Source organism: Enterobacter sp. PL1 (genome assembly GCF_945957325.1).
Lineage (GTDB): Bacteria > Pseudomonadota > Gammaproteobacteria > Enterobacterales > Enterobacteriaceae > Enterobacter > Enterobacter roggenkampii.
Genome location: NZ_CAMFKT010000006.1, coordinates 113540 through 194580, shown reverse-complemented (window position 1 = coordinate 194580; position 81041 = coordinate 113540). Strand labels below are relative to the sequence as shown.

The following is an 81041-nucleotide window of genomic DNA, read 5'->3' as shown; positions in this document are numbered from 1 at the left end:
TTCAACGTGGGAAGTGTTGATGGTGATACCACGAGCTTTTTCTTCTGGTGCGTTATCGATCTGGTCGAATGCACGAGCAGAACCACCGTAGGTTTTAGCCAGAACGGTAGTGATTGCAGCAGTCAGGGTAGTTTTACCATGGTCAACGTGGCCGATAGTACCAACGTTGACGTGCGGTTTTGTACGTTCAAATTTTTCTTTAGACACGGCTATATTCCTTACTATAGTGCTCTCCCCTTTGGAGAGAGCACGGGACTTAGGTTTTAATCCTGTGGATTACTTACCACGGGCTTCAATAACGGCCTGAGCAACGTTGTTAGGCGCATCATCATACTTCAGGAATTCCATGGTGTATGATGCACGACCTTTGGTCAGAGAACGCAGCTGAGTTGCATATCCGAACATTTCAGACAGCGGAACTTCAGCGTGGATCTTAACGCCAGTTACTTCGGATTCCTGACCACGCAGCATACCGCGACGACGGCTCAAGTCACCGATAACGTCACCGGTGTTCTCTTCAGGAGTTTCTACTTCAACCTTCATGATTGGCTCAAGCAGAACTGGTTTTGCTTTCTTAAAGCCTTCTTTAAAGGCAATAGACGCAGCCAGTTTAAACGCCAGTTCAGAGGAGTCAACGTCGTGGTAAGAACCGAAGTGCAGACGAACACCCATGTCAACAACCGGATAGCCAGCCAGAGGGCCCGCTTTCAGCTGTTCCTGGATGCCTTTATCAACGGCTGGGATGTATTCGCCAGGAATTACACCACCTTTGATGTCGTTGATGAACTCGTAACCTTTCGGGTTAGAGCCCGGCTCCAGTGGGTACATGTCGATCACAACGTGACCGTACTGACCGCGACCACCAGACTGCTTAGCGTGTTTACCTTCAATGTCGGTAACTTTCGCGCGAATCGCTTCGCGGTAAGCAACCTGAGGTTTACCCACGTTCGCTTCAACGTTGAATTCACGCTTCATACGGTCAACGATGATGTCCAGGTGCAGTTCACCCATACCAGCGATGATGGTCTGGTTAGATTCTTCATCAGTCCATACGCGGAATGATGGGTCTTCTTTCGCCAGACGGCCCAGAGCCAGACCCATTTTTTCCTGGTCAGCTTTGGTTTTTGGTTCAACTGCGATGGAGATTACCGGCTCTGGGAATTCCATACGCTCCAGAATGATCGGGTGATCCGGGTCACACAGGGTGTCACCAGTGGTCACGTCTTTCAGACCGATAGCTGCAGCGATGTCGCCCGCACGAACTTCTTTGATCTCTTCACGTTTGTTAGCGTGCATCTGTACGATACGGCCAAAACGCTCACGCGCCGCTTTCACGGAGTTCAGGATGGTGTCACCGGAGTTAACCACACCAGAGTAAACGCGGAAGAAGGTCAGGTTACCCACGAATGGGTCGGTAGCAATTTTGAACGCCAGTGCAGAGAATGGCTCTTCGTCGCTTGCGTGACGCTCAGCCGGGGTATCTTTACCGTCGTCCAGGATGCCGTTGATCGCAGGAACGTCAACCGGGGATGGCAGGTAGTCAACTACCGCATCCAGCATCGCCTGAACACCTTTGTTCTTGAACGCAGAACCACAGGTTACCAGGATGATTTCGTTGTTCAGAACGCGCTGACGCAGAGCTTTTTTGATCTCTTCTTCAGTCAGTTCTTCACCACCCAGGTATTTCTCCATCAGCTCTTCAGAAGCTTCAGCAGCGGATTCGATCAGGTTCTGGTGCCATTCGTCAGCCAGGTCCTGCATTGCAGCTGGGATATCTTCGTATTCGAAGGTAACGCCCTGGTCTGCATCGTTCCAGTTGATGGCTTTCATTTTCACCAGGTCGATAACGCCGGTGAAGCCTTCTTCAGCACCAATTGCCAGCTGCAGCGGAACAGGGTTCGCGCCCAGACGGGTTTTGATCTGACCAACAACTTTCAGGAAGTTAGCACCCATACGGTCCATTTTGTTAACGAACGCGATGCGTGGAACTTTATATTTGTTCGCCTGACGCCATACGGTTTCAGACTGTGGCTGAACACCACCAACTGCGCAATAAACCATTACCGCGCCGTCAAGAACACGCATGGAACGTTCTACTTCGATGGTGAAGTCAACGTGCCCTGGGGTGTCGATGATGTTTACGCGATGCGGTTCGTACTGCTTAGCCATACCTGACCAGAATGCAGTAGTCGCTGCGGAGGTGATAGTGATACCACGCTCCTGCTCCTGTTCCATCCAGTCCATGGTGGCTGCGCCGTCATGAACTTCACCGATTTTGTGGTTTACACCGGTGTAGAACAGAATACGTTCGGTAGTAGTGGTTTTACCGGCGTCGATGTGCGCACTGATACCGATGTTACGGTAGCGTGCGATGGGTGTTGTACGAGCCATTTGATTCCTCGTTTATATCTTTAGGCGTTCAGTTAAGTTACCCAGAGCGGGCGGCTTCTCTGAAGCGCCCGCCTGGTGACTAAGACTCCGAAGGGATTACCAACGGTAGTGTGCGAACGCCTTGTTGGCTTCTGCCATACGGTGAACGTCTTCACGTTTCTTAACTGCAGTACCTTTGTTGTCTGCAGCATCAGAAAGTTCGTTCGCCAGACGCAGAGCCATGGATTTATCACCGCGTTTACGAGCAGCTTCAACGATCCAACGCATTGCCAGGGCATTACGACGAACCGGACGAACTTCAACTGGAACCTGATAAGTAGAACCACCAACGCGGCGGGACTTAACTTCTACAGTTGGGCGAACGTTGTCGAGAGCGACTTCGAAAGCTTCCAGTTCATTTTTACCAGAACGCTGAGCCAGGGTCTCCAGCGCGCTGTATACGATTGCTTCTGCAGTAGATTTTTTACCATCTACCATCAGGATATTTACAAATTTTGCCAGCAGTTCTGATCCGAATTTCGGATCTGGAAGAATTTTACGCTGACCAATGACGCGACGACGTGGCATGGGAATACTCCGTTGTTAATTCAGGATTGTCCAAAACTCAAAGAGTTTAGTATGACATTAAGATAAATCAGTTTGGCCTTACTTAACGGAGAACCATTAAGCCTTAGGACGCTTCACGCCGTACTTGGAGCGAGCCTGCTTACGGTCTTTAACACCTGAGCAGTCCAGCGCACCACGAACGGTGTGGTAACGAACACCCGGAAGGTCTTTAACACGACCGCCACGGATCAGGATCACGGAGTGCTCCTGCAGGTTGTGACCTTCACCACCGATGTAGGAAGTCACTTCGAAACCGTTAGTCAAACGCACACGGCATACTTTACGCAGTGCGGAGTTTGGTTTTTTAGGAGTGGTGGTATATACACGAGTACATACACCACGTTTCTGCGGGCAGGCTTCCAGCGCAGGCACGTTGCTTTTCGCAACTTTGCGTGCACGTGGTTTGCGTACCAGCTGGTTAACTGTTGCCATTAAATAGCTCCTGGTTTTAGCTTTTGCTTCGTAAACACGTAATAAAACGACCTCATACAATATGAGGACGCGAAATTTTAGGGCTACGTCGAAAAGGTGTCAAGAAATATACAGCGATCTCAAATCACCAGTTCATTTGACTGGCGTGCGTCACAGTAAGATTGACGAAATCAGTATAGCCAACCACGTCAATTTTGGCTGAAATTTGACCAGAAAGACCCCGCGCATCCAGATCGTCTTTCAGCGCAGAAACTGTTATGGGGGCATTCGTGAGCATTTCAACGAAACGGCTGCCTTCAAGTGCGGCAAGCACGCCGTCCTGAATCAGCAGCAGGTCATCACCGTCGCGCAGCATACTCAGTAACGCGTCGATATCACATTGCCATGGTGAATGGCTCAGAGTATGGAGCATGGCAGCCTCAGAAGGTCAGAACGGTGTCGTAGTGGGAAAGGTGTTCGCGCAATGCCGCAGAAGAGACGACGGTCACATCCAGCACGAAAGGCGTCTTCTCATCCAAACCGCGAGCGGCCAGCGAGTCGGCGCAGACATACAGGGTTTCAATGTCATACAGCGGCAGCACTTTAAACGTAGCGATGTAATCTCGCGCCAGAATGGCCTGTGGCTGCTGACCCGCCAGAAGCTGGAACACACCGTCCCCTAAAAAGAAGACGCCGATATCTTCGGTCAGCGCGGACGTCGCAAGTAACGCATCCAGCCCTTCGCGGCCAGAAGCGCTCCCGTGCGGCGCAGACGCAAAAACAAATGCCACGCGCTTCATCAGAATTGCACCACTCTGTCGCAGGTGAGCGCCGCCTGTGCCAGCGCGCCCAAACCGCTTAACGAAAAACCGGGCTGCAGGTTAGAACCCGACAAACCAAGACGGGCGGCTTCGGTTGCATCGGTCACGCCGCGGCGCAGTGCCGCCGCCACGCAGATGTGCAGTTCTACGCCCTGCTTTTCGTTTAATGCCTGCCAGCCGCGCACCACATCAAACTCATCGCTCGCCGGCGACGTAAACTGGTTCGCGTTATACACCCCTTCCCGATAGAAGAAGACGCTCGCCAGCTCATGTCCGGCTGCCAGCAGCGCATGCGCAAACTGCAGCGCGCTGCTTGCCTGCTGAGTCCCGTACGCCGGGCCTGTCACCATTAACGCAAAACGCATTACTTGTCTTGTCCCAGGAAATCACCGCTTTTGAACTGGCGAATATAGAGATAGACCGTGTGCTTGGAGATGTTGAGACGATCGGCCACCTGGTTGATGGCGTCTTTAATATCAAAAATCCCTTTTTCATAGAGATTGAGCACGATCTGGCGATTCTTGGCGTTGTTCGAGACGTTGCGGTCGGCATTCACCTCTTCAATGGTGAACTCAAGCGTCTGCGTGACGAGATCTTCGACGGAAGAGGCAAAGTTAACAGAAGAGCCAACATCCGGCGTCTCTGGTGGAATAAAGGTGCTCATGATCTGCGAGAAAGGCACATCAAGGTTCATGTTGATGCACAGCAGCCCAATTACACGATGCTCGCGGTTTCGAATCGCGATGGTTTCTGATTTCATCAGCACGCCGCTTTTGGCGCGGGTGAAATAGCATTTGGAGACGCTGCTGTCCGCGCCGGTCATGTCATGCAACATACGCAATGCAAGGTCGGTAATTGGCGAGCCAATTTTACGGCCAGTATGCTCACCATTCGCAATGCGGATGGCGGAACACTTCAGATCTTGCAGGGAGTGCAATACGATTTCGCAGTGGGAGCCAATGAGCATCGCTAACCCGTCCACTACCGCTTCATAGGATTTCAGAATATCGAAGTCGGTCTGATCGAAAGGACGTTGATCCAGCAAATCAAGTTCACTGGTTTCGTTGGTTAAAAGCGACCTGGACATGAAAAAAACACTCCTTTTCAGGAGCCTGTCGTTAGGTTTTCAGGGCAGGCTCATTATCTACACGGACAACTAAATTAATACAGCGTGCCTAACGCTTTCCAGTGTTAATTATATCTGCCCCACAATAAAAAACCGCCGCCTTAAAGGCGGCGGTTTTTTTTCAGCATTACTTCTTAGCGGCAGCGGCTTTATCGTCAGCCGGTGCGTCTGCCTTGGCATCCGCTTTCGGTGCCGGTTTGATGTCCAGCAGCTCTACGTCAAAGACCAGCGTAGAGTTGGCAGGGATCCCCGGAACGCCGGTTTTGCCATAGGCCAGATCCGGTGGGATGACCATCTTGATCTTGCCGCCTTTCTTGATGTTTTTCAGGCCTTCAGTCCAGCCAGGGATCACACCATCCAGACGGAAGGAGAGCGGCTCACCACGGGTGTAAGAGTTATCGAACTCTTTACCGTCGATCAGCGTACCTTTGTAGTTCACGACAACCGTGTCGCTGTCTTTAGGCGCATCGCCGGTGCCTTCTTTCTCAACTTTGTACACCAGGCCAGTCGAAGAGGTTTTCACACCCTTCTCTTTAGCGAAGGCATCGCGGTAGGCTTTGCCTTTCGCTTCGTTGTCTTTAGCGTCCGCGTCCATCTTAGTCTGCGCGGCGCCCTTCACACGCGCTTCGAACGCCTGCAGAGTCTGTTCAATTTCCTGGTCAGACAGCTTGCTCTTATCGGCAAATGCGTCCTGAACGCCTGCGATCAGCTGAGCTTTATCCAGTTTGATGCCCAGTTTCTCTTGTTCTTTCAGAGAGTTTTCCATGTAACGACCCAGAGATGCGCCCAGTGCGTAGGCGGATTTCTGGTCGTCATTTTTGAACGCTGCTTTGCTGTCTGCAGTGGCAGCAGGCTTCGCAGCAGTATCAGCAGCGAATGACAGCGGCGCGTTCAGCGCAACAGCCATCGTCGTCGCCAGCAGCGTTACTTTAAACAGTGATTTCATCCATATCTCCAGGGCCTGGGGACTCTCACCCCAGCGTTAAACGTAAATGAGTGACGTACTATAAAACGTTGCAGAAGAAATCTACAGACAGACACGTCCAATTCTCGCCACTTTTCAGACTATTTTTGTTTAAATAAGTTTCTTGCCAGAGGGATGCGAACTGTACTTAAGGATAAACTCAGTTAAACTGCGCCGCCGCTGGGCCATTATGGCGAATCTGAAATAAACGAGGTGAATGATGAAGGATACAACGATAGAAGCGAGAATGGCTGAGCTGGAAAGCCGCCTGGCTTTTCAGGACATCACCATCGAAGAGCTAAACCAGACCGTGACCGCACATGAGCTCGAAATGGCGAAACTGCGGGATCATATGCGCCTGCTGACGGAAAAGCTGAAGGCTACGCAGCCGTCGAACATCGCCTCTCAGTCAGAAGAGACGCCACCGCCTCATTATTGAGGCGTAAAAAAAGCGGGATAATCCCGCTTTTTTATTTTCCGCATAACGGTATTAGTGGCAGCCGCAGCCGCCGTTACCGCAACCACCTTTACCGTGGCCGTGGTCATGACCATGGTCGTGGCCGTGACCACCGCAGCAGCCGTCGTGGCCGTGATCGTGATCATGGTCGTGACCGTGCGCACCGTGAACGTGGCCATGAGCCAGCTCTTCTTCGGTCGCTTCGCGGATCGCAACAACTTCTACGTTGAACTTCAGGTTCTGGCCAGCCAGCATGTGGTTGCCGTCAACCACGACGTGGTCATCTTCCACTTCGGTGATTTCAACTGGAACCGGGCCCTGGTCGGTTTCCGCCAGGAAGCGCATGCCAACCTGCAGTTCGTCAACACCCATGAACACGTCTTTAGGAACGCGCTGAACCAGGTTATCGTCATACTGACCGTAAGCGTCGTTCGCGCCTACAGCAACGTCAAATTTGTCGCCAACTTCATGACCTTCCAGCGCGTTTTCCAGGCCGGAAATCAGGGAACCGTGACCATGCAGGTAGTCAAGCGGCGCACTCACCGGAGACTCATCAACCAACACACCGTCTTCTGTACGTACCTGATAGGCCAGGCTGACCACCAGGTCTTTTGCTACTTTCATGATATCTCCTGAGCGTGGGAAAATTGCTGGCGCAGATTGTAGCGGAAATCTGCACCTGTGTACCCTTTAGCTTAAAAAAACTCAGGGCATATCGCTAGTCCGGATGAAAAATCCCGATAACTTGCTCTTCTTTGCGAACGTGCTCGCGCGCCTCTTTGTCGGCCTCACGCATCTGGTGACCGCACTTAACACACTCAACAACATCAATATTATTTTCCCGCCACATCGCCAGGGTATCTTGCGCCTGGCAGGTCGGGCATTTTGCACCCGCGATAAAGCGTTTACGTACAGCCATCTTTCGTTACCCTTTATTCAAATTCATCCCAGCCATCGAGCTGGCGTCGTTCCTGCTGCATCTCGCGCTGGAAGATCTCCTCCAGCTCGCGACGCGCTTCCCGCACGCGGGAGATCTGCGCCGTATCGGTATGGACCGGCATCAGCTCGCGCAGCATCCGCATATCCAGCCGGCGGAAATGCATCTGGGCGCGCTGCGCCTGATGCGGATGCATGCCAAGCGAGATCAGCGCCTTGCGCCCCAGCTCCAGCGCACTGGAGAACGTCTCACGGGAGAAGTGTTTCACACCCGCCTGCAATAATTCGTGAGCTTCAACACGTCCCCGCGCACGCGCCAGAATATGCAGATGCGGGAAATGCTGCTGGCAGAGATCCACCAGCTTCATCGTATCTTCCGGGTCGTTACAGGTAATGACGATGGACTCTGCCGCCTCTGCCCCCGCCGAGCGCAGTAGCTCGAGCTGGGTCGCGTCGCCGTAGTAAACCTTGTAGCCATATTTGCGCATCAGGTTGACCGCGCTGATATCCCGCTCCAGCACCGTAATGCGCATTTTGTTCGCCATCAGCAAACGGCCGATTACCTGTCCAAAACGGCCAAAGCCCACCACGATCACCTGGGGCTTATCGTCTTCCACCCACGGCGCTTCGTCTTCATCGTCTGTCGGGTTCAGGCGGCGCGACAGCAGTTTATCCACCATCTTCATCAGCAGCGGCGTGGTCATCATGGACAGCGTGACCGTTACCAGCAAAAGCGCCATCTGATCGTCTTTAAACAGCTTCTGGGAGGAGGCGGTAGAGAACAGCACAAACGCGAACTCGCCTCCCTGGCTCAACACGCTCGCAAACTGCATGCGCTCCGAACTGCGCAGGCCGTATATGCGCGCCATGACGTACAGCACCAGCGTTTTCACAGCCACCAAGATGGCCACGCTCACCACAACCCACAGCAGATGGGTATAGAGCACGCCAAGGTTGAGCGCCATCCCCACCGAAATAAAGAACAACCCCAACAGCAACCCTTTGAAGGGATCGATGGCAATTTCCAGCTCGTGGCGGTATTCACTTTCCGCCAGCAGCACCCCGGCGATAAAGGTCCCGAGCGCCATCGACAGCCCCAGCGCATCCATAAACAATGCCGACCCCAGCACCAGCAGCAGCGTCGCGGCGGTAAACACCTCGCGCACGCCGGACGCGGCAATAAAGCGGAATACGGGACGTAACAGGAAACGTCCGCCAATCAGCATCCCCGCGAAGGCCAGCACCTTCATCGCGATTTTCGCCCAGTCAAAGTGGTCGTCGCCAGAGCCCGCCAGCAGCGGCACCAGCGCCAGCGCCGGGATGACCGCCAAATCCTGGAACAGCAGCACCGAAAAACCCAGCTGACCGGCTTCGTTACGGTTCATCCCCTTGTCGCGCATCATCTGCAGGGCCATCGCCGTCGACGACATCGCAAGGCCTATCCCGCCGATCACCGCCGCCTGCCAGGAGAAATTCGTCAGCATTAACAGGCCACCCAGAATCGCGGCGCTGAGCAACACCTGAGCGGCACCTACGCCAAAGATGGAGCGTCGGAGCTGCCACAATTTTGAAGGATTCAGCTCCAGGCCGATGATGAACATCAGGAACACCACGCCCAGCTCGGAGAAATGGAGGATCTCATCTACATCGCTGATGAATCCCAGTCCCCAGGGGCCAATCGCGATCCCCGCCAGCAGATACCCCAGCACCGCACCGATACCAATACGTGCAGCAAGCGGCACCGCGACGACGGCCGCAAATAAAAACAGCACCCCGGCGAGGAGCAAATTCGATCCTTCCATTAACGCCCTCCTGCCGGAATCGGTGACGCCAGCCATTCACCGTAGGCTCTGGCGTGGCTGGCCAGCTCTTTCGGATCCTGACGACGGGCCCAGTAGACAATAATCGGGCTCATCCAGTGCATACGGCACATGGCCGCCGTCAGCTCAAAAGGCCGCAGAATGTCGCTCATCGGATAGCGGTTCAGCCCGTCGTGGCGGTAGGCGCTTTCGGGTTCACCGGTCGTAATCACACTACGCCAGTACTTTCCCGCCAGCTGGTTGCCCCCCACCCCGCTGGAGAAGCCCCGACTCAGCACGCGGTCCAGCCACTCTTTGAGCAGCGCCGGACAGCTGTAGGTATAAAGCGGATGCTGGAACACAATCACGTCATGCTGACGCAGCAGTTCCTGCTCGTAAGGAATATCAATAAAGAAATCAGGATAGTGCGCGTAGAGATCGTGCACCGTCACGTTGCTGAGCTGAGTAGCCGGCTTAAGCAGCACCCGGTTTGCCACCGAGTCCTGAGATTCCGGATGGGCATACAGCAGCAGCACTTTTGCTGTCTGAGACATCATTCCCCTCCCGGTCTTGTTTCTGTTTTTGTGTATCGTCGCTGTTTTGGGCTACCATGGCGGCCCGGTGCGGAAAATGGCCCACACCTTACATTATCATAATGACAAATTAACATAGTCGGAACATACGGCGCTTCTATGATTGTTTTCTCCTCGTTACAAATTCGTCGCGGCGTGCGCGTCCTGCTGGATAACGCCACTGCTACCATCAACCCGGGCCAGAAAGTGGGCCTGGTCGGCAAAAACGGCTGTGGTAAATCCACGCTGCTGGCGCTGCTGAAAAACGAGATTAGCGCGGATGGCGGTAACTTCACCTTCCCGGGGAACTGGCAGCTCGCCTGGGTAAACCAGGAGACGCCCGCGCTGAGCGAACCGGCACTCGACTATGTTATCGACGGCGACCGGGAATACCGCAAGCTCGAGGCGGAACTTAACGCCGCTAACGAGCGCAACGACGGCCACGCCATCGCCACCGTTCACGGCAAGCTGGACGCCATTGACGCGTGGACCATTCGCTCCCGCGCCTCCAGCCTGCTGCATGGCCTGGGCTTCAGCAATGAGCAGCTGGAACGCCCGGTCAGCGACTTCTCCGGCGGCTGGCGTATGCGCCTCAACCTGGCGCAGGCGCTGATCTGCCGCTCTGACCTGCTGCTGCTCGATGAACCGACTAACCACCTCGATCTCGATGCGGTTATTTGGCTGGAGAAGTGGCTCAAGAGCTATCAGGGCACTCTGATTCTGATCTCCCACGACCGCGACTTCCTCGACCCGGTGGTGGATAAAATCATTCATATCGAACAGCAAACGATGTTCGAGTACACCGGCAACTACAGCTCCTTCGAGCGCCAGCGCGCGACGCGCCTTGCCCAGCAGCAGTCCATGTACGAAAGCCAGCAGCAGCGCGTGGCGCACCTGCAAAGCTTTGTGGATCGCTTCAAGGCCAAGGCGTCAAAGGCGAAGCAGGCCCAGAGCCGCATCAAGATGCTGGAGCGCATGGAGATGATCGCCCCGGCGCACGTCGACAACCCGTTCCACTTCAGCTTCCGGGCCCCGGAAAGCCTGCCAAATCCCCTGCTGAAAATGGAAAAGGTCAGCGCGGGTTATGCCGACCGCATTATTCTCGACTCCATCAAGCTCAACCTGGTGCCGGGTTCACGTATTGGTCTGCTCGGGCGCAACGGTGCCGGTAAATCCACGCTGATCAAACTGCTGGCGGGCGAGCTTAATCCGGTCAAGGGTGAAATCGGCCTGGCGAAGGGCATCAAGCTGGGTTACTTCGCCCAGCATCAGCTGGAATTTTTACGCGCGGATGAATCCCCGATTCAGCACCTCGCGCGTCTGGCGCCGCAGGAGATGGAGCAGAAGCTGCGCGACTACCTCGGCGGCTTCGGCTTCCAGGGCGATAAGGTCACCGAAAACACCGAGCGCTTCTCCGGCGGCGAAAAGGCCCGTCTGGTGCTGGCGCTGATCGTCTGGCAGCGCCCGAACCTGCTGCTGCTCGATGAACCGACCAACCACCTGGATCTCGACATGCGTCAGGCGCTGACCGAAGCGCTGATTGAATTCGAAGGGGCGCTGGTGGTGGTTTCGCACGACCGTCACCTGATCCGCTCCACCACGGACGATCTCTACTTAGTGCACGACGGCAAAGTTGAACCGTTCGACGGCGATCTGGAAGACTACCAGCAGTGGCTGACGGACGTGCAGAAGCAGGAGAACCAGCCGGAGGAGTCGGCGAAAGACAACGCCAACAGCGCGCAGGCACGTAAAGACCAGAAGCGCCGTGAAGCGGAGCTGCGCACCCAGACTCAGCCGCTGCGTAAAGAGATTGCCCGTCTCGAAAAAGAGATGGAAAAGCTCAACGCCACGCTTGCTACCGTTGAAGAGAAGCTCGGCGACAGCGGTCTGTATGACCAGAGCCGTAAAGCCGAACTGACGGACTGCCTGCAAACCCAGGCGAAGACCAAATCCAGCCTTGAAGAGTGTGAGATGGCGTGGCTGGACGCGCAGGAACAGCTGGAAGCGATGCTGCAGGCTGACTGATACCGGGAGGGCTATGAGTTTCGATAACACGAGCGAGATTACATTCCGCAAGCTCAGCATCTTCATGACGTTTATGGAGAAGGGGAATATCGCGCGTACCGCCGAAACTCTGGGCCTGAGCGGCGTCAGCGTTCACCGTGCGCTGCACACGCTGGAAGAGAACGTGCGCTGTCCGCTCTTTACCCATAAGGGGCGCAACCTGATTGCTCTCCCTTCCGCCTGGACCTTACTGGAATATTGTCAGGAAGTGATGCAGGTGATGGAGCGCGGGCTGGAAGCGTCGCGCAAAATTGCCGGGATCGGCCAGGGGCGGCTGCGAGTCGGAACGCTCTACTCGCTCACCCTGGAAACCGTGCCGCGTCTGATCATGGGCATGAAGCTACGTCGTCCGGATCTGGAAATGGATCTGACGATGGGCTCCAACGAAACCCTGCTGCACATGCTGGATGAAGGCTCTCTGGACGCCATTCTTATCTCCATTTCCGAGAGCGATATCGACCGTAACAGCCTGGAAGTGCTCCCGCTGTTCCATGACGACATCTTCCTTGCCGCACCGGCCTCCGCGACGCTCAATACCCGCGGCCCGGCCGATCTGCGCGACTATAAAGATCGGAAATTTGTCTCTCTTGCGGAAGGGTTCGCCACCTATGCAGGCTTCCAGGAGGCGTTTCATATCGCCGGGTTCGAGCCGGAGATTGTTACCCGGGTGAATGACATTTTCTCCATGCTCAGTCTGGTGCAGGCGGGAGTGGGCTTTACGCTGATGCCGGGCAGGATGAAAAAGGTCTATGAGAATTCCGTGCAGCTCCTGAAGCTTGCCGAGCCGTACCAGATGCAACAGCTGATCGCCATCGTCTTTGCCCGCAACCGCGAGCAGGATCCAAGCCTGCGGGCGCTGGCCGCCGAAGGGCGGATGTATGCCCGCAGTTTGCAGGATAGTGCCTGATGTTATTGCCCGGTGGCGCTACGCTTACCGGGCCTAGAGTCCGTAGTAGGCCCGGTAAGGCGCAGCCGCCACCGTGCTAAACCATCACGCACGGAGTCGCTTCGCCAGATGTACCGCCACGTCCACCCCGCTGCGCTCCAGTGAAATCGTCTCTCCTTCCCACGGCGCCTGACGCGTCAGGCAGGTCAGTACGCCGCCGGGGGGCATCTCGATCGCCAGCCGGGCTTCGCGTTCATTCGCTGAAATCATCGCCTCCTGCCAGCGCACCGTACGCGCCATGTTCATCGCCAGATCGTCGGCGATCTTTTCCGGCTGCCACAACACGCGCCCGGTGCTGCCGCTCAGGTAGGCGCAGCGTGGGCGTGAAAGCGTGACCGATTCAAACGCCGTTGCCAGCTTTTGCGCGGGTGCTGTCAGCAGTTCGCAGTGCGACGGCACGCTGACCGCCAGCCGTTTGGCCTTGCTCGCCCCTTTCGCCAGCGCGCGCGACGCCGCCTCCGCCATCCCTTCATCGGTTCCGGCAATCACGATCTGCGTTTCGGCATTCAGGTTGGCAATGTAGGTCCCGGTGCCCTGGATAAGGTCTTCCACCTGCGGCAGAGTGAGCCCCATAATTGCCGTCAGGCCGTAGCCGTGCGGATACGCCTGCTCCATCAGATCGCCACGCAGCGCCACCAGCTTCAGCGCATCCGTGAAGTCCAGCGCGCCTGCAATGACCGCCGCCGGATAAGCGCCGATGGACAGCCCGCTGACGATATCCGGCGCCACGCCGCGCCGTTCCAGCTCGCGCGCCCAGGCCACGCCTGCAATTAGCAGGCAAAGCTGAACCGCGCGGGTATGGCTTAACGCGTCTGCGCTATCCAGCGTATCCACTTCGGTGCCAAGCACCTCACGCGCCTGAGCCAGTTCCGTTCCCGGCAGGTTTTGCAGCATGCCTTCGTGCTGCGTGCCCTGCCCCGGAAAGGTAAACACTATTTTCATCACTCCTCCCTGCGCCACGGATCCGCCACCAGGCGCGGTCCACGGCGGGTTTTCAGCAGCGTTTTGCCGTCGCGCAGCCACTCCGCCAGCGCGAAACCGCCCTCGGGCGTATCCACCTGCGTATCGGCACGACACAGCGCACGGCTTAGCCGGGACTGCCACGTCGTCAGGGCGTCCGGTGAGATCGGCAGCGGAGCGCGGATAAGCAGATCGAGATCGCTGTCGGCATGGATCACCGGGATACCGGTCGCCAGCGCGTAGCCGGTACTGCCGGTAATGCCCCACGTCCACGGCCACGCCTGCTGAGAAAGCTGAAGCGCCACCTGAACGGGTGGCTGAGTCACAAAGGGCGAGCGCAGCAGTTCGGCCGCAACGCTCAGATCTTCTGGTGAAACCACGCGTAACACGTTTTCGGGCTTCCCCCATCCGGCCGCCCGCTGATCGCGACGTAAACCGCGCACGCCAACGGGGATCCGGCCTTCGCTATCCACATCACGCCGCACCACCACCGGCAGGCCGGTATGCCAGGCGGCCTCCACCCAGGATTCAGTGATGCCTTCCAGCGCATCGCGGGAAGTAAGCCAGATAAGGTCGTGCGGGCGTAATGTTGTGGTCATGGTTACATTCCTGAAGTCAGCGAGATAAACAGCGGCAGCGACAGGATACACAGTACGGAGCTTAACAGCAGCACGGCTTCAGCATCCGGCGATTGCACGCCAAAGCGGTTACCGAACACCACGCCGAAGAAGCCCGCGGAGAGCGCAATCATGAGGATCGCGGTGATCGCCACGGAGCCATGCAGACCAAAGATCAAGACGATACCCCAGGCGATGGCAGGCTGAATCAGCAGCTTGGCGATGGTGGAGGTGATCACCATGGTGTTGATCTGCAGCTTACGGGCAGAGAGGATCACCCCGGTCAGGAACAGCGCCGCAGCGGTCGCGGACAGTCCCAGCGGTTTAATCGCCGCCAGCACCAGCTCCGGCATTTTGATGCCGATGGCGGACAAAATCACACCCAGCAGCGGGCCCATCACGATCGGCTTTTTAATGGAGCGCCACATCAGCACCGGCAGCATGGAAAGCGTTGAACCGGAGTTATTGCCCTCGGCGCGCGCTTTTTCACGCTCCAGAATGAGCAGGCAGAACGGGGTCATCAGCACCGAACCGCAGGCGATGGAGACCGCGACGGAGAGCGACGTAGAGGAACCTTCGCCCAGCACGCTGCCCAGAATCGGCAGACCCAGCGCTGCATAGTTGGGCAGCGCGACGGTGAGCGTCAGCACGGCCGCATCCTGTGGCGATTTCTTAAAGACGCCGGTGGCGAGGAAATAGATGACCGCATAGGTGATCCACATCGCCAGCGTCAGCACCAGGATCAGCGGCGACTGGGCAACGATGCCGGTCCACGGGGTTTGCACGGTGGCACTGAACAGCGCGGCAGGGAGTGCAAAATCCATTACGAAGATATTAAGCAGGGAAACATTTTTGTTATCGACCATCTTTGCCTTGCCGGCCCAGAATCCCAGCAGCATGATGACGAAAATCGGTGCAAGAGCATGAACAATTACGTAAGTCATAAATCACCTGTAGTAAAAAAGTTTTAGCACTGGCGCGATGATTATTATTTTCAGGATGCAGGTTCCCGCGTGGGCGCTGTCACGCGCCCACGGGTTGATGCATCTGGCAGGTCTCTTTTTACTTACCAGCTGGCTCGCATACGTTCGCGTACGAGCGCCGAGCTGCGGCGATTGTCAGCACCCAGACGGTTTTTCAACGTGGTGTCCTGACGAGCGTCACTGATGGCCTGTTGCAGGGTGGATTTCACCAGCGTCAGATCGTTATCGGAGGGGGCATCCGGGTTGCTGATATCCAGCAGGTTAGAGAGCAGCCCCAGCGTGGCGTAGTTGCTGATGTCGTAGGCCATTGGCGGAATGGTCGCCGCCAGTTTTTCCAGCGCCTCGACGGTACGCAGCGTGATGCGCGCCGCAGACTCTTTGCCCATCGCGTGGATCAGCACGCCTTTGTCGTTAAAGGCGATCAGACGGTTAGCCTGGTAGCCGTGCGCCAGGAACGCGCCGGACATCGCCTTGCCGACGATAAGCCCAATCACCGGGTGACCGGCCAGGCGGGCATTCGCATAGGCTGCTGCCGCACCGGCCAGCGCCTGATGAATCCCAAACGCCTCTTCGCGTCGGCCATAGGCCTGGCTTGGGACGTCGATCACCGCCACAATCGGGCGCTTCACGGGTTTGTCAGCATCCGCCGCGACGGTTTCACTGACCACTTTCGCCAGGGTCCAGCCTTCCAGCAGCCCCACTTCCCCTTTCGCCGCACGCGGGAAGTGGTTGTTGGCATCCGGCACCACGGCAACAAAGCGCACCGCCTCGCCGTTCAGCTCGCCGTCTGCCGCCTGGACGGACGGGCATAGCCCCTCGATACGTTTGGCGTTCGGGGCGAGGATGTCCAGCCAGCGTTCGCCACGGCTTATTGCGTTACTCATCATTTCACCTCCCGGGCAAAAAGCGCGTTAATCTGTTCGGCATCAGCCTGTTTGCGGGTGTCGAAATTCGTCAGACGGTTCAGGTAATCGTCGTAGTTATCGGTGCGATGTTTCGCGGGAACGCCTTTAGCAATCGCGTCGTTCATCGCCTGTTTCACCGCGTTGATACCGTCGCCGACGAGCGCATCCACCAGCCCGCTTTGATAGCGCACTTCACCGCCGGTCATGCTCCAGATAAACGGACGATCGCGGGAGTCGTACTCCTCAATGCCCGCCTCCTGTTCGATAACCTGCGGGCCGTTGAGGCCAAGACGCGCTTCGCGGGTCACGATCAGGTAGCTGCAGAGCGCCGCCGCGATGGACATCCCACCGAAGCAGCCCACGGTTCCGGCCACAATGCCAATAACCGGCGTGTAGCGACGCAGGTCCACAATCGCCGCGTGAATATCGGCAATCGCCGCCAGGCCGAGGTTCGCCTCCTGCAGACGCACGCCGCCGGTTTCGAGGCACAGTACCGCCTGAGTCGGAATGCCGTTGCGGTTATCCTCCGCCGCCAGCTCCAGCGCCGCCGCCATTTTGGCGCCGGACACTTCGCCCATGCTGCCGCCCTGGAACGCGCCTTCAATCGCCACGACGACGGCAGGCTTGCCGTTGATGGTGCCCTTCGCCACCACCATGCCGTCGTCCGCCTGCGGCACAATGCCCTGTGGCCCAAGCCACGGAGAAATAATGCCTTCAAACGGATCCAGCAGTTCGCGGTAGCTGCCCTCGTCGAGCAGGGCCTGCGCGCGCTGGCGCGCTTTCAGTTCGATAAAGCTGCTGTCATCACGCATGGCTCACCCCCTCAAAAACCTGTTCGATGCGAATGCGCGCCACGCCCGGCGTCGCGCCGAAGTCGTGGATGGTCAGCTTCCCTGCGGGCAGGCTGCTGACGGTTTGCAGACGGTTGAACAGCGCCTCCCAGCGCCCCCGGCTGTTGTCCACGGAGGTGGTGATATCAATGGTTAACGTCTGGCCCGGTTCGGCGGTGAAGAGCACCTCCATATCCCCGGAACCGACTACCCCTGCCAGCGCCCTGCCGCTTAACGTGCGGCTGGCTGGCACGGTCAATGTGATTTTTTCCATAACATCCTCTTAATGCTTTGAATTTGGCGTTTCGATGCGGTCGAGAAACAGCGTGGCGGCAAGCAGGTCGGCAGCGCCGCCCGGTGAGGCGTTGAGCGCCAGCATCTGACGGTCTAACCTCGCCAGCGCCTGCTGGCCCGCAGGCGTTGCGCTGCCGCCGGCATTCAGCACCGCACGGGCGCCGTCCTGCATAGCATCAAGCCCTTCCATTCCGGCACGTGACAGCACGCAGGTGTCGGTGAGTGAGGTCATGATGGCCATCAGCGCGTCGAGCCTGGCGTGCGTTTCGCTGCTGCCGTTGAGGCGGCTCAGACGAAGCTGCGGCAGCGCGCGCTGCATAACGTGCGGGAACGCCTGCTGCGCCTCTTCACGCGCGCCCGGCACGCGGTAACGGTGCGTGGCGCGCAGGCCTTTACTGAACACCTTCGGCGCCGCGTCGTCCGGCAGTCTCGCCAGCTGTGCGGCGGTGCGGGCGACGTCTTGCGCCCTGGCATCACCGCCGAGCATCGCCACCGCGCTGACCAGCAGCCCCAGCGCCCAAATCGCGCCGCGATGGGTGTTTACGCCACCGGTTGCGGCCATCATCTGCTGCTCGCCTTCGCGACCGAGTCGCCCGACGGTTTGCCGAAGTGCGATATCTGCCGGGCGCTGCCAGCTTTGCAGCGCCAGTGCCTGAAACGTGGAGGTCAGGCTGTGCGCGGAGCACTCCATCAGCGCAAGGGATAAATCGTGGTGCGCGCCGTTCCCCCGACTGTCCACCAGACCGGGTTTCGGGCTTAAACGTGCTTCGTCAATCAGACACTGCGTGGCGGTTCGCGCCAACCATTCGGCACCGCCTTCAACCTGAATCTGGGGGAGAAGTTTCATTACCAGCTCCGGAATTTCGCAGGTGGGTTATAGAGACCGCCGGACCATTCCACGAGATCAGACACGCTGCCTGCCGCCAGCAGAGAGCGGGTGGCATCAGTGCGGCGAATCCCCATATCTTCCGGATAGAGCACCTTGCCGCTCTGACGCAGTTCCGCCACGCGTTTGGCATCCACGCCCAGACCGATGTCGGTGATCCCCGCGACGGCGGCGACCATGGCGCGACGCTCTTCCAGATCTTTCGCCCGATAGAGGTAGGCAATCCCCTCTTCCGTCAGCACGTGGGTGACGTCATCGCCGTAGATCATCACCGGCGCCAGCGGCATACCGGAGGCTTTCGCCACGTCAACGGCATCGAGTTTTTCCACGAAGGTCGGCTTCACGCCCGCCTGGAAGGTTTCCACCATCTGCACGACGAGTTTTTTGCCGCGCTGCATTGGGTCAGGTTCGGTGATCATGTTCAGCCAGGCTGGCGTGGCGTGGCGACGACCGTGCGGGTCGTGACCCATATTTGGCGCACCGCCGAAGCCGGACAGACGACCACGGGTCACGGTTGAGGAGTTGGCGTAGCCGTCCACCTGCAGCGTAGAGCCGATGAACATATCCACCGCGTACTGACCTGCCAGCTGGCAGAACGCGCGGTTGGAGCGCATGGAGCCGTCGGCACCGGTAAAGAAGACGTCCGGACGCGCGCGGATGTACTCTTCCATCCCCAGCTCGCCGCCGAAGCAGTGCACGCTCTCGACCCAGCCGCTTTCAATAGCCGGGATCAGCGTCGGATGCGGGTTCAGCGTCCAGTGTTTACAGATTTTGCCTTTAAGGCCGAGCTGTTCACCGTAGGTAGGCAGCAGCAGCTCAATCGCCGCAGTGTTAAAGCCGATCCCGTGGTTCAGGGACTGCACCTGGTGTTCCGCATAAATACCCTTGATGGCCATCATCGCCATCAGGATGTGTTCCTGTTTAATCAGGCGCGGGTCGCGGGTAAACAGCGGTTCGATAAAGAACGGCTTATCGGCCACCACCACAAAGTCAATCCACGAACCCGGAATGTCCACGCGCGGCAGGTCACACTCGTCATCCACCAGCTCGTTCACCTGCGCGATGACGATGCCGTCATGGAACGCGGCGGCTTCCACCAGCGCCGGGGTATCTTCGGTGCTCGCCCCGGTGTAGAGGTTGCCTTTGCGGTCAGCTTTAAAGCCGGCGATCAGCGCCACGTTTGGCGAGAGGTCGACGTAGAGGCGTGAATAGAGTTCGATGTAGGTATGAATCGCGCCGATTTCGAGCTGACCATCCTCCAGCAGTTGGGAGATTCGCAGGCTCTGCGTCCCGGAGAAGGAGAAATCCAGCTTGCGGGCGATGCCTTTCTCAAAGATATCCAGATGCTCGCTGCGGCCGACGCTCGGCATGATCATATGCAGGTCGTGGACAATTTGCGGGTTCACTTCGGCAAGCGAGCGGGAAAGGAAATCCGCCTGCTTCTGGTTGTTACCTTCCAGAACGACCTTGTCGCCAGGCGCGATCAGTTTTTCCAGCATGGCGACAAGATCGCCGGTTGGCAGTACCTTGCCCTGCACCGGTACGGAGGCCAGACGACGCGCTTTTTCGCTGCGTCGCGTGTTCCATTGCCGGGTGGGTGTTTGCCCAGATAACATTATTAACCTCCTGATTCAGCTAATCATTTTGATTTGCTTAACGTTGAATAAAGTGTGCGCTCTGGTGAGAAAGGCATCAATTAAGCGTAGAGCTGAATCATTAGCCTGAGAGTAATAATCAAGGTAAATATTTGTGATCGGGATCAGTTCATGTTTCGGAAAACCAGGCTAAACGGGGTACAATTCGGAAAGTATCGTTAATTTCTGACAAGAAACAGCATCGCGCTTATGACCCAAATCATTCCATCAGGCTTCGAGATTGCAGCCGAAGACAGCACTGAGTTCGTGCCTATGCGCGGCGTCGCCAATCGCCATTTGCAGACCATGCTGCCGCGACTGATCCGCCGCAAGGTACAGTTCACCCCTCACTGGCAGCGGCTAGATCTGCCAGACGGTGACTTTCTGGATCTCGCCTGGAGCGAAGCGCCGGATCAGGCTCGACATAAGCCGCGGCTGGTGGTTTTTCACGGTCTGGAAGGCAGCCTGCACAGCCCGTATGCACACGGGCTCATTGAGGCAGCCAAAGCGCGCGGCTGGCTCGGCGTGGTGATGCATTTTCGCGGCTGCAGCGGCGAGCCGAACCGGCAGAAGCGTATCTATCACTCGGGTGAAACCGAAGACGGCACGTGGTTTTTACACTGGCTGCGGGACAACTTTGGCACCGTGCCCACCGCGGCCGTAGGCTACTCGTTGGGCGGAAATATGCTGGCCTGCCTGTTAGCTAAAGAAGGGGAAAGCGTCCCGCTGGATGCCGCCGTCATCGTCTCCGCCCCGTTCATGCTGGAGCAGTGCAGCTACCACATGGATAAAGGCTTTTCCCGCGTCTATCAGCGCTACCTGCTCAACCTGCTGAAGGCCAACGCGGCGCGTAAGCTGAAGGCCTACCCGGACACCCTCCCGGTCAGCCTGCGCCAGCTGAAAAAAGTGCGCCGCATACGCGAATTCGACGATCTGATCACCGCGAAAATTCACGGTTTCGCCGATGCGATTGACTATTATCGTCAGTGCAGCGCCATGCCGCTGCTCAGCAAGATCACGCAGCCGACGCTGATCATTCATGCCAAAGATGACCCTTTTATGGATCATCACTCGATTCCCGCTCAGGAATTCCTGCCCGACAACGTTCACTATCAGTTGACCGAGCACGGCGGCCACGTCGGGTTTATCGGCGGCACGCTGCGTCGCCCGAAAATGTGGCTTGAGGCGCGTATTCCTGACTGGCTAACCCCTTATCTGGACGGTGCAACATGATTATTCCCTGGCAGGATCTGGCTCCCGAAACGCTCGATAATCTGATTGAAAGCTTTGTATTACGCGAAGGCACCGATTATGGTGAACAGGAACGCTCGCTTGAGCAAAAGGTCAACGATGTAAAGCGCCAGCTGAAAAGCGGCGACGTGGTGCTGGTGTGGTCAGAACTGCATGAGACGGTGAATATCATGCCCCGCAACGCGTTTCACGGCTGATCTTCCACCCTTTTCAGTCAGGGAGTTGCTATGTCTGCCAGACATCCGGTTATTGCCGTTACGGGGTCGAGTGGTGCGGGAACCACCACCACCAGCCTCGCATTTCGCAAGATTTTCGCCCAGCTGAATCTCCGTGCGGCGGAGGTCGAAGGCGACAGCTTTCACCGCTACACGCGCCCGGAGATGGACATGGCCATCCGTAAGGCGCGCGATCTGGGTAAACACATCAGCTACTTCGGTCCGGAAGCCAATGACTTCGGCCTGCTGGAACAAACCTTTATTGAGTACGGCCAGAGCGGTAAAGGGCAGTCCCGCAAGTATCTGCATACCTATGATGAAGCCGTTCCCTGGAATCAGGTGCCTGGCACCTTTACCCCCTGGCAGCCCCTGCCGGAACCTACCGACGTGCTGTTCTACGAAGGATTACACGGCGGCGTGGTCACGCCGCAGCACGATGTGGCGCGCCACGTGGATCTGCTGGTTGGCGTGGTGCCTATCGTTAACCTGGAGTGGATCCAGAAGCTGACGCGTGACATGAGCGAGCGCGGCCACTCGCGCGAAGCAGTGATGGATTCGGTGGTGCGCTCCATGGAAGACTACATCAACTTCCTGACGCCGCAGTTTTCCCGCACCCATATCAACTTCCAGCGCGTGCCGACGGTGGACACCTCCAACCCGTTCGCGGCCAAAAGTATCCCATCCCTGGATGAGAGCTTTGTGGTGATCCATTTCCGCAATCTCGAAGGCATTGACTACCCCTGGCTGCTGGCGATGCTGCAGGGCTCGTTTATTTCTCACATGAATACATTAGTCGTACCGGGCGGAAAAATGGGGCTGGCGATGGAGCTCATCATGACGCCGCTGGTGGAGCGATTGATGGAAGGGAAACAGATCGCGTGAGTTTTTTGCCCGGTGGCGCTGCGCTTACCGGGCCTACGGTCGTGCTTTTGTAGGGCGGGTCAGCGAAGCGCCACCCGCCAAAACATTAAGCCTCGATCACTTCATACGAATGGGTGATTTTTACCGCTTTCTCCAGCATTAACGCGACAGAGCAGTACTTCTCCGCAGACAGGTCCACCGCACGTGAAACCGCCGCGTCTTTCAGTTCTTTACCGGTGACCACAAAGTGCAGATTGATGTGGGTGAACAGGCGTGGCGCCTCTTCGCGGCGTTCTGACGTGAGTTTGACCTCACAATCCGTCACGTCATGACGGCCTTTTTGCAGAATCGACACCACGTCAATGGCGCTGCATCCCCCTGCCGCCATCAGCACCATTTCCATTGGGCTGGGCGCTTTATCGCCGGAGTTACCATCCATCAAAATCTGATGCCCTGACGCGGACTCGCCCAGGAACGTTAAACCTTCAACCCACTTCACGCGCGCTTGCATATTCTTAAACTCCAACGTTGCATTTTTGGTGACAGATTACGCGTGCGTTACATTTCTCGCAATGGAAGGCGACCTGCATCATGCTGAAGCGAGACACCAGGAGACACGCGGCGAAAGCTATGCTAAAACACTCAGGATGCTACAGTAATACATTGACGTTACACATGTATGCAGAGGACATCAAACTTTACTGGCTGCGAAACGTTACGGTAGCCGACTTCCCAGGGTATGGGTAAGAATTCGATTGCAACCCCAGAGTCCGGATGCATCTGATGACTCTGGTGACAGCTTATAACAGAGGATAACAGCGCATGGTGCTTGGCAAACCGCAAACAGACCCGACTCTCGAATGGTTCTTGTCTCATTGCCACATTCATAAGTACCCATCAAAGAGCACGCTGATTCACCAGGGTGAAAAAGCGGAAACGTTGTATTACATCGTTAAAGGCTCGGTGGCAGTGCTGATCAAAGATGAAGAAGGGAAAGAGATGATCCTTTCTTATCTGAACCAGGGCGATTTCATCGGTGAACTGGGCCTGTTTGAAGAGGGCCAGGAACGTAGCGCCTGGGTTCGTGCAAAGACAGCATGTGAAGTGGCTGAAATTTCTTACAAGAAGTTCCGTCAGCTGATTCAGGTTAACCCTGACATTCTGATGCGTCTCTCTTCCCAGATGGCGCGCCGTCTGCAGGTCACCTCAGAGAAAGTGGGCAACCTCGCCTTCCTGGACGTGACGGGCCGCATCGCACAAACTCTGCTGAACCTGGCGAAACAGCCAGACGCCATGACCCACCCGGACGGCATGCAAATTAAAATTACCCGTCAGGAAATTGGTCAGATCGTCGGTTGCTCCCGTGAAACAGTGGGCCGTATCCTGAAAATGCTGGAAGATCAAAACCTGATCTCCGCCCACGGTAAAACCATCGTGGTTTACGGAACGCGTTAATTCCGCTTAAACGGCGTGCCATCGCAAGGTGTCACGCCGTTTTTGTCTCTACTCCTCATGTGGCGCAGGCTGATCTATCACCCGGAAGTTAACTACGCACTGCGACAAACGCTGGTGTTGTGTCTACCCGTGGCCATCGGCCTGATCCTCGGACACCTTCAGCAAGGCCTGCTCTTTTCCCTCGTGCCCGCCTGCTGCAACATTGCTGGCCTGGACACACCGCATAAGCGCTTTTTCAAACGACTGATCGTGGGCGGCTGCCTGTTTGCTGGCTGTAGCCTTGCCGTACAGCTTTTACTGGCCCGGGATATCCCGCTGCCGCTGATCCTGACGGTGCTGGCGATGACGGTCGGCGTCACGGCGGAAATCAGCTCGCTGCACGCCCGCCTGCTTCCCGCCTCGCTGATTGCGGCCATCTTCACGCTGAGCCTCGCCGGGAATATGCCGGTGTGGGAGCCGCTACTGATCTACGCGCTGGGAACACTGTGGTACGGGCTGTTTAACTGGTTCTGGTTCTGGCTGTGGCGGGAACAGCCGCTGCGCGAATCCCTGAGCCTGCTCTATGTGCAGTTGGCGGAATACTGTGAAGCCAAATACACCCTGCTCACCCAGCATACCGATCCGGAAAAAGCCTTACCGCCGCTGCTGACGCGCCAGCAGAAGGTGGTGGATCTGATAAGCCAGTGCTATCAGCAGCTGCATATGCTCGCCGCCAACAAGAACCACGAATACAAACGGCTGCTGCGCACCTTCCAGGTAGGCCTGGATCTGCAGGAGCATATCTCCGTTAGCCTGCACCACCCGCAGGAGGTGCAAAAGCTGGTTGAGCGCAGCCACGCCGAAGCGGTGATCCGCTGGAACGCGCAGACCGTCTCGGCACGCCTGCGCGTGCTGGCTGACGATATTCTCTACCACCGCTATCCCACGCGCTTTAACATGGAAAAACAGCTCGGTGCGCTGGAGAAAATCGCCCGTCAGCATCCGGATAACCCGGTCGGCCAGTTTGCCGCCTGGCACTTCAGCCGCATCGCCCGCGTGCTGCGCACCCAGCGCCCGCTTTATTCCCGCGACCTGATGGCGGATAAACAAAAACGGCTTCCCCTGTTGCCCGCGCTCAAAAGCTATCTGTCTCTCAAATCGTCCGCCCTGCGCAATGCCGCACGAATTAGCGTGATGCTCAGTATCGCCAGCCTGATGGGCATGGCGCTGCATCTGCCGAAGCCCTACTGGATCTTAATGACCGTGCTGTTCGTCACCCAGAACGGCTACGGCGCCACGCGGGTGCGTATTCTGCACCGGGCGGGCGGCACCATGGCCGGGCTGATCATTGCAGGCGTAACGCTGCACTTCCACGTGCCGGAAGGCTATACCCTGGCAGGCATGCTGGCGATCACGCTGGTGAGCTACCTGATTATCCGCAAAAATTACGGCTGGGCGATGGTGGGCTTTACGGTGACGGCGGTATACACCCTGCAGCTGCTTACGCTGAACGGCGAACAGTTTATTATCGCCAGGCTGATTGATACCCTGATCGGCTGCCTGATTGCCTTCGGCGGCATGGTCTGGCTGTGGCCGCAGTGGCAGAGCGGGCTGCTCAGGCAGAACGCCCACGACGCGCTGGAGGCCGACCAGCAGGCCATTCGCCTCATCCTGAGCGACGACCCGCAGCCCTCCCCGCTGGCGTATCAGCGCATGAAGGTCAACCAGGCGCACAACGCCCTGTTCAACTCGCTCAACCAGGCGATGCAGGAGCCGGGCTTTAATTCGCACTATCTGGCGGACATGAAGCTGTGGGTGACGCACAGCCAGTTTATCGTCGAGCACATTAACGCCATGACGACGCTGGCGCGCGAGCATACGATGCTGACGCCGGATCTGGCGCAGCGCTACCTGCAGTCGTGTGAAATTGCGTTGCAGCGCTGCCAGCAGCGTCTGGAGTATGACTCACCGGGCGAGTCGGGGGATTTAAATATTCTGGAAGCGCCGGAGACGTTAACCCACGGGCCAATGAGCACCCTTGAGCAACACTTGCAGCGCGTGCTGGGGCATCTGAACACCATGCACACCATTTCGTCGGTGGCATGGCGTCAGCGTCCGCATCATGGGGTTTGGTTAACGCGCCGGTTGAAACGAACCGAATATTAGCCTTTAACGATCTTTGCAACCGCCGCGGCAAAGCGGGTTAAGCCGTCTTCGATGTCTTTGTCTTCCACCACCAGCGACGGCGCAAAGCGCATCACGTCCGGCCCGGCGTTGAGCACCATCACCCCTTCGCGAGCGGCGGCGTGCAGGAAGTCGCGCGCGCGGCCCTTGTACTGCGGCTTCAGCTCGGCGCCAATCAGCAGCCCCATCCCGCGGATCTCGCTGAACACGTCGTACTGCTCGTCAATCTGCTTCAGGTGCTTCACAAACAGCTCGCGCTTCGCGCTAACGCCGTTTAGCACCTCTGGCGTGTTGATGATGTCGAACGCGGCCCCCGCTACGGCGCTCGCCAGCGGGTTACCGCCGTAGGTAGAGCCATGAGAACCGACGTGGAACGCGGAGGCGATCTCCTGCGTCGTCAGGACCGCACTCACCGGGAAACCGCCGCCGAGCGCTTTCGCGCTGGTCAAAATATCCGGCGTCACGCCGTAGTGCATATAGGCAAACAGGTCCCCGGTACGCCCCATCCCGCACTGCACTTCATCAAACACCAGCAGCGCCTGATGTTCGTCGCACAGCGCGCGCAGCCCTTTCAGGAATTCCGGGGTTGCCGCGGTCACGCCGCCTTCCCCCTGAATAGGCTCGACCACCACCGCGCAGGTGTGGTCGTCCATCACCGCTTTCACCGCGTGCAGATCGTTAAACGGCACGTGGACGATGTCGGCCGGTTTCGGGCCAAACCCGTCGGAATACTTTGGCTGACCGCCAACGGAGACGGTAAAGAAGGAGCGTCCGTGGAAGGCATTGTGGAAGGCGATGATTTTGGTTTTGTACGGGCTGTGGCGCGTGGTCGCGTAGTAGCGCGCCAGCTTAAAGGCGGTTTCGTTGGCTTCGGTGCCGGAGTTCATAAACAGCACGCGCTCGGCAAACGTGGCATCAATGATCTTACGGCCCAGGCGCAGCGCCGGTTCGTTGGTGAAGACGTTGCTGGTGTGCCACAGGGTTTCGCCCTGGGTTTTCAGCGCCTCCACCAGCGCGGGATGGCAATGACCCAGCGCCGTGACCGCAATACCGCCCGCGAAATCCACATACTCCTTGCCCTGCTGATCCCAGACGCGGCTGCCTTTCCCCTTCACCGGGATAAATTCAGCCGGTGCATAAATCGGCAGAATCACTTCATCGAATGTCGCGCGGGTAATTGCTGGTTGTTCAGTTGCCATGTCATGCCCATCCATTTATGTCACATTGATTGTGAAAATATAATCACAAAATATGCATAAAAAATCACAGCAAGGCAACAGATATTCAGCGATGGAGGAAATTTGCCAGCAGCGCGTGCCCCTGCTCGCTGAGGATGCTTTCCGGATGGAACTGCACGCCTTCGAGATCCCATTCGCGGTGACGAATCCCCATGATCTCCTGCGTATCGCTCCAGGCGGTCACCTCAAAGCCGTCGGGCAGCGTCGACGGGTCAATCACCAGCGAATGGTAGCGCGTCACGGTTAACGGATTATTGAGCCCCGTGAACACTCCGGTGCCCGTGTGGGTGACCGGCGAGGTTTTACCGTGCATGACTTTGGCGGCGCGCACGATGGTGGCACCAAAGGCCTGGGCAATCGCCTGATGGCCCAGACAAACGCCGAGGATCGGCAGCTTGCCGGCATAGTGCTGGATAACCTCCAGCGAAATACCTGATTCCGACGGCGTGCAGGGGCCGGGTGAAATCACGATTTTCTGCGGAGCCAGCGTCTCGATATCGGCCAGGCCAATCTCGTCGTTACGTCGGACAACCACCTCTGCACCCAGTTCGCAAAAATACTGGTAAAGGTTCCAGGTGAAGGAATCGTAGTTATCAATCAGCAGAATCATGGCGGCTCCCGAAAAAAATGCCGCCCTATTCTACTCAGATTCCCGCGCTTCGCTCACTACTTTGGCAAAGATCGCGTTTAGCGCGGTTAAATCCCCCGTTGCGCCGCTGCGGTTAGCGGACACCCACTCCTCGGGATCGATATCGCGCCAGTCCAGTGAATAGCCCGCATGGATCGCCAGCTGCTCAAAGAAAACGCGCTGAGCAATACCGTTACCACTCGCAAAAGGATGCAGCATGTTGATTTCACAATAATAATGGCTAATTTTTTCAATGAACGCCGCTTTCTCAAGGCCAGCCAGATACTTTTCGCTTTCCAGTGCCGCCATCAGTTCATTACCCATCTTTTCGATGTATTCGAAATGGCAGAAGGGAATATCACCTTTGAAAATATCGTCGGTACGGAACTCACCTGCCCGCTTCATCTCTCTGCGGTAGAGATGGCGGTGAATAAGGCACAGATGGGGTAACCCGGGCGCGGAAGGCCCAAGCGCCAGGCTCTCAATGTCGGGATCCGATGGACCATTACCTTTCTCAAGGAGACAACTGGCCTGAAAGTTGACGCTACGCTGCTGCTCCCAGAGACGGGATTTTTGCTTGTCGGTGAGTTTTTTCACTTAACGCCTCCCTGAATAGTCCGTTTGCCACAAGTATAAGCAGCAAAACGCGCTTTCGCAGGGAGGGGTCACAACACGGGCGAGCCTCGCCCGCGTCGAAGAACGTTACGGCAGAACTTTTGCGGAGAGGATCACGACAGGTTTGGACGGCACATTCTGATACGGACCGACGTCATGGGTAGGCACCTGAGAAATCTTATCGGCCACGTCCATCCCTTTCACGATTTTACCGAACACCGCATAGCCGAAGTCGCGCTGGCCGTGGTCGAGGAAGGCGTTATCCGCCACGTTGAGGAAGAACTGGCTGGTCGCGCTATCTTTGTCTGCGGTACGCGCCATAGAGATCGTGCCGCGTTTGTTCAGCAGGCCGTTGTCCGCTTCGTTTTTGATTGGCGGGTTCGGCTGTTTCTGCTGCATCTGCTCGTTGAAGCCGCCACCCTGAATCATGAAGCCCGGGATCACGCGGTGGAAGGTGGTGTTGTTATAGAAACCACTGTTCACATAGTCGAGGAAGTTTTTCACAGAAACCGGAGCTTTCTGGCTATTCAGTTCCAGCTCAATATTCCCGGCGGAGGTGGTCAGCAGAACGTGAGGGTCCCCTTTTGCTGCCAGCGCAGCAGGGGAAACGGCAGAAAGAGCAAACACAGCTGCGACAGCCGCCAGTGTTGATTTGAGCATGAGAATTCCTTAACAAAGCGCAGTATAAAAAGCGAATGGCTTGATTCTAAAGAGCAGTATGAACGTAGACCAGCCTTTTACCTAATTTTACGAAATTGAAACAATTATTACTGCGCAAACGATTGGTTAGACCGCCACTTAATGTGATTTAGATCACATTAAAACCTGCAATGACATAATCATTACCCTTAAAAGATAGGAATGGATCACTTTAGCGACTAAAATCTGCCCGCTCTCAGCGCCCCTTCGGCGCTTTTCTTTTTTTGAACAGGCCAGACATGACTAACAGCAATCGCATCAAGCTCACATGGATCAGCTTCTTCTCCTACGCCCTGACCGGCGCGTTGGTGATCGTCACCGGGATGGTGATGGGGAATATCGCAGACTACTTCCAGCTGCCCGTTTCCAGCATGAGTAACACCTTCACCTTCCTCAACGCAGGGATCCTGATCTCTATCTTCCTGAATGCCTGGCTGATGGAAATCGTGCCGCTGAAAACCCAGCTTCGCTTCGGCTTCGTGCTGATGGTTGCCGCCGTGGCGGGTCTGATGCTCAGCCACAGCATCGCCCTGTTCTCAGCCGCCATGTTCGTGCTCGGCCTGGTCAGCGGGATCACCATGTCGATCGGGACGTTCCTGATTACCCATATGTATGAAGGCCGCCAGCGCGGCGCGCGCCTGCTGTTTACCGACTCCTTCTTCAGCATGGCCGGAATGATCTTCCCGATGGTCGCTGCCGTTCTGCTGGCGCGCAGCATTGAGTGGTACTGGGTCTACGCCTGCATCGGTCTGGTCTACGTTGCTATTTTCATTCTGACCTTCGGCTGCGAATTCCCGGTTCTGGGTAAAAAAGCGCAAACCACGGCAGAGCCTGTGGCGAAAGAGAAATGGGGTATCGGCGTGCTGTTCCTCTCCATCGCCGCCCTGTGCTACATCCTGGGCCAGCTGGGCTTTATCTCCTGGGTACCGGAATACGCCAAAGGTCTGGGCATGAGCCTGAACGACGCGGGCAAACTGGTGAGCGATTTCTGGATGTCCTACATGTTCGGCATGTGGGCGTTTAGCTTCATCCTGCGCTTCTTCGACCTGCAGCGCATTCTGACCGTGCTGGCGGGCCTGGCGACCGTGCTGATGTATCTGTTCATCAACGGTTCCCCGGAACATATGCCGTGGTTCATTCTGACCCTGGGCTTCTTCTCCAGCGCGATCTACACCTCGATCATCACCCTGGGCTCTCTGCAGACCAAAGTGGCCTCGCCGAAGCTGGTTAACTTCGTTCTGACCTGCGGCACCATCGGCACCATGCTGACCTTCGTGGTGACGGGCCCGATCGTAGCCCACAGCGGCCCGCTGGCCGCGCTGCACACCGCGAACGGTCTGTACGCCGTGGTGTTCATCATGTGCTTCATCCTGGGCTTTGTGACCCGCCACCGCCAGCACAACGCGGCAGCGGCATCGCACTAAACCCTGCGCCCCTTTGCATTATGCAGAGGGGCTGTTTCTGGCGAAACTGACCTCTTCTCCTCCGGTATCCATCTGGATCCAGGTCTGCGCCAGCTGCGTGGTGGCGATAATCCGCCCCTGACGAATCGACCAGCGCACCGGCACCTGACAGCGCACCGCTTCAAACCCGCTCTCCGCAGGCAGAATAATCAGGTTTGCCGGATTTCCCGTTTCAATACCGTAATCGCTCAGGCCGAAGGTACGGGCGCTGTTATGGGTGATCAGGTTCAGGCCATTGTCGATTTGCGGATAGCCCATCATCTGGCAGACGTGTAGCCCCATATGCAGCACCTGCAGCATATTGCCGGTGCCGAGCGGGTACCACGGGTCGAAGACATCGTCGTGACCAAAGCAGACGTTAATGCCCGCCTCCTGCAGTTCTTTCACGCGGGTGATACCGCGACGCTTCGGATAGTCATCAAAGCGCCCCTGCAGGTGGATATTGACCAGCGGATTCGCGACGAAGTTAATCCCCGACATCTTCAGCAGGCGGAAAAGCCGAGAGGTGTACGCGCCGTTGTAGGAGTGCATAGCGGTGGTGTGGCTGGCCGTCACGCGCGGGCCGATGCCAGCCTCATACGCCAGCGTGGCCACCGTCTCGACAAACCTCGACTGTTCGTCGTCAATTTCATCGCAGTGGATATCCAGCGGTCGGTCATACTTCTTCGCCAGCTCAAAAGCGATGTGCAGCGACTGGACGCCATATTCCCGGGTAAATTCGAAGTGCGGGATCGCCCCCACCACGTCGGCTCCCAGTTTTAACGCCTCTTCAAGCAGCGCCGCGCTGTTCGGGTAAGAGAGAATACCTTCCTGCGGAAACGCGACGATTTGCAGCGTTACCCACGGGGCCACCTCCTGCTTCACCTCCAGCATCGCCTTCAGGGCGGTAAGCGTTGGGTCAGAGACATCCACATGGGTGCGGACAAACTGAATGCCGTTAGCAATTTGCCACTTCAGCGTTTTCCAGGCGCGTGCTTTCACATCCTCGTGGCTGAGCAGCGCCTTGCGCTCCGCCCAGCGTTCAATGCCTTCGAACAGCGTGCCGGACTGGTTCCAGTTCGGCTCCCCCGCCGTCTGGGTGGTATCAAGATGAATATGCGGCTCGATGAACGGCGGGAGAGCAAGCCCACCGCGCGCGTTCAGTACCTCATAACTTTCGGCGTGGGTATCGTCCATGGGGGTGATATCACCAAAACGCCCGTTCTCGATGGCAAGTTGCCACAGCCCTTCCCGACCCGGTAAACGCACATTCTGAACAAGCCATAACGGTGATGTAGACATACCTTTCCCCTCATAAACGCAGCTGATATTCAGGCGTATCGATTTTTGCAAAACCGCCCCTGATTTGTACACAAATTCAACGAACACGAAAAGCCTGCGATTTCCGCCACTTATAAAAATCCTGACAAATCAGTCATATACCACCTAAGGAGTAGGCGAAGGCGTATTTGATTTGCATCAATAAGCGCCCCTGCTGAATCGTTAAGGTAGGCAATAATAGAAAAGAAATCGAGGCAATAATGAGCAAAGTCAGACTCGCTATCATCGGTAACGGCATGGTCGGCCACCGCTTTATTGAGGATCTTCTCGATAAAGCCGATGCTGAGCAGTTCGATATTACCGTGTTCTGTGAAGAACCCCGCAAGGCATACGACCGTGTGCACCTGTCTTCCTACTTCTCCCATCATACCGCCGAAGAGCTCTCTCTGGTGCGTGAAGGTTTCTACGAGAAGCATGGCGTAAAAGTGCTGGTGGGCGAACGCGCTATCACCATCAACCGTCAGGAAAAAGTGATCCACTCCAGCGCCGGCCGTACGGTTTTTTACGACAAGCTGATCATGGCAACGGGCTCGTATCCGTGGATCCCACCCATTAAAGGCTCGGAGACTCAGGATTGCTTCGTTTATCGCACGATTGAGGACCTCAACGCCATCGAATCCTGCGCGCGTCGAAGCAAACGCGGCGCGGTTGTTGGCGGTGGCCTGCTGGGCCTGGAAGCCGCGGGCGCGCTGAAAAACCTCGGCGTTGAAACCCACGTCATCGAATTTGCGCCGATGCTGATGGCCGAACAGCTCGACCACATGGGTGGCGATCAGCTGCGCCGTAAGATCGAAAGCATGGGCGTGAAGGTTCACACCAGCAAAAACACCAAAGAGATCGTTCAGGAAGGGACTGAAGCACGCAAAACCATGCGCTTTGCCGACGGCAGCGAGCTGGAGGTGGACTTCATCGTCTTCTCCACCGGTATCCGCCCGCGCGACAAGCTGGCAACGCAATGCGGTCTGGCCGTCGCGCAGCGCGGTGGGATCATGATTAACGACACCTGCCAGACCTCCGACCCGGATATTTACGCCATCGGCGAATGCGCCAGCTGGAACAACCGCGTATTCGGCCTGGTCGCGCCCGGGTACAAAATGGCGCAGGTCGCCGTGGATCATATCCTGGGCAGCGAAAACGCCTTCACCGGCGCAGACATGAGCGCCAAGCTGAAGCTGCTGGGCGTGGACGTAGGCGGTATTGGCGATGCGCATGGCCGCACGCCCGGCGCGCGCAGCTATGTCTATCTCGACGAAAGCAAAGAGGTCTACAAACGTCTCATCGTCAGCCAGGACAACAAAACCCTGCTCGGCGCGGTGCTGGTGGGCGACACCAGCGACTTCGGCAACCTGCTCCAGCTGGTGCTGAACGCCATCGAGCTGCCGGAAAACCCGGACGCGCTGATCCTCCCGGCGCACGCCTCCAGCGGCAAGCCGTCCATCGGCGTGGATAAACTGCCGGACAGCGCGCAGATTTGCTCTTGCTTCGACGTCACCAAAGGCATGCTGATCTCCGCGATCAACAAAGGGTGCCACACCGTTGCGGCGCTGAAAGCGGAAACCAAAGCCGGTACCGGCTGCGGCGGCTGTATTCCGCTGGTCACCCAGGTGCTGAACGCCGAACTGGCGAAACAGGGCATCGAAGTGAACAACAACCTTTGCGAGCACTTCGCTTACTCTCGCCAGGAGCTGTATCACCTGATCCGCGTGGAAGGCATCAAGTCCTTCGACGAACTGCTGGCGAAGCACGGCCAGGGTTACGGCTGTGAAGTGTGTAAACCGACAGTCGGCTCCCTGCTGGCGTCCTGCTGGAACGAGTACGTGCTCAAACCCGAGCATACGCCGCTGCAGGACACCAACGATAACTTCCTGGCGAACATTCAGAAAGACGGTACTTACTCCGTCATTCCGCGTTCCGCCGGTGGTGAAATCACCCCGGAAGGGCTGGTCGCGGTGGGCCGTATCGCACGTGAATTTAACCTCTACACCAAAATTACCGGCTCCCAGCGTATCGGCCTGTTTGGCGCGCAGAAGGACGACCTGCCGGAAATCTGGCGTCAGCTGATTGAAGCGGGCTTCGAAACCGGTCACGCGTACGCCAAAGCGCTGCGCATGGCGAAAACCTGCGTGGGCAGCACCTGGTGCCGCTACGGCGTCGGTGACAGCGTGGGCTTCGGCGTTGAGCTGGAAAACCGCTACAAAGGCATCCGTACCCCGCACAAAATGAAGTTCGGCGTCTCCGGCTGTACCCGCGAATGTGCGGAAGCGCAGGGTAAAGACGTGGGTATTATTGCCACCGAGAAAGGCTGGAACCTGTATGTGTGCGGCAACGGCGGGATGAAACCGCGCCATGCGGACCTGCTGGCGGCGGATCTCGATCGCGACACGCTGATTCAGTATCTCGACCGCTTCATGATGTTCTACATCCGTACCGCCGATAAGCTGACCCGTACCGCCTCCTGGCTCGATAACCTCGAGGGCGGCATCGACTACCTGAAATCGGTCATTATCGACGACAAGCTGGGCCTGAACGAACATCTGGAAGCGGAAATGGCGCGCCTGCGCGAGGCGGTGATCTGCGAGTGGACGGAAACCGTCAACACCCCGGCGGCGCAGACGCGCTTCAAACACTTTATCAACAGCACCCAGCGCGACCCGAACGTACAGGTTGTGCCGGAGCGCGAACAGCATCGTCCGGCGACGCCGTATGAACGTATTCCGGTCACGCTGGTGGAGGAAAACGCATGAGCCAGTGGGTAAACATCTGCAATATTAACGACATTCTCCCCGCCACCGGCGTCTGTGCGCTGCTGGGCAACGAGCAGGTGGCGATTTTCCGCCCTCGCCACGATGAACAGGTCTTTGCCATCAGCAATATTGACCCGTTCTTTGAGGCCAGCGTGCTCTCCCGCGGACTGATTGCCGAGCACCAGGGTGAACTGTGGGTCGCCAGCCCGTTGAAAAAGCAGCGTTTCCGCTTAACCGACGGACTCTGCATGGAAGATGAAAGCTTCTCGGTCAAACACTACGACGTCCGCGTGAAGGACGGCGAGGTGCAGCTGAAAGCGTAACCCCTCGCCTTTTCAATAGGAAAGGCTTATGACCCCTTATGGGTAACGGCAGGAAAAACCGTATGTTCTGTACGATTCCTGCTGTTATCCTGACGTCAATTCTTCCCCCGCCATGAATGCTGTGAGGTAACGTCGTGGATCACCTGCCGATTTTTTGTCAATTACGCAACCGCGACTGCCTGCTCGTGGGCGGCGGCGACGTGGCCGAGCGCAAAGCGCGCCTGCTGTTAGAGGCTGGCGCCCGCCTGACCGTGAATGCCCTTTCCTTCGCCCCCCAGTTTGAGGTTTGGGCCCAGGAAGGGATGCTCACGCTGGAACAGGGTGCGTTTAATGAATCCCTGCTGGACACCTGCTGGCTGACCATTGCCGCGACGGATGACGATGAAGTGAACCAGCGCGTGAGCGACGCCTGCGAAGCGCGCCGTATCTTCTGCAACGTGGTGGATGCGCCGAAAGAAGCCAGCTTTATCATGCCGTCGATTATCGACCGCTCGCCGCTGATGATTGCGGTATCGTCCGGGGGACGTTCACCGGTTCTCGCGCGTCTGCTGCGGGAAAAACTGGAAGCCCTGTTGCCTCAACACCTTGGCCAGATTGCGCATTATGCCGGTCAGCTGCGTTCACGCGTGAAGCAAACCTTCGCGACCGTGGGCGAGCGCCGTCGCTTCTGGGAAAAATTCTTTGTGAACGACAGGCTGGCGCAGTCGCTGGCGAATCAGGACACCAAAGCCGTTGAAGAGACGACTGAGCAGTTGCTAAGCGAACCGCTGGACCATCGCGGCGAAGTGGTGCTGGTGGGCGCAGGCCCCGGAGATGCGGGTTTGCTGACGCTGAAAGGGCTACAGCAGATCCAGCAGGCGGATATCGTGGTGTACGACCGTCTGGTCTCCGATGACATCATGAACCTGGTGCGCCGCGACGCCGACCGCGTTTTCGTGGGCAAGCGCGCGGGCTACCACTGCGTGCCGCAGGAGGAGATTAACCAGATCCTGCTGCGCGAAGCGCAAAAGGGAAAACGCGTGGTCCGCCTGAAGGGGGGCGATCCGTTTATCTTTGGACGCGGCGGTGAAGAGCTGGAAACCCTGTGCGACGCGGGTATTCCGTTCTCCGTGGTGCCCGGCATTACGGCGGCGTCCGGCTGTTCAGCGTACTCTGGCATTCCGCTGACCCACCGCGACTACGCTCAGAGCGTGCGTCTGGTGACGGGCCACCTGAAGACCGGCAGCGAGCTGGACTGGCATAACCTGGCCGCCGAAAAGCAGACGCTGGTGTTCTACATGGGGCTCAATCAGGCCGCCACGATTCAGGCGAAGCTGCTGGAGCACGGTATGAATGCGGATATGCCCGTCGCGCTGGTCGAAAACGGCACCGCCATTACGCAGCGCGTGGTGGATGGCGTGCTGACGCAGTTAGGCGAGCTGGCGCAGCAGGTCGAAAGCCCGGCGCTGATTGTGGTGGGCCGCGTGGTTGAACTGCGCGACAGGCTGAACTGGTTCTCCAATCACTAACGCATATTCTCCCTTCCTGGAGTAGTCCTTAAGCGGACTACTCCCCTCTTACCGCTACCGATAACATACCGCCCCGAAGTGGAACTTTTCCCTTTATTCCCTTGAGTTACATCCAATTTTCGTTTTAAAGACAAGGAATGCGTATGTTCAAACTGGCAAAGGCCGCCGTTCTGGTTGGCCTGTTATCGACTCTGACGGCCTGCACCGGTCACGTTCAAAACACCAAAAATAACTGCAGCTACGATTACCTGCTGCACCCGGCGATCTCCATTTCGAAGATCATCGGTGGTTGCGGCCCGGCGGCACAGCAGTAAGCGTTTTACAGGCGTAAAAAAACCGGGATATCCCGGTTTTTTAGTTTTGGAGAGTGTGTTTTTTGTCGGGTGGGGCTGACGCTTACCCGACCTACACGGTCCCGTAGGCCGGGTAAGGCGGAGCCGCCACCCGGCAAAGCAAGCTTAAGGTTTACCCACAAACCCAATCGCTTCATACACCGCTTTCAGGGTTTCGGACGCGCGCGCGCTGGCTTTTTCCGCCCCCTCTTTCATCACTTTCTGCAGGAAATCTTCGTCGTTACGGTAGCGGTGATAACGCTCCTGCAGCTCGGTCAGCATGCCGGAAACGGCATCTGCCACTTCGCCTTTCAGGTGGCCGTACATCTTGCCTTCGAAGTGTTTTTCCAGCTCTGGGATGCTCTGGCCGGTGACGCCGGAGAGGATATCCAGCAGGTTGGAGACGCCCGCTTTGTTCTGCACGTCGTAGCGCACAACAGGCGGCTCGTCGGAGTCCGTGACCGCGCGCTTGAGCTTTTTGACAACCGATTTCGGATCTTCCAGCAGGCCGATAACGTTGTTGCGGTTATCGTCAGACTTGGACATCTTCTTGGTCGGCTCCAGCAGCGACATCACGCGTGCGCCGGACTTCGGAATAAATGGCTCTGGTACTTTAAACACATCGCCGTAGATCGCGTTAAAGCGCTGGGCGATATCGCGGCTCAGCTCCAGGTGCTGCTTCTGGTCTTCGCCGACAGGTACCTGGTTTGTCTGGTACAGCAGGATGTCTGCCGCCATCAGTACCGGATAGTCAAACAGGCCGGCGTTGATGTTTTCAGAGTAGCGCGCGGATTTATCCTTGAACTGCGTCATGCGGCTCAGCTCGCCGAAATAGGTGTAGCAGTTCAGCGCCCAGCCCAGCTGCGCGTGCTCCGGCACGTGCGACTGAACGAAGATGGTGCTCTTCTCCGGATCGATGCCGCAGGCCAGATACAGCGCCAGGGTGTCCAGCGTGGCTTTGCGCAGCTTCTCAGGATCCTGACGGGCGGTAATCGCATGGAGATCAACGATGCAGTAAATGCAATGGTAGTCATCCTGCATGCTGACCCACTGACGTAACGCACCCATGTAGTTACCAATGGTCAATTCACCTGAAGGCTGTGCGCCACTAAAAACGATGGGCTTAGTCATTGTTCAATTCCTGATGTTCACTGTGCGAAAGCCCGAGTGCGGGCAACAAATCTTTGAAGTGGTCGAAAACGACGTCCGGCTCACTCAGCGTGATGGCTTCACCGTAGTTGTAGCCATAGGTTAACCCCACGGAAGGACAACCGGCCGCGCGGGCAGCCAGAATATCATTGCGGGAATCGCCGACAAAGAGCAGCTCCGCAGGCGTTAAGGATAATTTTCCTGCCACCAGCAGCAGCGGTTCCGGATGGGGCTTTTTGTTTTGCACATCGTCGCCGCCCACAATGACGGAGAAATACTTCGCGATATCGAGCGCGTCGAGCAGCGGTGCGACAAACGGCGTGGGTTTGTTGGTCACCAGACCCAGCGGGATGCCCTTCGCGTGCAGCGCGCTCAGCGTTTCCTGAACGTCCGGGAACAGGAAGCTGCCCTCCTCGACGGTCTCTTCATAGAAACGATCGAACAGTTTGCGCAGAATACGCAGCTGCTCTTCCTGCGGGATATCCGCGTGATCGACGCTCGGTTTACCCTGGGCGGAACGCTGCGACGCACGCTCCTGACGCGCCCACGTCAACGCGCGCGCCATCAGAACATCGGCGCCGTTGCCAATCCACGTGACGACGCGCTCTTCACCCGCAACGGGGAGTTCAAGTGCATACAGCGCCTGGTCGACGGCGCTCGTTAAGCCCGGCGCGCTGTCAACCAGCGTGCCGTCGAGGTCGAATGCCACACCCCGAATAGCCTGTAATTTATCCATGACTTACCTTCGCCAGCTCGCGGCGCATTTCATCAATGACTTTTTTGTAATCCGGTTGGTCGAAAATGGCAGAACCGGCAACGAACATATCCGCGCCTGCCGCCGCAATTTCACCAATGTTATTCACTTTCACGCCGCCGTCTACTTCCAGACGAATGTCGTAGCCTGACTCGTCGATACGACGGCGGACTTCACGCAGCTTATCCAGCGTGTGAGGAATGAATGACTGGCCGCCAAAACCGGGGTTAACGGACATCAGCAGGATCACGTCCAGCTTGTCCATGACATAGTCGAGATAGCTCAGCGGCGTGGCCGGGTTAAACACCAGACCCGCTTTACAGCCGTTCTCTTTGATCAGCTGCAGCGTGCGATCCACATGTTCAGAGGCTTCCGGATGGAAGGTGATGATGCTGGCACCCGCCGCGGCGAAGTCAGGCACGATGCGATCAACCGGTTTCACCATCAGGTGAACGTCGATCGGGGCGGTAATGCCATAGTTACGCAGCGCCTTGAGCACCATCGGACCGATGGTCAGGTTAGGAACGTAGTGGTTATCCATCACGTCGAAATGGACGACATCCGCGCCAGCCGCCAGTGCGTTGGCGGTATCTTCACCCAGGCGGGCAAAATCGGCCGACAGAATTGAGGGAGCAATCAAAAACTGTTTCATCCGCTTCTCCTTGAAATGTGTTTACCGGCGGGCAAAACGGCTCAGGGGCGATAAAGAGCCAGGAGTTCGTCCACCTTTTTACGTGTGCCGCCGTTGCTGCTAATGCTACGCCGCACCTTAACCTGAAAATGCTTCGCGGCTTTGTACCATTCGCGCGTATCAGGCGTGTCGTGATTCGAAATTAACACCGGAATTCTTTTGCTGACCAGCTTTTCCGCCATCTCCGCCAGACGCGCCTGCTCGGCAGGGCTGAAGCTGTTGGTGTGGTAGGCGGTGAAGTTCGCCGTCGCAGACAGCGGCGCGTATGGGGGGTCACAGTAAACCACCGAATTAACGCCTGCCAGTTCCATACACTCTTCATAGGAGAGGCAATGAAACTCAGCGTTCTGCGCTTTTTCAGCAAAGTGATAAAGCTCGTCCTGTGGGAAATACGGGCGCTTGTAGCGACCAAACGGCACGTTAAATTCCCCGCGCAGGTTATACCGGCACAGGCCGTTGTAACCATGACGATTGAGATAGAGGAACAGCAGGGCTCTGCGGAACGGATCCTGGCTCTGGTTAAACTCCGCGCGGAACTGGTAGTAAACGTCCGGGTTATTGTTCTCGGGCGTAAACAGCTTGCGCGCCTCTGCGACATACTCATCGGTACGGAGCTTAACGATGTTATAGAGGCTGATAAGGTCGCTGTTGATATCCGCCAGGATATAACGAGAAAAATCGGTGTTGAGGAACACCGATCCCGCACCCACGAAAGGTTCGATAAGACACTCGCCTTCAGGCAGGTGCTTTTTAATATCATCGAGCAGGGGGTATTTCCCCCCTGCCCATTTCAGAAAAGCGCGATTTTTTTTCATGCTGACTAACTGATTACACCTTCTCCGGCTGTGGAGAAAGCTCCGACAGCATCCTGCGCTTTAAACATTACTTCAGATCGGCCTGAACCTGATGAATCGGCTTCGCCCATGGGTTCTTCGCCTGAACGTCAGCTGGCAGCGCCGCTACGGCACGTTTTGCTTCATCTTTTGACGAATAAACACCGCTCACCAGCACATACCACGGCTGACCGTTACGGGTCGTCTGATAAACAACATAGTTTTTCAGATTTGATTTCTTCGCCCAGCTGTTGAGGTTGTCGTAGTTAGACGAACTGCTCAGCTGCAGCGTGTAGTTGCTGGAAGGCGCAGACTTCAGCGAACCGACGTTACCTGCCGTTTTACCTGCCGCGCTGCTGGATGCGGTTGCCGTCGCGGCTGGTGCCGCTGTGGCAGCCGGTGCCGTGGTGGTCGCCGTGGCTTTCGGCGCAGTCTGCGTGACGGGCGCTTTAGCAGGCTCGCTCACCGCAGCCGTTTCCGTGCGTTTCGGCTGGGCCGGTACGGCTTTCACTTCAGGCGCTTTTACCACTGCCTGAGGTTTGGTTTCACGCTTAGGCTCAATCACTGCCTGCTTACGCTCAGGACGTGTTGTAGTCTGCGTCTGGTGCGGTTTGGTTTCCGTCGCGGCCGTTTGCGGCTGAGCGTTACCGCCGCGAATCGGGGCAACGGTTGCAGGTTCAGTTGGCAGCGTAGAGTTAACCACGACGTTATCAACCTGCTGCTGGTTCTGCGGCTGCGTCAGCGCATTGTTCAGGTCTCCCTGAACTTCCACACGCTGCTGACCTTCTGGCGCAACAGGTGCCTGACCCTGAGCTGGGGTTGAAGAAACGGGCGGCAGAGAAACATCCTGCGGCGCTGTGGTGTTACCGGCGGTCTGCTCTGCGGAAGTAGCACCCGGCGCTGGCTGTGCGCCATTCGCCTGATTGGACGCATCGTTACCGGAAAGGTTGATGCTCTTCTCAGCGGAAGCCGTTTGCTCGGTTGAGTTCGTTGACGGTGCTTTAAGCGCGGAGCCAATGCCGACAATCAGCAGCACAAGCACCAGAACGCCAAGGCCCATCATAATGTACTGGCGGGACGCCGGTTTTGGCGCAGCGGCTTTTTTACGTTTACGCGGGCGACGCTCTACAGGCTGTTCGTCCATTGAATCTTCTTCGGACTCATAATCCTCTTCTGCTCGCTCTTCGTGCGCGTTGCGGCTGCGCGAAGGGCGACGATCGTCTGCATCCAGATCAACATCGTCAAAGTTGATCTGCGGCTCGTTATCACGTTCTGAAGATTGACGAGAACGACCAGTACGACGATCGCTGGGATCGGGTTTCAGCTCGTCTTCTGGTTTGAATTCATCCATTTAACACCCCACTCAAAGGCTTATGCCAACGACTTTGCATTTCACCTGAAGCTAAACGACCACCTGCGACAGTGGCCTGACCTTTCTAGTTGTTACGCCTGCTGACAGTCAGCGATAGCGCCAAGAACGACATCGTGCGGCACTCCGCCGCGCACTTCACTCTTCCCTATTGCAAGCGGGAGTACAAGACGCATCTCACCTGCCAATACTTTTTTATCGCGCATCATGTGGGGTAAATACGCTTGCGCCGACATCTCCTGCGGCCCGTTCACCGGCAAACCTGCACGCTCAAGCAGCGCAATGATACGTGCCGTCTCTTCCGGTTTGAACTGCCCAAGGCGTTCAGAGGTGCGGGCAGCCATCACCATGCCGGCCGCGACGGCTTCACCGTGCAGCCAGTTGCCGTAACCCATTTCGGCTTCAATCGCGTGACCAAACGTATGCCCAAGATTCAGTAAAGCACGTAAGCCCGTTTCACGCTCGTCTGCGGCAACAACTTCTGCTTTCAGCTCACAGCAACGACGAATGCAGTATGCCAGTTTTGCCTCATCGAGGCCCAGCAGCGCATCCATATTCTCTTCAAGCCAGTTAAAGAACTCGCCATCCAGAATAATGCCGTATTTGATCACTTCCGCCAGACCCGAAGCCAGTTCGCGCTTCGGCAGGGTTTTCAGACAGTCGAGATCCACCACCACCGATGCGGGCTGATAGAACGCGCCAATCATGTTTTTGCCGAGCGGATGGTTCACTGCCGTTTTGCCACCGACAGAGGAGTCGACCTGAGACAGCAGCGTGGTTGGGATTTGAATAAAGCGGACACCACGCTGATAGCTTGCGGCCGCAAAGCCGGTCAGATCGCCCACAACACCGCCGCCCAGGGCAAGCAGTGTTGTATCGCGACCATGCGGTTTTTGCAGCAATGCGGTAAAGACGGTATCCAGTACCGTCAGGCTTTTATACTGCTCGCCATCGGGGAGAATCACACTGTCGACTTTTACGCCCGCCTGCTCAAGCAGGTGGCGTACGCGGTCGAGATAAAGCGGAGCCAGCGTCTCGTTGGTGACCAGCATCGCCTGATCACCCGCTTTCAGTGGTAAAAAGGAAGCTGGGTCGTTAAACAAACCAGCCGCGATGGTGATAGGGTAACTACGTTCCCCGAGAGTAACTGTAATCCTCTCCATGACGCGACATCCACCTTTAATGCTTTTACCCGCAGGCGAGTGTATATAAAGCCAGAATCAGTTGCTTTCCAGCATATGAATAATCTGGTTTGCAACCACTTTAGCGCTCTGGTCGTCAGTACGAATGGTCACATCGGCAATCTCTTCATACAGCGGATTGCGTTCATCGGCCAACGCTTCCAGAACTTCGCGTGGTGGCGTTTCAACCTGCAGCAGCGGGCGCTTTTTATCGCGCTGCGTACGTGCCAGCTGTTTCTCAATGGTCGTCTCAAGATAGACCACTACGCCACGGGCGGAGAGACGGTTGCGGGTTTCGCGAGATTTCACAGAGCCGCCGCCTGTTGCCAGAACGATGCCCTGTTTTTCCGTGAGTTCGTTGATCACTTTTTCTTCTCGGTCACGGAAACCTTCTTCGCCTTCTACGTCGAAAACCCAGCCCACATCAGCTCCGGTTCGTTTCTCAATCTCTTGATCAGAATCGTAAAATTCCATATTGAGTTGTTGAGCTAACTGACGCCCAATAGTGCTTTTGCCGGCACCCATAGGCCCAACCAGAAAGATATTGCGTTTCTCTGCCATTTTATCGGTACTACTAAGACTATTCGTTAATGGTAATCCCCGCTTCGCAGACACCCGGCGTAGCAGGACATGAACTGAAACCTCATATGCAATAGAGCGAGAGTCAGACTAAAAATTATCTCAGTACTCCGGCTTGTTTGGCAACTGATTAAATCACCGCGCCGGGCGCATAAGGTAATAAGACGTAAGTCCAACTCAAATCGGTACTCCTTGTATGCTAATTCATGCCCCACGTCAAACATCTGCAACAAACTGAATGCAAAATCATTGCGGGGATCGTTACCCGTCAGCGAATAGCGACCAGACGTGGTGTAATAAACACCACTAACTCACGCCGCTCGTTGTCTTTCCCGTCATGGCGAAAAAGCGCCCCAATCCACGGGATGCTTCCCAGACCGGGTACGCTGTCACTGCCGGTTTTGTTCTTCTGGGAAAAAATTCCGCCCAACGCCAGCGTTTCTCCACTTTTTACCTCCACCTGGGTTTCTATCTCCTGCTTGTCGATAGCCAGCGTTTCGCCATCGGCCTGCTGCAGAACCTGTCCCGGCATATTTTCGCTGATGTGTAGTTTCAGGCGCACGCGTCCCCCCGGTAAGACCACCGGTGTGACCTCCATTCCGAGTACCGCCTCTTTAAACTCAACGGAGGTGGCGCCGCTTTCCCCGCTTGAGACCTGATACGGAATTTCGCTGCCCTGCTTGATACTGGCCGGTTGCCCGTGCGAGGCCAGCAGCCGCGGGCTGGCGATGATATCGACCTGCTGTTTTTGCTCCAGCGCTGAGAGCTCCAGATCCAGCAGCCGACCATTGATCCTCCCGATATTAAAACCCACGTGGCTGGTGGCGCTGGCGACGGAAAGATCGCTGCCCAGCGTCGTCAGCTGTCCAACCTTGCCCGCGTCGGTCGCGTCGGCGAGATTCCACTTCACCCCAAGCTCACGCAGGCTTTTTTCGTTAATGGTCACAATATGCGCCGCCAGTTCGACCTGCTCGATGGGAATATCCATCTCGGCGGCCCAGCGCCGCAGCGTATCCACCGCAGCCTGGTTATCCCGAATCAGCAGGCGGTTAGTACGCGTGTCGACGGATAAGCTCCCCTTTGGGCTCAGGAGTTTTTCCGCGGCTTTTTGCAGCTCCCCGGCGTCCGCATAAGAAAAGGGAATGCCCTGAGTGACCAGCGGGGCATCAAGCTGTCGACGCGCCTGTTCCTGTTCTGAACGCTCCCGCTGCTCACGCTGCCAGGCCGCGGTATGCACATAAAAAATACCGCCCTCCTCGCGCAAGACGAGTCCGGCACTGGTGACAACCGTCCGTAACGCCTGCCGCCAGGGGACGCGCGTCAGGTTTAGCGAAAGCGTGCCGCTGACATCAGGCGATACCACCAGATTACGGTTCTCCTGTGCGACCAGGGCCTGTAACACCTGAACCACAGGAACGTCATCCACCACCAGCGTGACCGGTTTTGGCGCGGCGGCCCACAGCGGTTGGCTGAACGCCAGCAGCCACAGCATTATCCGTAAATTCATTTTTGTCCGTTCCTTCTCGTTGCCACGTCCATTTTCCCGGGTCACAGGTGTCACCCACATCAACCGCCAGCTCCGCTGCATTGACGGCGGTTATCCTCCAGCCAGCCGGGAAGCGCTCATGCATTTTCAGCCGGTGCCAGCGCTTTTCCCCATCCTGTAAAATGCCGATAGTCTCCTGCCCTTCCACCAGGCCGCGAAAGCGCCACTGCGCCAGCTCGCCAATGGCGCAAGGATCGTCCGGGGGACGAAACGGATCGCGCATACCGGTCAATAGCAGCACTGAGCAAACCAGCAAACATCGCGCGCTATTTCGCATGTTCCAGCTCCAGCTGCAGGCGTAACGCCGTACCTTGTGGCGCAATCGCGAAAGCGGCGATCTGCACATCCTGCTGTGCCAGACGGGAAAAAAGTTCCGGAATGGCCTGCCACTCCGTATCCAGCGTCAGTTCCCCTCCATTCTGCAGCGGCTTCCAGTGAACCAGCGTCGTCTCATCGTTCTGAAAATCGAGCGGGGAGAATGGCGCCAGCTCCCGTGCCTTTGCAGCGTCCGGAAGAAACGGCCCCTTTCTGACAACAGGCCATAACGATGCATTAGTGCTTACATTCTCAATCAGCTGGCGTTGTTGTTCAGCACACTGCCTGTCTACCGGTCTGAGCAACGCGCCCCACGCGACCAGCCCTGCCAGGAGACTCCCCAGGCACCAGCAGAGTACCCGATGCCAGGGACGGCTTTCGCACCAGCGTTCTAACAAGGTATTCACGCGTTACCCCTCACTTTTGAGATGAAGCGTAAACATCCAGTGCCCCCGGCTATCCTGACGAAGCTCGCCCGGCGTCCCGGGCGTAAAGCCCGCGAGTTGTCCCAGCCCATCGCGCAGGGCAGAGAGGGCCGGCAGGGTGATGGCGTAACCGGTCAAAATCAGCGCAGGCGGCTGATAGCGCAGCTCTGTCAGCCAGACCTGTGAAGGAATGGCGCGGGAAAGGGAGGCCAGCACCGGTTGCCATGCGCGTCGTTGCCTGGTTTGCACGGGTAGCTGCGCCTGTGCGGCCAGTTTTTGCCGGGCGACAAGCGCGTGCTGCACGGACTGCATTCCCGTCAGATCCGTTTGCAGCGCGCGCAGTTTCACGAACTGGTTCATCCGCAGACAAACAATGACTACGAACATCAACAGTACTGTGCCGATACACATTGCGCCCCAGAAGCGCAGGCATCGCGCGCGCCGCTGCTGTCGCCAGGGCAGAAAATTCAGGATGCTCATCCGGGCACCTCGCTCATGGCCAACGCCAGCGCGACGGTATAATCAGCCCCGCATTCCGGCAGCGGAGCATGGCAGCGTTCCAGGATTTCCCACGGATCATGTCGGCAATCAAACAGCGCGATGTCATCCGGACCAAGCGCCAGCAGCGCCGCCAGCTCAGCCACGTTTTCTGCGTCGGTAGTTAAGCGGCGTCCCCACTGGTGGCGCATCGCCCAGAGCCACTGCCGATCGTCCCGCCAGGCGACGCACTTCGCTGGCGCCACTGCGGGAAGAAGATTCGTCAGCGCGCTGGCATCCGGGGTAATGGTCACCAGCCGCAAACGCAGCGTTTTCGCCAGCGCCAGAAGGGTATCGACCTCGTTGTTTTGTGCGGCCGTCACGTGAAAGGTATTGCTGAAGGTATCCTGGGCGTAGTCGAAACAGAGGGTATCGGCAGACATCTCCAGTTCGCGGGCGAGCGCGCTACCCAGCCATGAGAGCTGCTCGCTGTCGCGCAGCGCAACGGTCGGACGGGGAAGCGACCGCTGCAGAGTGCGTGCTGCCGGGAAAGAGAGGAACACCCGATGGGCGTGCGGCAGCGTTTTTCGCCAGTCGCGCAACGCATCAACCAGCTGTTCTGGCTGACAAATTTTGCCGTCACGAATGATGCCTTCGGCCAGCGGGATTGCCCACCAGCGTCGCAGACGCCAGCCGGACTTCTCCCGGTCCAGCGCCACGATCAGCACCCTATCCTGTTGAATATGAACGCCCGTTTGCCATGTTTTGAAGGCCATGCTTCACGATCTCCTTATCGCCCGTCGCCCTGACGGCTATATCAATGAATCAGGCTTGCCTTTATACTACCGCGCGATTGTTTAGAAACTGCCCAAGTGAAACCAAATGGGAAATCTCCGGTGAAGTTCGTAAAGTATTTATTCATCCTTGCAGTCTGTTGCATTCTGCTGGGAGCAGGCTCGATTTACGGTTTGTACAAATATATTGAGCCACAGCTACCTGATGTCGCCACGCTTCGCGATGTGCGTCTCCAGATCCCGATGCAGGTCTATAGCGCCGATGGCGAGCTCATGGCGCAGTATGGCGAGAAGCGTCGTATCCCGCTGACCTTAAACCAAATTCCACCCGTGATGGTGAAAGCCTTTATCGCCACGGAGGACAGCCGTTTTTACGAGCACCACGGTGTCGATCCGGTGGGGATTTTCCGTGCCGCGAGCATTGCGTTGTTCTCTGGTCACGCCTCTCAGGGGGCGAGTACCATTACGCAGCAGCTGGCGCGTAACTTCTTCCTCAGCCCTGAAAAGACGCTGACCCGTAAGATCAAAGAGGTGTTCCTGGCGATCCGTATTGAACAGCTGCTGAGCAAAGACGAGATCCTTGAGCTGTACCTCAATAAAATCTACCTGGGCTACCGTGCCTATGGCGTGGGGGCGGCCGCGCAGGTGTACTTCGGTAAGCCTGTGGAGCAACTCACCTTAAGCGAAATGGCCACCATCGCCGGTCTGCCAAAAGCGCCGTCCACATTTAACCCGCTCTACTCGCTCGATCGCGCCACCGCACGTCGTAACGTCGTCCTGTCACGTATGCTGAGCGAAGGCTATATCAGCCAGAGCGAGTACGACCAGGCGCGCAACGACGTCATTGACGCTAACTACCACGCCCCGGAGATCGCCTTCTCTGCGCCTTACCTGACCGAAATGGTTCGCCAGGAGATGGTGAACCGTTATGGCGACAAGGCCTATGAAGATGGCTATCGCGTGTACACCACCGTCACCCGTAAAGTGCAGCAGGCGGCGCAGGACGCGGTACGCAACAACGTGATGGACTACGATATGCGTCACGGCTATCGCGGCCCGTCAAACGTGCTCTGGAAGGTGGGCGAAAGCGCGTGGGACAGCAAAAAAATCATCAGTACGCTGAGAGCACTGCCTACCTACGGTCCGCTCCTTCCTGCCGTGGTGACGCAGGCCGATCCTCAGGAAGCCGTTGCGACGCTGGCGGACGGTACGTCCGTCTCCCTGCGCATGGACGGTATCCGTTGGGCGCGTCCGTACCGCTCGGATACCCTGCAGGGCGCCACGCCGCGTAAAGTGACCGATGCGGTACAGACCGGGCAGCAAATCTGGGTGCGCAAGGTTGGCGAATCCTGGTGGCTGGCGCAGGTACCGGACGTCAACTCGGCCCTGGTTTCTATCAATCCGCAGAACGGTGCTGTATTGGCTCTGGTCGGCGGGTTCGATTTCAACCAGAGCAAATTTAACCGCGCCACCCAGGCGCTGCGTCAGGTCGGTTCCAATATCAAACCATTCCTCTACACGGCCGCGATGGATAAGGGCCTGACCCTCGCCAGCATCCTCAACGACGTGCCAATCTCCCGCTGGGATGCGGGGGCGGGTTCCGACTGGCAGCCGAAAAACTCCCCTGCGGAATATGCCGGCCCGATTCGTCTTCGTCAGGGTCTGGGACAGTCGAAAAACGTGGTGATGGTGCGTGCCATGCGCGCCATGGGCGTCGACTATGCCGCAGAGTATCTGCAGCGCTTCGGTTTCCCGGCGCAGAACATCGTTCGCACCGAGTCGCTGGCGTTAGGCTCAGCCTCCTTTACGCCGCTTCAGGTCGCGCGTGGATACTCGGTGATGGCCAACGGCGGCTTCCTGATTGACCCGTACTTCATCAGCAAGATCGAGAACGATCAGGGCGGCGTGCTGTTCGAGGCGAAGCCGAAAATTGCCTGCCCTGACTGCGATATTCCGGTCATTTATGGCAATACGCCGAAATCTGAAGTACTTGAAAACAAGGACATGGAAGACCCTGCCGTGTCGCAGGAGCAGCAGAGCGGCGTGGTGCCGCAGCCGCAGCTCGAGCAGGCGAACCAGGCGCTGGTGGCGCAGACCGGCGCGCAGGAATACGCCCCGCATGTGATCAACACGCCGCTGTCTTTCCTGATCAAAAGCGCGCTGAACACCAACATCTTCGGTGAGCCAGGCTGGCAGGGTACCGGCTGGCGCGCAGGACGCGATCTGCAGCGCCATGATATCGGCGGTAAAACGGGGACAACCAACAGCTCGAAAGACGCGTGGTTCTCCGGTTACGGTCCGGGCGTGGTGACCTCAGTCTGGATCGGCTTCGACGATCACCGCCGCGATTTAGGGCGTACCACGGCCTCCGGCGCGATTAAAGATCAGATTTCCGGCTACGAAGGCGGCGCGAAGAGCGCGCAGCCAGCCTGGGACGCCTACATGAAGGCCGTTCTTGAAGGCGTGCCGGAGCAGCCGCTGACGCCACCGCCTGGCGTGGTGACGGTCAATATCGACCGCAGCACGGGCCAGCTCGCCAACGGCGGTAATAGTCGCGAGGAGTATTTCATCGAGGGCACACAGCCAACCACACAGGCGGTGCATGAGGTGGGTACAGAGATTATCGATAACGGCGAAACGCACGAGCTGTTCTAAATGTAAAAATGCCCGGTAAAAACCGGGCAACACAGCGTAGGCCGGGTCAGGCGAAGCCGCCACCCGGCTTTTTTTATGGGCTACAGTCGCCCCTGCCCTTTCAACCACTCCCGTACCAGGAACAGCGCGCTCACGTTGCGAGCCTCATTAAAGTCAGGGTCTTCCAGGAGGTCCATCAGATGCGCCAGCGGCCAGCGAACCTGCGGCAGCGGCTCCGGCTCATCCCCTTCCAGCGATTCAGGATAGAGATCTTCCGCCACCACGATATTCATTTTGCTGGAAAAATAGGACGGTGCCATGCTCAGTTTTTTCAGGAATGAAAGCTCATTCGCCCCGAACCCCACCTCTTCTTTCAGCTCGCGGTTTGCCGCTTCAAAGACGGTTTCGCCCGGGTCGATCAGCCCTTTCGAGAACCCAAGCTCGTAAGATTCCGTTCCCACAGCGTATTCGCGGATCAAAATCAGATGATCGTCGACAATCGGCACAATCATCACCGCTTCGCGCGACGAGGGGCGCATACGTTCATAAACGCGACGCACACCGTTGCTGAACTCCAGATCCACACTTTCGACATTAAACAGGCGCGATTTGGCGACTGTTTCAACATTCAGAATGGTGGGTTTTTGTAGTGGTTTGCTCATCGTGATGGGTCTTAGCAGTGAGAACTGGCGTTATTGTGCGATACGCCGCACGGTTTCGGCAATGTCAATCGTTCTTTATTTACATTTATGCAACGTAGCAGGGATCAATCCTCAATTCAAAACAAATGTCAAGAGGTTGAAATGTTTCCAGGAATTTGCTGATATCGCGCCATAACAGGCTTTGCTATCATCACCGGTCACTGGGATGCGCTTCAGAATGCTCAAGTTCGACTCCATACTTGCCGATAGCCAGCCACAGACTCTCATTCAATGTAAAGGTGCTACTGACTACACCTGTAAGAAGATAAGTAAGATGGGGAAAGCATGAGCACCATTTTGATTGTTCTCGCTGCTATGCTGGCCGGCGCATTGGTTGCAGGGTGGTTGTACAGGCGCCGCATACAGCGCCGTTATCGCCTGCCTTTTTTAACTGCATTTGCGGGCGCGACCACGCGTAAACTCACGCAAGACGAGCGCGATGCGGTTGAAAACTATCTCGAAATCCTGAACCGTACTCAGCTCACGCCTGGGCCAACGGGTGCCACCGCTGCGCCCGTGGCGTTAAAGCTTAATGCGCAGAGTGATACCGTGCTCTGCGTGACGCGCTCCATCACGCGCTATGGCATCACGACTGATGACCCCAACAAGTGGCGCTATTACCTTGATTCCGTCGAAGTGCATCTCCCTCCGTCCTGGGAGCAATACATTAATGACGAAAACAGCGTTGAGCTGATTCACACCGATTCATTGCCTCTGGTTATCTCGCTTAACGGCCACACGCTGAATGAATATCTTCAGGAAGCCCCGCGTTTTGCGCTGGAGCGCGCCAGTTCGACGCAGGCTTCTATTCGTGGCGAAGAGACAGAGCAGATCGAACTGCTGAACATTCGCCAGGAAACCCATGAAGAGTACGCCCTGAGCCGCCCGGACGGCATTCGTGAAGCCCTGCTGATCGTCGCCGCCTTCCTGCTCTTTTTTTTCTGCCTGCTGACGCCGGATGTGTTTGTCCCCTGGCTGGCGGGCGGTGCGGTGCTGCTGCTGGCGGGCGGGCTTTGGGGGCTCTTTGCTCCGCCGGCCAAAACCTCGTTGCGCGAGATCCACTGCCTGCGCGGGACGCCAAAGCGCTGGGGTCTGTTCGGTGAAAACGATCAGGAACACCTCAACAATATCTCGCTCGGGATTATTGACCTGATTTACCCGCGCCACTGGCAACCGTGGATCGCGCAGGATTTAGGCCAGAAAACCGATATTGATATCTACCTTGACCGCCACGTTGTGCGTCAGGGACGCTTCTTATCCCTGCATGATGAAGTGAAAAATTTCCCGCTTCAGCACTGGCTTCGCAGCACGGTCATTGCCGGGGGCGCGGCGCTGGTCTTAGTCATGCTGCTGCTTTTCGTACCGCTGGATATGCCCATCAAATTCACCCTGTCGTGGATCAAAGGGGCGCAAACCATTGAAGCGACCAGCGTCAACAAGCTGGATGAAGCCGGTGTGCGCGTGGGGGACACGCTGCGCCTGAAGGGAACCGGGATGTGTAATATTCACACGCCGGGGGCATGGAACACGCGTCAGAACTCGCCGTTCATGCCGTTCGATTGCTCGCAAATTATCTGGAACGACGCACCGCCGCTGCCGCTGCCGGAATCAGAAGTGGTGAATAAAGCCACGGCGCTTACCCAGACGGTTAACCGCCAGCTGCACCCGAAACCGGACGATGATTCGCGCGTCAGCCCTGCGCTGCGTTCGGCTATTCAAAAATCAGGCATGGTTCTGCTGGATGATTTTGGTGACATCGTTCTGAAAACGCAGGATCTCTGTTCTTCGCAGGATGAGTGCATACGTCTTAAAAATGCCCTGGTCAACCTGGGGAACAGTAAAGACTGGGACTCGCTGGTAAAGCGCGCCGAAGCGGGACGACTGGATGGCGTCAACGTGCTGCTGCGTCCGGTGAGTGCTGAATCGCTGGATAACCTGGTCGCCACCTCCACATCACCGTTTATGATGCGCGAAACCACCCGGGCGGCTCAGGCGCTGAACAGCCCGGCACCGGGAGGCTTTGTGATTGCAAGCGATGAAGGCAGCGACCTGGTCGATCAGCCTTACCCGCAGGTTGCGCTTTATGACTACCCGGCGCAGGAGCAGTGGAGCCAGTTCCAGCGCCTGGCGCAGATGCTAATGCAAACGCCGTTCAGCGCAGAAGGGATTGTCACGAGTGTTTATACCGACGCCAACGGCACTCGCCATATCGGCCTGCACCGGATGCCGGATAGCGCAGGTTTATGGCGCTACATCGGCACCTCTCTGCTGATGACCGCGATGCTGATCGCCATTTTCTGGAACGGCTTTATGGCCCTGCGACGCTACCAGCGCTCGCGCACCCGGCTTGCAGAGATCCAGCAATATTATGAAAATTGCCTCAATCCTAAGCTGATCCCCTCCTCTGAGAGCCTGATCTGATAACGTCGTTGCGCGACAAGATGTGCTACCCTGTCGCGCACGATTCTTCTGGCTGGAGTTCCCCCCTATGCATCTTGATATCGACTGGCAGCAGGTCGACACCGTTCTGCTGGATATGGACGGCACGCTGCTCGATCTCGCCTTTGATAACTATTTCTGGCAAACGCTGGTGCCGGAAACCTATGGCGAGCAGCAGGGAATCTCCCCGGCAGAAGCGCAGGCATTCATTCGTTCGCAATATAGCGCCGTGCAACATACGCTAAACTGGTACTGTCTGGACTACTGGAGCGAGCGCCTCGGTCTGGATATTTGTGCCATGACCACCGCCCAGGGTCCACGCGCCGTGCTGCGCGAGGATACGGTTCCGTTCCTGGATGCGCTGAAAGCCAGCGGCAAACGCCGTATTTTGCTGACCAATGCGCATCCCCATAACCTGGCCGTGAAGCTGGAGCATACGGGTCTGGCATCACACCTTGATTTATTACTTTCCACCCACACATTTGGTTATCCGAAAGAGGATCAGCGGTTGTGGCATGCGGTGAAGGAAGAGACGGGCTTGCAGCCGGAACGTACGCTGTTCATTGACGACAGCGAGCCCATTCTGGATTCCGCGGCAAGGTTTGGCATTCGCTATTGTCTGGGCGTCACCAATCCTGACTCTGGCCTGGCTGAAAAAAGCTATCTGCGCCACCCGGGACTGAACGACTACCGCCAGATGATCCCCTCACTGACCGTGAAGGAGAGGCCATGAAAGAAAAACCCTCTGACGGGGTAAGACTGGATAAATGGCTGTGGGCGGCGCGTTTTTATAAAACGCGCGCCCTTGCCCGCGAGATGATTGACGGCGGAAAGGTGCATTACAACGGCCAGCGCAGCAAACCAAGCAAGCTGGTTGAGCTGAATGCCACCTTAACGCTGCGTCAGGGCAACGATGAACGTACGGTAGTGATTAAAGCCATTACCGAACAACGACGGCCCGCCCCGGAAGCCGTCCTGCTTTATGAAGAGACGGCGGAAAGCATTGAAAAGCGCGAGAAGACCGCGCTGGCGCGCAAAATGAATGCGCTGACCATGCCCCACCCGGACCGGCGACCGGACAAAAAAGAGCGCCGCGATCTGATGAAATTTAAACACGGTGAGAGCGAGTAACCCTCACCCGCACGAGAGATGAAAATGGCCCAACACGACCAATTACACCGCTATCTGTTTGAACAATTCGCCGTGCGCGGCGAACTGGTCACCGTATCCGAAACCTGGAAACAGATTCTGGAAAACCACAACTACCCGCTGCCGGTGAAGACCCTGTTGGGCGAACTGCTGGTTGCCACCAGCCTGCTGACCGCAACGCTGAAGTTTGCCGGCGATATCACCGTGCAGCTGCAGGGTGACGGCCCAATGTCGCTGGCGGTGATCAACGGCAATAACCAGCAGCAGATGCGCGGCGTGGCGCGCGTTCAGGGCGACGTGCCTGAAAATGCTGACCTCAAAACGCTGGTAGGTAATGGCTACCTGGTGATCACCATCTCCCCGGAGGAAGGTGAACGCTATCAGGGCGTGGTCGGTCTGGAAGGCGATACCCTGGCAGCCTGCCTGGAAGATTACTTCATGCGTTCTGAACAGCTGCCGACGCGTCTCTTCATCCGCACCGGTGAAGTGGACGGTCAGCCTGCTGCTGGCGGCATGCTGCTGCAGGTTCTGCCTGCGCAGGACGCGCAGACCAATGATTTCGAGCACCTGGCAACACTGACCGAAACCATCAAGGCGGAAGAGCTGTTCAACCTGTCGGCGACCGACGTGCTGTGGCGTCTGTACCACGAAGAAGAAGTGACCGTCTACGACCCGCAGTCCGTGGAGTTTAAGTGCACCTGCTCCCGCGAGCGCTGCGCTGGCGCACTGAAAACCCTGCCGGATGAAGAGATCGACAGCATCATGGCGGAAGACGGTGAAATTGATATGCACTGTGACTACTGCGGTACGCACTATGTGTTCAATTCGATGGATATCGCTGAGATCCGCAACAACGCCTCCCCGGCGGATCCGCAGGTTCACTAAACCTCTTTCCCCTCACCCTCTTCCGTTTGGGAAGAGGGCTGGGTTGAGGGGTAAAAAACACCCCCCAAGCTGAATCGTTTTCCCAATGTAACTCTTACGTATTTTTCTTACGTGTATGCGATTACATTCACATTCCTTCCGATAAAATCACCAGCCTTTAACCTTTTCGGAACATTTTCCCCAACAAAAAAGCGATTCCTGCGATAATCCGCCTGCGCTGTGACTGGAGTCGCAGCGTTTTCCGTTAGTAAGGGTTTTGTCCAGATGCGTGAATCTATGAGCCCCGTCGCGGTAAACAACCTCAGAAAAACCCTACAATTTCAGGCAGTACATATTGGCTAAGGAGCAGTGATATGCGTGTTACTGGTTTAACCCCGCAAGATCTCAAGGCTTATGGTATTCACGACGTCCAGGAAGTCGTCTACAACCCCGACTACGATACGCTGTATCAGGAAGAGCTCAATCCAGCACTGGAAGGATACGAGCGCGGTGTGTTGACGAACCTTGGTGCTATCGCCGTCGATACCGGTATTTTTACCGGTCGTTCGCCGAAAGATAAGTATATCGTCCGAGACGAAACCACCCGCGATACGCTGTGGTGGGCTGACAAGGGCAAAGGGAAGAACGACAACAAACCGCTCTCTCCGGAAACCTGGCAGCACCTGAAAGGGCTCGTCACCCATCAACTTTCCGGCAAGCGTTTGTTTATTGTCGACGCTTTCTGCGGCGCTAACGCCGACACCCGTCTCTCCGTACGTTTTATCACCGAAGTGGCCTGGCAGGCGCATTTCGTGAAAAACATGTTTATTCGTCCAACCGACGAAGAGCTGCAGGACTTCACCCCTGATTTCATCGTGATGAACGGCGCGAAATGCACCAACCCACAGTGGAAAGAGCAGGGTCTGAACTCCGAAAACTTTGTTGCCTTCAACCTGACCGAGCGTATCCAGCTGATCGGCGGTACCTGGTACGGCGGCGAAATGAAGAAAGGGATGTTCTCGGTCATGAACTACCTGCTGCCGCTGCGGGGCATCGCCTCCATGCACTGCTCGGCTAACGTCGGTGAAAAAGGCGACGTGGCGGTCTTCTTCGGCCTGTCCGGCACCGGGAAAACCACCCTGTCTACCGATCCAAAACGTCGTCTGATTGGTGATGACGAACACGGCTGGGATGACGACGGCGTATTCAACTTTGAAGGCGGCTGCTACGCGAAGACCATTCGCCTGTCTGAAGAGGCCGAGCCGGATATCTTCCACGCGATCCGTCGCGATGCGCTGCTGGAAAACGTCACCGTGCGTGCCGACGGCTCCATCGACTTCGACGATGCGTCGAAAACGGAAAACACCCGCGTCTCTTACCCCATCTACCACATCGACAATATCGTGAAGCCGGTGTCAAAAGCGGGTCATGCCACGAAGGTGATTTTCCTGACGGCGGATGCGTTTGGCGTGCTGCCGCCGGTGTCTCGCCTGACGGCCAGCCAGACGCAGTACCACTTCCTCTCCGGTTTCACCGCCAAGCTGGCGGGTACCGAGCGCGGCGTGACGGAGCCAACCCCAACCTTCTCCGCCTGTTTCGGCGCAGCCTTCCTGTCGCTGCACCCGACGCAGTACGCTGAAGTGCTGGTGAAACGCATGCAGGCATCCGGCGCGCAGGCATACCTGGTGAACACCGGCTGGAACGGTACCGGCAAACGTATCTCCATCAAAGATACCCGCGCCATTATCGACGCCATTCTGGATGGTTCTCTGGACGACGCCGAAACCTTCACGCTGCCAATGTTTGACCTGGCGATCCCAACGTCGCTGCCGGGTGTGGATACGCATATCCTCGACCCGCGCAATACGTACGGTTCGCCTGAACAGTGGCGCGAGAAAGCGGAATCGCTGGCGAAGCTGTTTATCGAGAACTTCGAGAAGTATACCGATACCCCGGCGGGTGCTGCGCTGGTGAGCGCGGGTCCAAAACTGTAGTCCATGTCGGGTGGCGGCTTCGCCTTACCCGACCTGCAAAAAAGGGTGGCTCGTGCCACCCTTTTTTCAACTCTCTTTCACCTGCCCCCGCGTGACCGGAACCGGCAACCAGGCGCGAATGCTCAACCCACCCCGCTCGCTGGTACCAATCTCCAGCAACCCGTTATGGTTATCCACAATACGCTGCACAATCGCCAGGCCTAAGCCCGTACCGCTGGTGCTGCGTGCGCTGTCGCCGCGCACAAACGGCTGGAACAGATGCTTACGCTGCTCGGGCTTGATGCCCGGACCGTCGTCTTCCACCTGGAACCAGGCGCGGTTGAGTTCAGACCCGCTGCTGACTTTGATCCAGCCGTTACCGTAGCGCGCCGCGTTGACCACCATGTTCGCCACCGCGCGCTTAATGGAGAGCGGGTGCATACGAACCTGAATTTCACCGGCCTGAAGGTCAGTATCAATTTCACGCTCGTAGCCGCTTTCTGCCGCCACCACTTCACCCAGCACCGCGTTCAGGTCCGCCATTTCCATCGGCATCTCCTGGCCGGTGCGCAGGTAGTCGATGAACTGCTCGATGATGGCGTTGCACTCTTCGATGTCCTTGTTGATGGACTCGGCGAGATAACCGTCCTCTTCTCCCATCATCTCCGTCGCCAGACGAATACGCGTCAGGGGGGTGCGCAGGTCATGGCTCACGCCCGCCATCAGCAGCGTACGGTCATCCGCCAGCTGCTTCACGCCTGCCGCCATATGGTTAAACGCACGCGTCACCGAGCGGACTTCCGAGGCACCATACTCGCGCAGCGGAGGAGGAATAATGCCTTTACCGACCTGCAGCGCAGCGTGCTCCAGGTCGACCAGCGGTCGGTTCTGTATTCGGATAAACAGCCAGGCTCCGCCTATCGCCAGCAGCATAATTGCCAGGGTATAGCGGAACAGCGGCGAGAAATCGCCCTGATGGATTTCGGTCAGCGGGACGCGCACCCAGATGTTGGGTGACAGCCAGGTTTTCAGCCAGACAACGGGCGAGCTTTTGTTGACCTCGACGCGCACTTCCGTCGGGCCACCCAGCTGCTGCGCCATCTGCTGGCTGAGAAATTCGTAGTGCTGCGCCCAGCGCAGACCCGCGTCTTCCGCCGCTTCATTCGAATAGAGCGAGATGCCCAGTTCACGGTAGATTTCACGACGAAACGCCGGGGGAACAACCAGCTGCGTGCCGTCCTCCAGCTGCAGCTTATCGGTCATCAGCATACGCACTTCGTAGGCCAGGACCTTATTAAACTGCTGGAGGCTCGGCAGGATCGCAAAGTTCAGCACCACCAGGTAGGTCGTCACCAGGCTGACGAACAGCAGGGTGACGATCAGTAACAGGGTGCGGGCAAACGAGCTTCGCGGCGAGAAGCGCATTCGCCTCATGCTTTAGAGCCGTCCGGGACGAACACGTAGCCCAGACCCCACACGGTCTGAATATAACGAGGATGCGCCGGATCTTCTTCCACCATGCGACGCAGACGGGAGATCTGCACGTCGATGGAGCGTTCCATTGCGGAGTATTCGCGACCGCGCGCCAGGTTCATCAGCTTGTCGCGGGAGAGCGGTTCACGCGGGTGGCTGACCAGCGCTTTCAGCACCGCAAACTCGCCGCTGGTGAGCGGCATTGGCTCGTCTTCACGGAACATTTCGCGCGTGCCGAGGTTCAGCTTGAACTTGCCGAAGGCAATAACGGCTTCTTCCTGCGACGGTGCGCCCGGCAGCTCGTTCGCCTGACGGCGCAGCACGGCGCGAATGCGCGCCAGCAGTTCACGCGGGTTAAACGGTTTTGGAATGTAGTCGTCGGCGCCGATTTCGAGGCCCACGATACGGTCAACTTCTTCGCCCTTCGCCGTTACCATAATGATCGGCATCGGGTTGCTCTGGCTGCGCAGACGGCGGCAGATAGAGAGCCCGTCTTCGCCTGGCAGCATCAGGTCGAGAACCATCAGATGGAAAGATTCACGGGTCAACAGACGATCCATTTGCTCAGCGTTCGCGACGCTGCGAACCTGGAAGCCCTGCTCGGTCAGATAACGCTCCAGCAGCGCACGCAGGCGCATGTCGTCATCCACGACCAGAATTTTATAGTTTTCTTGCATTGTGTGTACTCCCAAAGGTTCGGATAGTCTTTGTAACAGCGTATTCTAAAAAAGTGCACGTATTCGACCAGTTAATTCTGGTATAAATTCTAGTCGAAATTGTTACAAAGCATATTTAACAGCAGCTTATCTTTTCATTTCACCACATAAATTATTATTAATCCTGTCTGTTACACTGTGTGGTACGTATTGTGCGCAAAACAGAGAACCGGCAGCAAAGGCAGCACCATGAAAACGCCCCTGATCACCCGCGAAGGGTACGAGAAGCTCAAAAAAGAGATGGATTTCCTCTGGCGCGAAGAGCGTCCTGAGGTGACCAAAAAGGTGACCTGGGCCGCGAGCCTGGGCGATCGCAGCGAAAACGCTGACTACCAGTACAACAAGAAGCGGCTGCGCGAAATTGACCGCCGTGTACGCTATCTGACGAAGTGCCTTGAGAACCTGAAAATCGTCGATTACTCCCCGCAGCAGGAGGGCAAAGTCTTCTTCGGCGCGTGGGTGGAGATTGAAAACGACGACGGTGACACCCTGCGTTTTCGCATCGTCGGCTACGATGAAATTTTTGGTCGTAAGGATTACATCTCCATCGACTCCCCGATGGCCCGCGCGCTGCTGAAAAAGGAAGTGGGCGATCTGGCCGTCGTGCAAACCCCAGCCGGTGAAGCCAGCTGGTACGTTAATGAGATCGTCTACGTAAAATAGTCCGAGAGCGCCCTCCCCGGCTGGCATTTTGCCGTGTCAGCCCGTATAACTATCCCCTGATTTTTTCGACTCAACAGATGATAAAGCCATGATGAAAGATTCGCTCTGCCGCATTATTGCGGGTGAACTTCAGGCCAGAGCCGAACAGGTAGAAGCTGCCGTTCGCCTGCTTGATGAAGGGAACACCGTGCCGTTTATTGCACGCTATCGTAAGGAAGTCACCGGCGGTCTGGATGACACGCAGCTGCGTAACCTGGAAACCCGTCTCGGTTATCTGCGCGAACTGGAAGAACGTCGTCAGGCGATCCTCAAATCCATCGGCGAACAGGGCAAGCTGACCAGCGAGCTGGAAAGCGCCATTAACGGCACCCTGAGCAAAACCGAACTCGAAGACCTCTATCTGCCGTACAAGCCGAAGCGCCGCACGCGCGGACAGATTGCAATTGAAGCGGGTCTTGAGCCGCTGGCCGACCTGTTGTGGAACGAGCCGTCCCACGATCCGGATACCGAAGCGGCGAAATTCATCGACGCCGACAAAGGCGTAGCGGACACCAAGGCTGCTCTGGACGGCGCGCGCTACATCCTGATGGAGCGCTTCGCTGAAGATGCCGCCCTCCTCGCTAAAGTGCGTGATTATCTGTGGAAGAACGCCCACATCGTCTCTACCGTCGTCGCGGGTAAAGAGGAAGAAGGCGCGAAATTCCGCGACTACTTCGATCACCACGAACCGATTTCCACCACCCCTTCTCACCGCGCGCTGGCAATGTTCCGCGGCCGCAACGAAGGCGTGCTGCAGCTCTCCCTGAACGCCGACCCGCAGTTTGACGAGCCGCCGAAAGAGAGCCACTGCGAGCAGATCATCATCGACCATCTTGGCCTGCGCCTGAACAACGCCCCGGCTGACAGCTGGCGCAAAGGCGTGGTGAGCTGGACCTGGCGCATCAAGGTGCTGATGCACCTGGAAACCGAGCTGATGGGCACCGTGCGCGAACGCGCCGAGGATGAAGCCATCAACGTCTTCGCCCGCAACCTGCACGACCTGCTGATGGCCGCCCCTGCTGGCCTGCGCGCGACCATGGGTCTCGATCCGGGTCTGCGTACCGGTGTAAAAGTCGCTGTCGTTGACGGCACCGGCAAGCTGGTCGCCACCGACACCATCTATCCGCACACCGGCCAGGCAGCGAAAGCGGCCGTCGTGGTGGCGGCGCTGTGCGAAAAATACAACGTCGAACTTGTCGCCATTGGCAACGGTACGGCGTCCCGCGAAACCGAACGTTTCTACCTCGACGTGCAGAAGCAGTTCCCGAAAGTGACGGCGCAGAAAGTGATCGTCAGCGAGGCCGGGGCATCCGTCTACTCCGCGTCCGAGCTGGCGGCACAGGAGTTCCCGGACCTGGACGTTTCCCTGCGCGGTGCGGTCTCGATCGCTCGCCGCCTGCAGGATCCGCTGGCGGAACTGGTGAAGATCGACCCGAAATCAATCGGCGTGGGCCAGTATCAGCATGACGTGAGCCAGACTCAGCTGGCGCGCAAGCTGGATGCGGTGGTGGAAGACTGCGTAAACGCCGTTGGCGTCGATCTGAACACCGCCTCCGTTCCTCTGCTGACCCGCGTAGCGGGCTTAACCCGCATGATGGCGCAAAACATCGTCGCCTGGCGCGATGAGAACGGCCAGTTCCAGAACCGTCAGCAGCTGCTGAAGGTAAGCCGTCTGGGGCCAAAAGCGTTTGAGCAGTGCGCGGGCTTCCTGCGCATCAACCACGGCGATAACCCGCTCGATGCCTCCACCGTTCACCCGGAAGCGTACCCGGTGGTGGAACGCATCCTGGCCGCCACCCAGCAGGCGCTGAAGGATCTCATGGGCGACAGCAGCGCCCTGCGCAACCTGAAAGCCGTTGATTTCACTGACGACAAATTTGGTGTGCCAACCGTTACCGACATTATTAAAGAGCTGGAAAAACCGGGCCGCGATCCGCGTCCTGAGTTCAAAACGGCGACCTTTGCTGACGGTATCGAGACCATGAACGACCTGCTGCCAGGGATGGTGCTGGAAGGTGCGGTGACCAACGTCACCAACTTTGGCGCGTTTGTGGATATCGGCGTGCATCAGGATGGCCTGGTCCATATCTCATCCCTTGCCGACAAGTTCGTTGAAGACCCGCACACCGTGGTCAAAGCGGGCGACATCGTGAAGGTCAAAGTGCTGGAAGTGGATCTGCAGCGCAAGCGTATCGCCCTGACCATGCGTCTGGACGAGCAGCCGGGTGACACCAGCGCGCGCCGCGGCGGCAACGGCGGGGGCCGCGAGCAGCAGCGTCCGGCCGCGAAAGCCGCGAAGCCGCGTGGACGTGACGCCCAGCCTGCAGGCAACAGCGCGATGATGGATGCGCTGGCGGCCGCGATGGGTAAAAAACGCTAAGGTTGTACATGCCCGGTGGCGCTACGCTTACCGGGCCTACGGTTTTGTAGGCCGGGCAAACGCAGTGCCGCCCGGCAAGCAGGCCGCAGGGAATTAAAATAAATAGCGTGTAGCCATATTTAAACCGCGAATTATCACCCCGTTAACAAATACCTCTCTTTTCGTTTTCCCGGCATTTCAGCAAATATTGAGCAAGGTCAAACAGGCCGTAAATTAATACCGTAAACAACATTCCGTCACAGTTTTAATATTGCTGATAAAAACTATTCTCATTATCATCGCATAGTAGATAATTTAACCTTTCGTGGAATCAGGCGTTATGCAATTCACTCCAGACAGTGCATGGAAGATTACCGGTTTTACCCGCGAAATTAGCCCGGCCTATCGGCAAAAGCTGCTGTCGCTTGGCATGCTGCCCGGCTCGTCATTCCAGGTCGTACGCGTGGCACCGTTAGGCGATCCGGTTCATATCGAAACCCGACGCGTGAATCTGGTCCTGCGTAAAAAAGACCTCGCGTTAATAGAAGTCGAAGCCTTATCCCGATAACAAGCCAGCGGTTTCAGTGAGTCCAGAAAAATGAAAAAGTTAACTATTGGCTTAATTGGCAATCCTAATTCCGGCAAGACTACGCTTTTTAACCAGCTGACCGGGGCTCGCCAGCGCGTGGGCAACTGGGCGGGCGTAACGGTTGAACGTAAAGAGGGCCAGTTCACGACGACAGACAACCAGGTGACGCTGGTTGACCTTCCCGGCACCTACTCCTTAACCACCATTTCGTCGCAAACTTCGCTCGATGAGCAAATCGCCTGTCACTACATTCTTGGCGGCGACGCGGATCTGCTGATCAACGTGGTCGATGCCTCAAACCTCGAGCGTAACCTCTATCTGACGCTGCAGCTGCTGGAGCTGGGTATCCCCTGCATCGTGGCGCTCAACATGCTCGACATCGCAGAGAAACAAAAGCTACGCATCGACGTTGATGCCCTCTCCGCGCGCCTCGGGTGCCCGGTCGTTCCGCTGGTCTCGACGCGCGCGCGCGGTATTGATGCGCTGAAGCTGGCCATTGACCGTCACGCGGGAAATCGCGACGTTGAGCTGGTGCATTACGCCCAGCCTCTCCTGCGCGAAGCCAACGTGCTGGCGCAGGAGATGGACAAAGCCATGCCTGCGAAACAGCGCCTGTGGCTTGGCCTGCAGATGCTGGAAGGGGATATCTACAGCCGCGCTTATGCCGGTCATGCGGCCGATAAGCTGGACGTGACGGTGGCCCGTCTTAGCGACGAGCTGGACGACCCGGCGCTGCACATCGCCGATGCCCGTTACCAGGCTATCGCCTCGATCTGCGACGTGGTCAGTAACGCACTGACGGCAGAACCCAGCCGCTTTACGGCGGCGGTGGATAAGATTGTGCTCAACCGCTTCCTCGGTTTGCCCATCTTCCTGCTGGTGATGTACGTGATGTTCCTGCTCGCCATTAACATCGGTGGCGCGCTGCAGCCGATTTTTGACGCCGGTTCCGTCGCGGTCTTCGTGCACGGCATTCAGTGGGTGGGCTACACCCTGCACTTCCCGGAATGGCTCACCATCTTCCTCGCGCAGGGGATCGGCGGCGGTATCAATACCGTTCTGCCGCTGGTGCCGCAGATCGGCATGATGTACCTGTTCCTCTCGTTCCTGGAAGATTCCGGCTACATGGCACGCGCGGCGTTCGTGATGGATCGTCTGATGCAGGCGCTGGGCCTGCCGGGCAAATCCTTCGTCCCGCTGATCGTCGGCTTCGGCTGTAACGTGCCGTCGGTGATGGGCGCGCGCACGCTGGATGCACCGCGCGAGCGTCTGATGACCATCATGATGGCGCCGTTTATGTCCTGCGGTGCCCGACTGGCGATCTTTGCGGTCTTTGCGGCAGCCTTCTTTGGCCAGCAGGGCGCGCTGGCGGTCTTCTCGCTGTATGTCCTGGGCATCGTGATGGCGATCCTGACCGGCTTAATGCTGAAACACACCATCATGCGCGGTGAAGCGTCGCCGTTCGTGATGGAGCTGCCGGTGTACCACGTCCCCCATCTGAAAAGCCTGGCGATCCAGACCTGGCAGCGCCTGAAAGGCTTCGTCCTGCGCGCCGGTAAGGTGATTGTCATCGTCAGCGTTTTCCTGAGCGCGCTGAACAGCTTTACCCTGAGTGGACAGGCAGCGGATAACATTAACGACTCTGCCCTCGCCTCCGTCAGCCGCGTCATCACGCCGGTCTTCAAACCAATTGGCGTGCATGAGGATAACTGGCAGGCAACCGTCGGGCTGTTTACCGGCGCGATGGCAAAAGAGGTGGTTGTCGGTACCCTGAACACGCTCTACACCGCCGAGAACATTCAGGAGCAGGAATTTAACCCGGCGGAGTTTCACCTCGGTGACGAACTGCTGGGTGCCGTAGAGGAAACCTGGCAGAGCCTGAAGGACACCTTCAGCCTGAGCGTGCTGGCGAACCCGATTGAGGCGAGCAAAGGCGACGGCGAGATGGCGACCGGTGCCATGGGCGTGATGGGCGAGAAGTTTGGCAGCGCGTCCGCGGCCTACAGCTACCTCATCTTCGTTCTGCTCTATATTCCATGCATCTCCGTGATGGGGGCGATTGCCCGCGAGTCCAGCCGCGGCTGGATGGGCTTCTCCATCCTGTGGGGATTAAACATCGCGTATTCGCTGGCGACGCTGTTTTATCAAACCGTCAATTTCAGCCAGCACCCGCGCTACAGCCTGGTCTGCATTCTCGCGGTTGTGCTGTTTAACGTGATCGTTCTCGGCCTGCTGCGGCGGGCACGCAGCCGCGTCGACATCGACCTGCTGGCAAACCGTAAAACCGCCGCAACCTGCTGCAACAGCCCGGCAGGCGACTGTCACTAAGGAGCACACCCCATGGCATCGTTGATTCAGGTTCGTGACCTGCTGGCACTGCAGGGGCGAATGGAGGCGAAACAGCTGAGCCTCAGCCTGCATACGCCGCAGCCGATGATCGACGCCATGCTGGAAAGACTGGAAGCCATGGGGAAAGCGGTGCGCATTCAGGAAGAGCCGGACGGTTGTCTGTCCGGCAGCTGTAAACATTGCCCGGAAGGAAAAGCCTGCCTCAGGGAGTGGTGGGCACTGCGCGAATAAAGGCGGACAGCGCCGAACAAAACTCGCCAGGATGTGAAATAAATGGCGCGTGTGCCGCTTTAGCGACCACCATTGATTGGCTTTCCGGCCACAGGTTATCCAGCAGTGGAACCACCTTACGCGGAACCAGCCCGTCCAGATAGCCATACATACGCAGGTGCGGAAGCGCCAGCGACGCCAGCGGTTCACGCAGATCGATCGTCTTGAGTATCTCAAGCCCCCCGTTAAGCACCTCAACGTCAGGCATCGGCAGCGACAGCACGGTCTGCTTCAGCGTGCGCGCGTCCTGACGCGCGGTTTCTGTACCCATCGTCTGCAGCGCGAGAAAACGCTCCACCGTCCGCTGGAAATCGTCGCTTAGCTGCTGCTGGAATCCTGCCAGCACTTCAGGCTTGATCCCCGGCCACGCGTCCTGCGCGCTAAAGCAGGGTGACGAGGCAACGGTAACCAGCGCGCTTACGCGCCCGGGGTTATCCAGCGCAATCTTGCTTGCCACCAGCCCGCCCAGGCTCCAGCCCAGCCAGACAGCGTTTTGCGGCGCGGCGTCCAGAACCTGCTGCGCCATCTCATCAAGCGACATCGCGCCAAAGCCGCGGCTGCGGCCATAACCCGGCAAATCCACCAGATGCAGCGTAAATTGCGAGGCAAGTTCCTCGCTTACGCAACGCCACACCTCAGCATTCAGTCCCCATCCGTGCAGCAGCACAAGATGGCAATTTCCCGTTCCGACGGTCTGCCACCACAGCGTCTTCATCAGTTACTGTTCTCTTTTTCACATGGAGGTTGCACATGCTAACAGTACCTGGGTTGTGCTGGCTATGCCGAATGCCGCTGGCACTCAGCAGGTGGGGCATCTGCTCCGTCTGTACGCGATCGCTGCAATGGCGTATCGGGATCTGTCCACAATGTGGTTTACCGGCCACAAATCCCTCTTTGCCCTGTGGCCGGTGCCTGAAAAAATCCCCGCCGTGGAGCGCGCTGGTGGCGGTGGATGATTATGTTCCGCCGCTGAGCAGGCTGATTCACGCGCTGAAGTTTTCCGGTCAAAGTTCCCTGGCACAGCCCCTTGCGCGACTGCTACTGCTGGCGGTTTTGCAGGCGCGGCGCCACCGCGCATTGCCGAAAATCGACAGGGTGGTGAATGTTCCCCTCTACCGACGCCGCCACTGGCGACGCGGTTACAATCAGAGCGACCTGATCTGCCGTCCCCTCGCCCGGTGGCTTGGCTGTCAGTATGATGCCCGCGCGCTGACGCGTGTTCATGCCACCGCCATCCAGCATCAGCTCAGCGCCCGGCTTCGCAAAAGAAACCTCAAAAATGCCTTTCGCCTTGAATTGCCGGTCGACGGTCTCCATATCGCGATTGTGGATGATGTCGTCACCACAGGCAGTACCGTTGCTGAACTTTCCCGACTGCTTTTGCAAAGCGGCGCCGCGTCGGTTCAGGTATGGTGTCTGTGCCGTACCTTGTAGCCCTTCTTCAATGGGCGTATGATTATACCCAGGTAATTTAGTCAACTATTAGGCCAAAGCTATGATCCGTATTTCCGATTCTGCACAAGCGCACTTTGCCAAACTGCTGGCAAATCAGGAAGAAGGGACGCAGATCCGTGTGTTTGTGATCAATCCAGGCACGCCGAATGCAGAATGTGGTGTTTCTTATTGTCCTCCGGACGCCGTGGAAGCCACCGACACTGCCCTTAAATTTGAACAGCTCACCGCCTATGTTGATGAGCTGAGCGCACCGTATCTTGAAGATGCGGAGATCGACTTCGTCACCGATCAGTTGGGTTCTCAGCTGACCCTGAAAGCGCCGAACGCGAAAATGCGTAAAGTGTCTGACGATGCTCCGCTGATGGAGCGCGTTGAGTATCTGCTGCAATCCCAGATTAACCCGCAGCTGGCTGGCCATGGCGGTCGTGTTTCCCTGATGGAAATCACCGACGAAGGTTTTGCCATTCTGCAGTTTGGCGGCGGCTGTAACGGCTGTTCAATGGTCGATGTCACCCTGAAAGAAGGGATCGAGAAGCAGCTGCTGAACGAGTTCCCGGAATTGAAAGGCGTGCGTGACCTGACCGAACACCAGCGCGGCGAGCACTCTTACTACTGATTCAGCGCCGATCTGTATTGCCCGGTGGCGCTGCGCTTACCGGGCCTACAAAACCCTGCTCCCCCTCTTCGCTCCCCTCTATATGTTGACCTGCGTCTCATAATTCACATTTTGCCTTCCAGGGTGATTCTCAATCACGTCATGTTACCCGTATCATTCTCATGGGCACTAAGCACACTCATAACAGCCGACTAAACTTAATCGTTTAAAAGGCATCAGTATTAGTGCCGTTACTTCTCTGTTCCCAGTTGGGACAACCGGAATTTGTCGTTGAAACAATGACGTTACCCATAACAATTCAAAGGCCAGGTAAATCATGCCATTAGTCATCGTTGCTATCGGTGTTGTGTTATTACTGCTCTTGATGATCCGCTTCAAAATGAACGGATTTATCGCTCTGGTTCTGGTGGCACTTGCAGTCGGTCTGATGCAGGGGATGCCGCTGGTAAAAGTTATCAGCTCGATTAAAGCCGGTGTCGGCGGCACGCTCGGCAGCCTGGCGCTGATCATGGGCTTCGGCGCCATGCTCGGTAAAATGCTGGCGGACTGCGGTGGCGCGCAGCGTATTGCCACCACGCTTATCGACAAATTTGGTAAGAAGAACATTCAGTGGGCAGTGGTGTTAACCGGCTTTACCGTTGGTTTCGCGCTGTTCTATGAAGTGGGCTTCGTGCTGATGCTGCCGCTGGTGTTCACCATTGCGGCTGCCGCGAGCATCCCGCTGCTGTATGTCGGTGTGCCAATGGCCGCGGCGCTGTCCGTGACCCACGGCTTCCTGCCGCCGCACCCGGGCCCAACCGCTATCGCCACCATCTTCCACGCCGACATGGGTAAAACCCTGCTGTTCGGTACGATTCTGGCGATCCCAACGGTGATTCTGGCAGGCCCGGTTTATGCCCGCTTCCTGAAAGGCATTGATAAGCCGATTCCGGAAGGTCTGTACAGCGCCAAAACCTTCACCGAAGAAGAGATGCCTGGCTTTGGCGTCAGCGTCTGGACCTCTCTGGTACCGGTGATCCTGATGGCGATGCGCGCCGTGGCAGAGATGGTTCTGCCAAAAGGTCATGCGTTCCTGTCCGTTGCAGAATTCCTGGGTGACCCGGTGATGGCAACGCTGATTGCCGTGCTGATCGCGATGTTCACTTTCGGTCTGAACCGCGGCCGCTCCATGGATCAGATCAACGACACGCTGACCTCTTCCATCAAAATCATTGCCATGATGCTGCTGATCATCGGCGGTGGCGGTGCGTTCAAACAGGTTCTGGTTGACAGCGGCGTGGACAAATACATCGCTGCCATGATGCATGAAACCAACGTGTCGCCGCTCCTGATGGCCTGGTCTATTGCCGCGGTTCTGCGTATTGCGCTGGGTTCTGCGACCGTTGCAGCGATCACCGCAGGCGGCATCGTTGCGCCGCTGATTGCCACCACGGGCGTGAGCCCTGAGCTGATGGTTATCGCCGTCGGTTCCGGTAGCGTGATTTTCTCTCACGTAAACGATCCGGGCTTCTGGCTGTTCAAGGAGTACTTCAACCTGACGATCGGTGAAACCATCAAGTCCTGGTCCGCGCTGGAAACCATTATTTCGGTGTGCGGTCTGGTCGGGGTGCTGCTGCTGAATATGGTGGTCTGATGCCCTAAGTCGGGTGGCGGCTACGCCTTACCCGACCTACATGAGCACCACCTGATAATAAAAAACCCGCCACTGGCGGGTTTTTTATTACTTCTTACCAGCAGCTTTTCGCCGCTTATCCAAATCCTTAATCAGCCTGTTCACCCCGTCATCGGCAAACATCGCCTCAAGCGTGGTGGACAGCTTGCGACGCCAGTTCTTGTACTGATAGCTGGTACCCGGAATGTTCACCGGCTCCGCCATATCAATCCAGTCTTCCGGCTGCAGGCCCAGCAGGGCGCTGTTGCTGTCGGCAATATAGCGCTGCAAACCGCGGTTGAGTGTCGCAGTCATCGCCATCAGCGACGCTTTATGCCCGGCGCGCTTCGGCAGACAGCCATGCTTATGCAGCGCATCCAGCAGCCCCTGTTTGGAGAGCTCGCGATCCTGATAAAGACCGCGTAACACCTCTTCGTCAGGATACAGGCCCAGCGTTTTGCCAAGGGTCAGATCGCCGCTTTCCCAATAGCCACGAAGCGTAGGAAGGTCATGCGTCGTCGCGACTGCCATTGACTGTTCAGGGTACGCTTGCGGCGCGCGGAAGGTTTTCTCATGGTCGTTTTCAAAATAGAGCACTTTATAGGAGTAGACGCCGCTGTCGCGGAGCTTGCTGACAATCTCCACCGGCACGGTACCGAGATCTTCACCGATCACCATGCACTGGTGACGCTTGCTTTCCAGGGCCAGGATCGACAGCAGATCGTCAACCGGATACTGCACGTATGCCCCGTGATCCGCCGTTTCACCGTACGGGATCCACCACAGGCGCAGCACGGACATCACGTGGTCAATACGCAGCGCCCCGCAGTTCTGCATGTTGGCGCGCAGCAGGTCGATAAACGGCTCGTAGGCGCGCGCCGCCATGACGTGCGGGTCCATCGGCGGTAAGCCCCAGTTCTGGCCGAGCGGCCCCAGGATATCCGGTGGCGCGCCGACGGAGGCCTTCAGGCAGTAGAGTTCACGGTCGCACCAGGTTTCCGCGCCGCCCTCTGCCACACCTACGGCCAGATCGCGGTACAGGCCAATCGGCATTTTATAGCCCTGGCTCACCTGCCAGCAGGCGGCAAACTGGCTGTACGCCAGCCACTGCAGCCACAGGTAGAAGTCCACTTCATCGGCATATTTTTTACAGAACGCTTTCACTTCCGGCGTATCGACGGATTGATACGCTTCAGGCCAGACCGGCCAGCCCCAGCGCATTTCGTCCTCTTTCACCTGATACGCGTGCAGCGCATCGAACGCCGCCTGCCAGTACAGGCTCTCGCCCTCCTGCGTCACGAACTGGCGGAACGCCGCCATCTGCTCGTCATCGCGCTGCGAAAAGCCTTTCCACGCCAGACGCAGCGCGGCCATTTTCAGCGCCGTGACGGTGGAATAGTCCACCCAGTCGGCTTCGCGCGCCTGCTTCAGCGCCTGCTGCGTGGTACTGAGTTTCCACCAGGCCTGCGCCTCCTGGCTGTTTTTGAAGTCATCTAAGGCGTTAACGTCGATATAAATCACGTTCAGCCAGCGACGGGAGGACGGGCTGTACGGGCTGGCACTCTCCGGGTTGGCCGGATAGAGGGCGTGGATCGGGTTGAGGCCGATAAACGCGCCGCCGCGCTCGCCCACGGATGCCAGCATGTTCTTCAGATCGCCAAAATCACCGATCCCCCAGTTGCTGTCGGAGCGCAGCGTATAGAGCTGCACGCAGGCGCCCCACAGCTTTTTCCCTTCGAGCAGCGCCTGCGGCTCGTAGCAGCGTTTTGGCGCGACGATCACCCGGCAGTGGAAACGCCGATCGTCCTGGGTGAGCGTCAGGGTGTGGTAGCCCTCCGGCAGCTTCGCCGGAAGGTTAAGGGTTTTGCCGCCGGTGGCGTGGCCTTTGTGCTGATGCCCCTCTTCGGTCGTGAGCAGCCAGCTAAACTCGCCGCGCCCTTCCACCGCGAGCGGCATCTTTTTACCTGCGGTGAATACCTTCACGTTCGGCACCGGCGCAGCCGACGCTTTCGCGTCGGTTTTGTGCATGGCATCCAGCAAACGTCTTTTGGTGTCGGCGCCAATAGACTGTGGTTTGCCGTGAGCATTAATGTAACTGAGGCTAATTCCCGCCGCCTGCGCGGCACTGTCCAGACGTTTACTCTCCATCGCGCTTCCTTAGCGTTTTGCCTGCCAGATACGGGCCTGATAATCACGGATTGAGCGGTCAGAGCTGAACATGCCGCAGCGGGCGGTGTTCAGGATGCACGCGCGGGTCCACGCTTCCTGGTCACGGTACAGCACGTCGACCTGTTTTTGCGCTTCAACGTAGGCCGTGAAGTCCGCCATCACCAGATACGGGTCACCGCCGTGTTTGTCCATGCTGTGCAGCATCTGGTCAAACGCGTGCTTGTCGCCGTCGCTGTATTTGCCGCTCTCCAGCTCCTTCAGCACCGCGTCCAGCACTTTGTCTTTCTTACGCCATTTCACCGGGTCGTAGCCTTTGGCCTTGATGGCTTTCACCTCTTCCACGGTGTGGCCGAAGATAAAGATATTCTCTTCGCCCACCTTCTCGGCGATTTCGACGTTCGCCCCGTCCAGCGTGCCGACGGTCAGCGCGCCGTTCAGCGCCAGCTTCATATTGCCGGTACCGGAGGCTTCTTTTCCTGCGGTTGAGATCTGCTCGGAGATATCCGCCGCCGGGATCAGCATTTCAGCCGCCGAGACGCAGTAATCCGGCAGGAACACCACCTTCAGCTTGTCACCCACGTTCGGATCGCTGTTGATCGCCGCCGCCACTTTATTGATGGCGAGGATAATGTTTTTCGCCAGGTAGTAGCCCGGCGCCGCCTTCGCGCCGAACAGGAACACGCGCGGCACGCGGTCAGCCTGCGGGTTCTCGCGGATCTCTTTGTACAGCGCCAGAATGTGCAGCAGGTTCAGGTGCTGACGTTTGTACTCGTGCAGGCGTTTGATCTGGATATCGAAAATCGCATTTGGGTTGATCTCAATCCCGGTGCGCGCTTTCACGAACGCCGCCAGGCGAACTTTGTTCTCCAGCTTGATCGCGCGGTACTGTTCGCGGAATTTCGCGTCGTCAGCGTATTTTTCCAGGTTGATGAGCTGGTCCAGATCGTTGGCCCACTCTTTCTTCAGGGTCTTATCCAGCAGGCCAGCCAGCAGCGGGTTGCACTGCTTGATCCAGCGACGCGGCGTAATGCCGTTGGTCACGTTGTGGAATTTGGTCGGCCACAGCTGGTGGTATTCCGGGAAGAGATCTTTGACCACCAGATCCGAGTGCAGCGCCGCCACGCCGTTCACCGCAAAGCCGCTCACTACGCACATGTTCGCCATGCGTACCTGCTTATCGTGAACCACCGCCAGCTTCGCCCAGACCGCTTTGTTGCCCGGCCAGGTTTTATCCACCAGGGTTTTAAACTGGTCGTTAATCTTGTTGATGATCTGCATGTGGCGCGGCAGCAGCGCTTTCACCAGCTTCTCATCCCAGCACTCAAGCGCTTCTGGCATCAGGGTGTGGTTGGTGTAGGCAAAGGTACGGCTGGTGATGGCCCAGGCGTCGTCCCAGCTCAGCTGATGCTCGTCAATCAGCACGCGCAGCAGTTCCGGGATGGCAATGGTCGGGTGCGTGTCGTTGAGCTGAATGACTTCGAAGTCCGGCAGCTGCGCCAGCTTGCGGCCCGCCAGGTGATGGCGACGAAGAATGTCCGCCACGGAGCAGGCGCACTGGAAGTACTGCTGCATCAGGCGCAGCTTTTTACCGGCCAGGTGGTTGTCGTTCGGGTAGAGAACTTTGGTCAGCTTCTCGGCGTCGATGCCCTGCTGCTCGGCACGCAGGAAATCGCCGTCGTTAAATTTGGTCAGGTTAAACGGATGGGCGTGCTTCGCCTGCCACAGACGCAGCGGCTGCGCCACGCCGTTACGGTAGCCAAGCACCGGCAGATCCCAGGCTTCGCCGGTAATGATGAACGCAGGTTCCCAGAGGCCTTGTTTCGTCACTTTCCCGCCAATGCCAACCTGCACGTCCAGCTGCGCGTTATGGCGGAACCACGGGTAGGTATTGCGATGCCAGTCGTCCGGCGCTTCCATCTGATGGCCGTCAGCGAAGGACTGACGGAACAGGCCGTACTGGTAGTTCAGACCGTAACCAATCGCCGACTGGCCGACGGTCGCCATGGAATCCAGGAAACAGGCCGCCAGACGACCCAGGCCACCGTTGCCCAACGCCGGGTCAATCTCTTCTTCCAGCAGATTGGTCAGGTTAATGTCGTGTTCTTTAAGAACGTCACCAACCTCCTGATACCAGCCGAGGTTCAACAGGTTGTTGCCCGTCAGACGGCCAATCAGGAACTCCATTGAAATGTAGTTTACATGGCGCTGCCCGTTTGCCGGTTTTGCCAGAGGTTGAGCATCCAGCTGCTCTGCGAGCGCACCGCTCACTGCCTGCCACCACTGGTGAGGCGTCATCTCGTTTGCAGCATGAAGGCCAAAACGCTGCCACTGACGCGTCAGGGCAGCCTGGAATTGAGCTTTGTTGAAGGTAGGCTGTGACATAGGGGATCGGCATCCTTTAGAAAGAAAACACAAGTTGGCGCTAGTGTGCCTGGCTCATTTCACCTCTTCCTCCTCCCGTAGGGGATTAGACAGGGAGGAGTAGCGGGGATGAGCAGAAAAGTGTGATCAAGGCCACTCTCAGAGCATAGTTCGAGTGTGCCCGGAAGATAAAAAAGTAACCGAGGAGAATGTCAAAGAAATGAAATGCAGTTTCGGATGAAATTAAACCCTGCCGAAATAATTACTTACCTGGAATAATATTTTTGCAACAGGATGTCATGACGATGAAAGATATTATTCTCGCTGAACTTTACCCACACTTTATTAAATTTGACGTCACTATCCCTTCCTGAAACCAGTTTCAGCGCAGCCGCAGTACAACCATACAAGCCAGCATTGACGCGGCATTAAAGCCCTTTCCAGAAAGTTCCATCATCTGCCTGAATGTTTTGTGACAGAGTGCAAATTCAGAGCCACCAAATCCAGACATAACTTGCAATAGTTCTCTTTCTGACCGACCTTATATCGTATTAATTACGAAGCGCAAAAAAAAATAAAATCTCTCGTTCCCCACAGTGAAGTGAAACCTATGTTGATTCCGTCTAAATTAAGTCGCCCGGTTCGTCTTGACCATACAGTGGTCCGCGAGCGTCTGTTGGCTAAACTTTCCGGCGCGCATAATTTCCGACTGGCGCTGGTTACGAGCCCTGCAGGTTATGGAAAAACAACGCTCATCTCGCAATGGGCCGCAGGTAAGAGCGATCTTGGCTGGTACTCCCTTGATGAGGGCGATAACCAGCAAGAACGTTTTGCCAGCTATCTGATTGCCGCCATACAGCAAGCCACCCATGGACACTGCGTCGCCAGTGAGGTGATGGTGCAAAAGCGCCAGTACGCCAGCCTGTCCTCCCTTTTCTCTCAGCTGTTTATCGAACTGGCTGAATGGCATCGCCCGCTTTACGTGGTGATTGATGATTACCATCTCATCACTAACCCGGTGATTCATGAATCGATGCGTTTCTTCCTGCGCCATCAGCCGGAAAACCTGACGTTAGTGGTGCTGTCACGCAACCTGCCGCAGTTGGGTATTGCCAACCTGCGCGTGCGCGATCAGCTTCTGGAAGTGGGTAGCCAACAGCTTGCTTTTACCCACCAGGAAGCGAAACAGTTCTTCGACTGCCGCCTGAACTCACCGATTGAGGCCGCCGAAAGCAGCCGTCTGTGTGATGACGTCGCGGGCTGGGCAACGGCGCTGCAGCTGATTGCCCTCTCTGCCCGGCAAAACAACAGTCCGGCGCACCAGTCAGCGCGCCGTCTGGCCGGCATCAACGCCAGCCACCTTTCTGATTACCTGGTGGATGAGGTGCTGGACAGCGTCGATCCCTCGACGCGTAATTTCCTGCTGAAAAGCTCGCTGCTGCGCTCCATGAACGATGCGCTGATCGTGCGGGTAACGGGCTGTGAAAACGGTCAGCTTCAGCTCGAAGAGATTGAACGTCAGGGCCTTTTCCTGACGCGCATGGACGATCCCGGCGAGTGGTTTAGCTATCATCCGCTGTTTGGTAGCTTCCTGCGCCAGCGCTGTCAGTGGGAGCTGGCGGTTGAACTGCCGGAGATCCACCGCGCCGCTGCCGAAAGCTGGATGGCACAGGGCTTCCCGAGCGAGGCCATCCACCACGCGCTCGCCGCCGGGGATGCCAGCATGCTGCGCGATATCCTCCTCAATCACGCGTGGGGCCTGTTTAACCACAGCGAGCTGACCCTGCTGGAAGAGTCCCTCAAAGCCCTGCCGTGGGAAAGCCTGCTGGAGAATCCGCGTCTGGTGCTGCTGCAGGCCTGGCTGATGCAGAGCCAGCATCGCTACAGCGAAGTGAACACCCTGCTGGCGCGCGCCGAGCAGGAGATGGAAAGCGAGATGGATACCACCCTGCACGGCGAGTTCAACGCGCTGCGCGCTCAGGTGGCCATTAACGACGGCGACCCGGACGAAGCGGAACGGCTGGCAATGGTCGCGCTGGATGAACTGCCGCTGGCCAACTTCTACAGCCGCATCGTGGCGACCTCCGTACACGGCGAAGTGCTGCACTGCAAAGGCGATCTCACGCGCTCGCTTTCACTGATGCAGCAAACCGAACAGATGGCGCGTCGTCATGATGTCTGGCACTACGCGCTGTGGAGCCTGATCCAGCAGAGCGAGATTTTATTCGCGCAGGGGTTCCTGCAGGCCGCCTGGGAAAACCAGGAGAAAGCGTTCCAGCTGATTCGCGAGCAGCATCTGGAACAGCTGCCGATGCACGAGTTCCTGCTGCGTATTCGCGCTCAATTACTGTGGGCATGGTCGCGTCTGGATGAAGCAGAAAGCTGCGCCCGCCAGGGTGTGGATGTTCTTTCCAGTTTCCAGCCTCAGCAGCAGCTGCAGTGCCTGGCGCTGCTGGTGCAGTGCTCGCTGGCGCGCGGCGATCTCGATAACGCCCGCAACCATCTTAACCGCCTGGAAAACCTGCTCGGCAACGGCCAGTATCATAGCGACTGGGTGTCAAACGCCGATAAGGTCCGGGTGATTTACTGGCAGATGACCGGCGATAAAAAATCCGCCGCCAACTGGCTGCGTCAGACGCCAAAACCGGAATTTGCCAACAACCACTTCCTGCAGAGCCAGTGGCGCAACATTGCCCGCGCGCAGATCCTGCTCGGTGAATTAGAGCCCGCTGAGATTGTGCTGGAAGAGCTGAACGAGAACGCGCGCAGCCTGCGCCTGATGAGCGACCTGAACCGCAACCTGCTGCTGCAAAATCAGCTATACTGGCAGGCGGGCCGTAAAAACGATGCCCAGCGCGTGCTGCTGGAGGCGCTACAGCTGGCTAACCGCACCGGGTTTATCAGCCACTTTGTGATTGAAGGGGAAGTGATGGCCCAGCAGCTGCGTCAGCTTATTCAGCTCAACACGCTGCCGGAGCTGGATCAGCATCGCGCCCAGCGCATTCTGCGCGAGATTAACCAGCATCATCGCCACAAGTTTGCGCATTTCGATGAGAACTTCGTTGAACGTCTGCTAAACCACCCTGAAGTGCCGGAGCTTATCCGCACCAGTCCGCTTACCCAGCGCGAATGGCAGGTTCTGGGGCTGATCTATTCAGGCTACAGCAACGAGCAGATTGCCGGCGAGCTGGCGGTGGCGGCGACCACCATCAAAACGCATATCCGCAACCTGTACCAGAAGCTGGGCGTGGCGCATCGACAGGATGCGGTGCAGCATGCGCAGCAGCTGTTGAAGATGATGGGGTACGGAGTTTAGTTTTGTGCGGTCTGATGCCCTCTCCCACAGGGAGAGGGAAAACAATTTGTAGGTCGGGTAAGCGCAGCGCCACCCGACACAACCGTTAGCACAGTTCCAGCTGCAAATTATTATCTTTAATTACCTGCATCACGCCCGCCGGCGGCATCACGTCGGTATAGACCGCATCCACCATGCTGATGCTGCCCATGTTCACCATCGCGTTACGGCCAAACTTCGAGTGATCCACCACCAGCATCACGTGGCGTGAGTTTTCAATGATCGCGCGCTTGGTGCGCACCTCGTGGTAATCAAACTCCAGCAGCGAACCGTCGCTGTCGATGCCGCTGATGCCCAGAATGCCGAAGTCGAGGCGGAACTGAGAGATAAAGTCGAGGGTCGCTTCACCGATAATCCCGCCGTCGCGGCTGCGTAGCTCGCCGCCCGCGAGGATGATGCGGAAATCGTCTTTTTGCATCAGGGTATTGGCGACGTTCAGGTTGTTGGTGACCACGCGCAGGTTCTCGTGATCCAGCAGCGCATGGGCGACCGCTTCCGGCGTGGTGCCGATATCAATAAACAGCGTCGCCCCGTTCGGGATCTGGCTGGCGACCTTGCGGGCAATGCGCTCTTTCTCCGCCGTCTGCGTCGCTTTTCGGTCGTGCCAGGAGGTGTTGACCGAGCTGGACGGCAGCGCCGCGCCGCCGTGGTGGCGAAGGATGCGGTTCTGATCGGCCAGGTCGTTCAGGTCACGACGGATGGTTTGTGGGCTGACGGCAAACTGCTCCACCAGCTCTTCGGTGCTGACGTATCCCTGTTTTTTTACCAGTTCGATAATGGCGTCATGACGTTGTGTTTGTTTCATCAATTATCCCTGAGAATTATGTTCGTTTTCGCGCATGGAGCGTGTCGGCAAAGGCCATCGCCAGCCCCACGGCCAGCCCGGCGACGTGCGCACCGTTGGCGATAGACATACCAAACAGATCAAACCATCCGGCAATTAGCCATATTAACGCAAAGGTTATCAATCCGCGTTGCAGATAGATGCCGCTTTGCGGATCGCGCTCCCCGCGAAGCCAGACGTAGCCCATCAGGGCATAGACGACACCCGACAGCCCGCCAAACCACGGGCCGCTGAACTTGTGCTGTACGTAGCCGCTCAACAGGGCGCTGATGATGGTGATAACGATCAGCTTGCCGCTGCCCAGACGCTTTTCAACGGCACCGCCGAGATACCACCACCAGAGCAGGTTAAAGAGGATATGCATCACCGAGAAGTGCATCAGCGCGTGGCTAAAGTAGCGCCAGACGTCAAATTCAAGCGACGGATCATAGGGCCACGCCAGGGCAATCATCACGCTCTGGTCGCCGACCACGTTCATGATAATAAAGACGATGATGCAGGCCGCCATCAGCAGCAGCGTAAACGGGCCCGCGCGCTCGCGAAGGGTGGCAAGGAAGGGAAAGCGGCTGTATTGCAATCCGCTGCCGGTCTGGCCGGATTGCCAGCTGGCCGCGAGATAGCGCGGGTCGCCAGGGTTCTCAAGAAAACGCGCCAGCTCCTCGTTTACCCGCCCGGCCTGGCTCTCATCGGCCAGCCAGACGTCGGTCTGCGTATGTTGCTGAATAGTCAGAATAACGCCCTGCGTCGCCATATAGTCGACAAACGCCTGGGCGACGCGCGGGTTGGTAAAAGAGGTGATCATCAACATGGGCAGCGGTCGCTTATTTCCACACAAAAGGGGACAGTATAGCGGGATCAGCGCTCAAACGCGTATTCCACTTCCGCCGGGAAATGACGATGCCAGGCATCGAAACCGCCATCGACGCTGTAAACCGCGTCGTAACCCTGCTGAAGCAGGTACTGCGCCGCGCCTTTGCTGCTGTTGCCGTGATAGCACATGACCATCACCGGCGTGTCGAAGTCGTTATCGCGCATAAACGCGCCCAGCGTGTCGTTGGTGAGATGGAACGCGCCCGGCGTATGGCCCATCGCAAAACTCTGCGGATCGCGGATGTCCACCAGCACCGCTTTTCCCTGGTGCATCTTCTGGTGGGCTTCTTCTACGTTAATACATTCAAACTGATCCATGGTGTTCTCTTTACAGTGGTCAACGACAAGATTTTACCCCGTAGTGTACGTCCTGGCGGCGGGTAAACGCCATTATGTTATCCATATCACTCTAAATTGTTTTTTTGATGTTACCAAAAGCGCGTTCCTTTGCTATTATGAGCGATATCGAACATTTCTGAGCTTTAACGAAAGTGCATGAGGGTGTTATGGAAACCAAAGATCTGATTGTGATAGGCGGTGGCATCAACGGTGCCGGTATTGCGGTCGATGCCGCAGGACGCGGTTTATCCGTACTGATGCTGGAAGCTAACGATCTCGCCTGCGCGACGTCGTCCGCCAGCTCCAAACTGATTCACGGTGGCCTGCGCTACCTGGAACACTACGAATTCCGCCTGGTCAGTGAAGCGCTGGCCGAACGTGAAGTGCTGCTGAAAATGGCCCCGCATCTGGCGATTCCGATGCGCTTCCGCCTGCCCCATCGCCCGCATCTGCGTCCGGCGTGGATGATCCGAATTGGTCTGTTTATGTACGATCATCTGGGTAAACGCACCAGCCTCCCGGGTTCGAAAGGTTTGCGTTTTGGCTCAGAATCGGTCCTTAAGCCTGAAATCGTGCGCGGATTCGAATATTCCGACTGCTGGGTAGACGATGCCCGCCTGGTGCTGGCGAACGCGCAGATGGTTGAGAAGAAAGGCGGCGAGGTGAAAACCCGCACTCGCGCGACCGCTGCCCGTCGTGAAAACGGCCTGTGGATTGTCGAGGCGGAAGATATCGATACCGGCGAGAAGTTCAGCTGGAAAGCGCGCGGCCTGGTGAACGCCACCGGCCCGTGGGTGAAGCAGTTCTTTGACGACGGCATGCATCTGCCATCCCCGTACGGCATCCGCCTGATAAAGGGCAGCCACATTGTGGTGCCGCGCGTGCATACCCAGAAGCAGGCCTACATCTTGCAGAACGAAGACAAGCGCATCGTGTTCGTCATCCCGTGGATGGACGAATTCTCGATCATCGGTACCACCGACGTGGAGTACAAAGGCGATCCGAAGAACGTCGAGATCGACGAGAGCGAAGTCAACTACCTGCTTAAAGTGTATAACGCGCACTTTAAGAAACAGCTGTCGCGCGACGACGTGGTCTGGACCTACTCCGGCGTGCGTCCGCTGTGCGATGACGAATCCGACTCACCGCAGGCCATCACCCGCGACTATACGCTCGATATTCACGACGTAGACGGTCAGGCGCCGCTGCTGTCCGTGTTTGGCGGCAAGCTCACCACCTACCGCAAGCTGGCCGAGCACGCGCTGGAAAAACTGGCGCCGTACTATAAAGGCATTGGCCCGGCATGGACCAAAGGCGCGGTTCTGCCCGGCGGTGATATCGGCGATAACCGCGATGATTACGCCGCGAAGCTGCGCCGTCGCTTCCCGTTCATCACCGAAGGGATGGCGCGCCACTATGCCCGCACCTACGGCAGCAATACCGAGCTGATCCTGGGTGATGCAAAAGAGATTGCCGATCTGGGCGAGCATTTCGGCCACGAGCTGTACGAAGCCGAGCTGCGTTATCTGGTTGAGCACGAGTGGGTGCGTCGTCTGGATGATGCTATCTGGCGCCGTACCAAAGAAGGGATGTGGCTCAACGCCGAACAGCAGTCTCGCGTGGCGCAGTGGTTGCTGCAACATGCAGCGAAACGCGAGCTGTCGCTGGCGTCTTGATGCAAAAAAACGCCCGGTGGCGCTACGCTTACCGGGCCTACGGGATCAAGTAGGCCGGGTAAGGCGAAGCCGCCACCCGGCTTTGTTTTTACAACCTCACCGGATCAATATGCCAGATCGTCTCGGCATACTCCTTGATGGTCCTGTCTGACGAGAAATAGCCCATATTGGCGATGTTGTACATCGCGGCGCTGGTCCACTTCTCAGGCTGGCGATACAGTTCGTCCACCTTATCCTGACAGTCGACGTAGCTGCGGTAATCCGCCAGCACCTGGTAGTGATCGCCAAAGTTAATCAGCGAATCCACCAGATCGCGGTAGCGGCTCGGTTCATCAGGGCTAAACACGCCGGTTGCAA

At 57.3% G+C, this 81041-nt stretch carries 78 protein-coding genes (1 of these 78 cut by a window edge); 29 read left to right on the top strand and 49 right to left on the bottom strand.

Features of this window, described 5'->3' with window-relative positions; genetic code table 11:
• The 9 genes from N6P30_RS08105 to fkpA all read right to left on the bottom strand — a co-directional run.
• The coding region (locus N6P30_RS08105; RefSeq protein ID WP_021242225.1) for a GTP-binding protein at nucleotides 1-207 on the bottom strand (207 nt) is incomplete at its 3' end.
• A 69-nt stretch (nucleotides 208-276) separates the two neighbouring features.
• On the bottom strand, nucleotides 277-2391 hold the full coding sequence (fusA, locus tag N6P30_RS08100; RefSeq protein ID WP_008503004.1) for an elongation factor G: 2115 nt from the start codon (nucleotides 2389-2391) through the stop codon (nucleotides 277-279).
• Between the two features lie 96 nt (nucleotides 2392-2487).
• Entirely contained in the window at nucleotides 2488-2958 is a 471-nt protein-coding gene (rpsG, locus tag N6P30_RS08095) for a 30S ribosomal protein S7 (RefSeq protein ID WP_004106370.1), read from the bottom strand.
• A gap of 96 nt (nucleotides 2959-3054) precedes the next feature.
• The gene (gene rpsL / locus N6P30_RS08090) at nucleotides 3055-3429 is read right to left on the bottom strand and encodes a 30S ribosomal protein S12 (RefSeq protein ID WP_000246815.1); all 375 of its coding nucleotides are present in this window, start codon (nucleotides 3427-3429) and stop codon (nucleotides 3055-3057) included.
• Nucleotides 3430-3553: 124 nt separating this feature from the next.
• Complete coding sequence (tusB, locus tag N6P30_RS08085) at nucleotides 3554-3841, bottom strand: sulfurtransferase complex subunit TusB (RefSeq protein ID WP_008503005.1); 288 nt, start codon at nucleotides 3839-3841, stop codon at nucleotides 3554-3556.
• A 7-nt stretch (nucleotides 3842-3848) separates the two neighbouring features.
• The gene (gene tusC / locus N6P30_RS08080) at nucleotides 3849-4208 is read right to left on the bottom strand and encodes a sulfurtransferase complex subunit TusC (RefSeq protein WP_008503006.1); all 360 of its coding nucleotides are present in this window, start codon (nucleotides 4206-4208) and stop codon (nucleotides 3849-3851) included.
• Complete coding sequence (gene tusD, locus N6P30_RS08075) at nucleotides 4208-4594, bottom strand: sulfurtransferase complex subunit TusD (protein ID WP_023294706.1); 387 nt, start codon at nucleotides 4592-4594, stop codon at nucleotides 4208-4210. Before tusD ends, tusC begins: the two co-directional genes overlap by 1 nt.
• The gene (locus tag N6P30_RS08070) at nucleotides 4594-5316 is read right to left on the bottom strand and encodes a transcriptional regulator (protein WP_003861697.1); all 723 of its coding nucleotides are present in this window, start codon (nucleotides 5314-5316) and stop codon (nucleotides 4594-4596) included. Before N6P30_RS08070 ends, tusD begins: the two co-directional genes overlap by 1 nt.
• Before the next feature lie 166 nt (nucleotides 5317-5482).
• A complete protein-coding gene (fkpA, locus tag N6P30_RS08065; protein ID WP_008503008.1) occupies nucleotides 5483-6301 on the bottom strand; it encodes an FKBP-type peptidyl-prolyl cis-trans isomerase in 819 nt (272 codons plus the stop codon).
• A 238-nt stretch (nucleotides 6302-6539) separates the two neighbouring features.
• Between fkpA and N6P30_RS08060 the strand changes: the two genes are divergently transcribed.
• Nucleotides 6540-6758, top strand: a complete 219-nt coding sequence (locus N6P30_RS08060; protein WP_008503009.1) for a protein SlyX — start codon at nucleotides 6540-6542, stop codon at nucleotides 6756-6758.
• 51 nt (nucleotides 6759-6809) lie between these two features.
• On the opposite strand, the gene slyD is transcribed toward N6P30_RS08060, so the two are convergent.
• The 4 genes from slyD to kefG all read right to left on the bottom strand — a co-directional run bounded on the left by slyD (nucleotide 6810) and on the right by kefG (nucleotide 10068).
• Nucleotides 6810-7400: a peptidylprolyl isomerase gene (gene slyD, locus N6P30_RS08055; protein WP_008503010.1), complete on the bottom strand. Its 591-nt coding sequence runs from the start codon at nucleotides 7398-7400 to the stop codon at nucleotides 6810-6812.
• A 94-nt stretch (nucleotides 7401-7494) separates the two neighbouring features.
• Nucleotides 7495-7695: a YheV family putative zinc ribbon protein gene (locus N6P30_RS08050; RefSeq protein ID WP_008503011.1), complete on the bottom strand. Its 201-nt coding sequence runs from the start codon at nucleotides 7693-7695 to the stop codon at nucleotides 7495-7497.
• A 13-nt stretch (nucleotides 7696-7708) separates the two neighbouring features.
• The gene (gene kefB / locus N6P30_RS08045) at nucleotides 7709-9514 is read right to left on the bottom strand and encodes a glutathione-regulated potassium-efflux system protein KefB (protein ID WP_023294707.1); all 1806 of its coding nucleotides are present in this window, start codon (nucleotides 9512-9514) and stop codon (nucleotides 7709-7711) included.
• Nucleotides 9514-10068 carry a glutathione-regulated potassium-efflux system ancillary protein KefG gene (gene kefG, locus N6P30_RS08040; RefSeq protein WP_021242220.1) on the bottom strand — a complete coding sequence of 185 codons (555 nt, stop codon included), beginning with the start codon at nucleotides 10066-10068 and terminating at the stop codon, nucleotides 9514-9516. The genes kefB and kefG overlap by 1 nt, the downstream gene beginning before the upstream one ends.
• Before the next feature lie 135 nt (nucleotides 10069-10203).
• Here kefG and N6P30_RS08035 point away from each other — a divergent pair, with 135 nt between their 5' ends.
• Nucleotides 10204-12108 carry an ABC transporter ATP-binding protein gene (locus N6P30_RS08035; RefSeq protein ID WP_021242219.1) on the top strand — a complete coding sequence of 635 codons (1905 nt, stop codon included), beginning with the start codon at nucleotides 10204-10206 and terminating at the stop codon, nucleotides 12106-12108.
• 13 nt (nucleotides 12109-12121) lie between these two features.
• The gene (locus N6P30_RS08030; RefSeq protein ID WP_021242218.1) at nucleotides 12122-13054 is read left to right on the top strand and encodes a LysR family transcriptional regulator; all 933 of its coding nucleotides are present in this window, start codon (nucleotides 12122-12124) and stop codon (nucleotides 13052-13054) included.
• An 84-nt stretch (nucleotides 13055-13138) separates the two neighbouring features.
• Here N6P30_RS08030 and mdcH read toward each other — a convergent pair whose 3' ends face one another.
• The 8 genes from mdcH to mdcA form a co-directional block, all read right to left on the bottom strand.
• Nucleotides 13139-14035 carry a malonate decarboxylase subunit epsilon gene (gene mdcH / locus N6P30_RS08025; protein WP_023294708.1) on the bottom strand — a complete coding sequence of 299 codons (897 nt, stop codon included), beginning with the start codon at nucleotides 14033-14035 and terminating at the stop codon, nucleotides 13139-13141.
• Nucleotides 14035-14652 (bottom strand): malonate decarboxylase holo-ACP synthase, encoded by a 618-nt coding sequence (locus tag N6P30_RS08020; protein WP_023294709.1) that lies wholly within the window; start codon nucleotides 14650-14652, stop codon nucleotides 14035-14037. Before N6P30_RS08020 ends, mdcH begins: the two co-directional genes overlap by 1 nt.
• Nucleotides 14653-14654: 2 nt before the next feature.
• The gene (locus N6P30_RS08015) at nucleotides 14655-15614 is read right to left on the bottom strand and encodes an AEC family transporter (protein WP_023294710.1); all 960 of its coding nucleotides are present in this window, start codon (nucleotides 15612-15614) and stop codon (nucleotides 14655-14657) included.
• A gap of 122 nt (nucleotides 15615-15736) precedes the next feature.
• Nucleotides 15737-16537, bottom strand: coding sequence for a biotin-independent malonate decarboxylase subunit gamma (gene mdcE / locus N6P30_RS08010; protein ID WP_025910348.1), 801 nt, complete (start codon nucleotides 16535-16537; stop codon nucleotides 15737-15739).
• A complete protein-coding gene (locus N6P30_RS08005; protein ID WP_021242213.1) occupies nucleotides 16537-17370 on the bottom strand; it encodes a biotin-independent malonate decarboxylase subunit beta in 834 nt (277 codons plus the stop codon). Before N6P30_RS08005 ends, mdcE begins: the two co-directional genes overlap by 1 nt.
• Complete coding sequence (mdcC, locus tag N6P30_RS08000) at nucleotides 17363-17662, bottom strand: malonate decarboxylase acyl carrier protein (RefSeq protein ID WP_023294711.1); 300 nt, start codon at nucleotides 17660-17662, stop codon at nucleotides 17363-17365. The genes N6P30_RS08005 and mdcC overlap by 8 nt, the downstream gene beginning before the upstream one ends.
• Before the next feature lie 9 nt (nucleotides 17663-17671).
• Nucleotides 17672-18529, bottom strand: coding sequence for a triphosphoribosyl-dephospho-CoA synthase (locus N6P30_RS07995; protein WP_021242211.1), 858 nt, complete (start codon nucleotides 18527-18529; stop codon nucleotides 17672-17674).
• A complete protein-coding gene (mdcA, locus tag N6P30_RS07990) occupies nucleotides 18529-20184 on the bottom strand; it encodes a malonate decarboxylase subunit alpha (protein ID WP_021242210.1) in 1656 nt (551 codons plus the stop codon). Before mdcA ends, N6P30_RS07995 begins: the two co-directional genes overlap by 1 nt.
• Before the next feature lie 228 nt (nucleotides 20185-20412).
• Here mdcA and N6P30_RS07985 point away from each other — a divergent pair, with 228 nt between their 5' ends.
• The 3 genes from N6P30_RS07985 to N6P30_RS07975 are packed head-to-tail and all read left to right on the top strand — an operon-like array spanning nucleotide 20413 to nucleotide 22550.
• Complete coding sequence (locus N6P30_RS07985) at nucleotides 20413-21435, top strand: hydrolase (protein WP_023294713.1); 1023 nt, start codon at nucleotides 20413-20415, stop codon at nucleotides 21433-21435.
• Nucleotides 21432-21650 (top strand): YheU family protein, encoded by a 219-nt coding sequence (locus N6P30_RS07980; protein ID WP_008503016.1) that lies wholly within the window; start codon nucleotides 21432-21434, stop codon nucleotides 21648-21650. The genes N6P30_RS07985 and N6P30_RS07980 overlap by 4 nt, the downstream gene beginning before the upstream one ends.
• A 30-nt stretch (nucleotides 21651-21680) precedes the next feature.
• The gene (locus N6P30_RS07975) at nucleotides 21681-22550 is read left to right on the top strand and encodes a phosphoribulokinase (protein ID WP_008503017.1); all 870 of its coding nucleotides are present in this window, start codon (nucleotides 21681-21683) and stop codon (nucleotides 22548-22550) included.
• Between the two features lie 85 nt (nucleotides 22551-22635).
• Here the strand turns inward: N6P30_RS07975 and N6P30_RS07970 are convergent, their stop codons facing one another.
• Complete coding sequence (locus N6P30_RS07970; protein ID WP_008503018.1) at nucleotides 22636-23040, bottom strand: OsmC family protein; 405 nt, start codon at nucleotides 23038-23040, stop codon at nucleotides 22636-22638.
• Nucleotides 23041-23351: 311 nt separating this feature from the next.
• Here N6P30_RS07970 and crp point away from each other — a divergent pair, with 311 nt between their 5' ends.
• Together crp and N6P30_RS07960 are read left to right on the top strand one after the other, a co-directional pair.
• The gene (gene crp, locus N6P30_RS07965) at nucleotides 23352-23984 is read left to right on the top strand and encodes a cAMP-activated global transcriptional regulator CRP (protein ID WP_000242758.1); all 633 of its coding nucleotides are present in this window, start codon (nucleotides 23352-23354) and stop codon (nucleotides 23982-23984) included.
• 57 nt (nucleotides 23985-24041) lie between these two features.
• Nucleotides 24042-26129, top strand: a complete 2088-nt coding sequence (locus N6P30_RS07960; protein WP_023294714.1) for a YccS/YhfK family putative transporter — start codon at nucleotides 24042-24044, stop codon at nucleotides 26127-26129.
• On the opposite strand, the gene N6P30_RS07955 is transcribed toward N6P30_RS07960, so the two are convergent.
• The 4 genes from N6P30_RS07955 to ppiA all read right to left on the bottom strand — a co-directional run bounded on the left by N6P30_RS07955 (nucleotide 26126) and on the right by ppiA (nucleotide 29288).
• Nucleotides 26126-27346, bottom strand: a complete 1221-nt coding sequence (locus N6P30_RS07955) for an aspartate aminotransferase family protein (protein WP_023294715.1) — start codon at nucleotides 27344-27346, stop codon at nucleotides 26126-26128. The genes N6P30_RS07960 and N6P30_RS07955 overlap by 4 nt on opposite strands.
• A gap of 85 nt (nucleotides 27347-27431) precedes the next feature.
• On the bottom strand, nucleotides 27432-27995 hold the full coding sequence (gene pabA, locus N6P30_RS07950) for an aminodeoxychorismate synthase component 2 (protein WP_008503021.1): 564 nt from the start codon (nucleotides 27993-27995) through the stop codon (nucleotides 27432-27434).
• A 30-nt stretch (nucleotides 27996-28025) separates the two neighbouring features.
• Nucleotides 28026-28610 carry a putative adenosine monophosphate-protein transferase Fic gene (locus tag N6P30_RS07945; protein ID WP_023294716.1) on the bottom strand — a complete coding sequence of 195 codons (585 nt, stop codon included), beginning with the start codon at nucleotides 28608-28610 and terminating at the stop codon, nucleotides 28026-28028.
• A 105-nt stretch (nucleotides 28611-28715) separates the two neighbouring features.
• On the bottom strand, nucleotides 28716-29288 hold the full coding sequence (gene ppiA / locus N6P30_RS07940) for a peptidylprolyl isomerase A (RefSeq protein ID WP_014885514.1): 573 nt from the start codon (nucleotides 29286-29288) through the stop codon (nucleotides 28716-28718).
• A gap of 278 nt (nucleotides 29289-29566) precedes the next feature.
• Between ppiA and tsgA the strand changes: the two genes are divergently transcribed.
• On the top strand, nucleotides 29567-30751 hold the full coding sequence (gene tsgA, locus N6P30_RS07935) for an MFS transporter TsgA (RefSeq protein ID WP_021242206.1): 1185 nt from the start codon (nucleotides 29567-29569) through the stop codon (nucleotides 30749-30751).
• Nucleotides 30752-30769: 18 nt separating this feature from the next.
• Here tsgA and N6P30_RS07930 read toward each other — a convergent pair whose 3' ends face one another.
• Nucleotides 30770-32071, bottom strand: coding sequence for a cytosine deaminase (locus N6P30_RS07930; RefSeq protein ID WP_023294717.1), 1302 nt, complete (start codon nucleotides 32069-32071; stop codon nucleotides 30770-30772).
• Nucleotides 32072-32310: 239 nt separating this feature from the next.
• Here N6P30_RS07930 and nirB point away from each other — a divergent pair, with 239 nt between their 5' ends.
• From nirB to N6P30_RS07910, 4 genes are all read left to right on the top strand, one after another.
• On the top strand, nucleotides 32311-34854 hold the full coding sequence (nirB, locus tag N6P30_RS07925) for a nitrite reductase large subunit NirB (protein WP_021242204.1): 2544 nt from the start codon (nucleotides 32311-32313) through the stop codon (nucleotides 34852-34854).
• A complete protein-coding gene (gene nirD / locus N6P30_RS07920) occupies nucleotides 34851-35177 on the top strand; it encodes a nitrite reductase small subunit NirD (RefSeq protein WP_008503027.1) in 327 nt (108 codons plus the stop codon). The genes nirB and nirD overlap by 4 nt, the downstream gene beginning before the upstream one ends.
• A gap of 134 nt (nucleotides 35178-35311) precedes the next feature.
• Entirely contained in the window at nucleotides 35312-36685 is a 1374-nt protein-coding gene (gene cysG / locus N6P30_RS07915; RefSeq protein ID WP_008503028.1) for a siroheme synthase CysG, read from the top strand.
• A 143-nt stretch (nucleotides 36686-36828) separates the two neighbouring features.
• Entirely contained in the window at nucleotides 36829-36999 is a 171-nt protein-coding gene (locus N6P30_RS07910; protein ID WP_008503029.1) for a YhfL family protein, read from the top strand.
• A 144-nt stretch (nucleotides 37000-37143) separates the two neighbouring features.
• Here N6P30_RS07910 and trpS read toward each other — a convergent pair whose 3' ends face one another.
• From trpS to pilM, 12 genes are all read right to left on the bottom strand, one after another.
• On the bottom strand, nucleotides 37144-38148 hold the full coding sequence (trpS, locus tag N6P30_RS07905; RefSeq protein ID WP_023294718.1) for a tryptophan--tRNA ligase: 1005 nt from the start codon (nucleotides 38146-38148) through the stop codon (nucleotides 37144-37146).
• Nucleotides 38141-38902, bottom strand: a complete 762-nt coding sequence (gene gph / locus N6P30_RS07900; protein WP_021242202.1) for a phosphoglycolate phosphatase — start codon at nucleotides 38900-38902, stop codon at nucleotides 38141-38143. Before gph ends, trpS begins: the two co-directional genes overlap by 8 nt.
• A complete protein-coding gene (rpe, locus tag N6P30_RS07895) occupies nucleotides 38895-39572 on the bottom strand; it encodes a ribulose-phosphate 3-epimerase (RefSeq protein WP_008503032.1) in 678 nt (225 codons plus the stop codon). The genes gph and rpe overlap by 8 nt, the downstream gene beginning before the upstream one ends.
• Nucleotides 39573-39613: 41 nt before the next feature.
• Nucleotides 39614-40426, bottom strand: coding sequence for an adenine-specific DNA-methyltransferase (dam, locus tag N6P30_RS07890; protein WP_008503033.1), 813 nt, complete (start codon nucleotides 40424-40426; stop codon nucleotides 39614-39616).
• 67 nt (nucleotides 40427-40493) lie between these two features.
• On the bottom strand, nucleotides 40494-41795 hold the full coding sequence (gene damX / locus N6P30_RS07885; RefSeq protein WP_023294719.1) for a cell division protein DamX: 1302 nt from the start codon (nucleotides 41793-41795) through the stop codon (nucleotides 40494-40496).
• A gap of 92 nt (nucleotides 41796-41887) precedes the next feature.
• Nucleotides 41888-42976 carry a 3-dehydroquinate synthase gene (aroB, locus tag N6P30_RS07880; RefSeq protein ID WP_021242200.1) on the bottom strand — a complete coding sequence of 363 codons (1089 nt, stop codon included), beginning with the start codon at nucleotides 42974-42976 and terminating at the stop codon, nucleotides 41888-41890.
• Between the two features lie 57 nt (nucleotides 42977-43033).
• Complete coding sequence (gene aroK, locus N6P30_RS07875) at nucleotides 43034-43555, bottom strand: shikimate kinase AroK (protein WP_003861630.1); 522 nt, start codon at nucleotides 43553-43555, stop codon at nucleotides 43034-43036.
• Between the two features lie 286 nt (nucleotides 43556-43841).
• Nucleotides 43842-45065: a DNA uptake porin HofQ gene (hofQ, locus tag N6P30_RS07870; protein ID WP_225828736.1), complete on the bottom strand. Its 1224-nt coding sequence runs from the start codon at nucleotides 45063-45065 to the stop codon at nucleotides 43842-43844.
• A complete protein-coding gene (locus N6P30_RS07865; RefSeq protein ID WP_032664745.1) occupies nucleotides 44992-45396 on the bottom strand; it encodes a HofP DNA utilization family protein in 405 nt (134 codons plus the stop codon). Before N6P30_RS07865 ends, hofQ begins: the two co-directional genes overlap by 74 nt.
• Nucleotides 45386-45841 (bottom strand): hypothetical protein, encoded by a 456-nt coding sequence (locus N6P30_RS07860; protein WP_023294721.1) that lies wholly within the window; start codon nucleotides 45839-45841, stop codon nucleotides 45386-45388. Before N6P30_RS07860 ends, N6P30_RS07865 begins: the two co-directional genes overlap by 11 nt.
• A gap of 3 nt (nucleotides 45842-45844) precedes the next feature.
• On the bottom strand, nucleotides 45845-46339 hold the full coding sequence (locus N6P30_RS07855) for a PilN domain-containing protein (protein WP_023294722.1): 495 nt from the start codon (nucleotides 46337-46339) through the stop codon (nucleotides 45845-45847).
• The gene (pilM, locus tag N6P30_RS07850; RefSeq protein WP_023294723.1) at nucleotides 46336-47112 is read right to left on the bottom strand and encodes a pilus assembly protein PilM; all 777 of its coding nucleotides are present in this window, start codon (nucleotides 47110-47112) and stop codon (nucleotides 46336-46338) included. The genes N6P30_RS07855 and pilM overlap by 4 nt, the downstream gene beginning before the upstream one ends.
• Before the next feature lie 120 nt (nucleotides 47113-47232).
• On the opposite strand from pilM, the gene mrcA reads away from it, so the two are divergent.
• Nucleotides 47233-49785 (top strand): peptidoglycan glycosyltransferase/peptidoglycan DD-transpeptidase MrcA, encoded by a 2553-nt coding sequence (gene mrcA, locus N6P30_RS07845; RefSeq protein ID WP_023294724.1) that lies wholly within the window; start codon nucleotides 47233-47235, stop codon nucleotides 49783-49785.
• 80 nt (nucleotides 49786-49865) lie between these two features.
• On the opposite strand, the gene nudE is transcribed toward mrcA, so the two are convergent.
• Nucleotides 49866-50426, bottom strand: coding sequence for an ADP compounds hydrolase NudE (gene nudE / locus N6P30_RS07840; protein WP_008503041.1), 561 nt, complete (start codon nucleotides 50424-50426; stop codon nucleotides 49866-49868).
• A 324-nt stretch (nucleotides 50427-50750) separates the two neighbouring features.
• Here nudE and N6P30_RS07835 point away from each other — a divergent pair, with 324 nt between their 5' ends.
• From N6P30_RS07835 to pckA, 5 genes are all read left to right on the top strand, one after another.
• Nucleotides 50751-52886, top strand: a complete 2136-nt coding sequence (locus tag N6P30_RS07835) for an intracellular growth attenuator family protein (protein ID WP_008503042.1) — start codon at nucleotides 50751-50753, stop codon at nucleotides 52884-52886.
• A gap of 67 nt (nucleotides 52887-52953) precedes the next feature.
• Complete coding sequence (yrfG, locus tag N6P30_RS07830) at nucleotides 52954-53637, top strand: GMP/IMP nucleotidase (protein WP_008503043.1); 684 nt, start codon at nucleotides 52954-52956, stop codon at nucleotides 53635-53637.
• Nucleotides 53634-54035 carry a ribosome-associated heat shock protein Hsp15 gene (gene hslR / locus N6P30_RS07825; RefSeq protein ID WP_008503044.1) on the top strand — a complete coding sequence of 134 codons (402 nt, stop codon included), beginning with the start codon at nucleotides 53634-53636 and terminating at the stop codon, nucleotides 54033-54035. Before yrfG ends, hslR begins: the two co-directional genes overlap by 4 nt.
• An 18-nt stretch (nucleotides 54036-54053) precedes the next feature.
• Nucleotides 54054-54938 carry an Hsp33 family molecular chaperone HslO gene (gene hslO, locus N6P30_RS07820; protein WP_161958630.1) on the top strand — a complete coding sequence of 295 codons (885 nt, stop codon included), beginning with the start codon at nucleotides 54054-54056 and terminating at the stop codon, nucleotides 54936-54938.
• Between the two features lie 353 nt (nucleotides 54939-55291).
• On the top strand, nucleotides 55292-56911 hold the full coding sequence (pckA, locus tag N6P30_RS07815; protein WP_021242192.1) for a phosphoenolpyruvate carboxykinase (ATP): 1620 nt from the start codon (nucleotides 55292-55294) through the stop codon (nucleotides 56909-56911).
• Nucleotides 56912-56977: 66 nt separating this feature from the next.
• Here the strand turns inward: pckA and envZ are convergent, their stop codons facing one another.
• Both envZ and ompR read right to left on the bottom strand, forming a co-directional pair.
• A complete protein-coding gene (envZ, locus tag N6P30_RS07810) occupies nucleotides 56978-58324 on the bottom strand; it encodes a two-component system sensor histidine kinase EnvZ (RefSeq protein ID WP_008503047.1) in 1347 nt (448 codons plus the stop codon).
• The gene (gene ompR / locus N6P30_RS07805) at nucleotides 58321-59040 is read right to left on the bottom strand and encodes a two-component system response regulator OmpR (protein ID WP_001157751.1); all 720 of its coding nucleotides are present in this window, start codon (nucleotides 59038-59040) and stop codon (nucleotides 58321-58323) included. The genes envZ and ompR overlap by 4 nt, the downstream gene beginning before the upstream one ends.
• Before the next feature lie 228 nt (nucleotides 59041-59268).
• Here ompR and greB point away from each other — a divergent pair, with 228 nt between their 5' ends.
• The 5 genes from greB (at nucleotide 59269) to feoC (ending at nucleotide 65309) form a co-directional block, all read left to right on the top strand.
• Entirely contained in the window at nucleotides 59269-59742 is a 474-nt protein-coding gene (greB, locus tag N6P30_RS07800) for a transcription elongation factor GreB (protein WP_008503048.1), read from the top strand.
• 88 nt (nucleotides 59743-59830) lie between these two features.
• Nucleotides 59831-62161 (top strand): Tex family protein, encoded by a 2331-nt coding sequence (locus N6P30_RS07795; RefSeq protein ID WP_021242190.1) that lies wholly within the window; start codon nucleotides 59831-59833, stop codon nucleotides 62159-62161.
• A 319-nt stretch (nucleotides 62162-62480) separates the two neighbouring features.
• Complete coding sequence (gene feoA, locus N6P30_RS07790; protein ID WP_008503050.1) at nucleotides 62481-62708, top strand: ferrous iron transporter A; 228 nt, start codon at nucleotides 62481-62483, stop codon at nucleotides 62706-62708.
• A gap of 30 nt (nucleotides 62709-62738) precedes the next feature.
• The gene (feoB, locus tag N6P30_RS07785) at nucleotides 62739-65057 is read left to right on the top strand and encodes a Fe(2+) transporter permease subunit FeoB (protein ID WP_021242189.1); all 2319 of its coding nucleotides are present in this window, start codon (nucleotides 62739-62741) and stop codon (nucleotides 65055-65057) included.
• A gap of 12 nt (nucleotides 65058-65069) precedes the next feature.
• Nucleotides 65070-65309 carry a [Fe-S]-dependent transcriptional repressor FeoC gene (feoC, locus tag N6P30_RS07780; protein WP_008503052.1) on the top strand — a complete coding sequence of 80 codons (240 nt, stop codon included), beginning with the start codon at nucleotides 65070-65072 and terminating at the stop codon, nucleotides 65307-65309.
• Here feoC and bioH read toward each other — a convergent pair.
• On the bottom strand, nucleotides 65281-66063 hold the full coding sequence (gene bioH, locus N6P30_RS07775; RefSeq protein WP_008503053.1) for a pimeloyl-ACP methyl ester esterase BioH: 783 nt from the start codon (nucleotides 66061-66063) through the stop codon (nucleotides 65281-65283). The genes feoC and bioH overlap by 29 nt on opposite strands.
• 35 nt (nucleotides 66064-66098) lie before the next feature.
• Here bioH and gntX point away from each other — a divergent pair, with 35 nt between their 5' ends.
• From gntX to gntT, 3 genes are all read left to right on the top strand, one after another.
• Nucleotides 66099-66782, top strand: a complete 684-nt coding sequence (gene gntX / locus N6P30_RS07770; RefSeq protein ID WP_023294725.1) for a DNA utilization protein GntX — start codon at nucleotides 66099-66101, stop codon at nucleotides 66780-66782.
• A gap of 61 nt (nucleotides 66783-66843) precedes the next feature.
• Nucleotides 66844-67419 (top strand): Fe-S biogenesis protein NfuA, encoded by a 576-nt coding sequence (nfuA, locus tag N6P30_RS07765; protein WP_008503055.1) that lies wholly within the window; start codon nucleotides 66844-66846, stop codon nucleotides 67417-67419.
• Nucleotides 67420-67735: 316 nt separating this feature from the next.
• Entirely contained in the window at nucleotides 67736-69052 is a 1317-nt protein-coding gene (gntT, locus tag N6P30_RS07760; RefSeq protein WP_013099097.1) for a gluconate transporter, read from the top strand.
• An 87-nt stretch (nucleotides 69053-69139) separates the two neighbouring features.
• Here the strand turns inward: gntT and malQ are convergent, their stop codons facing one another.
• Both malQ and malP read right to left on the bottom strand, forming a co-directional pair.
• Nucleotides 69140-71218 carry a 4-alpha-glucanotransferase gene (gene malQ / locus N6P30_RS07755; protein WP_023294726.1) on the bottom strand — a complete coding sequence of 693 codons (2079 nt, stop codon included), beginning with the start codon at nucleotides 71216-71218 and terminating at the stop codon, nucleotides 69140-69142.
• Between the two features lie 9 nt (nucleotides 71219-71227).
• Nucleotides 71228-73621, bottom strand: coding sequence for a maltodextrin phosphorylase (gene malP / locus N6P30_RS07750; protein ID WP_023294727.1), 2394 nt, complete (start codon nucleotides 73619-73621; stop codon nucleotides 71228-71230).
• Between the two features lie 589 nt (nucleotides 73622-74210).
• Here malP and malT point away from each other — a divergent pair.
• Nucleotides 74211-76916, top strand: a complete 2706-nt coding sequence (gene malT, locus N6P30_RS07745) for an HTH-type transcriptional regulator MalT (RefSeq protein WP_008503059.1) — start codon at nucleotides 74211-74213, stop codon at nucleotides 76914-76916.
• An 85-nt stretch (nucleotides 76917-77001) separates the two neighbouring features.
• Here the strand turns inward: malT and N6P30_RS07740 are convergent, their stop codons facing one another.
• From N6P30_RS07740 to glpE, 3 genes are read right to left on the bottom strand one after another with little or no spacing between them, the layout of a single operon-like run.
• The gene (locus N6P30_RS07740; protein ID WP_008503060.1) at nucleotides 77002-77760 is read right to left on the bottom strand and encodes a DeoR/GlpR family transcriptional regulator; all 759 of its coding nucleotides are present in this window, start codon (nucleotides 77758-77760) and stop codon (nucleotides 77002-77004) included.
• A 16-nt stretch (nucleotides 77761-77776) separates the two neighbouring features.
• Complete coding sequence (gene glpG, locus N6P30_RS07735) at nucleotides 77777-78607, bottom strand: rhomboid family intramembrane serine protease GlpG (protein WP_023294729.1); 831 nt, start codon at nucleotides 78605-78607, stop codon at nucleotides 77777-77779.
• 47 nt (nucleotides 78608-78654) lie between these two features.
• The gene (glpE, locus tag N6P30_RS07730; RefSeq protein WP_008503062.1) at nucleotides 78655-78987 is read right to left on the bottom strand and encodes a thiosulfate sulfurtransferase GlpE; all 333 of its coding nucleotides are present in this window, start codon (nucleotides 78985-78987) and stop codon (nucleotides 78655-78657) included.
• A 188-nt stretch (nucleotides 78988-79175) separates the two neighbouring features.
• Between glpE and glpD the strand changes: the two genes are divergently transcribed.
• Nucleotides 79176-80684 (top strand): glycerol-3-phosphate dehydrogenase, encoded by a 1509-nt coding sequence (gene glpD, locus N6P30_RS07725; RefSeq protein ID WP_021242183.1) that lies wholly within the window; start codon nucleotides 79176-79178, stop codon nucleotides 80682-80684.
• Nucleotides 80685-80772: 88 nt separating this feature from the next.
• Here glpD and glgP read toward each other — a convergent pair whose 3' ends face one another.
• Nucleotides 80773-81041 carry the end of a glycogen phosphorylase gene (gene glgP / locus N6P30_RS07720; protein WP_008503064.1) on the bottom strand. It continues 2179 nt past the right edge of the window, so 269 of the gene's 2448 nt are visible here — the last part of the coding sequence; the start codon falls outside the window, past its right edge; the stop codon is at nucleotides 80773-80775.

Coding starts and splice junctions, on each gene's coding strand:
- fusA (WP_008503004.1), bottom strand. CDS start 2,391: ATGGCTCGTACAACACCCATCGCACGCTACCGTAACATCGGTATCAGT.
- rpsG (WP_004106370.1), bottom strand. CDS start 2,958: ATGCCACGTCGTCGCGTCATTGGTCAGCGTAAAATTCTTCCAGATCCG.
- rpsL (WP_000246815.1), bottom strand. CDS start 3,429: ATGGCAACAGTTAACCAGCTGGTACGCAAACCACGTGCACGCAAAGTT.
- tusB (WP_008503005.1), bottom strand. CDS start 3,841: ATGCTCCATACTCTGAGCCATTCACCATGGCAATGTGATATCGACGCG.
- tusC (WP_008503006.1), bottom strand. CDS start 4,208: ATGAAGCGCGTGGCATTTGTTTTTGCGTCTGCGCCGCACGGGAGCGCT.
- tusD (WP_023294706.1), bottom strand. CDS start 4,594: ATGCGTTTTGCGTTAATGGTGACAGGCCCGGCGTACGGGACTCAGCAG.
- N6P30_RS08070 (WP_003861697.1), bottom strand. CDS start 5,316: ATGTCCAGGTCGCTTTTAACCAACGAAACCAGTGAACTTGATTTGCTG.
- fkpA (WP_008503008.1), bottom strand. CDS start 6,301: ATGAAATCACTGTTTAAAGTAACGCTGCTGGCGACGACGATGGCTGTT.
- N6P30_RS08060 (WP_008503009.1), top strand. CDS start 6,540: ATGAAGGATACAACGATAGAAGCGAGAATGGCTGAGCTGGAAAGCCGC.
- slyD (WP_008503010.1), bottom strand. CDS start 7,400: ATGAAAGTAGCAAAAGACCTGGTGGTCAGCCTGGCCTATCAGGTACGT.
- N6P30_RS08050 (WP_008503011.1), bottom strand. CDS start 7,695: ATGGCTGTACGTAAACGCTTTATCGCGGGTGCAAAATGCCCGACCTGC.
- kefB (WP_023294707.1), bottom strand. CDS start 9,514: ATGGAAGGATCGAATTTGCTCCTCGCCGGGGTGCTGTTTTTATTTGCG.
- kefG (WP_021242220.1), bottom strand. CDS start 10,068: ATGATGTCTCAGACAGCAAAAGTGCTGCTGCTGTATGCCCATCCGGAA.
- N6P30_RS08035 (WP_021242219.1), top strand. CDS start 10,204: ATGATTGTTTTCTCCTCGTTACAAATTCGTCGCGGCGTGCGCGTCCTG.
- N6P30_RS08030 (WP_021242218.1), top strand. CDS start 12,122: ATGAGTTTCGATAACACGAGCGAGATTACATTCCGCAAGCTCAGCATC.
- mdcH (WP_023294708.1), bottom strand. CDS start 14,035: ATGAAAATAGTGTTTACCTTTCCGGGGCAGGGCACGCAGCACGAAGGC.
- N6P30_RS08020 (WP_023294709.1), bottom strand. CDS start 14,652: ATGACCACAACATTACGCCCGCACGACCTTATCTGGCTTACTTCCCGC.
- N6P30_RS08015 (WP_023294710.1), bottom strand. CDS start 15,614: ATGACTTACGTAATTGTTCATGCTCTTGCACCGATTTTCGTCATCATG.
- mdcE (WP_025910348.1), bottom strand. CDS start 16,537: ATGAGTAACGCAATAAGCCGTGGCGAACGCTGGCTGGACATCCTCGCC.
- N6P30_RS08005 (WP_021242213.1), bottom strand. CDS start 17,370: ATGCGTGATGACAGCAGCTTTATCGAACTGAAAGCGCGCCAGCGCGCG.
- mdcC (WP_023294711.1), bottom strand. CDS start 17,662: ATGGAAAAAATCACATTGACCGTGCCAGCCAGCCGCACGTTAAGCGGC.
- N6P30_RS07995 (WP_021242211.1), bottom strand. CDS start 18,529: ATGAAACTTCTCCCCCAGATTCAGGTTGAAGGCGGTGCCGAATGGTTG.
- mdcA (WP_021242210.1), bottom strand. CDS start 20,184: ATGTTATCTGGGCAAACACCCACCCGGCAATGGAACACGCGACGCAGC.
- N6P30_RS07985 (WP_023294713.1), top strand. CDS start 20,413: ATGACCCAAATCATTCCATCAGGCTTCGAGATTGCAGCCGAAGACAGC.
- N6P30_RS07980 (WP_008503016.1), top strand. CDS start 21,432: ATGATTATTCCCTGGCAGGATCTGGCTCCCGAAACGCTCGATAATCTG.
- N6P30_RS07975 (WP_008503017.1), top strand. CDS start 21,681: ATGTCTGCCAGACATCCGGTTATTGCCGTTACGGGGTCGAGTGGTGCG.
- N6P30_RS07970 (WP_008503018.1), bottom strand. CDS start 23,040: ATGCAAGCGCGCGTGAAGTGGGTTGAAGGTTTAACGTTCCTGGGCGAG.
- crp (WP_000242758.1), top strand. CDS start 23,352: ATGGTGCTTGGCAAACCGCAAACAGACCCGACTCTCGAATGGTTCTTG.
- N6P30_RS07960 (WP_023294714.1), top strand. CDS start 24,042: ATGTGGCGCAGGCTGATCTATCACCCGGAAGTTAACTACGCACTGCGA.
- N6P30_RS07955 (WP_023294715.1), bottom strand. CDS start 27,346: ATGGCAACTGAACAACCAGCAATTACCCGCGCGACATTCGATGAAGTG.
- pabA (WP_008503021.1), bottom strand. CDS start 27,995: ATGATTCTGCTGATTGATAACTACGATTCCTTCACCTGGAACCTTTAC.
- ppiA (WP_014885514.1), bottom strand. CDS start 29,288: ATGCTCAAATCAACACTGGCGGCTGTCGCAGCTGTGTTTGCTCTTTCT.
- tsgA (WP_021242206.1), top strand. CDS start 29,567: ATGACTAACAGCAATCGCATCAAGCTCACATGGATCAGCTTCTTCTCC.
- N6P30_RS07930 (WP_023294717.1), bottom strand. CDS start 32,071: ATGTCTACATCACCGTTATGGCTTGTTCAGAATGTGCGTTTACCGGGT.
- nirB (WP_021242204.1), top strand. CDS start 32,311: ATGAGCAAAGTCAGACTCGCTATCATCGGTAACGGCATGGTCGGCCAC.
- nirD (WP_008503027.1), top strand. CDS start 34,851: ATGAGCCAGTGGGTAAACATCTGCAATATTAACGACATTCTCCCCGCC.
- N6P30_RS07910 (WP_008503029.1), top strand. CDS start 36,829: ATGTTCAAACTGGCAAAGGCCGCCGTTCTGGTTGGCCTGTTATCGACT.
- trpS (WP_023294718.1), bottom strand. CDS start 38,148: ATGACTAAGCCCATCGTTTTTAGTGGCGCACAGCCTTCAGGTGAATTG.
- gph (WP_021242202.1), bottom strand. CDS start 38,902: ATGGATAAATTACAGGCTATTCGGGGTGTGGCATTCGACCTCGACGGC.
- rpe (WP_008503032.1), bottom strand. CDS start 39,572: ATGAAACAGTTTTTGATTGCTCCCTCAATTCTGTCGGCCGATTTTGCC.
- dam (WP_008503033.1), bottom strand. CDS start 40,426: ATGAAAAAAAATCGCGCTTTTCTGAAATGGGCAGGGGGGAAATACCCC.
- damX (WP_023294719.1), bottom strand. CDS start 41,795: ATGGATGAATTCAAACCAGAAGACGAGCTGAAACCCGATCCCAGCGAT.
- aroB (WP_021242200.1), bottom strand. CDS start 42,976: ATGGAGAGGATTACAGTTACTCTCGGGGAACGTAGTTACCCTATCACC.
- aroK (WP_003861630.1), bottom strand. CDS start 43,555: ATGGCAGAGAAACGCAATATCTTTCTGGTTGGGCCTATGGGTGCCGGC.
- hofQ (WP_225828736.1), bottom strand. CDS start 45,065: ATGCTGTGGCTGCTGGCGTTCAGCCAACCGCTGTGGGCCGCCGCGCCA.
- N6P30_RS07865 (WP_032664745.1), bottom strand. CDS start 45,396: ATGCGAAATAGCGCGCGATGTTTGCTGGTTTGCTCAGTGCTGCTATTG.
- N6P30_RS07855 (WP_023294722.1), bottom strand. CDS start 46,339: ATGAGCATCCTGAATTTTCTGCCCTGGCGACAGCAGCGGCGCGCGCGA.
- pilM (WP_023294723.1), bottom strand. CDS start 47,112: ATGGCCTTCAAAACATGGCAAACGGGCGTTCATATTCAACAGGATAGG.
- nudE (WP_008503041.1), bottom strand. CDS start 50,426: ATGAGCAAACCACTACAAAAACCCACCATTCTGAATGTTGAAACAGTC.
- N6P30_RS07835 (WP_008503042.1), top strand. CDS start 50,751: ATGAGCACCATTTTGATTGTTCTCGCTGCTATGCTGGCCGGCGCATTG.
- yrfG (WP_008503043.1), top strand. CDS start 52,954: ATGCATCTTGATATCGACTGGCAGCAGGTCGACACCGTTCTGCTGGAT.
- hslR (WP_008503044.1), top strand. CDS start 53,634: ATGAAAGAAAAACCCTCTGACGGGGTAAGACTGGATAAATGGCTGTGG.
- hslO (WP_161958630.1), top strand. CDS start 54,054: ATGAAAATGGCCCAACACGACCAATTACACCGCTATCTGTTTGAACAA.
- pckA (WP_021242192.1), top strand. CDS start 55,292: ATGCGTGTTACTGGTTTAACCCCGCAAGATCTCAAGGCTTATGGTATT.
- envZ (WP_008503047.1), bottom strand. CDS start 58,324: ATGAGGCGAATGCGCTTCTCGCCGCGAAGCTCGTTTGCCCGCACCCTG.
- ompR (WP_001157751.1), bottom strand. CDS start 59,040: ATGCAAGAAAACTATAAAATTCTGGTCGTGGATGACGACATGCGCCTG.
- greB (WP_008503048.1), top strand. CDS start 59,269: ATGAAAACGCCCCTGATCACCCGCGAAGGGTACGAGAAGCTCAAAAAA.
- N6P30_RS07795 (WP_021242190.1), top strand. CDS start 59,831: ATGATGAAAGATTCGCTCTGCCGCATTATTGCGGGTGAACTTCAGGCC.
- feoA (WP_008503050.1), top strand. CDS start 62,481: ATGCAATTCACTCCAGACAGTGCATGGAAGATTACCGGTTTTACCCGC.
- feoB (WP_021242189.1), top strand. CDS start 62,739: ATGAAAAAGTTAACTATTGGCTTAATTGGCAATCCTAATTCCGGCAAG.
- feoC (WP_008503052.1), top strand. CDS start 65,070: ATGGCATCGTTGATTCAGGTTCGTGACCTGCTGGCACTGCAGGGGCGA.
- bioH (WP_008503053.1), bottom strand. CDS start 66,063: ATGAAGACGCTGTGGTGGCAGACCGTCGGAACGGGAAATTGCCATCTT.
- gntX (WP_023294725.1), top strand. CDS start 66,099: ATGCTAACAGTACCTGGGTTGTGCTGGCTATGCCGAATGCCGCTGGCA.
- nfuA (WP_008503055.1), top strand. CDS start 66,844: ATGATCCGTATTTCCGATTCTGCACAAGCGCACTTTGCCAAACTGCTG.
- gntT (WP_013099097.1), top strand. CDS start 67,736: ATGCCATTAGTCATCGTTGCTATCGGTGTTGTGTTATTACTGCTCTTG.
- malQ (WP_023294726.1), bottom strand. CDS start 71,218: ATGGAGAGTAAACGTCTGGACAGTGCCGCGCAGGCGGCGGGAATTAGC.
- malP (WP_023294727.1), bottom strand. CDS start 73,621: ATGTCACAGCCTACCTTCAACAAAGCTCAATTCCAGGCTGCCCTGACG.
- malT (WP_008503059.1), top strand. CDS start 74,211: ATGTTGATTCCGTCTAAATTAAGTCGCCCGGTTCGTCTTGACCATACA.
- N6P30_RS07740 (WP_008503060.1), bottom strand. CDS start 77,760: ATGAAACAAACACAACGTCATGACGCCATTATCGAACTGGTAAAAAAA.
- glpG (WP_023294729.1), bottom strand. CDS start 78,607: ATGTTGATGATCACCTCTTTTACCAACCCGCGCGTCGCCCAGGCGTTT.
- glpE (WP_008503062.1), bottom strand. CDS start 78,987: ATGGATCAGTTTGAATGTATTAACGTAGAAGAAGCCCACCAGAAGATG.
- glpD (WP_021242183.1), top strand. CDS start 79,176: ATGGAAACCAAAGATCTGATTGTGATAGGCGGTGGCATCAACGGTGCC.